Genomic DNA, 114,078 nt, shown 5'->3' on the forward strand with positions numbered 1-114,078 from the left:
TAGCGGCGCGCTCACGTCTGTTTGAGCGTTTTGTTCGATGGCTTGAAGATAGCGAAAATGGCCCCGCGAGCGCAAGCCGGCTTAAGCGATTTTTAACGAATCACGGCGGCGAGAAAGGGGTTGGAATTTTGCCCTGAGGAACATGTGCAAACCTAAACAATTGTGATTCCACAACTTCTGTAGCCGGGTGCGAAGCGTGGTCGCAGGAATCTAATTTTTTAATTGTTTCGGATCGTAAAATTTCGGGGGCGACGAATTTTGCAATTTTCTATATGAGATTTAAGTATTTGAAATTAAACATATTTTTTCTGAGTTTGCGAAATTGGTGACACTTTCCCTCGGTCCTTGACATGTGCGATCGTCGCAGCCCGCGGGCCTAAGGCTTTGCCGCTTAACGCTAAAACCGGTTCTCCACAGACGGGGTGGAGCAGCGCTGCGCGGCCAATAAAAAAAGCCCGGCAGAACCGGGCTTCAAACGCTTTGCCAGCTAATGAAAATTAGCTTGCCATCGCCTTCACACGCGAGGCCAGGCGGGAGATCTTCCGCGATGCCGTGTTCTTGTGCAGGACGCCCTTGGAAGCGGCGCGCATGATCTCCGGCTGAGCTGCCACCAGTGCGTCGGAGGCGGCCTTGGCGTCCCCCGATGCGATGGCTTCTTCTACCTTGCGCATGAAGGTGCGGATGCGCGAGCGACGGGCAGTGTTCACGGCAGTGCGGCGTGCGATCTTGCGCGTCGCCTTCTTGGCCGAGACGGTATTGGCCATGGGTTCCTCTTTCTTGTGCTCAGGTCCCCTCGGCGCTGGCGCCGGTCACGGGGCATGTAAAATCAGAAAGGCGACCGTCTGGTCGCCAAGGTGGGCGGTCTATACGCCCAATCGCCCGCCTCGTCAACGGTTCTTGAAGGTCGGCGAGCGCTTCTCGGCGAAGGCGGCCATGCCCTCCTTCTGGTCTTCGAGCGCGAACATCGAATAGAAGATGCGGCGCTCGAAATGCAGGCCCTCGGCCAGTGAGGTCTCGAAGGCGCGATTGACCGTTTCCTTGGTCATCAGGACCGCAGGCATGGAGAAGCCGGCGATCTTGTCTGCGGCACGCAAGGCTTCCTCCACGACGTCGTGATCAGGCACCACGCGCGCAACAAGGCCGGAGCTTTCCGCTTCCGCGGCGCCCATGTGCCGGCCCGTGAGGCACATCTCCATCGTCTTGGCCTTGCCGATGGCGCGGGCGAGGCGCTGCGTGCCGCCCATGCCGGGCATGACGCCGAGCGTGATCTCCGGTTGCCCGAACTTCGCGTTCTCGCCGGCGATGATGAAGTCGCACATCATCGCCAGTTCGCAGCCACCGCCCAGGGCATAGCCGGAAACGGCGGCCACGATCGGCTTGCGCGTCGCGGCGAAGCGGTCCCAGCCGGCGATGAAGTCCTTCATGTAGACGTCGACATAGTCGTAGGCCTGCATCTCCTTGATGTCGACGCCGGCGGCGAACGCCTTTGCCGATCCGGTGATCACCATCGCGCCGATCTTGGCGTCGCCATCCATCCTGGTGACCGCGTCGAGCAGTTCTTCCAAGAGCTTCGCATTCAATGCGTTGAGCGCATTCGGCCTGTTCAGGGTGATCAGGCCGACCGCGCCGCGCTTCTCGGTCAGGATGGTCTCGTAAGCCATTGTGTCGCTCGCTTCGCCGTCAGTTCGGTGGACGCTATTTCTGGCACGCGGGACAATGGAAAGTCGAGCGTCCGGATTGCACGATGCGACGGATCACGCCGTCGCAGCCGTCGTGGCGGCAGGCCTCGCCCTCGCGGTCGTAGACGGCGAAGGAATGCTGGAAATAGCCCAGCGATCCGTCAGCCTGCACATAGTCCTTCAGCGAGGAACCGCCTGCGGCGATCGCGTCGGCGATGACGTCGCGGATCGCCTCGGCCAGACGTTCGCACCGTTGCGTCGGCGCCCCGTCCTTGCGCACCAGCGTGCCCGCTGCCCGTTTAGGCGACAGGCGCGCGCGCCAGAGCGCCTCGCAGACATAGATGTTGCCGAGGCCGGCAATGTTGCGCTGGTCGAGCAGCGCGGCCTTGAGCGGCGCCTTGCGGCCGGCCAGCATTCTTGCGAGCGCCGCGCCGTCGAGCGCGTTTCCGGTCGGCTCCAGGCCGAGGCCCTTCAGATGCGCGTGCTCGCCCATCTGCGCGCGATCCGTGAGGAACATGAAGCCGAAGCGCCGCGGGTCGTTGTAGATGATCCGGTGCGTGTCGCCGGCGCTGCCGAGGCAATGGAGGACGACGTGATCATGCGCTGCCAGCTTGCCGCGCGCGTGGTGGAAGGCGCCAGGCGTCGCCTCCGCGTCCCCGGCCTCGATGCGAAACGATCCTGACATGCCGAGATGGCAGACCAATACGGTCGCGTCGTCCAGCTCCACGGTCAGATATTTGGCGCGGCGGCCCAGCGCGACAATCTGCCGCCCCTCGAGCGCTGCGCGTAGATTGGCCGGCAAGGGGAAGCGCAGGTCCGGCCGGCGCAGTTCCACGCGTGAAATCCGGGCGCCCTCCATCGTCGGCTGCAGACCGCGCCGAACGGTTTCCACCTCGGGCAGTTCAGGCATCGGCGGAGATCGAGGCCAGGAAAGACGTGCCGTGAAGGCCCGGGCTCAGCCCCAGATGCTCGGCGATCGTCTCGCCCATGTCGGCATAGGTGTCGCGCACGCCGACCGAGCCGGGCTTCAGCCCCGGGCCCGCGCCGAGGATCGGGACGCGCTCGCGGGTGTGGTCCGTGCCGCGCCATGTCGGGTCGCAGCCATGATCGGCCGTGATCATCATCAGGTCGCCCGGCTGCAACTTCGCCATCAGCTCCGGCAGGCGTCGGTCGAACGCCTCCAGCGCCGCGGCATAGCCGGGGACGTTGCGGCGGTGGCCGTAGAGCATGTCGAAGTCGACGAAGTTGGTGAACACCAGGTCGCCGTCGCCGGCTTCGTCCATCGCCTCCAGCGTGGCGTCGGCCAGGGCCATGTTGCCGGTGGCCTTGCGCACCGAGGTCACGCCCTGATGGGCGAAAATGTCGCCGATCTTGCCGACGGCGAGGACCTTTCGGCCAGACTGGGTGAGGCGGTCGAGCAGGGTCGGCTCGGGCGGCAGGACGGAATAGTCGCGCCGGTTGCCGGTGCGCTCGAAATTGTTGCGGTCGGATCCGACGAAGGGGCGCGCGATCACCCGGCCGATATTCAGCGCGTCGAGCTCGCCGCGCACCAGTTCGCACAACTCGTAGAGCCGCTGCAGGCCGAAGGCTTCCTCATGCGCCGCGATCTGGAACACCGAGTCGGCCGAGGTGTAGAAGATCGGCATGCCGGTTTTCACATGCTCCTCGCCGAGTTCAGCGATGATCTCCGTGCCCGAGGCATGCTTGTTGCCGAGCGAGCCGGCGAGCCCGGCCTTGCGGTAGATCGTGTCGAGAAGGTCGGGCGGAAAACAGGGGATTTCGTCCGGGAAATAGCCCCAGTCGAAGCGCACCGGCACGCCGGCGATTTCCCAGTGGCCCGACGGCGTGTCCTTGCCGTTGGAGACTTCGTCGGCCGCGCCCCAGAAGCCGGTCACCCGTTCTGCCTTGCAGGCGTCGGCCAGCGGATGCTGCGAGGCCGCCTCGAGAGCATGGAACAGGCCGAGCGAGGCGAGGTTGGGCAGGTCAAGCGGCCCGGATCGCAGGCCGGCCTCGTCGGCTTCGCCGCGGCTGGCGCGTTCCAGGATATGGCCGACCGTGTTCGAGCCGGCGTCGCCGAAACTCTCGGCATCGGAAGCGCCGCCGATGCCGACCGAGTCGAGAACGAAGAGAAATGCCCGTTTCATGAAGATCATCCGCCAGATTGATTGCTGCGGCGTCTTTGCGTCGCGCCGACCTGTCGATCAAGATGGGATATCGTCATCGCCGACACAAGACGGCGTTGCCGGAGGTCAGCAGTTGGAACAGTCGATCGCAGCGCCCAGGCGCGGGCGCAGGAAGTAGCGTTCGCTCATTTCGATCACGCCGACGCCGTTCTTCTTGGTCCCGACCGTGTCGCCGATCAGCCAGTTGACGATCGGGATGTAATCGAGCTCCGCATCGACGCGAATGAGGAAGGTGTCGTCGATGCGCAAATTCACCGGAACCCAGGTATTGGTGTTCTTGTTCAAGCCGGCGTCGTCGAAACTGCCGTCCTTGAGGCGACGCGCCCAGGCGACCTTGCCACCCTGCGGCCAGGACGATTTGACGTTGATCGCGGTGATCGTGATCGTCGGCTGGTCGGAGGTGTAGGGAAACAGGATCGACTCGCCGATTTCCAGAATGCCGTTCAGGTCGTTCTTCGTGACGGTTGTCTGCTGGGTGACGAGGTCGGCCACGGTCGAGGCGACGCGCGAGACCTTCCTGTTGATCGACACGCCGGCCGAAATCTCGATCGTGCCGAGATACATCACCAGCATGATCGGAACGACCAGCGCGAATTCGATCGCCGCCGCGCCGCGTCGATCTTTGCGCCAGCTTTGAAGAAGCCTCCGGATCCGTGTTGGTGCGTGTCTCATGGTCGGTCCTAGAACGGCTCGTTCTGCCAGGTGATGGTCGCGAACAGCAGCGTCTCGCCGCCGGGCAGGTTCGACATGCTCGACGCCATGATGTCGGTCAGGGCCGGCCATTTGTAGAAGATGCGCAGCGACACGATCGATCCGGCGGCGCCAGGATCGTAGCCGAAGCCGGTGGAGTCGATGTCGCCGTCCTGCTTCTTGGGTATTTCAGTCGGAACGGCGGAAAAGCTCGTATAGGATTGCAGGTCCCAGACCAGCCCGCTGCAGGCGCTTCCCGTCAGGATCGAGATCTCGCCGCAGATCTTCGCGTTGAACTGGGATTTGCTGGTGTTCGACAGCTTGAGCTGTCCGGTGCGCACTTCACGGGCGATCGTGTCTGCAGCATTGGTCAGCAATTGCTGCGCGGTGAAGGAGACGGTCGTCTCGATGATCGCGAAGGACAACAGGGCGAAGGGCAGCACGAGCAGGCTGAACTCGATCGCGGTCGCGCCGCGCCGGTCGCGCCGCAAGGCGCGGATCGGCTTGAGCATGCGCTGCCGGACTGTGTGAACTCCAAACGCCATCGTGACCCCGATTAGATCGATGGTCCGCTTATAGGTTCAAATGATTGAGGATTCCTTGTCGCGCCCGAAGGTACGCCCGGAGTGGCTCGCTTGAGGCTTTGGCGCGATGAACTCCGGTCACTCGATCTTGCGAATGGTGTTCGCGTCGCGCACCGCGCGGATGGATTGCACCTCGGCCTCCGTCAGATAGGCCTTCTCGCAATAGGGTTCGCAGGACAGCGTCTCGATATTGGCCTGGCGATAGATGCGCAGCGCCGTGCCGTTCTCGCGCGAGACCGAGATGCGCTCGTCCAGGATCGGATTGCCGCCGGCGTCGAGGATGACGAGATTGGTCTGGCCGAAACCGCGGCCGGTCAGAATGAGTGTCTGGGCGTCGCGCACGGTAGCGTCGGCGATCTCGGGATTGCCGACGATCACCGTGGCCGCCGCCTGCGACAGCTTCACGATCTTCGCCTGATTGAGCACCACCCGGATGCCGGGCTCGGGAACGGTGTTCATCGCCAGGAAGTTCTCTCCGGCGAATGCGGCCGGTGTCGCGATGAGGGCGCTCGCCATGGTGATGGCGGCCAGTCCGGTTCCAATGCCCTTGATCATGCCTGTACTCCTTGCACACATGGGCTGGCACTATCGGTGTGAATGATGAACGAAGATTTAACCATAACTCCCAGGCTTGCGCGCCATTTGCACGCCTGACGGGAAATCTACCCTTTGTTCACCGTGCGGGGCACTTGGCGCGTTTAAGTATTCGCTAACTTTGTTCCTTAAGCGGGTGGCAACAGCGGCTGTGTAGTTTTGCCGTCAACCGATCGATGCCGCAGAGCATGGACGGGGGGTGCTGTGAAAAAAACGAGTTTAAGGAGCTCTAAGATGTTCGCACGTTTCATGAAAGACGAGTCCGGTGCAACCGCTATCGAATACGGCCTGATCGCTGCCCTGATCGCCGTCGCCATCATCACCGGTGCAACCACGCTCGGTTCCAACCTGAACGCCAAGTTCAACGCCATCGGCACCAAGGTCGGCTCGACCGCCTAATGGCTTCGCCACCGACGGTGGCATGAAAGATCGAAAATGGCCCGTCTCCTTGAGGCGGGCCTTTTTCATTGCAGGCGCGGCCTGCGGAGCGTTCGCCCGATTATGGGAATCTTAAGGGCGCGCCGCCTAGGATCGCGGGCGACAATGAGTGTCCCAAAACTGGGCGTCAGACGAGTTGGAGTGGAACGATGGTTGCTGCCGTCATCATGGTCGTTTTTCCCTTTGCGATGATCTTCGCCGCGCTGTCGGATGTCTTCACCATGACGATCGGCAACCGCATCTCCGCAGTGCTGATCGGCGCTTTTATTCTCGTCTCGCCTTTCATCGGACTGTCCCTGACGGAATTCGGCCTGCACTTCGCGGCGTTCGGCCTGGTGCTCACCGTGACCTTCGGCCTCTTCGCCACCGGCACGATGGGCGGTGGCGACGCCAAGCTGCTCGCCTCGACCAGCCTGTGGATGGGATGGAGCGGCGCCCTTGTCGACTACCTGCTCTACGCGACGATTGCCGGCGGCGTCTTCACCCTGTTCCTGGTGTTCTTCCGCAAGTCCACGCTCGCCGTCTATGCCGGCGAGGTGCCCATCCTGCGCCGCATGATCGACGAGAAGGACATCCCCTACGGCGTGGCCCTGGCCATCGGCGGCCTGCTGGCCTTTCCGGACTCGCCGGCCATGCTGTGGGTCTTCGAACGAATGGCCCAGTGACACTGTCACTCGACAGCCCGGCCTAAACTGATTCAAACTTTGTTAAGCATGGAAATTACGGGGTTATTAACCCTAATTACACCTTTGCTGCGGAAACATGGCGCCATGAAATTCGGATTCCGTCCGGAAAGTGGGTGCCAATATGTCGAAGCGTATCATAATCCTCGCCGTCGCAGTGATTGCTGCCGGAGCGGCTGGATTTCTGGCCATGAACATGGTTGCGCCGCCCTCCGCGCCGCAGGTCGTCGAGACCGCTCCCCAGCTTGAACTCGATGAGGTCCTCGTCGCCAACGAGGATCTGAATATCGGCATGGCGATCGACGGTCAGTTGCGCTGGCAGGATTGGCCGGTCAACGCCCTGTCCCCCGATTACATCACGCGCACCACCCGCCCGGACGCGATCGACGAACTGCGCGGATCCGTCGTGCGGTCGACGATCGCCACCGGCGAGCCGATCCGCCCGATCAAGCTGCTCGGCCCCGACCAGAGCTTCATGTCGTCGATTCTGCCCTCCGGCAAGCGCGCCGTCGCAACCCAGATCGCGGCCGACACCTCCGCCGGCGGCTTCATCCTGCCCGACGACTATGTCGATGTGATCATGACGAGCCGTCCGCCGGAGCGGAACGGCAGCTTCGTCACGGAAACCATTCTTGAGAACATTCGCGTCCTGGCGATCGACCAGACGATCCGCGAGGACGAGGAGGGCCGCCTCGTGCAGGTCGGCCAGACAGCCACGCTGGAACTGACGCCGCGCCAGGCCGAGATCATCACGGTCGCCCAGCAGATGGCCGATCGCCTGACGCTCGCTTTGCGTTCGGTGCGCGACGTCGATCCCGAGCAGGGGTCCAAGGGTGCCGAACACCTTCTGAGCGGCGGCGCCAGCGGCGGAGCCGTGACCGTCATCAAATCCGGAAGGCAGAGCGAGGTCCACACGCGATGAACGCCTTTTTCGACCGCAGGGGCGCAGATTTCAAACGGAGCTTTCCGGCCATGACACCGAAGCGCGTTCTCCACGCCATGATCTCCGCCACCGCGCTGATCGCAGCCTTGTGCGTGGCGCCCGCCGCCGCAACGGCGCAATCGGGCAACATCATCAAAGTCGGGCGCAGCACATCGGGCAGCGAGCGCGTGGCGCTCGGGCTCAACAAGTCGATCGTGCTCGACCTGCCGGTCGACGCCCACGACATCCTCGTCGCCAATCCCGAGGTGGCCGACGCCGTCAGCCGCACGGCGCGGCGCATCTACCTGTTCGGCAAGAAGGTGGGCGAGACCAACATCTTCATCTTCGACAAGGCCGGGCAGCAGGTCGTCAGCCTCGATCTGCGCATCGAGCGCGACGTGTCGGGCCTCGACCGCTACCTTGCCCGCTTCATCCCGGATTCCGACATCAAGTCCGAGATCATCAACGACAACATCGTCCTGACCGGCACGGTGCAGACCCCGCAGGACGCCGCCAAGGCCGGCCAGCTCGCCGAACTCTTCGTCAAGGGCGGCGATGCCACGGGAAACAGCTTCAGCTTCTTCTTCTTCGGACGGGGCAGGAGCCAGATCGTCAACCTGCTCGACATCGTCGGCGGTGACCAGGTCACGCTGAAAGTCACGGTCGCCGAGGTGCAGCGCTCGGTCATGAAGCAGCTCGGCGTCAATCTCGTCGGCTCGCGCACGGGCGACCACGGCATCACCTTCGAGGGCATTTCCGAAGGGGTGGCCGGCGCGCTCGGCAAGCCGCTGACGCAGACCGGCGTGGAACTCGGCGCATCGATCGCCGGCATGCAGCTCGACGCCTATTTCCGCGCGATGGAAGAGGCCGGCGTCATGAAGACGCTCGCCACGCCGACGCTGACGGCCGTGTCTGGCGAGAAGGCCGTGTTCCGGGTCGGCGGCGAATACAACATCATCAACGGCTCGTCGGGCGGCGATGACGGCTCGGGCTCGACCTATGACGTCAAGACGGTCGATTACGGCATCGGGCTGGAGTTCACGCCGGTCGTCCTGGCGCCGGGCCGCATCAGCCTGAAGATCCGCACCGCGGTGTCCGAGCCGACCTTCGAGGGCACGGTGCCGTTGTCGATCGGCGCGTCGAACGGGGCGGCCACGAACGTGCTGTCGATCCGCAAGCGCCTGGCCGACACGACCGTGGAACTGCCTTCGGGCGGCGCCATGATGATCGCGGGCCTCATCCGTGACGACGTGCGCCAGGTGGTCAGCGGTTTCCCCGGCCTGTCCAAGGTCCCGGTTCTGGGAACGTTGTTCCGCAGCCGCGACTACATCCGCAACGAATCCGAACTCGTCATCACCGTGACGCCCTATCTGGTGCGCCCTGTCGCGCCGAACAAGCTGGCCGCGCCGACCGACAATCTGATGCCGCCGAGCGACCGGACGGGCAATCTTCTCGGCCGCGTGAACCGGATCTACGGCACGGTCGAAAAAGACCTTCCCGACGGCCGCTACTACGGCGCAGTCGGATTCATCTACAAGTAGGAGCGGTTGCGATGTACAGGAAAGCCCTAGTCAATTCCGCCGGATTGCTGATCCTGGCGACCGCTGCCGCTGGATGCGGTTCGATCGGGCGCGACCCGATCACGGTCGGCAGCGTGCCGGAGGACTACCGCACGCGCCACCCGATCGTGCTGTCGGAGCAGGAACGCACCCTGGATGTGCCGATAGCGTCGGGTGCGCGTGAACTCAACATCCCGGTCAAGAGCAACATCCGCGCCTTTGCCGCGAACTTCGCGGCGTCGGGAACCGGCACTCTGATCGTCATGCAGCCGGTCGGGTCGGCCAACGAGCAGGCCGTGAAGCGGGTGCAGGGCGACATCCTGCAGGCGCTCGCCGACGGCGGCGCACCGCGCAGCCGGATCGCGGTCCAGCACTATGACGCAAGCGCCCACGGATCGGCCGCCGCCGTACGCCTGTCCTATGCCGGCGTCACGGCATCGACCACGCCCTGCGGCAACTGGCCGGACGATCTCACGGAGACGGTCGAGAACCGCAACTACGCCGATTTCGGCTGCTCCAGCCAGCAGAACCTGGCCGCGATCGTCGCCAATCCGGGCGATCTGCTGGGACCGCGGCAGTCGAGCCCGATCGACGCGACACAGCGTGGCACAGTCATCGAGGATTATCAGAGCGGCACGAACGGAGCCGCCTCCGAAGTCCGGTATTAAGCGGGAAAGACCGGTATGTCTGACGTAGCATACAAGGAAGACCTGATGGAGCGTCCGGCCGCGGCCGGCGACATCGCGGCGCTCAACGAGGTGCGGCCGGTGCCGCGCATTTCCATCCAGGCCTTCTGCGAGACCGAGGGCGTTGCCGCGCCGATCAGCCGCATGGGCGAGGATCGGCGCATGGCCAAGGCCCAGACCCGCGTCTTCATGGGCGGCATTCCTGCGGCCGTGGAGTTCTACCAGACGGCGCCGACGCCGAACCTGATCGTCCTGGAAACGACTTTCGCGCCCGAGGAGCTGTTCCGCAACCTCAACGATCTCGCCGAGGTTTGCGACCCCAACACCAAGGTCGTGATCATCGGCCACCACAACGACGTCACGCTCTACCGCGAACTGATCCGCAACGGGATTTCCGAATACATCGTCGCCCCGGTCACCATTGCCGACCTGATGGGCGTCGTCTCGTCGCTCTTCGTCGATCCGGACGCCGAGCCGCTCGGCCGCTCGATCGCCTTTGTCGGCGCCAAGGGCGGCGTCGGCGCGTCGACCATCGCCCACAATGTCTCGTGGGCCATGTCGAACCTGTTCCAGGCCGAAGTGGTCATCGCCGACATGGACCTGCCCTTCGGTACGGCCAACATCAATTTCGACCAGGATCCGGCGCAGGGTATCGCCGAAGCCGTGTTTTCCTCCGACCGCATCGACGAAGTCTATCTCGACCGGCTGCTCGCCAGCTGCGCCGAGCACCTGTCGCTGCTCGCCGCGCCGTCGATGCTCGACAAGGTCTATGATTTCGATTCCGACGCGTTCAGCCAGCTCGTCGACGTCGCCCAGCGCACCGCGCCCTATGTGGTGCTCGACGTTCCCCACGTCTGGAACGGCTGGACCCGCAAGACGCTGGAACAGGCCGACGAGGTCGTCATCGTCGCCTCGCCGGAACTGGCCAATCTGCGCAACGCCAAGAACATGATCGACACGCTGCGCAAACTGCGCCCCAACGATTTCGCGCCGCGCCTCGTGCTCAACCAGGTCAACATGCCGAAGCGGCCCGAGATCGCGGTCTCCGATTTCGCCGATCCGCTCGATCTCGAACCGGTCGCAGTCATCCCCTTCGATGCACAGCTCTTCGGCACCGCGTCCAACAATGGCCGCATGCTCGCCGAGACGGACGCGGCCAGTCCGATCGTCGCGAGCCTGTCGGACATCGCCCACCTGGTGACGGGACGTGGCGTGGTGAAGGAGAAGCCGAAGGGCGGCCTCAAGGGAATGCTTTCGAGACTGAAGAAGAAGTGACGCTTGCGAGCGGTGTAACGGGACAAGTCGATGTTCGGTAAAAAGGGAACGGATAGCTCTTCGGGTGGTGGATCGCATCCCGCGAAGCACGGCGGTGCGACCCCGCCGGCGACGCCGCCTGCAGCGCCGGCGCCCGCGCCCAGGAGCCCTGACATCAAGCGCGCCGAAGCACGGCCGCCCGCGGCCGCGCCGCGTCCCGCCGCGCCGAAGCCCAAGCCCGAGCCGATGGTCGAACGGGAGCCGGAGAAGCCGCGCGCCCGCATGCAGCGCAACGACGCCTATTACGACACCAAGATGCAGGTGTTCTCGGCGCTGATCGAGACGATCGACCTGTCGCAGCTCGCCAAGCTCGACGCCGACAGCGCGCGCGAGGAAATCCGCGACATCGTCAACGACATCATCGCGATCAAGAACTTCGCCATGTCGATCGCCGAGCAGGAGGAACTGCTCGAGGATATCTGCAACGACGTGCTCGGCTATGGCCCGCTGGAGCCGCTTCTGGCGCGCGACGACATCGCCGACATCATGATCAACGGCGCCGAGAACGCCTATATCGAAGTGGACGGCAAGGTGCGCGAGGCCGACATCCGGTTTCGCGACAACCAGCAGCTTCTCAACATCTGCCAGCGCATCGTCAGCCAAGTCGGCCGGCGCGTCGATGAATCGAGCCCGATCTGCGACGCCCGCCTGCCCGACGGGTCACGTGTCAACGTCATCGCGCCGCCGCTGGCCATCGACGGCACCGCACTCACCATTCGTAAGTTCAAGAAGGACAAGCTGACCCTCGACCAGCTCGTCCAGTTCGGCTCGATCTCCGCCGAGGGTTCGGCGCTCCTGCAGATCATCGGGCGCGTGCGCTGCAATGTCGTGATCTCCGGCGGTACCGGCTCGGGCAAGACGACGCTGCTCAACTGCCTGACGCGCTACATCGATCATGACGAGCGCATCATCACCTGCGAGGACTCCGCCGAACTGCAGCTCCAGCAGCCGCATGTCGTGCGCCTGGAGACGCGCCCGCCCAACCTCGAGGGCGAGGGCGAGATCACCATGCGCGACCTCGTCAAGAACTGCCTGCGCATGCGTCCTGAACGCATCATCGTCGGCGAGGTGCGCGGACCGGAGGTCTTCGACCTTCTGCAGGCCATGAACACCGGTCACGACGGCTCCATGGGCACGATCCACTCCAACAGCCCGCGCGAATGCCTCAGCCGTATCGAATCGATGATCGCCATGGGCGGCTTTTCGCTGCCGCAGAAGACCGTGCGCGAGATCATCGTCGGATCGGTTGACGTCATCATCCAGGCCGCGCGCCTGCGCGACGGCTCGCGCCGCATTACCCATGTCACCGAGGTGATCGGCATGGAAGGCGACGTCATCATCACCCAGGACCTGATGCTCTATGACATCGAGGGTGAGGACGCGAACGGCCGGATCATCGGCCGTCACCGCTCCACCGGCGTCGGTCGCCCCGCCATGTGGGATCGCGCCCGCTACTTCAACGAGGATCAGCGTCTTGCCACAACGCTGGATTCGATGGAGGTCGCCGCACCGTGACCGTTCTCGGCCTGCCGCTCGGCGTCCTCGCCTTCATCGCGCTCGCCGGCCTTGGGGTCGGCGGCGTGCTTTACGCGTTGTTCTTCACGTCGATCGAGAACGAGCAGAAGACGGCCAAGCGGTTGTCCTCGATCAAGTCGCAGTCCACCGACAGCGCCACCCGCCGCGCCGTCCATGACCGCGCCGCCGAAGGCGCCAAACGCAAGAAGCAGATCCAGGATTCGCTCAGCGAGATCGACGAGCGCAACAAGGGCCGCACCAAGGACGCGACGAACCCGTCCCTGAAACGGATGCTGCAGCAGGCGGGCCTGAAGGTCGAATTGCGGACCTTCTACATGTACTCGGTCGTCTGCGGCGTGGTCGTGACGCTCTTCGCGCTGGTGATGGGCGTGTCACCCCTGTTTCTCATCGGCGTGTTCTTCGCTGGGGCGTTCGGCCTGCCGCGCTGGGCGGTGTCGTTCCTGCGCAAGCGCCGCATGAAAGCCTTCCTCGAGGAATTTCCGAATGCGATCGACGTCATCGTGCGCGCCATCAAGTCGGGCCTGCCGCTCAATGACGGCCTTCGCCTGATCGCCTCGGAAGCACGCGAGCCGGTCAAGAGCGAGTTTCGCCACATCGTCGAGGCGCAGCAGTTGGGCCTGTCGACGCCTGACGCCTGCGGCCGGATGTACGCCACCATGCCGCTGCCCGAGGCGAACTTCTTCGCCATCGTCATTCAGATCCAGGCCAAGGCCGGCGGCAACCTCGCCGAGGCGCTCGGCAATCTGTCGCGCGTGCTGCGCGACCGCAAGAAGATGAAGGCGAAGGTCAACGCCATGTCGATGGAAGCCAAGGCGTCGGCTGCGATCATCGCCTCGCTGCCTTTCATCGTCACCTTCCTCGTCTATCTGACGAGCCCTGAATACATCATGCTGCTTTTCACGACCAACACCGGCTACCTCATCCTTGGCGCTTCGGGCGTGTGGATGTCGATCGGCGTGTTCGTGATGCGCCAGATGATCAATTTCGAGGTCTAGGAACGCGATGTCGGAAGAGCTCGTCGATCTGCTCACCTCGTCGCAATTCGTCGTTGCGATCCTCGTTTCGGTGACCGTCTTCGCGACGCTGTTCACGATCCTGACGCCGCTTTTCGGCGGCAACGAGCTGAAGGCGCGGATGAAGTCGGTGGCGACCGAGCGCGAGGAGATCCGTGCTCGGGAGCGCGCTCGGCTGGCTGCCGAGAAGCAGCAGAACCGTGGTTCGTTGCGCATGGAAGCCAAGGAGGGCGGCGTCCGGCGCATCGTCGAGCAGCTCGATCTGAAGACGGCGCTCGCCGACCAGGCGACGATCGACAAGCTGCGCCTCGCCGGTTATCGCGGCCAGCAGCCGCTCAACATCTTTCTGTTTGCGCGCCTCGTCCTGCCGCTGGTCTTCTTCCTCGTGGCGCTCGCCTATGTGTTCCTGCTCGGCGCGCTGAAGGAGCAGCCGACGATGATCCGGCTGGTCACCTGCATCGGCGCGGCCTATCTCGGCTTCTACACGCCCAACATCTACGTCTCCAACAAGGCCAACAAGCGCAAGGCGTCGATCAAGAAGGCCTGGCCGGACGCGCTCGACCTGATGCTGATCTGCGTCGAATCCGGCATGTCGATCGAGGCGGCCTTCCGCAAGGTGTCGGAGGAGATCGGCACCCAGTCCATCGCGCTGGCGGAGGAACTGGTGCTCGTCGGCGCGGAACTGTCGTTCCTGCAGGAACGCCGCATGGCCTATGAGAACCTCGCCAACCGCACCAAGCTGGAAAGCGTGAAATCGGTCGCCCAGGCGCTGGTGCAGGCCGAGCGTTACGGCACTCCCGTCGGCCAGGCGCTGCGCGTGCTCGCTGCCGAAAGCCGCGACCAGCGCATGAACGAGGCCGAGAAGAAGGCCGCCGCCCTGCCGCCGAAACTGACCGTGCCGATGATCCTGTTCTTCCTGCCGGTCCTGTTCGGCGTCATCCTCGGACCCGCCGGCATCCAGGTCGCCCAGCGCGGCGGGATTTTCTAGGGTCCCGCCGCCCTCTGGGTCACGAGGATCATCTTCTTTTCATTGCAAGTTGCCGGGCATGGGAGGAACCCGATCGCGGATCAACGTGTCCTGCGCTTCGGGCGTGACTCATGTCAGCCGCAAGACGTCGTTCCGGTGAATTTCCACCGAAACGCGGCATTGTTCGTACTTGGGGAGCGTGTCGAGACGGCCGAGCCGCGGCGCGTCATTGCGCCTTGGATTTGTCTTCCTGCTTGATCAGGTTCCAGGCGTTCTGCTGGGCCAGCATGCGGCGCAGATAGGCGACATTGGCCTCGGCCTGCTGCGGCGACAATTCACGCCGGGCGATCTGCTCCGCCTCGTCGAAGCGGCCCTGCAGGCCCACCACGAGGGCGAGGTTCTGGCGCACGCGGCTGTCGGCGGCTGGCTGCTGCGAAGCCTGGCGCAGATAGGTCTCGGCCTGCTTCAGATCGCCTTCCAGCAGATAGCTCATGCCGAGATTGGACAGGATCGTCGGTTCGTCCGGACGTAGCTGCAGCGCCTTCTTGTAGAGCTGGCGAGCCTGGTCGGAGCGGTTCGTCTGGTCGTAGATCGCACCTTGGGCGGACAGCAGCCGCCAGTCGGGCTGGGTCGGATCTTCCGCGCGTTGCAGGGCGTCCAGCGCAGCGCTGAACTGTCCGGCGCCGGCGAGCGCCTTGCCGTAGGCGGCAAGCACGTCCCTGTCTTTCGGATTGTCGATGGCCGCCTTGCGCATCACCGCAAGCGCCTGTTCGTTGCGCTCGTTCATCCGCAGCATCGAGGCGAAGGCCATCGCGACGCGCTTGTCCTTCGGGTTCTTCTCGTAAAGCTTCGAATAGGAGGCAAGCGCCCGTTCCAGTTCGACCGCGGTCATCTGCTCGACCGGCTTCTGCGTCTGTGCGCCGATGGAGCCCGTGGTGAGAGAGCGGTCCTTGGCGCAGGAGGAGAGGGCGGTGGCCGCCAGAACGACCGCGACGAAGCGCATCGCGGTGCGGCCGGTGCGGCGCTCGCTCGACAGTCTCGCAGGCTTTCCCGTGGCAATCGGCATGATGGCGCGCTCCGTTGCGGCGATCCGGCGTGGGGGATCCAGCCGCGAAGAATGACGATGGTTCTCTTCTCGCAAGAAATATTCTGTTAACCCTAACGGTTGGTTAATGGGTTCGCCCTATCCGGGAAGAACGGAAACGACATGGACAAGACGATGCTTGAAGACGTAATCGCGCCGGCCGGCCAGCGCCCGGGTGACGCGCGGCCGATCTGGCTGCAACCGGCAGATGGCGACGAGGCAGCCGCGCCCGCCAGCGATGTTGCCGCGCGGTGGATCGCACAGACCGGGTTCAAGGCCAGCGCCGGAGAGGTGCTGCTGGTCCCCGATGCGGCTGGCGGCGTCGTCGGCGCGGTGCTCGGGGTCGGCGATGGCGACGACCCGCTGGTCGCGGGCGCGCTCGGTCGCAAGCTGCCCGCCGGCGACTGGTATTTCGACGCGCCCGGCGATGCGGATCTGCGCCTCATGAGCCTCGGCTTCCTGTTCGGCGCCTATCGGTTCTCCCGTTATCGCAAGGCGCCCGAAGACATGCCGCGCCTCGTGCTCGACGCCTCGCTGGACCGTCACGAGGTCGAGGCGTTGGCGCGCGCGGTCTGGCTGGCCCGCGATCTCGTCAACACGCCGGCCAATGATTGCGGCCCCGAGGCGATCGAGGCTGCGGCGCGCGAGGTCGCCGCCGGCCGCAAGATGACGGTTAAGGTCATCAAGGGCGCGGATCTTCTGGTTCAGAACTTCCCGTTGATCCATGTGGTCGGCCAGGCGTCCGCATCCGCGCCGCGGCTGATCGACATGCGCTGGGGCAAGCGCGGTGCGCCGCGTCTGACGCTGGTCGGCAAGGGCGTCGCCTTCGACACCGGCGGCCTCGACATCAAGCCGCCTTCAGGCATGCGGAACATGAAGAAGGACATGGGCGGTGCGGCGAACGTGCTCGCGCTGGCCGGGCTGATCGTCGACATGAAGCTCAATGTGCGGCTGCGGGTGCTCATTCCGGCCGTGGAAAACGCCATTGCCGGCAACGCGTTCCGGCCGGGCGACATCTATCCGAGCCGCAAGGGCCTGACCGTGGAGATCGGCAACACCGATGCGGAGGGACGCCTGATCCTGGCGGATGCGCTGGCGCTTGCCGACGAGGAGCAGCCTGACCTCCTGATCGACATGGCGACACTGACCGGGGCCGCCCGCGTTGCGCTCGGGCCGGACGTGCCGCCCTTCTATTCGACGGACGAGACCTTCGCCGACGCGCTGGCCTCCGCCTCGCTTCTGGAAAGTGATCCGCTTTGGCGCATGCCGCTCTGGGCGCCCTATGCGCGGGGCCTGTCCTCCCAGGTGGCCGATCTGTGCAACGTCACCACCGACGGCATGGCCGGTTCGGTGACGGCGGCATTGTTTCTGCAGCGTTTTGTCACCGAAGCGAAGAGCTGGGCGCATTTCGACATCTTCGCCTGGAACCCGTCCGCCAAACCGCATTCGCCGGTCGGCGGCGAGGCGCAGGGCATTCGCGCCATGCTGACCGCGCTGAAGCGACGCTACGGCACGGCGCCGTAATCGGAAAGCTTGCGCAATTCCGGGGTTTGCGCATATTGTGCCGGACCCGAAACGAAATGCGCAGGCTTACATGTCCGTTCGTTTGCGTCCAAGCCAGGCGCTGACATTGTGGCATCAGGTGGCGTTGTCGGAGATCCGTGACGACCAGCCGGACCTGACGCTCCGCCAGATGGCGATATTGCTGTCGATCTATCTGGAGCCGCCGCCGCATACGGTGCGCGGACTGGCCGCGAAATTGAATGTGACCAAACCCGTTATCACTCGCGCGCTCGACTCCATGGGGGCGCGCAAACTCGTCACCCGACATCGCGATCCGCGCGACAAACGCAATGTCGTGATTTCACGCACGGTCGAGGGCTCGCTCTATCTGGAACGGTTCGCCGACGTGATCATCGCTCAGGCGCGGGAACTGCCGTTGTGAGCCTTGACCGCCGCCTGAACGCCTTTCGCCCGGACCTCGCCGACGAAGCGCTTCAAGGTCGCGTCGAGGCGGAGCGTTTCGTTGCGGGCAGGCCGGCTGTCGTGACTGCGCCTGTCCTCGATCTCCGTCACGGCCCTGCACCGGATGCCGGCCTCGATACGCAGTTTCTGATGGGTGATCGCGTCCGTGTCTTCGAGACGGCCGAGGGCTGGGCCTGGCTGCAAGGCGAGCGTGACGGCTATGTCGGCTACGCCGCCGAAGCCGCCCTGTCGTTCGACGTGGCCGTCGAGCCCACCCATCTGGTCACCGCGCCGCGCAGTTTCCTTTTCCCGAGGCCCGAACTGAAATCGCCGCCCGTCGCCGCTCTCTCGATGGGATCGCTGGTCACCGTTGGCAGCGTGGAGGAGCACCGCGGCACGCCTTATGCCGTTCTGGGTGACGGCACCGCGTTGGCGGCCGCGCATGTGGCGCCGGTCAGTGCGGCTGACTATGACTTCGTAAGCGTTGCCGAACGCTTCCTCGAAACGCCCTATCTCTGGGGCGGGACCTCGGGCTTCGGCATCGACTGTTCCGGCCTGGTCCAGTTGTCCATCCGCATGACCGGAACGGATGTCCTGCGCGACACCGACATGCAGGAAGCGAGCATCGGAGAAGCTCTGCGGACCGACACCGACTATTCAAGCCTGCAGCGCGGCGATCTCGTGTTCTGGAAAGGCCATGTCGGGATCATGGTCGACAGTGCCCGCCTGCTCCACGCCAACGGCTCGACAATGTCCGTGGCGCTCGAACCGCTTGATCTTGCCATCGCCCGAATCCAGCCGCATTACGGCCTGCCGACCTCGGTCAGGAGGCAATAGGCGGTCACGCACATTCACGTTGCCGTCAGGACCAGGTCTTCGGCCTTTCCGCGCGCCGGTCTCGGTGATAGCCCACGCCGACAATTCGCGGCGGAAGGCACGACCTTGTCAAAGAGCATCACATCCGAAATCGCCTTCGTGCGGCTGACCGGGATCGATCGCGAGGAGATCATCGCGCACATGTCGGATCCGCGCGTCGCCGAACACATGCCGCTTCTGACCGGCGCCTGGGACCGGGCTGCCTGCGACGCCTTCATCGAGGCCAAGGAGGCATGTTGGCGTCGCGACGGCCTCGGCCACTGGGCCATTCTTTGCGACGGTGCCTATGTCGGTTGGGGTGGTTTCCAGAAGGAAGGCGACGAGTGGGATTACGGCCTCGTCCTGAAGCGGGATTGCTTCGGGCTCGGCGGGTTGATCACCCGCAAGGCGATCGCGTTCGCCCGCTCCGACGATCGCATCGCGTCCACGACCTTCCTCCTGCCGCCGTCGCGAAAGAACCTCGGCGCCCTTGAAAGGCTCGGCGCCCGTTTCGTCGGCGAGGTGGAGCATGCGGGCGAGGCGTTCCTCAAGTTCCGGCTCGATCTCGCCTGATCATCCCCGGCGGGACAGGTCAGTAGCCGGCTTCGCGATCGACCAGATTGGTCAGCGGCGCGCCTGCGTCATGCGCGTCCATCTGCGCGATCATCGGCGGTATCAGCGCTGCCGGAACCGAGGTCGCGGCCGCATGCGGGGTGATTGTGACGCCTGGATGCGTCCAGAGCGGGCTGTCGATGGGCAGGGGCTCGGTCTCGAACACGTCGAGCGAGGCCGCTCCCAACCGCCGGTCCTCCAGCGCCGCGAGAATGTCGGCCTCGTTCTGCAACGCGCCACGCCCGGCATTGATCAGGATCGGCGCGCCGAGCGGCCCGCGTTTCTTCATCCGGTCGAACATGGGAGCGGCGAGGATGCCGCGTGTCGCCGGCGTCAGCGGCAGCAGGCAGACGACGATGTCCGACTGGCCGAGAAACCGCGGGAGCCCGTCCTCGCCCGCAAAGGTTTCGACCCCTTGGTCCTGCTTCTGCGTCCGGCTCCAACCGACAACCCGGAAGCCGAGCATCCGCAATTTCGACGCCGCGTCGCGGCCGAGCGTCCCGTAGCCGAGAATGCCGACGGTCACCTCGCGTGCCGATGGCTGCATCAGGTCTTCGTGCCAGATGCGCTGCGCCTGCTGGCGGCGGTAGAGCGGACCCTTGCGGTGATGGTCGAGCACCTGCCAGACGACGAACTCGCTCATCCGCTCCGTCAGGTCGTCGGCGACCACCCGCACGATCGGCACATTGGGCACGTCGCCTTCCGCGAAGATGTGATCGACGCCCGCGCCGATCGAGAACACCGCCTTCAGGTTTGGCAAGCCGTTCAGCACACCGGGCCGCTGCTTCCAGACGACGGCGTAGGTGATCGCCGGATCGCCGGGGCCGGACGGCTCTTCCACGACCGCGCGGTCGGGAGCCATCTTTTCCAGTTCCGAGCGCCAGATTCCGGGATCGAACCCGCTCACCGACAGGAGGATGTTGCCCTTTGACGCCATGTTCCTACTCGCTGACCACGCCGGCCGGCGCCACTTCGATGTCGAAGGCGGCGGCCATCAGGGCCTTGGTGTAGTCGGTTTTCGGCGCGTCGAAAACATCTTCCGACCGGCCGGCCTCGACGACCTTGCCGTTGCGCATCACCATGACCTCATTGGCCAGTGCGCGCACCACCTTCAGGTCGTGGCTGATGAACAGATAGGCCAGATTGTGCCTGCGCTGCAGGTCGCGCAGCAGGTCGACCACCTGCGCCTGCACACTCATGTCGAGCGCCGATGTCGGTTCGTCGAGCATCACGAATCTCGGTTTCAGCACCATGGCGCGGGCGATCGCGACGCGTTGGCGCTGGCCACCGGAGAATTCATGCGGATAGCGAAACCGCGTCGCCGGATCGAGACCGACCTCTTCCAGCGCCGCCACGACGCGGGCGTCGCGTTCGTCGCGCGAAAGGCCTTTCTCGTGGATGGTCAGTCCTTCTCCGACGATCTCGGCGATCGACATGCGCGGGCTGAGGCTGCCGAACGGGTCCTGGAAGACGATCTGGATCTCCTTGCGCAGCGGCCGCATCGCGTTGAACGACAGCGTGTCGATCGCAACGTCGCCGAACTTGATCCGGCCTTCGGACGAGATCATCCGCGTCAGCGCGAGACCGAGCGTCGTCTTGCCCGAACCGGATTCGCCGACGACACCGAGCGTCTGTCCCGCCCGCACTGTGACGTCGATCCCGTCGACGGCCTTCACGTTGTCGACGGTCTTGCGCAGCAGCCCCTTCCTGATCGGAAACCAGACCTTCACTTCATCGCCCTTCAGAACCTCCCTAGCGGTTTCGTCGAGCGGGATGGGCTGGCCCTTGGGTTCGGCGGCGAGCAGGTGCTTGGTGTAGTCGTGCTGCGGATCGGCGAAGATCTTCTCGGTCGGCCCGGCCTCCACGATCTTGCCCTTGGTCATCACGCACACGCGGTCGGCGATGCGTCGAACGATGCCGAGGTCATGCGTGATGAAGAGCATCGACATGCCTTCCTCGCGCTTCAGATCGTCGAGCAACTTCAGGATCTGCGCTTGCACGGTCACGTCGAGCGCCGTTGTCGGCTCGTCGGCGATCAGCAGCTTCGGCCGGTTGGCGAGCGCCATGGCGATCATGACGCGCTGGCGCTGGCCGCCGGACAATTCATGCGGATAGGCTTTCAGCCGCTTCGCCGCATCGCGAATGCCGACCTGTTCGAGAAGGTCGAGCGTGCGTCCGGCAATGTCGGCGTCCGGCGCGCTGTGCAGCCGTAGCGTCTCGCCGATCTGCTTTTCCACCGTATGCAGCGGATTGAGCGAGGTCATCGGCTCCTGGAAGATCATCGAGATCGCGTTGCCGCGCACCTTGCGCAACTCGTCCTCGCGTGCGGACAACAGGTCGCGATCCTGGAAGCGGATCTCGCCCGAGGGATGGCTCGCCGCCGGATATTGCAGGAGCCTGAGGACCGAAAGCGCAGAGACCGATTTGCCGGACCCCGACTCCCCGACGAGCGCGACCGTTTCCCCGTCGCCGATGTCGAAGGAAATCCGATCGACGGCGAGCGTCCGTTCGCCGCCCTGGGTGAAGGCCACGGAGAGGTCGCGAACGCAGAGGAGAGGCGTCCCGGTCATGCGAATGTCTTGCGCGGGTCGAAGGCGTCGCGTGTCGCTTCGCCGATGAAGATGAGGAGCGACAGCATGATCGCGATGGAGAAGAAGCCGGCGAAGCCGAGCCAGGGCGCCTGCAGGTTGGATTTGCCCTGCAGGATCAGTTCACCGAGCGAGGCGGAGCCGGGCGGCAGGCCGAAGCCCAGGAAGTCGAGCGACGTCAGCGTCGTGATGGAACTGTTCAGGATGAAGGGCAGGAAGGTCAGTGTCGCCACCATCGCGTTGGGCAGCAGATGTCGGAACATGATCGTGCGGTTCGGGACGCCGAGTGCCCGGGCCGCGTTCACATATTCGAAATTGCGCGCGCGCAGGAACTCCGCCCGCACGATGCCGACGAAACTCACCCAAGAGAAGAGCAGCATGATGGTGAGCAGCACCCAGAAGCCCGGCGGGAGTATCGCGGCCATGATCAGCAGAATGTAGAGCTGCGGCAGGGAAGACCAGATCTCCACCATCCGCTGGCCGATCAGGTCCGTCCAACCGCCGAAATAGCCCTGCACCGCGCCGAAGGTGACACCGACCACCGCCGAGAGGGCGGTGAGGATCAGGCCGAACAGCACCGAGATGCGGAAACCGTAGATGAGTCGGGCGAGCACGTCGCGCGCCTGGTTGTCGGTTCCAAGCCAGTTGAAATTGCCGAAGGTGCAGTTCGGGTCGTTTGCGCCCTCCGCGTAACGCACGCACAACTCCTCGCGGCTATCGAACAGGAAGGCCGGCTTCGAGGGCGCGGCCGTCGGCACCTCCTTGTTGACCGTGCGATAGGAGAAGCGGATCGGCGGCCAGATCATCCAGCCATGCGCCTTGATCTCGTCCTGGATATAGGGGTCGGTATAGTCGATGCGCGGCAGGGCCAGAGGATCGTCGGGAAACAGGATCTTTTCCGAATAGGTTTTGACGATCGGCGTCAGATACTGACCCTTGTAGGAGATCAGTATCGGCTTGTCGTTGGCGATGACTTCGGCGAACAGCGAGGCCACGAACAGGATGAGGAACATCCACATGGACCAGTAGCCGCGCCGGTTCGCCTTGAAATTCTGCCAGCGCCGCCGGTTGAGCGGCGACAGGAACGGACGCCGGGCGGAGGGGGGCGAAGCGTCCGAACGATGTGTCGACTGTTCCATCGTCACACGTCCCTGCGTTCGAAATCGATGCGCGGATCGATCCATGTGTAGATCAGGTCCGACAGAAGGCTGATCAGGAGCCCCATCAGCGAGAAGATGTAGAGCGTGGCGAAAACCACCGGATAGTCGCGCTCGACCACCGACTTGAAGCCCAGCAGCCCGAGCCCGTCGAGCGAGAAGATCTGCTCGATCAGCAGCGAGCCGGTGAAGAACGCCGAGATGAAGGCGCCCGGAAAGCCGGCGATGATGATCAGCATCGCGTTGCGGAACACGTGCCCGTAGAGCACCTGGCGTTCATTCACGCCCTTCGCCCGCGCGGTCACCACATATTGCTTGCGGATTTCGTCGAGGAAGGAGTTCTTGGTCAGGAGCGTGGAGACGGCGAAAGCTGACAGCACCATGGCGGTCAGCGGCAGTGCGAGGTGCCAGAAATAGTCGATGATTCGCATCGGCCAGGACATGTCCGACCAATTCTCGGATGTCAGGCCGCGCAGCGGAAACCAGTCGAAGAAGGAGCCGCCGGCAAACAGCACCATCAGGAGGACCGCAAAAAGGAAGCCCGGGATCGCATAGGCGACGATGACGATGCCACTTGTCCAGATGTCGAACGGCGTCCCGTCATGCACCGCCTTTCGAATGCCGAGCGGAATCGAGATCCCGTAGGACAACAGCGTGATCCATAGCCCCAGAGAGATCGAGACGGGCATCTTCTCGATGATCAGGTCGATCACGGTGATGTGGCGGAAATAGCTCTCGCCGAAATCGAAGCGCAGATAGTTCCACAGCATCAGGCCGAAGCGTTCGAGCGGCGGCTTGTCGAAGCCGAACTGCTTTTCCAGTTTGGCGATGAATTCCGGATCGAGCCCCTGTGCGCCGCGGTACCTGGAATTGGTGCCGGCACCGCTCTCGATGCTGCTGCCCATGTCGTCGGCATTGCCGAAATCGCTGCCGCCGCCGGAGAACCGGTCGGTCGCGTCCCCGCCCTGGCCGGACAATTGCGCGATCACCTGCTCAACGGGGCCGCCCGGGGCGAACTGGATGACGGCGAACGAAATGGCCATGATCCCGAGGATCGTCGGGATCATCAGGAGCAGTCGCCGCAGAATATAGGCGCCCATCTAGGCGGCCTCCCCGCGGTGTTGATATCTCACGTCAAGCCTTTCCAAGCGCCTCTGCTTTCGCCCGGTCGAACCACCACAGCCGCTCCACCGGCCAGTCGTAGTCGGGCTTTGGCTCCTTGAAGCCGAACTTCTCCCAATAGGCGACACGGTGATTCGCCGATGTCCAATTTGGAATCCAGTCGCGCCTGAGACGCAAGACCCGGTCCAGCACGCGCATGGCGGTTTTATGTTCCTGGCGGGTGGTGGCGGCGCTGATCCGTGCGATGATCGCGTCGACGAGGGGATCGGCGACGCCGGGCAGGTTCGTCGATCCGTCCGTCACGGCCGCCTGCGAGCCAAACACGTCGCGCAGACCGGAGGCCTGTGGGGTCGGGCTCCAAAGGATGCCGGCCATGGTGGCGTCGAAGTCGAAGGTCTTCACGCGCAATTCGTACTGGCTGGAATCCACGAAGCGCATGGTGGCGTCGATGCCGATGCCGTTGAGGGTCTCCACCCAGGGGCCGAAGATCCGTTCGAAGGCCTTGGAGTCGAACAGGAACTCGAGCGCGAGCTGCTCGCCTGCCGCATTGACCATCCGCCCGCTCTTGTCATCGCCACGCCATCCGGCCTCCGCCAGAAGCCTGATCGCGCTGCGACGCCTTTGCGAATCTCGGCCCGAGCCGTTGCTCGGCGTTTCCCGCCAGGCCTCGCCCTCCACGCCTTCCGGCAGGTCGAATTGCGCAGACAGGTGGTCCATCAGCGCCAGTTCGTCCTCGCCCGGCAGGCCGGTCGCTTCGAAAGGCGAACCCGAAAACGTCGAGTGGCTCTTGTCGTAGAGCCCGTGGAACAAGCGTTCATTGGTCCATTCGAAATCGAAACACAGCGCGATCGCGTCACGGACCCGCCGGTCGCGAAACCGTTCGCGCCGCTGGTTCAGCGCCATCGCCTGCATGCGCGGCCGCAACTCGTTGTCGAAGAGCGCCTTGGCGACCTTGCCTTCCGTGATCGCCGGGAAATCATACTGCGTCGCCCAGAACAGCGAGACCGATTCCTCCCGCCAGTCGATCAGCCCTTTTTTGAGGGCCTCGAATGCCGCCTGCCGTTCGGCGAAGAAGTCGATGCGGATCGTCCGGAAATGGTCGAGCCCGCGCGCGGTGGCGAGATCCTTCCCCCAATAGTCGTCGACGCGTTCATATTCGACATAGAGGCCGGGGTCGAACGCGCCGAGCCTGTAGGGGCCCGAACCGAGCGGCGGTTCCATTGTCGTCTCTTCGAAGTCGTGGACCTCGTGCCAGGCCTTGGACAGGACCGGCAACGTCGCGGCCGCCAGGATCGCCTGCGCGGACTGTGTCCCGTCGAAGACCAGCGTCACGGTCAACTCGTCCTCGACGATCGCGTCTGCCAGCACGGTCAGGTTCACCGCGAGCTTGGGATTGCCCTTTTCCTTCAGCGTCAGCATCGAAAAGGCGACGTCGGCGGCGGTTAACGGCGTTCCGTCATGCCAGCGCGCCGTCGGTCGCAGGGCGAAGGTGAAGCGGTTGCGATCCTCCGAGACGACGACGCTCTCGGCGAGATGGCAATAGGCGGCGTCCGGCTCGTCGAGGCCGTCGACCATAAGGCTGTCGAAGCACAGTTCCATGCGCGGTGGCGCGTCGCCTGCGAGCACGAAGCTGTTGAGCGTGTTGAAGGTGTTCGGATTCTGGTTCGATATCCAGGTGGATGGCTGGAACCGGAACGTGCCACCCGCCGGCGCGTCCGGCGAGGCGTAGCCGAAATGCGTGAAACCGCGCGGATATTTCAGGTCGCCGAAGGCCGACAGGCCGTGCAGTGGCTCACCGCTCGGGTTTTCGGCGCGCGCCAGTGCAGGGAAGGCGGCGCTGGCGGTGACACCGCCGGCAAGGGCGAGAAAATGTCGGCGGTCGATCGGCGGGCAACCCGTCAACGGCCATCTCCGTCCGTGGCGACTGCGGCTTCCTTCTCGGGAACGACCCACCAGGAATCGAGATCGACGCCGATATAGCTCGGCTGCGTGTCGGGCATGCCGAACTTGTCCCACCACGCCAGCCAAACCTCGGGCGTGTACCATTGCGGAATGTAGTAGTAATTCCACAGAAGCACGCGATCGAGCGCATGGGTCGTGGCGACGAGTTCCTCGCGGTCGGTGGCGAAAATCACCTTGTCCACCAGCGCGTCGACCACCGGATCCTGTATGCCGGAATAGTTGCGCGAATCGGGCTGGCTGGCCGCCGTCGAACTCCAGAAATCGCGCTGCTCGTTGCCGGGCGAGAGCGATTGCGAAAGCACCACCGTCGTCATGTCGAAATCGAAGTCGCGCAGCCGGTTGATCTCCTGCGCCTGATCGACGATCCGGATCGACGCGTCGATGCCGATCTGGCGCAGGTCCTCGATGAACTGGCCGGCGATGATCTCGTCGGTCGGGCTGGATCCGAGATACTCTATCGTGAACTGCTCGCCGGTCTGCGCGTTGACGAGCTTGCCGTCGCGGCTCTCCCACCCGGCGGAGCTGAACAACTCGAACGCCTTGCGCCGGTTCTCGCGCTGCGCGCCGCGGACGCTGTAGTCGGGCAGGCTGAAGGCTTCGGTGAACAATTCCGGCGGCAGCCGGTCGCGGAATTCCTCCAGCACCTCCAGTTCCCGGCCCTCGGGCACGCCGCTTGAGGCCAGTTCGCCACCGACAAAATAACTGTCCGTTCGCGTGCGGAGGTCGAAGAGGCGGGTTCGGTTGACGGTGGCGAAGTCGAACAAATAGCTCAGCGCCATGCGGACGCGCCGGTCCTTGAACTTGTCGCGGCGCATGTTGAGCGCGAAACCCTGCATGGGTTCGGGCGATTTGGTCGGGAACACCTTCTTGACGACCTTGCCCTCGACGACGGCGGGGAAGGTGTAGCCCTCGGCCCAGTATTGCGAGCGGTATTCCGGCCGGACATCCTCGATCCCGCCCTTCTTGAAGGCTTCCCACGCCGCCGCGCTGTCGCGGAAATAGACGTATTTGCGGATGTCGAAATTCTCCCGGCCTTTCTTGACCGGCAGGTCTTTGCCCCAATAGTCGGGGACCCGCTCCCAGACGATTTCCGAGCCCGGCACGAAGGATTTGATGCGATAAGGGCCCGAGCCGAGCGGCGGTTCCATCATCGGCTGGGTCACGTCACGCGGATTGCCGTCGGCGTCCGTGCCTTCCCACCAGTGCTTCGGCAGAACGGCCAGGTCGCCGAGGATATGCGGCAGCTCCCGGTTGCCGGTCTCGCTGAAGCGGAACTCCACCTCGCGGTCGTTCAGCGCGACCGCCTCGGTCACGTTCTCGTAGTAGCGATTGTAGAGCTGGCTGTTTTCCTTCAGCACGTTGAACGACCATATGACATCGTCGACAGACACCGCCACGCCGTCATGCCACCGCGCCTCCGGATTGAGACGATAGATCGCGGATGAGTAGTCGTCCGGAAACGAGAACGCCTCGGCCAGCAGCGCGTGGCTCGTGGACGGCTCGTCGGTCGCCTGTTCCATCAGCGTGTCGTAGAGCAGCCCGCCGCCGAAGTTCAGGAACCCCGCCGCCGGCGTGCCGCGTGTGATGTAGGGATTGAAGGAATCGAAGCTCCCATTGGCGATCCGGTTGAGCGTGCCGCCCTTAGGCGCGTCCGGGTTCACATAGTCATAGTGTTGGAAATCGTCGCCATACTTGCTGTCGCTCATGAGCGAAGCGGTGGAATGCCACTCTTCGCCCTCGGCGGCCGGCTGCTCCGTCGGCTGTTGTGCCGCGGCCAGCGCGTCGGACAGCTTCCTGTTCTCGGCTTCGAGAGCGTCGGCCTTTTCCGACAGGCCGGCACTGCGCTCCTGTTCGCTCGCCAGCGCCGATTCGGCCTCGTCCAGTTTCGCCGCATCGACAAGGCCGGCCTTGGCCGCATCGGCGGCACGCTCGATCCGGCCGGTCATTCCCGCACCGCCTTCGTAATAGAGGGTGGTAGCGGCCGCGCCGATCACGATCCCGGCGATCGCCACGATTGCCGTCTTGCCGGGTTGCTTGCCGCCGGATGACTCTGGTGCTGACATGAACTGAACCGTCCTCTTCGGCCAAGCGGCCGTCTCGTCGCCTCGTCGCTCCGGCCCCGCAGGGACGGAAATCAGGTTTACCTTAAGGAGTAGGGCGCGACACACCAAGCTTCAATGTCAAATGACGGTGCGGCGCGACGTGAAGCCGGCTCCCCGCTCGATCGCCGGTGTGGGGTGCCACCCGACAAAGAAAAAGCCGGGTCGAGCCCGGCTTTTCCAAGGTGCATGTCCGTGTGTGAAGCAGGTCAGTTGCTGCTTTCGCCCTCGGTGGTCGTGTCCGTCTCGGCTGCAGGTTCTTCCGCTGCCGCCGGCTCTTCCATCGCTGCCGGCTCTTCCATTGCAGCCGGCTCGGCTGCGGGGGCGGCATCTTCCATGGCTGCGGGCTCTGCAGTGGCTTCTTCGGCCGCAGGCGCTTCCTCGCTCGGCAGCGGCGCGGGCTCGGGCGCCATCGTGCGCAGATAGGCGACGAGGTCAGCGCGGTCCTGCGTCTTCGACAGTCCGGCAAAGCCCATCGCCGTTCCCGGGACATAGGACTTCGGCTTGTGCAGGAAGCCGTTCAGATGCTCGTAATCCCACACTGCGCCGTCCGCGGCGAAGTCCAGCATGGCGGAGGAGTACTTGAAGCCCTCATGCGAGGCGATCGGGCGATTGACGAGGCCCCAGAGATTGGGTCCGACCTTGTTGGCGCCGCCTTCTTCCGCCGTGTGGCAGGCCGCGCACTTCTTGAAGACCTTCTCGCCGGAAGCGACGTCCGCGCTGGCCAGAAGCGGGCCGATTGGGTCGATCGAGGGAGCGGCTTCCGTCTCGCCGCCGCCAGCGCTCTCGCCTTCTTCCACGGCGATGGCGAAACCGGCGCGTTCCGGCTCTTCCTCGTGGAAGATCGCTTCACCGAGAATGCCAACCGACATCATGACAAAAACCGTGCCGAGAAAGGCGCCGGCGTACAGGTTCAAATTCGACGAGCTCATCGTGTAACCAAATCCCGAAATCCGTGCATGCGTGCACAGGGCGTCCCCTGCGCCAAGTCGCGCGGAACCTAGGTCTTTTGCCGGACCGATGCAACAGATATAAGGCCGCACGATTTGAGACTTTTTGCCACTTCTCGCCAGCCCCCGGTTTTTGATGCGCCCACTCGTTCTCGTTCCCGCCCGCATGGCTTCCACGCGCCTGCCCGGCAAGCCGCTTGCCGACATTGCCGGCAAGCCGATGATCGTCCATGTGGCCGAACGCGCCCGCGACGCCGATTGCGGCGCCGTCGCCGTGGCGACGGATGACGAGGGCGTGGCCGAAGCGGTCCGTGACGCCGGGTTCCTGGCGGTGATGACGCGTGCGGACCATCCGTCCGGCTCCGACCGCATCTTCGAGGCGCTGGGCGCGCTCGATCCGGAAGGGCGGCACGACGTCGTCGTCAACGTGCAGGGCGACCTGCCGACCATCGCGCCCGCCGACATCCGCGCGGCGCTGTCGCCGCTTGCCGACCCGGCCTGCGACATCGCCACGCTCGGCGTCGAGATCGCCGACGAGGCGGAAAAGACCAATCCCAACGTCGTCAAGATCGTCGGTTCGCCGCACGGCCCCTCGATCCTGCGCGCGCTCTATTTCACCCGCGCGACCGCGCCGTGGGGCGAGGGCCCGCTCTACCACCATGTCGGCCTTTATGCCTGGCGCCGCACGGCCCTGGCCCGCTTCGTCGCCCTGCCGCCTTCGGTGCTGGAGCGTCGCGAGCGGCTGGAACAGCTGCGCGCGCTCGAGGCCGGCATGCAGATCCATGCCGCGATCATTGACTCCGAACCGCTCGGCGTGGATACGCAGCCGGACCTGGAGCGCGCACGCGCGCTGCTGGGCTGAGAAACCACGCGAAAAAGAACCACTGTCATGACGGAACCCTCGAATCTGATCGCCTTCCAAGGCGAACCCGGCGCCAACTCAGACACCGCCTGCCGCAACATGTTTCCGGACATGGAGCCGCTGCCCTGCGCCACCTTCGAGGATGCCTTTATCGCCGTGGAGACCGGGAAGGCGCGGCTCGCCATGATCCCGATCGAGAACACGATCGCCGGCCGCGTCGCCGACATTCATCACCTTCTGCCGGAATCGCGCCTGCACATCGTCGGCGAATATTTCCTGCCGATCCATTTTCAGCTGATGGTGCTGCCGGGTGTCACGATGCAGGACATCAAGTCCGTGCACAGCCACATCCACGCACTCGGTCAGTGCCGCAAGGTGATCCGCAAGCATCACTGGAAGGCAACGGTCGCCGGCGACACGGCGGGTGCGGCCAAGCTCGTCGCCGAGACGGGCGACCGCTCCATGGCGGCGCTCGCGCCGAAGCTGGCCGCCTCGATGTACGGGCTCGACATCATCGCCAGCGACGTCGAGGATCACGAGAACAACGTGACCCGGTTTGTCGTCCTGTCGAAGGACAAGCAGGTTCCCGAGCGCACGTCGCCGGACGAGAGGATGATGACGACTTTCGTCTTCCGAGTGCGCAACATTCCCGCCGCGCTCTACAAGGCGATGGGCGGTTTCGCCACCAATGGCGTCAACATGACCAAGCTGGAGAGCTATCAGATCGGCGGCAAGTTCTTCGCCACCCAGTTTTACGCCGACATCGAAGGCCATCCCGACGATGCCAACGTCCAGCTGGCCTTCGAGGAGATCGGCTTCTTCTCCGAGGATTTCCGCATCCTCGGCGTCTACAAGGCGTCGGAATCCCGGGAGGGGATGTAAGGGGCAGGGCGCTTAGCCCTGCACCACCCTTTGGCGTTGCGCGCCGAGCCCGGTGATGCCGAGTTCCATCACGTCGCCTTCCTTCAGATAGACCGGCTCGGGCTTGATGCCCATGCCGACGCCCGGCGGCGTGCCGGTCGAGATCACGTCGCCCGGATGGAGCGTCATCAGGTTCGAAAGGTGTTCGATGATCGTCGCCACGTCGAAGATCATCGTCGCGCTCGATCCGGTCTGCCGGCGCACGCCGTTGACGTCGAGCCACATGTCCAACGCCTGCGGATCGGGCACGTCGTCGCGGGTCACCAGCCAGGGGCCGATCGGCCCGAACGTGTCGCAGGACTTGCCCTTCGTCCACTGTCCGGTGAGCTTCATCTGGTAATCGCGCTCCGACACGTCGTTGATCACGCAATAGCCGGCCACATGGTCGAGCGCGTTCTCGCGCGTCACATATTTCGCCTTGGTGCCGATGACGACGCCGAGTTCGACTTCCCAGTCGGTGGCCGTCGAACCGCGCGGCAGTTCCACGTCGTCGCTCGGGCCGACGATCGCCGAATTGGCCTTCATGAACAGAATGGGATGTTCGGGGATTGGCAGGTTCGATTCTGCGGCGTGGTCCGAATAGTTGAGCCCGATGCACAGGAACTTGCCGACGCCGCCGACGCAGGGGCCGAGACGTACGCCGGCATCGACGGCCGGCAGTGTCGCGGGATCGATATCGGCGAGGCGGCGCAATCCGTCCGCGCCCAGCGCCGCGCCGGCGATGTCGTCGACATGGCCGGAAAGATCGCGGATGGTGCCGTCGGCATCGAGCATGCCCGGCTTTTCCTGGCCCGCCGGACCGTAACGCAGCAATTTCATGGAGCTCTCCTTCCCCAACAGATCGGCGCGGACCGTAGTCGCATCGGCCGACGATGCCAAGCGAGGCGCTTGTCGCGCCTTGACTTTTCACGGGCTCAGGCCAACCTCGCGGCGACGAGGGGGAATGCTTGATGAATGACACCGCGAAGACCATCGCCTTTTTCGGCGTCGGCATGATGGGTGCGCCGATGATCGCGCGCCTGGCGAAGGCGGGCCACAGCGTGCGCGCCTGGAACCGCAGCGTCGAGAAGGCCAGGGCCGTCGAGGGCCCCAATGTCACGGCCTTCGCCGATGCGCGCGACGCCGCCGAAGGCGCCGAGATCGCGATCTCGATCCTCACGGACGGGTCAGCTGTCCGGTCGCTCGTCGAGGATCACGGGCTGGCCGACGCATTGCCGAAGGGCGCGGTCTTCGTCGATATGAGCTCGACCAGGCCAGAAGAGGCCCGCGCCGTCGCGGACCTGCTCGGCGCGGGCGGCGTTGCCTTTTGCGACGCGCCCGTCTCCGGCGGGCCGCCCGGGGCGGAAGCCGGGACGTTGGCAATCATGGCCGGATGCGATGAGGTGGTCTTCGGGCGCCTCGCGCCGGTGCTCGCGGCGATGGGGCGGCCGCGACGCATTGGCCGCGTCGGCTCCGGACAGTTGGCCAAGCTGGCCAACCAGCTGATCGTCGGGGCGGCCATCGGCGCGGTTGCCGAAGCGATCCTGCTGGTGCGCGAGGGGGGAGGCGACACGAGCGCCTTCCGAGACGCGCTCACCGGCGGCTACGCCGATTCCAAGGTGCTGCAGATGCATGGCGCGCGCATGGCCGCCGGCGATTTCGAACCGCGCGGCCGTGCCTCGTTGCACGCCAAGGACATGCGCAACACCCTTGCTGAGGCGGAGTCGCTCGGCCTCAACCTGCCGATGAGCCGGGAACTGGGCGATCGCTTCGCGCGCCTGTGCGAAGAGCTCGACGGCGCCGATCTCGACCATTGCGCGCTGTTCCTGGAACTGCTCGACCGCAACGGCCGATAGCGCGATCTCGGACAAAAACCCGGCCGGAGCCGGGGGCGCCATGTGCGCCCGCCGGCTCTCGATCCGTCGTCACTGCGCAGCGACGATGATGATCTCGACCGTGTAGTCGGGCGTGGCGAGCTTGGCTTCCCCGCAGGCGCGCGCCGGCGCGTGGCCCGGTGCGACCCAAGCGTCCCACACGGCGTTCATCTCGGCGAAATCGGCCATGTCGGCAAGCCAGATCACAGCCTGGAGGATCTTCGTCTTGTCGCTGCCGGCCTCGGCGAGCAGCGCCTCGGTCTTGCCCAGGATCGAGTTGGTCTGTTCGGTGACGCTGGTGCCCGGCTCGCCGACCTGGCCGGCCAGATAGACGGTGCCGTTGTGAATGACGGCCTGGCTCATGCGGGCGCCGGTGTCGATGCGTTTGATGTCGCTCATGATGTCCTCGTCGGAAACTGGGTGACCCTGCTCAGGCTTGCGAGAAGCCCTGCAGGACATGGGTGAGATTGTCGCCGAGCGCATCGGAGACATAGCCGCCCTCCTGCACGAAAAGCGTCGGCAGGCCAAGACCCGCAATCGCCGCGCCGATGCGCGCGAAACCCGGCGTCGTGACGGCGAGCCCCTTGAACGGGTCGTCGACATGCGCGTCCAGCCCGAGCGCGACGACGATGGCGTCCGCCCCGAACATCGCGATGCGTTCGAAGGCCGTGTCGAGCGTCTTCAGATAGGCCTCATCGCCGGTGCCGCGTTCGAGCGGAAGGTTGAGGTTGGCGCCGAGGCCGTCACCCTCGCCGCGCTCATGCGCGTGGCCCCAGAAGAACGGATAGAAGCGCACGGGATCGGCATGGATCGAGATCGTCAGCACGTCGGACCGCCGATAGAAGATGCCCTGGGTTCCGTTGCCGTGGTGGACGTCGACGTCGAGGATGACCGGGCGCTTTCCCGCCTTCCGCAGCCGTTCGGCGGCAATGCCGGCATTGTTGAAGAAGCAGAATCCGCCGGCCAGGTCGGCATAGGCGTGATGGCCGGGCGGGCGGCTGAGCGCGTAGGCTGCCGGCTCGCCGCCTGCGATGAGGTCCGCCGCGCCGATCGCCGATTGTGCGGACCAGTAGGCCGCCTCGAATGTGTGTTCCATGATCGGGCAGGAGGTGTCCGCCTGATGGTAGCCGGCCTGGCCGATGGCGGATTTCGGATAGGAATCGGTCCGGTTGGCGGGATGGATGTTGGGGATCACCTCCGCGCCGGCGCCCTCGATGCGCGTCCACCGCGTGTAGATGTTCTTCAGGAAGGTGAGGTATTCGGCGGTGTGCAACGCGGCGATGGGTCCCATGCCCGCGTCGGCCGGGATTTCGAAGACGCAACCCGCCGCCTCGGCTGCCGCTTTCAGGATCTCGATGCGTTTCGGTTGCTCGGGATTGGGCAGCACGGTGCCATTGGCCATGAAGTGTTTCGGATCGTGTTTCCACTGGCGTTCGTCGAAGGTCGCTTTCATGGGAATACCGTCATTTGCCTTTCAGATTGGCGAGCCCGTCCGCGTCCAGCGTCAGCGTCGTTTCGCCGGTTGAGGCGGCGAAGCCCAGGCGGTCGTAGAAGCTGCGCGCCCGCTCGTTGTCGTCATAGACGACGAGCTTGAGGAAACGGGCGTTCCAGACGGCGTCGGCGTCATAGGCGACGGCGCGCAGCAGGCGCTGCCCGAGACCCTTGCCGCGCGTCGTTTCCGAGACCCACAGGTCCGAAACATAGACGCCCGCGCCGGCCCGCACGGTGGAAAAGACCGGGGAATAGAGCGCCGCGCCGACGATCTCCTCCCCCGCCTCGGCGAGCAGTGCCCGGAAGGCCGGATTGTCCCCGAACCCGGCCTCCCGCAGCAGCGCGGCCGTCCCGCCGTGATCGTCGCCGATGTCCTTTGAAAGATGCGCGAGCGCCGCGTTCAGCCGCTCCGCGTCGTCGGGACCGGCCCGCCTGATCGTGATCCCCGCCATCTCAGAACGCCGTCCGGTGCGCGCCCTTCAGGCCCAGCATGCCGCGCGCGTCGGCCGGCGTCGCCACCTCGCGGCCGAGTTCCTCGACGATCCGGCGGATCTTCGCCACCTGCTCCGCATTGGATTTCGCCAGCGTGCCACGCGCGATCGTCAGGCTGTCCTCCAGTCCGACGCGCACGTGACCGCCCATCGCGGCGGCCATGGTGGTCAGCGGAATCTGGTGACGCCCGGCGGCCAGCACCGAAAAGGCGTAGTCGGCGCCGAACAGCTTGTCGGCGATCAGCTTCATGTGGCCGAGATTTTCCGGATCCGGGCCGATGCCGCCGAGCACGCCGAAGACGAACTGGATGAAGAAGGGCGGTTTCACCAGGCCGCGATCGGCGAAGTGCCTGAGCATGTAGAGGTGGCTGACGTCGTAGCATTCGAACTCGAACCGCGCGCCGCGATCGACGCCCAGATCCGTGAGAATGCGGGCGATGTCGCGCGGCGTGTTCTTGAAGACCAGGTCGTCGGAGCCTTCGAGGAACGGCTTTTCCCAGTCATGTTTCCAGTCGTCGATCTTCTCGGCCGCCGGATAGAGCGCGAAATTCATCGTGCCCATGTTGAGCGAGCACATCTCCGGTTCGGCCTGTCGCGGTGCCTCCAGCCGCTGGTCGAGCGTCATCGTGGCGCTGCCGCCGGTGGAGATGTTGAGAACGGCGTCGCTCGCCTGCTTGATGCGCGGCAGGAAGCCCATGAAGTGCTCCGGCGAGGAAGACGGCCTGCCGTTCTCGGGATCGCGCGCGTGCAGGTGCAGGATGGAGGCGCCGGCCTGCGCCGCGCCGATCGCCTGTTCGGCGATCTCGTTGGCCGTCACGGGCAGGTAGGGCGACATGGACGGAGTATGGATCGAGCCGGTGATGGCGCAGGTGATGATGATCTTCGACATGGGACCGGTCAGGCGCTCTGGGGAAGCGCGGCCTGCACTTCGCTGGTGAACTCGCGCAGCGAGGCGTCGAGCATGTCGATGATCTCGTCGATTTGGTTCTCGTTCACGATCATTGGCGGGCAGACGAGGATATGGTCGCCGTCGACCCCGCCGCGCGTGCGCCGCGAATAGACGATGAGCCCCTTCTCATAGGCGATGTCGACGAAGCGGGCATGGGCCGACAAGGACGCCGGGAGCGGCGCCATGCTGTGACGGTCGGAGACGAATTCGAAGGCGGTGAGCAGCCCCTTGCCGCGCACGTCGCCGATGATCGGGTAGCGCTGCTTCAGGTCTTCCAGCCGGGCGAGCAGGACGTCGCCCATGGCTGCCGCATTGGCGACCATGCCCTGGCGCTCGATCTCCTCGATCACCGCCAGCCCCGCCGCGCAGGCGAGTGGATTGCCGGCATAGGTGTAGCCGTGCTGGAAGCCGCCGGCGTCGAGCACCGGTTCCACCAAGCGGTCATGCGCCGCCATCGCGCCGAGCGGCACATAGCCGGCGGCAAACCCCTTCGACATGACGACGATGTCGGGCGCAAGATCCCAGTGTTCGCCCGCCAGGAACTTGCCGGTGCGACCGGCCCCGGTCATCACCTCGTCGAGGATCAGCAAGACGCCGTATTCGCGGCAGATCTCCTGCACCCGCTCCATGTAGCCCTTCGGTGGCACGAGCGCGCCGGTCGAGGCGCCGCCCACGGGTTCGACGAAGAAGGCGAGGACAGTGTCCGGGCCTTCCTCGATGATCTTGCGTTCCAGCATGTCGGCGTAGTGCCGCCCGGTCGCCTCGTCATCCGGGTCGAGCCCGTCGAGATAGGCGCGCGGAGCCGGGATCTTCGGCATTGGCCGCATCATCGGCTCGAAGGGTTCGGTCAGCGGATCGTAACCCGTCAGCGCCAGCGCGCCGAGCGTCGAGCCGTGATAGGAGGGATAGCGCGAGATCACCTTCCAGCGCGAACCCTGTCCGACGGCGAGCGCATATTGGCGCGCCAGCTTGATGCCGCTCTCCACCGCCTCCGAACCGCCGGAGACGAAGAAGATCCGGTTGAGCCCGTCCTGCGTCAGGGAGGCGGTCTTGCTGGCCAGCCTTTCGGAGGCCTCCGTCTCGAAATGCAGGCGGTAGCCGAAGGTGGATTTTTCCATCTGCATGCGCATGGCGGCGAGCACATGCTCGTTGGAATGGCCGATATTGCACACCATCGCGCCGGAGGATCCGTCGAGATAGCGCTTGCCGTCGACGTCCCACATGTAGATGCCGCGCGCCTGGTCGAGCACCGGTTTGCGCTTGCGGGTCTGGTAGAAGAGGTGGCTCTTTGGATGGCTTGTCATGGAATTGTCCGGGGCGTCAGGAAGCGGGGAGCGCCGCGCAGTCGCGGGGCCGGAGCCGCAGCGACACCTGCGCGCCCTCGCTGAAGGGGCGTTCGTCGATCATGTTGATGGCCTGAAGCTGCGTGTGGCCGGCTCGCACGAAATAGCGCACGGCCTGCCCCTGGTAGTCGACGGTCTCGACGGTGGCATCGATGGCCAGTTCGCCGTTGACCGGCGTGCCGGACGGTGCGAGCTGCAGTTTCTCGGCGCGGATCACCAGTTTGGCCGGCCCTTCCGACGCGAGGTTCGGCGCCTTGGCCGCCGGCACAGCGACCCGGCCGAACGTGTCGGCGTCGAGCAGCACGGCGTCGCCGTCGCTGCCGACATGGCGCGCCGGCAGGATGTTCGATGCGCCGAGGAAATTGGCGACGAACTCGCTGGCCGGCGTATTGTAGACCTGTTCGGGCGGGCCGACCTGCTCGACCCGGCCGTTCGACATCACCACGATCTGGTCCGACATGGCGAGCGCTTCCGACTGGTCGTGGGTGACGAAGATCGTCGTCACGCCGATCCGTTCCTGGATGCGTTTCAGTTCAACACGCATGTCCTCGCGCAGATTGGCGTCGAGCGCCGATAGCGGTTCGTCGAGCAGCAGCACGTCGGGTTCGATGACGATGGCGCGCGCCAGCGCGATGCGCTGCTGCTGGCCGCCGGAAAGTTGCTTGGGATAGCGGTCGCCGACACCCGGCAGCTGCACGAGGTCGAGCGCCTCCTGCACGCGCTTGCGGGCGTCCTCTTTGGCGACGCCTCGATATTTCAGCCCGAAGGCCACATTCTCGGCGATCGTCTTGTGGGGAAACAGGGCGTAGTTCTGGAAGACGAGGCCGAGATTGCGCTTGTGGATCGGCACGTCGTTGACCTTGCGGCCCTTGATCAGGATTTCGCCCTCGGTCGGGTCGAGCAGGCCGGCGACCATGCGCAGCGTCGTCGTCTTGCCGCAGCCGGACGGACCGAGCAGCGTGACGAAGGCCCCGTCGGGGATGTCCAGCGATGTCTTGTGCACGGCGGTGAAGGCCTCGAAGCGCTTCACGATATCGGTCAGGGTAACGGAACTCACGGCACCGGTCTCCGGGTTGACGGGTTGTGCCCCCGCCGCAAACGAGGCGGCAGGGGCGGGAGGAAGGCTCTCCTAGTAGCCCTTCTGCACGCGGCCGAACATTTTCGACCACTCGGCCTCGTGGCCGTTCCAGTAATCCGGCTGGGCGAAGGTCAGGCCGGACAGCGTGCCGCTCGGATCGAAGGCGGGCAGTGTCGGGATCTTCTCGCCCAGATCGACCTTGGTCGGGTCGAGCGCCGGCGGGTAGTTCTGCCCTTCGGCCACCGCGATGGAGGTCGCCGGCGCCAGCATGAAGTTCAGGAGTTCCTCGCAGGCTTCAAGCGGTGAGCCCTTGATGACGAACAGGCATTCCTGCCAGCCGAAGCCGTTCGGCGGATCCATGTAGCCGATGTCGTGTCCCTGTTCCTGAAGCGCGTAGATGCGGCCGGACCAGCCCTCGGTGACGTAGATTTCCTCTTCCGCCAGGAGGCTCATCAGTTCGGCGCCCGACGTCCAGTATTTCAGCGCCAGGTCGCGATGGGCGCGCACCGCGTCCCACATGGCGTCCACGTCGGTCGCGCCGTTCGGGTCCTGACCGGTCTGCAGCGCGGCGTACCACATGCGCGTGCGCCAGTCGGACCAGCCGCCGATCTTGCCCTTGTAGGCCTCGTCGATGAGGATCTTGGCGCCCTTCTCCTTCATCTCATCGTCGGAGATGTGCTTGCGGTTGTAGGCAAGGCCCGTGGTGCCGTAGTCGTACGGCACGCAGGACAGCTTGCCGTCGGTGATGCCGCGGAAAACGTCGACCAACTTCGGAATCACGTATTCGAGGTTCGGGATGTTGGCCTCGTTGAGCTCCGTGGTCAGGCCGAGGCCGTGGTAGCGGGCATAGTCGAACACGCCGGAGAGGTGGGCGATGTTGTATTCGCCCGGCTGGCTCGCCTTGACGCGGGAAAGGTATTCATCACCGCCGCCGAACGTGCCGTCCACGACCGTGATGCCGGTCTTTTCCGTGTAGGGGTCGAAGGCGTGTTCGCGGAAGGCTTCGGAGACGACGCCGCCCCAGCCGTCGAACCGCACCTGCTTGACGTCCTGCGCATGGGCGAGTTTCGCGAAGGGCGTTGACACGCCGTAGGCCAGACCGGCCATGCCGATCAAACCGAGGAATTTGCGCCGCTCGAGATCGCCATTCATGTAGCGCTCGAGCAGTCTTTCATATCGCTTGGTGTTGTCCATCATGGTCTCCTTCAAGAACCGGTTGGGCGGGAGCGGTTATCCGCCGCTTTTTCGGGCGAGTTGTCGGGCAATCGCGGCTCCCAGAAGCGGCAACCCGACAGTCAGGACGATCATCACCGTGCCGAGCGCGTTGATCTCCGGCGAGATCGAGTTGCGCAGCATGGCGAAGATCTGCGTGGGCACGGTCTCGACGCCGCCGGGCTTCCAGAACAGCGTGCCGGTGATGTCGTCGAAACTGATGGTGAAGGCGAAGAGCCCGCCGGCCAGCACGGCCGGCAGCATCAGGGGCAGCGTGATCTCGAAGAAGGTCTGCACCGGGCTGGCGCCGAGGCTCAGCGCCGCCTCCTCGATGTCGCGGCGGATCGAGACAAGCCGCGCCTGCACCACCAGCACGACGAAGGGCAGCGTGAAGATGACATGGCCGAAGAGCAGCAGCACGAAGCTCTTGTTGATCGACAGAAAGTTGAGGAACAGCAGCAGCGCCACCGCCAGCACCACCTCCGGCACGAGGATCGGCGCGATGAGCAGGGTGGAGATGAGATTGGAGCCCGGCACCCGGTAGCGCACCAGCGCCAGGCTCGCCAGCACGCCCAGCGTCGTCGAGATCGCCGCGGTCAGGAGCCCGAGCACGATCGAGGTGCGGAAGGCGCGCAGGATCGCCTCGTTCTGGGCCAGTTCGACGAACCAGCGCACCGAAAATCCCGTCATCGGAAACGAACCGAACTGGCTGGCGTTGAACGACAGCAACACGACCACCGCGACCGGCAGGAACATGAACAGGTAGACGAGCAGCGTCCACAGACGGATCAGGCCCCAGCCCATCAGCCCAGCCCCTTCATCAATTGCGCCATGCCGAGATAGCGGTTGTAGATGGCGACGAGCGCGCCCAGCACGGCCAGCAGCATCAGCGACAGGGCCGAGCCGAGGGGCCAGTTGAGCTGGGTGATGATCGCCTCGAAGACGAGATTGGCGAACATGGCGTCGGTCGGACCGCCGAGGACGAGCGGCGTGATGTAGGTGCCCGCCCCGAGCACGAAGCACAGAAGGCCGCCCGCTGCGAGGCCCGGCAGCGACAGCGGCAATGTGACTTCCAGAAAGCTCTGCCACCGCGTCGCGCCGAGCGAATGGGCGGCGTCTTCCAGCGTCTCGTCGATGCCGTCCAGGCTGACGAAGACGTTCAGGATCATGAAGGGCAGCAGGAAGTGGACGAGACCGAGAATGACGGTGGTCTCGTTGTAGAGCATCTGGATCGGCTCGTTGATGATGCCGAGCGAGATCAGGATCGAGTTCACGGCGCCGGACACGCCGAGAATGTTGATCCAGCTCATCGTGCGGATGATGTAGCTGATCCAGAAGGGCAGCATCAGCAGGAGCAGCAGGATCGCCTTGTTGCCGCGCGAGCGGGCGATGAAATAGGCGGCCGGATAGCCCATCAGGGCGCATACGATCGTGGTGATCGCGGCGATCTTCAGCGTGTTTAGCAGGATGTCGCGGTAGAAGCCGTCGGTCAGCGCCTCGTTCCAATTGTCGAGGAAGAAGCCCGCCTGGTCGGCGCCGGTCGCGGTGCGCAGCCAGAACGAATAGACGACGATGAACAGGAGCGGCACGAACAGCAGCAGCGTGACGGCTACCAGGGCGGGCGACAGCAATATCCAGGGCTGACGGGCCTCGCGGCGTTCGACCGACATGCCAAAGTCCTTCGCAAGGTGCGGATGGCTTGACATTGGCGGCGGCCCGGGCATTCATCAAATAGATAATCAGAATTATCATTATAGGTCTGAGCTATGGCGGTTGCCGCATTCCCCATCCAGCCCTCCGAACGGCTCGTCCGCGAACTGGACTGGAACCTGCTGCGAACCTTCATCGTGCTGGCGGAATCGCGCTCCGTGACCGAGGCCGCCCAGAAGCTGCGCCTGGCGCAGCCGTCGGTCTCCACGGCATTGAAAAGGCTGGAGGATCGGCTCGGCCGAAAGCTGATCGATCGGTCGCCCGGACGCTATGCGCTGACCCGGGCCGGCGAACTCCTCTATCGCGAGGCCGTCGACATCCAGGGGTCGATCTTTCGCCTGACGACCCTGATGCGCGAGGTGACCGACGAAGTGCAGGGCCACGTCAAGATCGCGGTGGCGAGCCACGTGATCTGCCCGGTCTTCGACGAGGCGCTGGCCGAATTCCACGCCCGGCATCCCAAGGCGACCCTGTCCATCGACGTGGACACCAGCCGCGAGGCGATCGCCGCGGTGAACGCGCGCAGCGCAAGTTTCGCGATCTGCCTCGTCAAGGAACGCAATCCCAAGCTGGAATACCGGCGCCTTTACCGCGAGTTCTTCGGCCTCTTCTGCGGTCCGCCGCATCCGCTGTTCGGGCAGCAGGGACTGACGCGGGCCGATCTTGCCGGCCACGCTTCCGTCAGTTTCGAGACGGACCGGCTGCATGACGTTCTGAAGCCCGTGACGCTGATGCGCGCCGAGGCCGAGCTCGGCGAGCGTGTCGTCGGCACGTCGAGCCATCTGGAGGAAGTCCGGCGCATGATCATCGCCGGCCTCGGCATCGGGCCGCTGCCCGTGCATGTCGCCCAGCGCGACGTCGATGCCGGCCTGCTGTGGCACCTGCCGCCCTACGACAAGATGCCGGAGATCGACGTGCATGTGGTCTGGAACCCGCGCGCCAAACTCAATCGCGCCGAGGAATCGATGCTCGGAGAATTGCTCGGCCGCATCGAGGCGACGCCGATCGAAGCACGGACCTACATCTGAGTTCTGAGGCCTTGTTGGCGCCAATTTCGGCAGCAACGCTCCTGCAAATCCGAACGCGATGCCAGTCTCTCTTTCAGGTCGCAATGCGCGGCATGAACGACGTTACTATTGGCGCTCTGCGATCTGCATTTCTCTCGGCCGCTTCATACTGAAAGTGGCAGCTAACACTCTTTTGGAGTTCTTGCGCCTTGATTCCGCAAGCGCTTTGGAAGAAGCTTTCTCTGCGTGAGGGAGGAGTCCTCGAAAATCCGCGTGTTCATCGAAGGCCGGCAAGCCCGTCCGATGGACCGCCGCGACACGAGAGACGGTCGAGAGGAGCGAGTTCCTGCGGGAAGGGCCGTTGCGCCGATCCATGATCCAAAGGGAGGTAAAGCGAATGCGTATCACCAGCAAACTGACCGGAGCCCTGCTTCTGTCCGCCAGCATGGCGACCATCGCCCAGGCGGACACGATCCGCTTCTGGACGACCGAGGAGCAGCCCGAGCGGCTGGCCGTTCAGGAAGAGATCGTCGCGGCCTTCAAGGAAAAGACCGGTCACGATGTCGATGTCATTCCGGTCACGGAAAGTGACCTCGTGACGCGCGCGACAGCGGCATTCGCCGCGGGCGACCTGCCCGACGTGATCTACCACACGCTTCCCACGGTGCTGCCCTGGGCCGAGGCCGGCATCATCGACGCCGAGACCAATGCCGAGATCATCGAGGAACTGGGCGCCGACACGTTCCAGGCCGGTGCCGTCGCGATGGCCGATTTCGAGGGCCTGACGGCGTCCGTCCCGGTCAATGGCTGGACGCAGATGATCGTCTACCGCAAGGACCTGTTCGACGAGGCCGGGCTGGAAACGCCCGATTCCTACGCCGACATCGAGGCCGCGGTCGCAGCGCTGCACAATCCGCCGGACATGTACGGTTTCGTCGCCGCAACCAAGGTGGACGAGGCCTTCATGAGCCAGGTGCTGGAGCACGTCTTCCTCGCCAACGGCGTCTCGCCCGTCGATTCCGACGGCTTCGCGCCGCTCGACGAGGCGAAGACCACCGAGGTGCTGGATTTCTACAAGACGCTCGCAGAGGCCTCGCCGCCCGGCGACCTGTTCTGGCAGCAGTCGCGCGAACTCTATTTCTCCGGAAATGCCGCGATGATCATCTGGTCGCCCTTCATTCTCGACGAGCTGGCCGGATTGCGCGATTCCGCCCCGCCGACCATCAATGACGACCCGACCTCGACCGAACTGGCGTCTAAGACGGCCGTGGTCACCACCTTCTCCGGCCCGTCCAACCCGGACGGTGCGGCCTGGGCCAGCCTGAACTACATCAGCGTAACGACCGACGCGAACACCGACGTCGCTTCGGAATTCGTGCGTTTCATGATGGACGACGGCTATCTCGACTTCCTCTCCATGGCGCCCGAAGGGCTGTTCCCGGTCCGAACCGGAACGCCGGACGAGCCAAGCAAGTTCACCGATGGCTGGTCGCAGCTCCCGGTCGGCGTCGATCGCAAGGCGCCGCTGGCGGACCTCTATCCGGCCGAAACGGTGGCGAGCATCACGGTCGGCCTGCAGACCGCCGATCGCTGGGGCGTGAAGGAAGGCCAGCTGTCGCTCGCCTCCAAGATGATCAACAGCCAGGCCATCAACCGGGTGGTTCGCCAGTATATCGACGGCGAGATCGACGCATCGACGGCCGTGTCGATGATGAACGAGCAACTCGGCGCTATCTGACGGGCGTGTTCCACCCATCGGCGGGGCGGCAGTGTCTGACCCGCCGATGGGCGACGACCGGGTTGCAGGGCAGACGACATGGCCAACAGTGCTGATTATCCGGCAGGTGCCGGACAGCCCGAGAAGGGGCCGCCGACCACGATCGGCCCTCTGGCCCGGCGCGAGCGCAATCTCGCCTATTCCATGTTGCTGCCGACCTTCGCCATCGTCATGGCGGTCGTTCTGGCGCCGCTGCTCGCCAACTTCTGGATTTCCTTCAAGCCGGTGGGCCTGGGCGATCTGCGTTCTGCCCGGCTGTTCGTCAACGAGCGGCTGCGCGGCGACCTCGTCGCGCCGGGCGATGTCGCGACGATCGAATACCGGCTGCGCAATTCCTCGCAGGACAAGCCGCTCCGAGACGTCAGCTTCGCCGACACGCTGCCGGACGGGCTGAGTGTCGTCGGCGATCTCGACGAGCGCTGCACGCTGACCGGCCGGGACCTGCTTTGCACGTTGGGAGATGTCGAGGCGCGTTTCCGCGACCGGGTGCAGATCGAGGTTTCGGCCGATCAGGCCTTCATCGACAATCCCGTCGAGATCCGCGACAGCGAGGCGGTCTCGCACGCGACCTCGCAGAACGTCCTCACCAGCTTCGAATTCACGCTGGAGAATTTCGACAAGATCTTCTCGGCGAGCGAGTTCTGGCAGGTGCTACGGGTAACCGTCTACTACACGGTCTTCGCGACGCTCGGCGCGATCATTCTCGGCCTGTTCGCGGCCCAGATGCTGAACTCGGCCTTCGCCGGACGCACCGCGTTGCGCGGGTTGTTCCTGTTTCCCTACGTGGCGCCGGTCATCGCGGTAGCCTTCACATGGGTTCTGCTGCTCGACCCGTTCTCCGGCGCGCTGAACGCCATCCTGCGGCAGATCGGCGCCATCGAGCAGCCGGTCAACTTCCTCGGGCAACGCGCGGTGCCGCTCGATTTCTTCGGCCTGACGGTGAATTTCCCCGTGGCGCTATCGACGATCATCGCCATCGAGGCCTGGCGCAGCTTCCCGCTGTCCTTCCTCTTCATCCTGGCGCGCATGCAGTCGATCCCGTCCGACATGTACGAGGCAGCCGAGATGGACGGCGCGTCGCCGCTGCAGCAGTTCTGGTACATCTCGCTGCCGCAGCTCGTCGGCATCCTGGCGATCCTGTTCCTGCTGCGCTTCATCTGGAGCTTCAACAACTTCGACGACATCTTCCTCCTCACCGGCGGCGCCGCCGGAACACGCACCCTGACGGTTAATGTCTATGAGCAGGCCTTCGCCGTTTCCAATCTCGGGGCGGGCGCGGCGGTGGCCGTCGTCGTCTTCACGGTGCTGCTGATATTCTCGCTCGTCATCTTCAAATATTCTCCGCAGGACGAGGGCTGAGCGATGCGGCCTGGCCCCGGTACACTCATCGGACTGATTGTCGGCGCCATCTGGGGCGCGATATGGATGATCGTCGTTTCGGTCGTCTTCATGCTGATCTCCGGCGCGGTCACCGCCCCGCCGATCGGCGCCGCCATGCTGGCGGGCGCGGCATGCGGCGCGCTGATCATGGCCTTCGAGCCGGGGGCGCGCAGCACTGGTGTCACCATCGCCGCCATCGCGGCGGTCTTCATCGTTCTCGGCGTGGCCACCTTCGGCGCCCCGATCGGCCTGCCTCTGTCGGCTGTCCCGCTCGCTCAGACCGTCGCTGTCGCCGCTTTCGTGTTGGCGACCTGGTTCGCCATCGATCGCAGCGTCGGCGACGCGCCGTCGGGCCGGATGACGCGCTATCAGTTCGAGACGGTTGTCATCCGTGTGGCCAAGGGGCTCGGCCTCGTCTTCTTCACGGTCATGGTCGCGCTTCCCTTCTATGTGATGGTCATGACCAGCCTGAAGAACCAGGCCCAGCTTATCGCCAATCCGCTGGATTTCTCGCTCGATCTTGCCCAGGGGCCGGCCGGCTTGTTCCGGTCCTATATCGAGCTGTTCACGCAGTATCACTTCGGCACGTTCCTTTGGAACACGGCCATCGTCTCCATCGCGACAGTGATCATCACGCTGTGCTTCGCCGTGCCGGGCGCCTATGCAGTGGCGCGGCTGCGGTTTCCGGGGCAGGCCTTCCTGTCGCGCTCGATCCTGCTCATCTACATGGTCCCGGGCATCGTGCTGGTGATCCCGCTCTATGCCGTCTTTTCGCAACTCGGCCTGAGGAACTCGCTTGCGGGCCTGCTGATCGTCTATCCGGCCACGACGATTCCCGTCGCGCTCTACATGCTGCAGGGCCATTTCCGCGGCATACCCTCCGAACTGGAGGAGGCTGGCCTGATGGACGGCCTGACGCGCCTCGGCGTGATCGGCAAGATCACAATGCCGCTTTCCCTGCCGGCGCTCGCCTCGGTCGCGCTCTACGTCTTCATGATCGCCTGGAACGAATTCCTGTTCGCCTTCATGTTCCTCGACAACATCGACATGTTCACCCTCTCACGCGGCGTCGTTTCCCTTAATTCGTCTGAAGTGCCGCGCCAGCACCTGATGGCGGGTGCGGTGATCGCGACCGTTCCGGTGCTCGTGCTGTTCCTGTGGTTCGAGCGCTTCCTCGTGTCCGGTCTCACCGCCGGCGGCGTGAAAGGCTAGGCCGTGGCGAGCGAACGGGACAGCCAGGCCGTCGAGATCCTGCGCGGCAATGACCGGGGCGGATACACCGTGCCGACGGCGAGGCTCTATCCGTTCCAGTGGAACTGGGATTCCGCTTTCGCCGCGCTCGGCTTCGCGACCTTCGACCGGGACCGCGCTTGGCGCGAGATCGAGGGGCTGTTCGACGGTCAGTGGGAGGACGGCATGGTCCCCCACATCATCTTCCGGAAGGTCGATCCCGAGTATTTTCCCGGCCCGGGCGTCTGGGGATCGACGACCGAGCCGCCCACCTCCGGCCACTCGCAACCGCCGGTCGTCGCCAGCGTGGCGCGATGGCTGGTCGAAACCGGCGGCAGGGACGACGAGCGCCGGGCGCATGCGATGTTTCCCAAACTTCTCGCCTGGCACCAATGGTGGCATCGCGACCGCGATCCCGACGGAACCGGCCTAGTCGGGATCATCCACCCCTGGGAATCGGGCCGCGACAACTGTCCGGACTGGGACGCCGCGATGCAGCGCATCGCCATTGCCGACGACCTCGGCGCCTATCGCCGCCGTGACACCGATGTCGCCGATGCCGCGACACGGCCGACCAGCGAGACCTATGACCGCTATCTGACCATCGTGAAGTTTGGCCGCGAATGCGAATGGGATCATGAGAGAATTGCCCGCGAGGGGCCCTTCTTCATGGCCGATCCCTGCGTCCAGTTCGTTCTGATGCGCGCCGATCATGACCTGATGGCGCTGGCGGAACGGTTTGGGGACGACCCTGCCAGGCGCCGCATCTCCGACTGGATCACCCTGTCCGACGAGGGCGTTCAGGCTTTGTGGAGCGACGCCGCCGGCGGGTTCGTCGCCCGCGACCTGCGCACGGGCGACCTGTCGCCGGCCATCTCCAACGCTTCCATGCTCGCCTTCTACGCCAATGCCGGCACGCCGGGACAGCGCGACGAGATCGTCCGGCAGGCGCGAGACATCTTCGACAGGTGCCGATACGTGTTCCCGAGTTGGGATCCCCGACACGACGGGTTCGAGCAGCGGCGCTACTGGCGCGGCCCTGTCTGGTCGGTGATGAACTGGATGATCGCCGCAGGTTTCGACGCCCACGGTCATGCCGATCTCGCGAAGCGGGTTCGCCGTGACACGCTCGCGATGGTGCGCCAGTCGGGCTTCTTCGAATATTTCGATCCGCTGACCGGTGAGGGGCTCGGCGGCTCGGACTTCACCTGGACGGCGGCCGTCCATCTGGCGCTGCTCAGCGAATACGCCGGCGACGCGGGCTGAAAGGAAGACACATGGGATCGATCACGCTGCAGAAGGTGGAAAAGTGGTTCGGCCAGCTTCAGGTCATCAAGGGCGTCGATCTGGAGATCCATGACGGCGAGTTCGTCATCTTCGTGGGTCCGTCCGGTTGCGGAAAATCCACGCTCCTGCGGCTGATCTCGGGGCTGGAGGAAGTCTCTCGCGGCGCCATTCTGATCGACGGCCATGACGTGACCGCGGCCGTGCCGTCGGAGCGCAAGCTGTCCATGGTCTTCCAGTCCTACGCCCTCTATCCGCACATGACGGTCGGCGAGAACATGGGCTTCGGCCTGAAGACGGCCGGTCATCCGAAGTCCGAGATCGCGCGCCGCGTGGCGGACGCCGCTCGCATTCTCAAGCTCGAGGACTATCTCGACCGCAAGCCCAAGCAACTGTCCGGCGGCCAGCGCCAGCGCGTCGCCATCGGCCGCGCGATCACGCGCGAGCCATCGGGATTCCTGTTTGACGAACCGCTCTCCAATCTCGATGCCGCGCTGCGCGTCGAGATGCGCTTCGAGATCGCCAAGCTGCATGAAACGCTTGGCACGACGATCATCTATGTGACGCATGACCAGGTCGAGGCGATGACGCTCGCGGACAAGATCGTCGTGCTCAAGGACGGCGATATCATGCAGGTGGGCTCGCCGCGCACTTTGTACGAGAAACCGCAGAACCTCTTCGTCGCCCAGTTCATCGGATCGCCCAAGATGAACATCCTGCCCTGTACGACCGGAGGGGGCGAGTACAGGCTGCCCGGCCATGGCAACGGACCGTTCGACCGGGGCGATGGCAAGGGTGCGGTCAAGCTCGGCATCCGGCCCGAACACATCGATCTGACCGAGCCGGAGGGAGCGGTGTGCAGGGGACGCGTGGAGGTGCTCGAGTATCTCGGCGCCGACACCTATCTCTATCTCGATTGCGGCGAGGTCGGCCAATTGATCGTCCGCACCGACGACGTCCCCGACGACATCAGGGGCAAGACCGTGGGCCTCGCCTTCGAGCCGAAACGTCTGCACTTCTTCGACGCGGCGGATCAGGCGATTTAGCGCCGCGCCTGAAATGAAGCACGCGCTATTGCGCGGTCCAGCCGCCGTCGATCGGGATCGCCGTCGCGGTAAGGTTGTGGGCGATCGGCGAGCAGAGCCACAGCGCCAGCGCGGCGATCTCAGACGGATCGGACATGCGCAAGGACGGCTGCTTCTCCTTCAGAAGATCGGCGATCGCCGTTTCCCGGTCGCAGCCGAGGACCTCTGCGCGCTCGCGCACCTGAGGTGCGATGATGGCAGTGTCCGTCCAGCCGGGGCAGATGCAATTGACCGTCACGCCGCCCTTCGCACGGTCGCCTGCCGCTGCGTATTCCAGACCGGCGACCTGCGACAGGCCGACAAGGCCGTGTTTGGCGGCGACATAGGGCGACTTCTCCTTCGACGCGATGATGCCCTGCACCGACGCGATGTTGATCACCCGCCCATAGCCGCGCTCGGCCATGATCGGTAGCGCAGCCTTCATGGTGTGGAAGGGCGCGGAGAGATTGATCGCGATGGTGGCGTCCCAGACCTCGCGCGGCATCTCCGCCAGCGGCCCGGTCTGCTGGATGCCGGCATTGTTGACGAGGATGTCGGCTCCGCCCCACGCCGCCACGGCGTCCATCATCCGGTCGATCTGGTCGGGTGCGCGAAGATCGCCCTCGAAGAACTCCGCTTCCGGTGCGCCCGACCGCCTGAGCCGTGTGCAGGCCTCGTGGATCTGCGCGTCGCCGGCCAGTCCGTGCACGGCGATACGTGCGCCGGCTCCTGCCAGCGCTTCGGCGATGGCGAGCCCGATGCCCTGCACCGAGCCCGTCACCAGCGCGGTCTTCCCGCTCAGGTCGGTCATGTCTCCTCCTCCTATTCAAGTCTCCTGCGCAACTCGGTCTTCAGCACCTTGCCGTAATTGTTCTTCGGCAATTCGCTGACTTCGACATAGGTTTTCGGCCGCTTGAACCGGGCGATCCGATCGAGGCAATGCGCGTCGAGCGCAGCTTGATCGAGGCGCGCGCCGAAAGCGGGCACGACGAAGGCGACGACATCCTCGCCCCATTCCGCAGACGGCCGGCCGACGACAGAGACCTCGTGGACGCTGGCATGCGTCAGCAGCGCTTCCTCCACTTCGCGCGGATAGATGTTGGTGCCGCCCGAGATGATCACGTCTTTGGACCGGTCCTGGAGCGTCAGGTATCCGTCGGTGTCGAGCGTGCCGACATCACCGGTCATCAGCCAGCCGTCGCGAAGCGCCTTGGCGCTTGCCTCCGGGTTTTCCCAGTAGCCGGGCATCACCGGCAGGCCCTTGACCATGATCTCGCCGATGGCACCCGCGGGCAGGGGGGCGCCGTTCTCGTCGCCGATGCGGATTTCGACCAGCGACTGCGCCCGCCCGACCGAGGCCAGCCTTTCGCGCCAGCGCGGATGCGCACGGTCGGTGATGTCGGCCCGCGACAGGGCCGAGATCGCCATCGGACACTCGCCCTGGCCGTAGATCTGCACGAATTTCGAGCCGAAGATCCCGACCGCTTCCTCGATGTCGGCGCGATACATCGGCCCGCCGCCATAGACGATCGTGCGAATGCCCTCGCCGCCGCGATCTGTCGCCTTGGCCCTGTCGGTCAGGCGGCGCACCATGGTCGGCGCCATGAACATCGAGGTCGGTCCGACGGACTTTGACAGGTCCAGCACCTCGTCCGCATCGAAGCCTTCGGATCGCGGACACAGATGCCGCGCGCCCTGCAGCACATGCACCGGTGCATAGATGCCCGCGCCATGGCTCATCGGCGCGGCATAGAGCGCGGCATCCTCGGCGCTGACGCTGTCGACATCGGACAGATAGGACAGCGAGGTGGCCATCAACATCCCGTGGGTCATGTAGACGCCCTTCGGATGCCCGGTCGTGCCGGAGGTGTAGAACAGCCAGGCGAGATCGCCCGGTTCCTTCGGTTCCGCAGACCGTCCTTCGCCCGTCGTCATCGCGGCGAAACGGTCGGTCGCGACATCGATCAGGGCGGCGTCCGTCGCTTCACGCAGCGCCGGGCCGAGATCGGGCGTCACAAAGGCGAGCTTCGCGCCGGCATTGGCGATGATATAGGCCGCCTCCCGCGCATGCAGCTTGGCGTTGATCGGCGTCGCCGCCGCCCCCGCGATCCAGATGCCGTAGAGCGCGACGAGATAGTCCGGGCAGTTCTTCATGAACAGCGCCACCCGGTCGCCGGACGCCACGCCCTCGCGGCCGAGCGCGGCCGCCAGCGCCGCCGCGCGGGCGTGAAAGGTCGAATAGTCGGCGAAGACGGTCTCGCCGTGCAACAGGGCAGGGCGGTCGCCATTGACGGCGGCCGTCCGCTCGAGCCAGAGCGCCAGGTTCATCAGGTCCTCACCGCTTCCAGGATCGAGCAGTAATTGGCGACGCCCGATCCGCCCATGTTGAAGACGAGGCCCGTCGCGGCGTCCGGCGCCTGCATCTCGCCTGCGTCTCCTGTTAGCTGCCGCGACACCATCACATGCATCGAAACGCCGGTCGCGCCGACCGGGTGCCCCTTGGCCTTCAGCCCGCCAGACAGGTTGATGGGCAGCGCACCGCCCGGATAGACGGTCCCCTCCTTCAGGACGTCGATACCGCGGCCGGGTTCGGTCAGGCCCATCGCCTCGTAGATCAGCAGTTCGGCGATGGTGAAACAGTCATGCACCTCGGCCAGGTCGAGATCGGACAGCCCGACACCGGCCGCCTGCATCGCGCGGCGCATCGCTTCGCGCGGCCCCTCGAAAGCGAGCACGTCGCGCGCCGACATCGGCAGGAAATCGTTGACCTGAACCGCGGCGCGGAGGTTGACGGCGCGGGGCATGGTGGCGGCGATGTCGTCGGCGAACATCACGATCGCGGCGGCGCCGTCGGAGACGAGCGAGCAGTCCGTCTTCTTCAGCGGCGGGGCGATCATCGGGTTGCGATCGCTCTCGGCGGCGCAGAACGCGACGTCGAGCGGTTTGCGCAACTGCGCCAGCGGGTTCCTGGCGCCGTTGGCGTGGTTTTTCGACGCGATCATGGCCAGCGCCTCGGTCGCATCCCCGTAGCGCTCGAAATAGGCCTTGGCGAATTGCGCGAAGACCTGCGGGAAAGAGAGGCCGGCCTCCTCCTTCTGGTAGGAGGCGTGGCCGAGCGCGGTCGCGACATCGGCTGTGGGCAGATGCGTCATCTTCTCAACGCCGATCACCAGCGCGATGCGGGCTTCGCCGGCCAGGATCGCGTTGCGCGCGGCGAACACGGCCGCCGAGCCGGAGGCGCAGGCGTTCTCCAGCCGGGTCGCGGGGCGGAAACGCAGGGCGGGGTCGATCGCGAGCGCCAAGGAGGCCGGAAATCCGTCCGGCACCATGCCGCCGTTGAAGTGGCCGATCCAGATGCCGTCGACGTCACCGGGCGCGACGCCGGCATGGGCCAGCGCCTCGGTGCCCGCCTCGCGGATCAGGTCTTCCAGCGACATGTCGCCGAGCTTTCCGAACGGGGTGTGCCCCCAGCCGACAATGTGCACCATCCGTGCCTCCTCCTCTTGTTGCCGAGAGGGTAAGCCCCGCCCGGCTGCGCGATCAACTCTGTAGAAATACGAACCTCTTGGCCTCGCCCGCGCGGCGGCGCTATTGGAGGACATGACACTCGACGAGATCGCCTTCCGCAACGCGCCGCTCGGCCTCGCGCTCCTGGAAAACCGGGTCGTCCGGCGCTGCAATGCGCGGTTCTGCGAGACCTTCGGCGACAGCGAGGCGGCGTTTCTCCACCGTTCGCTGGACCAGCTCTATCCCTCGCAGGAGGATTTCGAGCGCATCGGCGCGCGCGGGCTGTCGGCGATGCGCCAGACCGGCCGCTATGACGACGAGCGGATCATGCGCCGGCTGACGGGTGAACTCTTCTGGTGCCGCGTGCGCGGCCAGTCGCTGACCCCGGACGACCCGTTCCGACGCGGCGTCTGGTCGTTCTCCGACCTGTCGGAGGCGCGGCCCGTCGTGGCGCTGACGCCGCGCGAGCGCGAGGTCGCCATGCTGACCTGCCAGGGACTGACCTCCAAGGAGATCGGCCTGCAGCTGAACCTGTCCTACCGCACCGTCGAACTCTATCGCGCCCGCCTGCTCGAGAAATTCGGCGCCCGCAACATCGCCGAGCTGGTCGGCAAGTTCTCCGGCATGCCCGTCTGAAACGAAAAGGGCCCGCACATTGGCGGGCCCGTCATCGGATGTAGGGTTCGGCGATCAGATCGCCAGGTAGTCGTGGCGCAGCCGCTCGTTTTCGAGCACCTCCTTGGCCGAGCCGTCATAGACGACCTCGCCGGTGTCGAGGATCACAGCCCGGTCGGCGAGCTTCAGCGCGGCGACGGCGTTCTGTTCCACGATGATGGTGGTGATGCCGGCGCTGCGCACCTCGATCAGCGCCTTCTCGATGTCGTGGCGCACCACCGGCGCGAGCCCCTCATAGGGTTCGTCGAGCAGCAGCAGTTTCAGGTCGCGGGCCAGTGCCCGGGCGATCGCCAGCATCTGCTGTTCGCCGCCCGACATGGTCGTGCCTTCCTGCTTGCGCCGCTCCTTCAGGCGGGGAAACAGCGCGTAGATGCGCTCGTAGTCCCAGCCCAGTTCGCCGGAGATGCAAGCCAGGTCGAGGTTCTCCTCCACCGTCATGCCGGGGATGATGCGGCGATCCTCGGGCACCAGCTGAATGCCGTGCAGCGCCGCCTGGAACGACTGCATCTGGTGGACGGGCTCGCCCTTAAGCCAGATCTCGCCGGTGCGCAGTTCCGGCGAGCCGGCCCGCGCGATGGTGCGCAGCGTCGAGGTCTTGCCGGCGCCGTTGCGGCCGAGCAGGGCGAGGATCTCGCCCTCGTTGATGTCGAACGACACGTTCTGCACGATGTAGCTGTCGCCGTAATAGGCGTTCAGGTCGCGCACCGCGAAATATTGCGACTTCGGATCCGCGGCCTTCGGCCGGATCATGCTCTTGGTTTCCGCGGCCTCCATCATACCTGCTCCTCCCCGAGATAGGCTTCCTTGACCCGCGGGTCGTTCTTGATCTGCTCGGGCGTGCCCTGGGCGATGATCCGCCCGCCTGCCAGGACGCTGATCCGGTCGGCCAGCGAGAACACGACATGCATGTCGTGCTCGATGATCACCTTGGTCATGCCGCCCTCCTTGATCTTCTTGAGAAGATCGATCGTGGCGTTGGTGTCGGCGCGGGCCATGCCTGCGGTCGGTTCGTCGAGCAGCAGCAGCTTCGGATGCTGGATCAGGCACATGGCCAGTTCCAGCCGCCGCTTGTCGCCGCGCGACATGCTGGTGGCGATGTCGTTCAGTTGCGCGTGCAGGCCGACATTGTGGATGATCTCGATCGCCTCTTCGCGGATCTTCTTTTCCGAGGTGAAGGCGGCGAACGGGTTCAGCTTGAAATGGCCGTCACGCTTCGACAGGGCGGGTACCATGACGTTCTCCAAGACCGTGAGGTCGAGAAAGACCTCCGGCGTCTGGAACACGCGGGCGACGCCGAGCTGGTTGATCTCGTGCGGCGCCTTGCCGGTGAGCGTGTCGCCGTCGAAGATGACGGCACCACGATCCGGCTTCAGGCGGCCGACGCAGACATTCAGCAGCGTCGACTTGCCGGCGCCGTTCGGCCCGATGATCGCATGGGTTTCGCCCTTGCGCACGTCGAGGTCGACGTCGGACAGCGCGTGCAGGCCGGCAAAGCTCTTGTGCACGTCGTCGATGTGCAGAACCTTGTCCGGAACGCCGCTCTTGAAGCCGCGCTCGTCCTCGTCCTCGGTGATGGTTTCAGCAGCAGACATGTTCATGTTCCTTACTCCGCTGGCTGGCTGACGGTCTTGGAACCGCTCGCCTTGCTGGAGTTGTCCCGGCCAAACGAAGCCCTGATCCGGCGTGCGCCTTCCATCAGCCCGCCTGGCAGGAAGATCACGATGACCATGAACAGGAAGCCAAGCGTCAGATGCCAGCCTTCGCCGACGAAGAACGAGAACAGTCCGACGAGGAAGTCCTCGACACCGTCCGGCAGGGCCGAAAGGGCGTTGTGCAGAATGCCCTCGTTCCACGACGAGACCTTCTGTTCGGCATATTTGATCAGGCCGGCGCCGAGCACCGGGCCGACAAGCGTGCCGGCGCCGCCGAGAATGGTCATCAGGACCACTTCGCCCGAGGCCGTCCACTGCATGCGTTCGGCGCCCGCGATCGGGTCGGTGATCGCCAGAAGCGAGCCGGCCAGCCCGGCATACATGCCGGAGATCACGAAGGCCGATATCAGATAGGGGCGGGTATGGATGCCGGTGTAGTTGAGCCGGTTCTGGTTTGACTTGATCGCCTTCAGCATCATGCCGAAATTCGACTTGGTGATGCACATGGCGATGAAGAAGCAGATGATCAGCAGTACGGCGCAGAAATAGAATCCCGGATAGCCGCTCATCTTCATGCCGAAGAGATTGGTGATCGGCACGCCGACCTCGGGAATTCCGAACAGCTGGTCGATGACGCGCACGTCGCCGTCGCGCAGCGAGGTTTCCGCCGTCTGGCGGATGGCACGCACCTGCAGGCCGGTCTCGCCATTGGTGATCGGCGTGAGCACCGAATAGGCGAGGTTGTAGCTCATCTGCGCGAACGCCAGCGTCAGGATCGAGAAATAGATGCCCGAGCGGCGCAGCGACACGTATCCGATGAGGAACGCGAACACCGCGGCCATGCCGACCGACAGGATGACGGCCGGGATGACGTTCATGGTCAGGAGCTTGAACGACCACACCGCCACATAGGAACCGACGCCGATGAAGGCGGCGTGGCCGAAGGACAGGTAGCCGGTCAGGCCGAACAGGATGTTGAAGCCGATGGCGAAGATGCCGAAGATGGCGAACTTCTGCAGAAGGTCCGGATAGGCCGCGCCGATCGGCTGGAGCGCCCAGGGGAGCACCAGCACGATTGCGGAAAAGACGATCAGCAGCAGCCAGTCGTTACGGGAGAGCGAGCTGAACATTTTAGTCCTCCATCACGCCTTTGCGGCCCATCAGTCCGCGCGGCAGCGTCAGGAGCACGATCACGGCGACGAGATAGATGATGATCTGGTCGATGCCCGGAAGGATGGATTTCACCTCGTTCATCGATGCGAAGCTCTGCAGGATGCCGAGCATGAAACCGGCCAGGACGGCGCCTGCAAGCGAGCCCATGCCGCCGACGACGACGACGACGAAGGACAGGACGAGGAAGTCCATGCCCATGTGGTAATCCGGCGGCAGGATGGGCGTGTACATCGCCCCGGCGACGCCGGCGACCGCGGCGGCGAGGCCGAAGACGACGGTGAAGCGGCGCTGGATGTTGATGCCCAGGAGGCCGACCGTCTCGCGGTCCTGCATGCCGGCACGCACGACCATGCCGAACGTGGTGAACTGCAGGAAGGCGAAGACGCCGAAGATCACGAGGGCGGAGAACATGAAGTAGACGAGGCGCCACCACGGATAGATGACATTGTCGCCCAGCCCGACCCAGTTGCCGACATTGGCGGCGCCGGCGAACACGTCAGGCGCGGACTGCGGGATCGGGTTGGCGCCGAAATAGTGCCGGACGATCTCCTGCAGGATGATCGCGAGGCCGAAGGTCACGAGGATCTGGTCGGCATGCGGACGCTTGTAGAAATGCTTGATCAGGCCGCGTTCCATCACCACGCCGATGATCCCCATCACGATGATGGCGAGCAGGATGGAGATCGGCACCGACCAGTCGAGCAGGAATTCGCTGACCTGGGGGCCGAACCATTCCTGCAGATAGGGCACCTGTTCCTTCAGCGGATTGCCGAGGAAGTCCTTCTGCGTCTCGCTGACCCGCTCGAAGGAGATGTTGAGAATGCGATGAAGCGTGACAGCGCAGAATGCGCCGAGCATGAAGAGGGCGCCATGCGCGAAGTTGACCACGCCCAGCGTTCCGAAGACCAGCGTCAGGCCGAGCGCGATCAACGCGTATGCGCCGCCCTTGTCCAGTCCGTTCAGAATCTGAAGGAATATTGCGTCCATAACGATATACCGCCGAAACAGTCCGGCGGCTCCTCCCGCGCGGACTTGAAGACTATCCTATTGCGAACCGGCCGCCAATCTGGCGGCCGGTCGCTCGGTGTCGAAGGTGCTTAGGCTGCGCCGTCGTTGTACGGGCCGAGCTCGCCGCCGAGCAGTTCGGCCGGGTACTCGACATTGGCGCGCGGCGTGACTTCCACGACTTCCAGAAGGTCGTACTTGGTGGACGGGTTTTCCTTACCCTTCACGACCAGGACGTCCTTGAAGCACTGGTGGTCGGAACCACGATAGGTCGTCGGACCGTTGCCGAGACCGTCGAAGTCGAAGTCCTCGAGCTGGGCGCCCACGACGCTCGGCTGGAAGGTGCCGGCGCGCTGGCAGGCATCCGCATAGAGGATGGCCTGTGCGTAGCAGGTGTGCGCGGCCTGCGACGGCGGGAAGCCGTACTTTTCGCCGAAGGACTGGACGAATGCCTTGGAGGCGTCGTCCTGCAGCGACCAGTGCCAGTTGGTCGAACCGAAGATCCCCTTCGCGGCGTCGCCGGCACCCTGCACCATCAGGCGCGAGTAGAGCGGAACCACGATGACGAAGTCCTTGCCGTTGACCTGCTTGTCACGCAGGCCGAACTGCACGGCCTGGGTCAGCGAGTTGACCATGTCCTTGCCGTAGTGGTTCAGCACCAGCGTGTCGGCGCCGGAGTTGAGGATCGGCGTGATGTACTGCGAGAAGTCGCCTGCGCCGACCGGCGTGCGGACAGCTGCGACGGTCTCCCAGCCCAGCGGCTCGGTGTATTTCTGGATCGAGCCTTCCTGCGACCAGCCCCAAGTGTAGTCGGCCGTCAGGTGATAGACCTTGCGGTCGGTGCCGTAGTTGTTCTTGAGCACCGGTGCGAGCGCGGCACCCGTCATCTCCGTGTTGAAGAAGTGACGGAAACCGTTGGCGCGCTTGTCCTTGCCGGTCGTGTCGTTGGAGTGGGTCAGGCCGGCCATGAAGATGACGCCGGCTTCCTGGCAAAGGCCCTGGACGGCGATGGCGACGCCCGAGGACGAACCGCCGGTGATGACCACGGCGCCGTCATTCTCGATCATGCGCTTGGCCGACGCGCGAGCCGCGTCAGACTTGGTCTGCGTGTCGCCGGTGACGAATTCCACCTTTTTGCCGTTCACGCCGCCGCCTGCGTCGCGCAGGGCCGCGGAAGAGAACGTGTCCAGCATGCCGCCGCCGCCGGCATTGATGTGCTCGACAGCGAGTTCGTAGGCGCGCAGCTCGTCCGCGCCCTCATCGGCGTAGGCGCCGGTCTGCGGCACGTTGAAGCCGAAGGTGACCGTGCCGCCCGTCGGGGCGTTGCGGTAGTTCTCGCTCTGAGCGAGTGCACCGCGGGTGAAGAAGTACGGCGTTGCCAGCGCCACCGATGCGGCGCCGCCATATTTCAGCACCGAACGGCGGTTGACGATAAGCTTCTTGCTCATAGGGCTCCTCCCAAAAAATGAACTGGTAACCGGACGGCCGCCTCCTTCAGCATTCGACCGGAAGGTGTTTGGTACCGGATTGCCCGGACAGGCCGCAATTATCCATTGTGCGTAAGAGCCCCCTCGAATTAGGCCTTGCACGCCTGTCTTTGCCCAATTTTTCGGCATTGTCGGCCGTGGCGGCAGGGTGATCGTCTTCAACCTGCGCGCGAAAGTTCCGGGCTGTCTCAGTCGCGGAAACTCTCCAGCCGCTCGGAGAAGCCTTCGCGCGGCGTACGGATCTTGGCGCGCTCGGCGGGGTCCGCGTCGCGCATGACGTCGAGGAGATGCTCCTGCCCGGTCGCCTGCAGGTCGGACACCGCCTGGCGCACGTCGGCCATCGCCGCGCGGACCGCATCCTCGTCCAGCGGGTCGGCGCGCATCAGGTCGAACATGCGTTTTCGCGCCGCGTCGATATCGGCGACGTCCGCGCGCACGGTGTCGCGATAGGTGTCGAATTCCGCGCGGATGGCGCGGCGGAGCGCCGGCGGGTAGACGTCGACGGCCTGGCGCACGGCCATCACCGCGCCGGGGTTGCGCCACATCCACATCGCCGTCCCGGTCGACAGGAAGGCCAGGATCGACACCGGCACGAGGATCGCGACCAGGAGCTTGTTCAGTCCGCGCGCTGTCATCAGAAGCCTCCCGCGACGCCCGACGCGACGACTGTCGCGACGGTGTCGAGCAGCGCGGCCGGAACGATCAGCCCGGCGACCGCGGCAGTGACCGCGTAGCCGATCCCCGCCAGTCCGAGAGACCCGGCGAGAACGCCGGCGATCCCGGCCGGCGTGACGTCGAAGATCGCCCTCTCGTCGCCGGTCGCGATCGCGAGGATGCGCGCGGCGAGATCGCCGGCCGGGCCGACAGCGGCGGCAGCCTGCACCGACCGGTCCACATGGCCGATCGCCGCGGCCATGCGCCTCGCCTCGTCATCCGTGGCGACCAGGGCGAGCGCCGCGTCGCGCCGGCCGTGCGGCCAGCGGTCGGGGTCACCTCCATGGGCAAGCAGAAACTGTTCGAATTGATCCCTGTCCATCACTCGGCCCTTTCGCGCCCGGTTGCCTGATCGCGCAGCGTGCGCCTTGCGCGCACCAGTAATTGTTCGACCGCGCCCGTGCTGATCTGCATTGTTTGCGCGATCTCCGGATTGGCAAGCCCCGCCACGACGCTCAAAAGCAGCGCCATGCGTTGCCGGTCGGGCAGCGCCTTGACCGCCGCCGCGGCCAGCGCGAGTTCGCCGCGCCCCGACAGGGTCCGCTCCGGATCGTCGTCATTCGCCATCACTGCTTCCACCTTGTCGAGCCCCACCCAGGACTTCAGCCTTCGCCGCCGCATGTGGTCGATGCAGCGGTTGGCGGTGACGCGGAAAAGCCATGTCGAAAACCTCGCCTCGCCCGCCTCCCATCTGGCGGCATTGCGCCAGACGGCAAGAAACACGTCCTGGGCGATGTCGTCGGCGTCGGCGGCGTTGGCGACATAGCCCTGCGCGACGCGCCGGACGCGGTCGAGATGGCGCGACACGAGCAGGCCGAAGGCCCGCTCGCTGCCGCCGGCCGCGGCGCGAAGAAGCTCGTCATCTGTGTCCTCGCGCGGCACGGCGACTTGATCCCGCTTCCGATCACCCATCGTGTGTGACCGTGTTGTTGTAGACGCCCCCGCCGGGACCGACAATCGCGCCGGTCCCGGACAGGCGCCGGCCCGTGTCAGCGGGCGGCGGCCAGGATTTCGGCGATGCGGTCCAGTTCCGTGCGGTCGATCGAACCGTCGGCGTCGAGGTCGACAAGCGCCAGGCCGGGGCGGGGCGCGGACTGGAACTCGCTCAGCGAGACCGCGCCGTCGCCATTAAGGTCGAACTGGTCGAGGCGTTCCTCTCCCATCATCCGCGCGATCTCGGCGCGGCGCTGGCGCCGCTCGGCCGCCTTGCGGATCTCGGCCTGCGAGATCGCGCCGTCTCCGTCGGTGTCGGCGCGCTCGAAGGCGTGGAGCCGTAGCGTCTCGATCTCCTGCGGGTCGAGGCGGTCGTCGCCGTTCGTGTCGCCGGTCTGGAGAAGGAAGTTGATCAGCAGCCTGGCACGGGGGCCGGCTTCCGCGGCGCTTGCAGGGCTGGCAATAGCGACGCCGACGCACAAGAGGCCGGCCATGGCGGTCAAGGATTTCATGAGGATGCTCCCGTCTTCTGGTCAGTTGGAACAGGCCGGATCATGTCCGACCTGCTCCTGACACGCGGGCGCAGCCGGCCTCCTACGCGGACAATGGAAAAAAGTCCGGTCGGCGGGGGCGGCCTGGGTGAGGCGGGTCGTCTACACGACCACGATCGAAGCGCCGGAGGTGACGCGGCCATAGAGGTCGATCACATCCTGCTGGATGAGGCGCACGCACCCGCTGGAGACGGCCTTTCCGATCGACCAGTATTCCGGCGAACCGTGGATGCGGTAGAGCGTGTCCTCGCCGTTCTGGAAGATGTAGAGCGCGCGGGCGCCGAGCGGATTGGTCGGACCCGGCGGCATGCCGCCATTCGCCGCGCTCCATTGCTCCAGTTCCGGCTGGCGCTGGATCATCTCGTCCGGCGGCGTCCATTTGGGCCATTGCCGCTTGTAGGCGATCTTCGCGCGGCCGGACCATTCGAAACCCGCCCGGCCGAGACCGACGCCATAGCGCATGGCCATGCCGTCTTCCTGAACCAGATGCAGGAAGAAGGTCTTCGTGTTGACGATGACCGTGCCGACGGGTTCGCGGGTCGCGAAACGGACCTGCTGGCGATGGAAGCGCGCCGGCACCTTTGCCGCATCGACGGCGGGTATCGGGAAGCGCTCATTCGGCAGCGCCCGGTAGGCCGTGACCGTGGCCGACGGCGTTGCCGCAACCGGTGGCGCCGCGATCGGGCTGTCGGTTTGGCAGCCGGCAAGAGCCACGCTGGCGATCCCGGCGGCTCCGGTCAGAAAGCGCCGGCGAGACAGGGGAAGGGCGTTCGGCGTGTCGTCCGAAAGCCGGTGAAGGCCGCGCATGTCGCGCGGCGTGATGGTGTTTGTCATGATCTGATGTCCTGATTGCGTTAGCAGGGCCGGCGCGTTCGCGCGGCGTTTCGGCAATCAGGCGATCGGTGGTCTGAAGAGCCGGCCGGTCTCGTGTCCGGACAGGCTCGGCGGGATGGATGCCACGTGCAGCGCGCGCGCCAGGGGCGGAAAGACCAGCACGATGTCGCAGGGGTGCTTCGCTTCGCTGCTGCACGATGAAGACGAGAGGGGCTTCGTGTCGCCGCTGCGGGGCGGCAGGACCTTGCGCCAGCAAAGGCGCTTCGTCGACGGGTTGCCGACTTCCGAACCTGTCCCCGCATTTACTCCGGTCTCGATACCGGCCGACCCCAGCGCCGCAGCGGCACTGGCTTCCGCGAGTTCCAATCCGGTGAGCAGCAAGGATAACAGCAGGACGATCACGACATTGCGCATGAGGCTCATTAAGGCCGCAATGGTGTCGATTTCCATGAACGCCGGATCAAACATCCGTGAAGCGCGTCTTCACGCGGAGGCCCCGCAGGCGTGCGATCGCCGGTTTGTTTGACGGTCGGCAGGAGAGAATTTGCGCCCGCAACACAAGGGGCTTGCAGCGCGGGACCCGCGACCGATTGGCCGCAGGCCGGTTTGGTCAGGGGCGCTTAGCCCGCCGAAGCGACGGCGCGCTTGGCCATGACCTTGACGAGATTGGCGCGGTAGTCCGCCGTGCCGTGCAGGTCCTCCATCATGTCGCCCGCATCGACGGAGAGGCCGTCCAGCGCGCCGGCGGAGAAATCGGAGGACAGCGCCGCTTCGGCGTCGCTCCACCGGTAAACGCCGTCATTGCCTGCACCGGTCACGCCGACGCGCACGCCATTGCCGCCCTTGGCCACGAACACGCCGGCCATGGCGTAGCGCGAGGCGGGGTTAGGAAACTTGGAATAGGCGCAGGCATCCGGCGCGGTGAAGGAGACCGCCGTGACGATCTCGTCCTCGTCCAGGGCCGTCTCGAACATGCCGGTGAAGAAATCGTCCGCGGCGATGTCGCGCTTGGAGGTGTGGATCGTCGCGCCGAGAGCCAGCATGGCGGAGGGGTAGTCGGCCGCCGGATCGTTGTTGGAGATCGAGCCGCCGATCGTGCCCATGTGGCGCACCTGCGGGTCGCCGATGTGGCTGGCGAGCGAGCAGAGGCCCGGGCAGACGGCCTTCAGGTCCGCCGAATTGGCCACGTCGTAATGCGTCGTGCCGGCGCCGATGCGGACATTCGCACCATCGACGGAAATGCCCTTCAGATCGGCGATATGGCGCAGATCGATCAGCGAATCCGGCGCCGCCAGGCGCTGCTTCATGGTCGGGATCAGGGTCTGGCCGCCGGCGACGAATTTGCCGCCGTCGGCTTCGCCCATCAGCTTGACCGCTTCCTCGACGGAACCGGCGCGATGGTAGGTGGTCTCATACATGGTCTAGGTCCTTTCGCTCTCGGGCCGTGTCGCGCCTACGGCGCCGGCCCTTCGCGGGCGCGCAGCGAAGCAGGCTGAGACCGTTCGGCCTCGACCTTCCTCGCCTTGTGCACGCATCCCGCTCATCCTCGGTTCATTTTCTGTCAGGCCCGCATGGCCGCCCACACCTTCTGCGGCGTGGCGGGCATGGTCAGGTTGTTGTTGCCGATCGCGTCGGTGATCGCATTCATCACCGCCGGCGGCGAGCCGATGGCGCCGGCCTCGCCGCAGCCCTTGATCCCCAGCGGGTTCGACGGGCAGGCGGTGACCGTGTGCGACACCTGGTAGGACGGCACGTCGTCGGCGCGCGGCATGGTGTAATCCATGTAGCTCGCCGTCAGAAGCTGGCCGGTCTCGCGATCATAGGCCGTGCCTTCGAGAAGCGCCTGTCCGATGCCCTGGCCGATGCCGCCATGAACCTGCCCCTCGACGATCATCGGGTTGATGATGTTGCCGAAATCGTCCGCCGCGACGAACTGCACGATCTCCGTCTTGCCGGTGTCCGGATCGACCTCGACTTCGCAGACATAGCAGCCGGCCGGGAAGGTGAAGTTGGACGGATCGTAGAACGCGCCCTCCTTCAGGCCGGGCTCCATGCCCGCCGGCAGGTTGTGGGCCGTGTAGGCGTTGAGCGCGACTTCGTGCCAGCCAAGCGCCTTGTCAGTGCCGGCAACCTTCACCTGGCCGTTTTCGATGACGATGTCGGACTCGTCGGCTTCCAGCAGATGTGCGGCGATGGCCTTGGCCTTCACCTCCACCTTGTCGAGGGCCTTGACGATGGCGCTCATACCGACGGCGCCGGAGCGCGAGCCGTAGGTGCCCATGCCCATCTGCACCTTGTCGGTGTCGCCATGCACGACCGAGACCGAATCGATCGGAACGCCGAAGCGGTCCGCGACGAGCTGGGCGAAGGTCGTCTCGTGGCCCTGGCCGTGGCTGTGCGAACCGGTGAGGATCTCCACCGTTCCGACTGCGTTGACGCGCACTTCCGCCGATTCCCACAGGCCGACGCCGGCGCCGAGCGAACCGACGGCCTGGGACGGGGCGATGCCGCAGGCCTCGATATAGCAGCTCATGCCGATGCCGCGTTTCTTGCCCCGGCTCTCGGCTTCCGCCTTGCGGGCCGCAAAACCGGACCAGTCGGCGGCCGCCATCGCGGCGTCGAGCGAAGCCTCGTAGTCGCCGGCGTCGTAATTCATGATCACCGGCGTCTGGTAGGGGAATTCGCGAATGAAGTTCGTCCGCCGCAGTTCCGCCGGCGAGACGCCCAGTTCGCGCGCCGCCGTTTCAACGGTGCGCTCCAGGAGATAGGTCGCCTCCGGACGGCCGGCGCCGCGATAGGCGTCGACCGGTGCGGTGTTGGTGTAGACCGTGCGCACGTTGCAGTGGATCGCCGGGATCGTGTACTGGCCCGACAGCAGCGTGGCATAGAGATAGGTCGGCACCGACGACGAGAAGAGCGACATGTAGGCGCCGAGATTGGCGATCGTGTCGACCTTCAGGCCGGTCATCCGGTTGTTGGCGTCGAACGCCAGTTCCACCGTCGTGACATGGTCGCGGCCATGCGCGTCGGTCAAAAACGACTCGGTGCGGTCGGCGACCCACTTGACCGGAACGCCGCTCTTCTTCGACGCCCACAGGCAGACGATTTCTTCCGGGTAGATGTAGATCTTCGAGCCGAAGCCGCCGCCGACATCGGGGGCGATCACCCGCAGCTTGTTTTCCGGCGCCACCGAATAGAAGGCGCTCATGACGAGACGCGCGACATGCGGGTTCTGCGAGGTCGTCCAGCAGGTGTAGTGGTCCTCGGCCTCGTCATAGACGCCAAGCGTCGCGCGCGGCTCCATGGCGTTGGGCACGAGCCGGTTGTTGACGATCTGCATGCGGGTGACATGGGCTGCCGACGCGATCGCCGCATCCGCCGCGGCGCCGTCGCCGATCTCCCAGTCATAGATCAGGTTGCCGGGCGCGTTGTCGTGGATCAGCGGCGCGCCGTCCTTCAGCGCGTCCACCGCCTCGGTCACGGCGGGCAGTTCCTCGTAGGTGACGTTCACGGCCTCGGCGGCGTCGCGCGCCTGACCTTTCGTGTCGGCCACGACGATCGCCACGGCGTCGCCGACATAGCGCACCTTGGACTGGGCCAGCGGGCGCCAGTCGCCCATGTTCATCGGCGAGCCATCCTTGGAATGGATCATCCAGCCACAGATCAGCGAGCCGATGCCGTCATTGGCGAGTTCGTCGCCGGTCAGGACGGCGATCACGCCCGGCATGCTGGCCGCAGCGGCGGTGTCGATGCCCTTGATGGTCGCATGGGCGTGCGGCGAGCGCACGAATGCGGCATGCTTCATGCCGGGGACGACCATGTCGTCGGTGTAACGGCCCTTGCCGGTGATGAACCGCTTGTCTTCCTTGCGCGCCACCCGGGCGCCGATGCCTTCAATACCCATAAGTCACTCCTCCCTATGGTTGCCAGCGAACGGGCAAATGCGGTCCGCGATCACGGGATGTCCCGCAGCCGCTACCGCCTCCTCCTGCCGTGTTCGCCGCTCATTGTTGCCTTCCCGCCTATTCGGCGGCCACTTTCGCTGCGCCGCTCATCTCCTCCGCGGCGGCGAGGATCGACTTGACGATGTTGTGGTAGCCGGTGCAGCGGCAGATGTTGCCTTCCAGTTCGGCGCGGACGGTCTTCTCGTCCAGCTTGCCGCCGTAACGGTTGATCATGTCGACCGCCGACATGATCATACCCGGCGTGCAGAAGCCGCACTGCAGGCCGTGATGCTCCTTGAAGGCTGCCTGGACAGGGTGCAGCGCGCCGCCGGCCGCAAGCCCCTCGATGGTCGTGACTTCGCTGCCCGAGGCCTGGGCGGCGAGCATGGTGCAGGACTTCACCGCCTTGCCGTCGACATGCACGACGCAGGCGCCGCATTGCGACGTGTCGCAGCCGACATGGGTGCCCGTCATGTTGAGTGTTTCGCGCAGGAACTGCGACAGCAACGTCCGGTCTTCCACCTCCGCGGAGACTGCGCGACCGTTCACCGTCAATTCTACTTTGGACATCTAGATCCTCCCACTGACTTTCGACGAGTGCGCCGCAGGACCGGCACACGATTGCGTCCACCCGGAACTTGGCGGCGAACTCGGGAATTGTCCATATGGCACAAACAATAAACAGGATGTGTGCATGTGCCGCGCATTCCGGTCTTGAATTCCCCGGCCGATGCCGATAAAGCGCCCGTTAGCGTTTTTGACGTATGTTCGACGCTCCTCGCCGCATGAAGTCAGTTGCCAGAACGCATCGTTCGCAAGGCTCGGGCCAAAGCGGTGGGAAGTCCGAGAACACGGGTGATCGACGCCAGTTCGAAGTGACGAAAAACTGATTCAGAATCTTCGAATGCCCCAATAGCTCAGTTGGTAGAGCAACGCATTCGTAATGCGTAGGTCGCTGGTTCGAGTCCGGCTTGGGGCACCACCATTTCCGACACTCCGCCAGTCCCCCTGTGACATAGAGTCCCGGCTCCGTTTACGGAACGCCCGTCTTCGAGCCCGGCGAAATCGCCGCGCGGCCGACAGGTTCATGCGGAGACGCGCGCGACGAGCGGGACGTAGTCCTCCAGATCAGGTGCCGGGAACTTCACCGTCTCGCCGGTTTCCGCCGAGCGGTAGAGGCCGATCAGGATTTCCACCACCGCGAGCCCGTCATGGAAGGTCTCGAGCGGGGTCTCGCCCTTGCGGAAGTGCTCGACCATGTGCCGGTTCTCGTCGGTGTAGCCATAGACGCCGGCTTCGTCTTCAAGGACGGGCATCAGGCCCTGTTCGGCATTCTGCTTCTCGACAAGATCCTCGCCCTCGGAGCCTTTCACGGCGCGCGACATGAAGATCTTCAGACCGGTCGCCAGCGAGTTGAACTCCATCGCGTATTCGGGGCCGAGCAGTTCGAGCTGGATCCTCAGGCCCGCGCCGACATAGGCCCAGGAGGTCGTCGCCTCGATCATCAGTTCGTTGCCGTCCTCGTCCTCCAGCGAGACCGTGGCGCGGGCGAAATCCTCCGACGGCCGGTTGCGGTAATCGACCTCGGCGCCGAAGCGCTCGCGCAGCTCGTCGGCATAGCGCGGCCGGGTCCATTTGAGATTGGCGACCGTGCCGTTGACCGCCTTGACCCTCAGTGAATCACGCGGCGCGCCGGGCGCGGTCAGCAGGTGCCGCGCGACCTCGACGGAATGGCACATCATGTCGTTGAGCACGCCGCCGCCCTGCTTGTCGCCCTGCCAGAACCAAGGCTCGTGCGGCCCCGAATGCTCTTCCGCCGCACGCGCGAGATATGGGCGTCCGGTCGTCGAGGCGGCGCGGCGCCAGACGATCTCCTTGCCGCGAAGCACCGGCGTGGCGAAGACCTGGTTTTCGAGATAGCCGTGATTGAGGCCTGCATCCTCGGCGAGATGCAGCATCTCGCGCGCCTCGGCGATGGTGCGCCCGAGCGGCTTTTCGCAGGCGACGGCGAAGACGCCGCTGCGTCCGCCCTTCACCTCGTCATGGATCGTCCGCATGATTTCCAGGCGCGTATGGTTCGGCGTCAGGATCCAGATCGCGTCGACATCCTCGGCCTGCAGCAGCGATTGCAGCGATTCATGCGGCTTGCATTCGCCGAGCCACAGCGCCGCGACATGGTCGGCGATCCGCTGCCGGTTTTCCGCCTTGCGACTGTAGACGCCCGTCACCTCGACATTGCGCACACCGACCATCGCCTTCAGGTGGAACTCGGCGATGAAACCGGTTCCGACGAAGCCGACGCGCAGGATTTTCTTCGGAAAGGCGGTCATGTCTGCGTGTCTCCTTCAGGTCGTGGTGGGTGGCGCGGTTGTGCCGCGGATTTGCAGGGTGGTGGGCATGATGACCGCGTCCGCGGGAACCGGTCCGCCGGTCATCTTCTGGAGAAGGATCGTCATCGCCTCCCGGCCGATGTCGGCACGCGGCTGGCAGACCGTCGAAAGCGGCGGCTGGAACGCTTCCGACAGGAACAGGTCGTCGAAACCCATGACGGAAACCTTCCCCGGCACGGCCATGCCGAGATCGCTCAGCTTGCCGATCACCCCGAATGCCATGCTGTCGCTGGCCGTGAATATTGCGGTGGGCGGTGAGGCAAGGCTCATCAACCTGGCACACGCGTCCTGGCCGCTTTTGAGGCCGAAGTCGCCGCGGGCTTCGTATTCCTCCGGGACGGCAAGGCCGGCATTTTCCATCGCCTGCCGGTAGCCCTGCAGCCGGCGTTTGCTCATCCCTTCCGGGATCGGCCCGGTCACATGCGCAATCCGTGTGTGGCCGAGCCCGATCAGGTGTTCCACGGCTTCGCGCGCCGCCGCCTCGTTGTCGATCAGAACATGCGGAAAGGACGAGCCCTCGATCATTTCCAGCGCCACGACGACCGGCCGGTCGGGAGCGGCTTCGCGGGTCTCCCGCGTCGGCAGCTTGCCCGTCATCAGGATCATGCCGTCGGCATGCCCGTCGCCGAGCATTTCGAAATACTCCGCCTCGCGGTCCGGATCGTCCTCGGTGTTGCCCATGAGAACGGAGTAGCCGGCCTCCCGGGCCGCGGCCTCGACGCCCTTGAAGATCTCGAGATAAAACGGGTTGCCGACATCGCGCACGACCATGAGCACCGCCATGGACCGCTGCGTTCTCAGGTTGCGGGCGCTGACATTCGGTCGGTAGCCGAGGCTTGCCGCGGCGTCCCGGATACGGGTGAGCGTCGGCTCGGCGACGAGGCCCGTCCCCGTAAGCGCGCGTGACACCGTGGCCGGAGAAACCCCGACGGCCGCGGCGATGTCCTTGATGCGCGGGGTCTTCTCCATGTCAGCCCCGCATGGAGCGGCCGCGCCCGTAAAACAGCATGAGCACCAGGAGCGTCGCGCCGAAGACCATTTGGCGGCCGGAGTCGTCGATGTTGATGGTGGTCAGGATGCTCTGCAGGATCACCAGGAGAACGGCGCCGGCCATCGTGCCGGTATAGCCGCCCTTGCCGCCCGAGAGCGGCGTGCCACCGAAGACGACCGCGATGATCGACGGCAGCATGTATTGTTCGCCGACATTGGCAAAGGACGAGCCCGAATAGCCGAGCAGGCAGATGCCCGCGATCGCGGCGAAGACGCCCGACAGAACGAAGAGCGAGATCCGCATGAGCTTCACCGGCACGCCCGCCATGTAGGCGGCGTGCTCGTTGGAGCCGATGGCGAAGATCCGGTAGCCGAACACGGTGCGCCGCAGCAGGAAGGCCATGAACACGCCGATCGCCGCCCAGAGCCAGATGATCCCCGGCAGGCTGAACAGGAAGGATTGGGTGACGAAATCCGACAGGGCCGGTGCGGCGCGGCCGGACGGAATGCCCTGCCGGATCACCACGAGTAGCCCCTGCAGGACGCCCAGCATGCCGAGCGTCATGACGAGCGGGGGAATGCGCAGGAAGGTGACGCCGAACCCGTTGAAGAAGCCGAACAGGGCGCCCGTCGCGATGCATGCGGCAACCGCCGGCAGGATGCCGCCATTCTCGCCGGCCATGACGTTTCCGGCGACGATCGCGCTCAGCGACACGACCCCGCCGACCGAAAGGTCGATGCCTTCCCGACCGCCGATGATCACCAGGTTCTGTCCCGCCGCGACGATCCCCATCAGGGCGGCGACGATCAACAGGCGCAGGATCTGCTCGCCAGAAGCGAAACCGGGCGACAGCGTCTCGCCGAGGAAGAGCAGCGCCGCGATCAGCGCCAGCGCGACGACGAGCGGCTGCCTGACGAGCGTGGCGAGCCCCGAGGATGCGGGACGCGAAGCCTGGTCGACCGACGTCATGACTTCGCCCTCCGACCGACGAGCACGCCGACCATCAGCGCCAGCAGGATGGCGAGGCCTTGGACCAGGTTCTGCCATTCCGACGGCGTGCCGACGAAAAAGACGAGCGAACTGATCAGGCCGATGATGAGCGCGCCGAAGACGGAGCCCGTCACCGATCCGACGCCGCCGGAGAGCGCGGTGCCGCCCAGCACCACGGCGGCGACGGAATTGAGCGTCATCTCGCCGCCGACAAGCGGGTCGCCGCTTGCGGTGTCGCCGGTGACGCAGAGCGCCGCCAGCGCCGCGAAGACCCCGCACAGCGCATAGCCCTTCAGGCGGATCAGCGTGACCGGCAGCCCGGTCTGGTAAGCCGCCTGCTGGTCGTCGCCGACGGAGAGCAACTGGGTGATCAGGCGCGTGCGGGCGATCAGGAAGAGGACGATCGCGATGGCGACCGCGACGTAGAAGACGAAGGGAAAGCCGAAGAAGGTGCCGCCATAGGTGCGCCAGTAGACGGTCGGCGCCGGCGTTCCGGCGACAGGCAGGACATAGAGCGCGAGACCTGTGAACAGGATGCTGGTGGCGAATGTCGCGACGATCGCCTGCAATCTGAGGACGGCGACGACGATGCCGTTGACGATGCCGCAGGCGAGCCCGATCAGGATGCCGGCGCCGCAGGCGAGCAGGACCCCGCCCGGACTGCCGCCGAGATGCTGCATCAGCATGATGATCCCGACATTGACCAGCGACAGGATCGCCCCGACGGACAGGTCGAGATCGGCCGCGTAGATGACATAGGTCTGCGCCACCGATAACAGGATCAGCGCCAGATAGGTGCTGATCAGCCCCCGTATCGCCCGGTAGGACAGGCTGTTCGGCTCGAACAGCCCGTTCAGTGCCAGGAGGACGACGAGGATGACCAGCGCGGGCAGGAAGGGAAACCGTTCGATGAAGCGGCGGAAGCTTCGCGGAGCAGAACCCGCGATGACGGTCGTGTCGCTCATCAGGCGGCCTCGTATGCGGCATGGTAGAGGTTGTAGCGCGTCCGGTCCGAGCCGGTCAGTTCGCGCGCAATCGCTCCCGAGTTGAAGACGAGTATGCGGTCGGCATTGTTGAGCAGTTCCGCATCCTCCGAGGAGTAGAGAACGATCGCCATGCCTTCCGCGGCGAGTTCGCGGATGAGGGCGAAGAGATCGGTCTTGGTCTGCAGGTCGATGCCCTTGGTCGGGTCGTCGAGGAGAAGCACGGCCGGCCGGTCGATCAGCCAGCGGGCGATGATGACCTTCTGCTGGTTGCCGCCCGAGAGCGAATTGATCGAACTGGCCAGACCCGCATATTTGGTCTTCAGCGCCTCCAGCGCCGGCAGCGCCTTGTTGCGCAGATGCGACGGCCGGGCGAGCGCCAGGCGGTTTTTCAGGAAATGGATGGGCGTGACGTTTTCAAGGATGGGCCGTCCGGCAATCGCCCCGTCACGGCCGCGGTCGCCGGAGATATAGGCGAACCCCTCGCGGATGGCCGCGCGGGGGCGCGCGGCGGACATCGACCGGCCGTCGAGCACGACACTGCCGGAATTGCCGGGCGTCGCCCCGAAGAGGGCCCGCAGAACCGCCGACTGACCCTGTCCGTGCAAACCGCCGAAGCCGACGATCTCGCCCTCGGTGACCTCGAAGCCGATATTGGAGAAGCCGGGTCCCGAGAAGCCTTCGACCTTCAGGATGACTTGGCCGCCGCCCGATGCGGCGTCGTTCGCCGCCTCCGCTGGCGGCGCGAGTTCGCCCTTTTCCCCGACCATCCGCCGGATGATGGCGTCGTGATCGGTGTCGGCGATGCGATCGGTCTCGATGGTCTCGCCGTCGCGCATGACGGTCACGCGGTCGCCGATGGCGAAGATCTCGTCCATGCGGTGCGAGATGAAGATGATGCTGCGGCCTTCTTCCTTCAGGCGGCGCAGGATGCCGAAGAAGCAGTCGACCTGCGCCCGGTCGAGCGCCGAGGTCGGTTCGTCGAAGATCAGGATCGGCGCCTCGGTCGCCAGCGTCTTCATGATCTCGACGAGCTGGCGCTGATCCGCACGCAGCGATTCCACGGTCGCGTCGAGCGAGAAGCCGGTTCCGGCGACCTCGGCGAACAGATCCGCATAGCGGCGCGCCGTCTCGGCCACCTTCGCACGATCGACGAAGACGCCGCCGCTGACCGGCAGGGCGGCGAGGCAGATATTCTCCGCCACCGTCCGGTGCGCCGCGAGGCTCAGTTCCTGGTAGAAGATGCCGATGCCCGCCTTGCGGGCGTCGTTGGGACCGGAGAATTCCACGGAGCGGCCGTCGATAAGCACCTCGCCGCCATCCGGGCGGACGCTGCCGGCGACGATCTTGCAGAGCGTGCTCTTGCCGGAGCCGTTGGAACCGATGAGGACGTGGACCTCGCCGCGGTCCAGTTTCATGTCGCCGCGGCGGAGCGCCACGGTCGCGCCATAGGCCTTGCGGACGCCGCGCAACTGAAGTTTCGACATCGATGTCTCCGGATCAGCGAATGGGCGGGACGCCGGTCATGGACCGGCGCCCCTCTCCGGGAGGATGCTTACTTGAAGAGCGCTTTCGCGTCGTCGATGGAAAGCGCGTCCGTGTAGGAGTAGTAGCCCGGCTTGCCGTCGAGCTCGGTCGCCGCTTCCTTGACGTTGCTGCCGTCGATGAACGGGATCGGCAGATACATCGCGTTGCCGTACTGGCCCGCCGTCGCCGGCTCCTTGAGCTCGTTGCCCTGCAGGAGCAGGACGGCGACGTTGAGTGCGCTCGCCATCACGCCGGGCGGGTTGACCGATGCGCCGGAGGTCAGGTCGTTTTCGACCCAAAGGTCGATGAAGTCCTTTCGGATCTCGCCGGTTGCCGCGATGTCGCCGGTCTTGCCGGCATCCATGATCGACTTCCATGCGCCGGCGGCCATGCCGTCCTGCACCCACACGCCGTCAATGTCCGGATAGGTGGCGAGAAGGTTCTGCATGGCCTGCTGGCCCTGCGCCTGGTCCCAGTTCGCGTTCACCTCGTTGACGACCTCGATGTCCGGATAGCCGTCGAAGACTTCGGTGTAGCCGGCGACGCGCATCTGGTTGGCCGGATGGCCGGCGACGCCGTTGATCGCGACGACCTTGCCCTTGCCCTCAAGCGTTTCGGCCAGCCACTTGGCGCTCTCTTCGGCCCAGCCCTTCTGGTCGATGCCGACATACATGGCATCCGGCGAGGACACTTCGGCATCGGTCGAAATCACCAGAATGCCGGCTTCCTTCGCCTGGGCGAAGACCGGATCGAACGCCGTCGGGCTGTTCGGGTTGATGATGATCGCGTCAACGCCCTGGTTGATGAAGTTGCGCACATGGGCGATCTGGCCCGGCACGTCGACATTGGCGCTCTGGACGACGACCTTGACGTCGACGCCCTGATCCTTCCACGCCGCCGCGGCCTCTTCGGCCTCGTCGATCATCTGGGTGCGCCATTCGGAACCGACCCAGCCGTTCGACAGGCCGATCGTGAAGTCCTCCGCCTGCGCGGCGAAAACGGTCACCGCGAGCGCTGAAACAGTAATAGTCGCAAGTCTGGAAATTCGGGTCATTGTCGTTCCTCCCTTGATGACCTGATGCAAGGGAAACACGGAATGAAATCGATTTCAATCATAATCCGCGAATTGTCGGAACGCAGTCGGAGGCGGGGTCGGGACGTGAGAATGCGGGCCGAAAACGGATCGGGCGGTTGGACTGCGCGGCCATGGCGTCGGGAGACGGACCGCAGACCGTGTGTCGCCAAGTCTGTCTCTTAGACCGGGACCGAGGCGTCAGAGCCCCGGCAGCCAGAGGACGATCGCGGGGAAAGCGAGGAGCAGCGCGACGTGCAGGATGTCGGCGACGACGAACGGCAAGGTTCCCCTGAAGATCTTGTTGAGCGGGATGTCGGGCGCGACGCCTGACAGCACGTAGACATTCATGCCGACGGGCGGGGTGATGAGGGCGATCTCCGTCATGCGCACGACCAGCACGCCGAACAGCACGGCGTCGAAGCCCAGCGACGTGATCAGCGGGAAGAACAGCGGCACCGTCAACGTCATCATCGCCGAGGCATCCAGCACCATTCCGAGCAGGAAATAGACGCCGAGGATCATGAACAGCACGACCGTCGGCGAGAAGCCGGAATCGGACACGAAGCCGACGATGTTGAGCGGAATATTGCTGACGGTGGCAAAGGCGTTGAAAGTCAGGGCGCCGAACAGGATGCCGAAGATCATGCCGGTCGTCTTCAGCGTGCTGTAGGCCGCTTCCTTGGCCGCCTTCCATGTCAGGCGCCGCCGCAGGACGGAGACGATCACCGCGCCGAACGCGCCCACGGCGCCGGCCTCGGTCGGCGTGAACCAGCCGAACATGATGCCGCCCATCACCAGCGCGAAAAGTGCGATCACCTCGCCGGTGCGGCCGAAGCTCTTCAGTTTTTCCACGAAGCTGTATTTCGGCCCCCGCGGCCCGAAGTCGGGATTGAGCCGGCACATGATGGCGATCACGGCCATGTAGAACAGGGCGAGCAGGATGCCGGGAATGATGCCTGCGGCGAACATCTTGCCGATCGAGGTCTCGGTCAGGATGCCGTAGATGATGAACATGCCGCTCGGCGGAATGAGGCTGCCGATCGTGCCGCCGGCGGCGACGGCGCCCGAGGCCAGCGAGACGTCGTATTTCGCCTTGCGCATTTCCGGCAGGGCGACGAGGCCCATCGTGGCGGTGGTGGCGAGCGACGACGCGCTGACGGAGGCGAAGCCCGCCGAGGCGCCGATGGTCGCCATCGCGAGCCCGCCGCGGCGTCGGCCGAGCCAGTGTGCGGCGAAGTCGTAGAGGTCGCGGCCGATGCCGGAGGCAAACAGGATATGCGCCATGAACAGGAAGAGCGGCACCGTTCCGATGGCGTAATTGGTCGTCAGCTCGTAGCCGATGACGCCGATCTTCACCACGGCGGCGTGCAGGCTGATCAACGACGCAAATCCGATGAAGCCGACGAGACCCATCGCAAAGCCGATCGGCATGCCGAAGGTGACGAGGCCGAACAAGGCGGCCAGTCCGACGAGGCCGGTGAGGACGGGGGTCATGCGTCTTCGTCCATCGAAGGAGTGTTCCTGGCGACGGTCGCCTGGATCGCGCGCCCGACCTGGAAGACGAGCACGCAGCACAGAAGCACCAGCGCCGCCGCCATCACCCACCGGAACGGAGCGACCGGAAAATCGAGAAGCGGCGCGCGCTCGTTCTGCGCCTGCCGGATGAGCGCCTCGCGGATCGCCGACCACGAGATGAAGGCCCAGAAGATTGTGCCGAGCGCCAGCATCAATGCTTCCAGCAGGCTCTGGACCCGCTCCGGAAAGCGCGAGATGAGCAGGTCGACGCGGGTATGGCCCTTCTCCCATGCGGCATAGACCAGCGAGAAGCTGATCGCCGGAATAAGCAGCAACTCCGCCAGGACATAGGTGCCGGGAAACGCGATGCCGACCGCGCGGAAGACCACCGTGACGACGGTCAGCAGCATCAGGCTGGCGATCGACGTGATACCGATCAGGGCCCCGATGCGGGTGAGAATGCGCAGAAGGCGTTCAACGGTGTTCATGCGAGGTCCCGAATGGACGCCGGGACGAGCCCGGCGTCGGGATTGGCTTTGATCAGTATGCCGCGCGGATTTCCGCCAGCACGTCCGAACCCGGCAAGCCCTGTTCGTCCAGCTTGGCTGCGACCTCCTTGGCGTTGGAGGCGAAATGCTCGGCATATTCCGCCTTCACCTCGTCGGCGACCGCGTTGAACTGCACGCCCTTCTCCTCGCCATAGGCCTTGCCGACATCCTCGGCCTTCTGCGCCTCTTCGAGCGTCTTGAGGCTGATCCATTCGATATTGTCGTCGAAGACCGCCTTGATGTCGTCGGGCAGGCTGTCCCACTTCGCCTTGTTGATGGCGCGGGACGGATAGGCGCCGCGGCTGTGCGGCAGTTCGGAGTAGTATTTGACCACTTCCGCGAAGCTCAGCGACTTGAGCGCCTCGTAAGGCGCGATGACGCCGTCGACGACGCCTTTCTGCAGCGCCGGATAGGTCTCGGTCATCGGCATGGTCACGCCTTCGGCGCCGAAATCGGCGAGCGGGCCGACATAGTCGAGCGCCGAGCGGATGCGCAGCCCCTTCAGGTCGTCGAGCGTGTTGACCGGCTTCTCGCGCAATTGCAGGTGCATCGGGGTGCCGACATTGAAGCCGAGCACGTGGACGCCTTCCATTTCCTCGGCGAATTGCGGATGCGCGTCCCACAGCTTCATGTAGATGTCGAGGACCTTGCCCGCGTCGGCGAAGCCGTAGAACAGCGCCGGCGTGTTGCGGGTCAGCTCATAGCCGGACCGGGCATAGATCGGCGCGACATAGGCCATGTCGGCGACGCCGGCGGCGAGTTCGTCGACACCTTCGCGGCTGGTGATCAGCGACCGCCCCCAATAGGGCGTGATCTTGACCCGGCCGTCGGTCTGCTCCTCGATCCGGCTGATCCATTCCACGTCGGCGGCGCCGTAGGGATGGGTCGGCGAGTAGGGCGAAGCGTAAGAGAATTCGAACTCGGCCGCCGCTGCCGCGGAGCCGCCGAGCACCGCGCCGGCAAGTGCGGCCGCCGCGGCTGTCATCGTGATGAACGTTCTTCTCGTAGTCATGGTTTTCCTCCCTTTCATGATTACTGGACCGGTGCGAGGCCGGCGGTCGATGCGATCAGCCTCGACACGTCGACACCCGGAAGATCGAGCGCCTCGAGGACCTGTCTCGTGTCGGCTCCGGGCGAATGGGCCGGCGTCCTCGCGGTCCCGGGCGTGGCCGTCAGCTTGACCGGCGTGCCCAACTGCCGAACCGTGCCGTCCTCCGTCGCCAGATCCACGACCATGCCCCTGGCGCGATTGTGCTCGTTGGCAAGCGCTTCGCCGATGTCGAGCACCGGCGCGAACTGGGTTCCGGCGCTTTCGAGAATCTCCAGCCATTCGGCCTGTGTCTTCGCCGCGAAGATCCGCTCGAGTTCGGCGCGGATCATCGGGCGTGCCGACACGTCGTTCTGCAGCGGCACGAATTCAGGCTTGCCGACCGTCTGGCAGAAGATGGCCCAGTAGCGCGGCTCCATGTCGGTCGTGCACACGAACTTGCCGTCGGAAGTGCGCCAAAGGCCCATGTCGGCGCGCCGCGTGCCGCGCGGCGGAATGGCGGCCGGATCGGGGTGGCGCGACAGCACGTTGGCCAAGAGGGTCATCGCGCAATCGGTCATGGCCACATCGACATGTTGCCCCTTGCCGGTCCGATCGCGCGCGGCGAGCGCCGCGAGAACGCCGAAGGCGGCATGCGTTCCGGTGACGATGTCGGCCGCCGGGATGCCCGAAAATGCCGGCTCGTCCGGATTTTCGCCGATGCATGACATCACGCCTGCGATCGACAAGGCGACGGGGTCATGACCCGGCTTGTCGCGATACGGGCCGGTCTGGCCGCAAAGCGTCACGCTGCAATAGACGAGGGCCGGATTGACCTTGGCCAGATCGTCATGGCCGAGACCCAACCCGGCCAGCACGCCCGGACGATAGTCCTCGACGAGGACGTCGCAGCCTTCGGCGAGTTTCCTGAGGGCCTGTTGGGCGTCCGGGTCGCCGATGTCGAGCATGACCGACTGCTTGTTCCGGCCGAGAATGTCCTGCTGGCGGATCCGGCGACGCTCCGGCCCGGACAGCTTTTCCCATCCGAAGACGGCGGCCTGCTTGCGCACCTCGCGCGGATTTTCGATCCGGATGACCTCCGCGCCCATGTCCGCCAGCAGCCAGGTGCAATAGGGTCCGGGCAGGAGCCGCGAGAAATCGAGGACCCGCAAGCCTTCAAGCGCGCCGCTCATGATCCCGACCATCCATCAAACCGCGCGATCGGCACCGGTTGCTTCAACCGGCGCTGGGGAGCCGCGTCGCCCGCCCCGTGCCGAAAGAGAGGCCCGGGCAGCGGCGTCTCCGTTCCCGTCGCCTCGTCGGTGACCGGCACGAACAGGCCGCGTGCGGCGAGGTGTTCGCTCTGGCGGACTTCGTCGAGATCGGCGATCACCGAGAGGCCCCAGCCGTTCTTGAGGGACCATTCGCCGAGTTGAGCCTTGTTGTGGGCGGCATAGAAACGCGCGAAGATGTCCTGCCAGCGCTCGATCGTGTCCTGGTCGGTGTCCGCGACGAGGATGTTGTCCCAGTCGATCTCCGTGAGTTCGCCGGCGACGCCTTCTTCGGCCATGATTCTCACGACCGAGCGCATCATCCCCGGGTTGTCGATCATCGACCATGTCACGTAGCCGTCGGCGCAGCGCCAGACCTGCCGGACGCCCGACTTGCCGCGCACCAACTTGTTGCCGGTCCGGTGGCCGATGCGGCCCGTCCATTCATACATGATCGCTTCGCGGTAATTCGCCAATGTCGCGCTCTGGAAGGCGGAGACGTCGATCCGCTGGCCTTTTCCGGTTGTGCGCCGGGCGCGCAGGCCGAGAAGCGCGGCCGTGGCCACCTGGATGCCGGTCAGCGCATAGGCCTGTTCGCCCGGAAGGCGCAATGGCGGTTTGCCGGGGTCGCCGATCACGGTCATCAGCCCGGACAGGGCCATCAGGGTCAGGTCGGTCGCCGGCCGTCCGGCATAGGGGCCGTCCGCGCTGAAGGGGCGGGCGATGACATGGACAAGCCGTGGATTGGCGGTTGTCGGATCGCCGACATCCGGCCCGGTGCCTTTCCGCCTGCCGTCGAGGAGAATGTCCGCTTCGGCGATCAGGCTGCACAGCCTGTCGTCGTCGATATCGGTAAGTCGTTGCTTCCCGTGCTGCCAGGCCAGCGTCCCGTTGTCCGAGCCGATGCTGACGACCTCGGCGCCGAGTTCCGCCAGCATGCGCCCGCCGAAGTCGACGAGTCGGTCGGTCAGTTCGACGACGCGGATGCCTTCGAGCATTGTCATGCGAGAACTCCCGCTTCGGCCAGTCGGGCGATCTCGGTCTCGTCCATGCCGAGAAGCGCTCCGAAAATCTCGCCATTGTGCTCGCCGAGAAGGGGAGCCGGCCCGACGCGCCACGGCGTGTCGGACAGGTGCATGGGCGGCGCCGGCATCATCGATTCACCCAGAACCGGATGCTGCGTCTTCTGGAAATGACCGCCCGCGTTGAGTTCGGGATCTTCCAGGACTTCCTTGCCGTTGAGGACAGGCGCCGCCGGAACACCTGCCGCGGCCAGCCGCTCGGCCAGATCCGTCTTGTCGCTCTGGCCGGTGAGGGCGCCGATCGTCGCGTCGAGCGTTTCGCGCCGGCCATGGCGATCGGCCGCGGTTACGTAGGCGGGGTCGGCGGCCAGCGCGTCGTCGCCAAGCGTGGAACACAGGGCGCGCCACTGCGCGTCGTCCTCGACGGCGATCGCGATCCAGTTTTCGTCGCCCGAGCAGGGGTAGACGCCATGCGGGGCCATGGCCCGGTCGTCATTGCCCGGTTTTTCGGTCAGATCCGGTTCGGCGTAGAGATCCGCGATGACATGGACCATCGGCTCGATCTGCGAAGCGTCGACATGCTGGCCTTCGCCCGTGCGGTCCCGGTGTTCCAGCGCCGCCAGGGTTGCGACGGTGGCGAACATCGGCGCGACGACGTCGCCATAGGCGAAGGGGGGCATGTGGGGGTCGGAGCCCGGCCAGCCGGTCATCGCCGCATGGCCCGAATGAGCCGCCGCGGAATTGCCGTAGCCCCGGAAGCCCGCCATCGGGCCGGTGCGCCCGGCGACCGACACGCTGACGAGGACGATGTCGGGCTTGATCGCCTTGAGTTCGTCGAAGCCGAGGCCGATCCGTTCCATGTAGCCGGGGCCGAAATTTTCGACCACGACATCCGCCCAGGCCACCAGCTTGCGGGCGACGTCGACGCCGCGCGGATCGCCGAGATTGATCGTCACGCTCTTCTTGGAGGTGTTCGTCTGGGCGAAGAAGGCCGAGCCGTCATGGTCCTTCGGGTCGCCGGCAAAGGGGGGCGAGCGCCGACCGAGGTCGAGACGCTTGCGGGATTCGATCTTGATCACCGTCGCGCCATTGTCGGCGAGGTCCTTGGTCGCGCGGGGGCCTGCCCCCACCCAGCTGAAATCGGCGATCTTCAGACCGTCCAGCGCGCCCATTCTCATCCTCCCGAATGTGCCGGCTGCAGCCGGTCGCGTTAATTCGAATATTGGTTCACAAAGTGAACTATGTCAATCGCGTCTTGCCGGCATCGTGTCGAGCACGTCGGCGATCCTGCGATACATGGCGTCGCGGTCCCACTCGCGCTGATCGACCATGTCCGACCAGACCTCGATCACCCGCACGCCGGCGTCTTCCAGCGCCTTCTTCGCAAAGAGAGACCCATGTCCGGAGAAGCGGTCGTGGCGCGGAATGAGCATCAGCGCGACGTCGATGCGGAACTTGCGCGCCTGTTCGACAAGCCATCGATTGACCCAGGGCGGCTGGTGCAGTTGCTCGTTCATCGAGACGATGCGGGCGGCGAGGGCGCGCAGCGGGTCGCCGTGATCGTAGCGGATGTAGCCGTCGGCGGCGAAGGGCAGATACATCGACCAGGCGAAGACGGCGCCATGGCTTTCCTCGAAGGCCGAATAGAAGCCGGTGTCGAACCAGAGGCCGGCGCCGATCCACATCATCCTGATGCGCTCGTCCTCGCAGACGGCCACGCCGTTGTCGATCCGCTCCGTGACCTCGTCGCGGAAGGCCGCCGCATGGTCGAGCGCCCATTCGGAGCCCCGGTGCCATTGCGGGATCATGACATTGGGGATCTGCTCGGAAATGCGGATCGGGCATTTCGGCGCCGCGGCGATGCGGTTGGCCGCGTCGTCGAAGATCTCTTCCTGCGTGTTGATCGCCTCCGTGTAGCGGGCGAACGCGTCCTCGTCGAAGCGCCGGCCGGTCATGTCTTCCAGTATCCCGATGAGCTCGCGCATCTCGCCGACCATCAGGTCGAGGCGGTCGGTTCCGTAGAGCGTCTCCCAGTCGTTGCGGGCCAAGAGCCACCAGTCGGGCGCGGGGTCCGGCACTGCAGGCGACGAGAAGGTGAACAGCGGCGCGCCGGTCGCCTCGGACCACAGCGAGAAGATCTTCTGGTGGTCGTCGGCGCTCTGGCGGGCGCACAGGATCGCCGGCGTCGGCAGTCCGCCCCAGGGTTGCCGCTCGCGGTCTCCTTCCAGCTCCGCGATCAAGGGAAGGCTGGAATAGCGCGCCAGGCGGCCATGATAGCCGAGCGTTTCCATGTGGTCGAAATAGTGCTCGGACAATTGCTTCGCGGCGATGATGGCCGACCACCACTGGTTGGTGACGATCGGCATGCCCATGAAGTGGAACAGTTCATGCGGCGTGTCCGCATTGACGAACGCGTAATGCGCGCCGGACTTGATCGTCTCGCGCAACCCGCGAACCCAGTCGCGCTGATACATGGTGGCGGCCTTGGCCGACGCGAGCGGGCCGGCGGCGGATGCTGTATCGCTCATGCCAGCGCTCCCGACACGGACCGCATCTTTTTCGAGGCCGACGCGAGCCAGGCGTCGTCCGGCCGGTGATCGCGAAAGCCGAGATTGACGAGCCTGATCCCGCGTTCGCCGAGCGCCCTGTCGAGGCTTGGCAGGTCCCAGCCCACGCTGTCGTCGTTCTGGTCGAGTTGCGCGACGACAAGGTCGCACCGGTCCTCGACGCATCGCGAGACGAGCGCGTCGCGATGAAGAACGGCCGGCTCCGCGCGAGGGCAGAAAGGGTCGGTCGCTTCCGCCCGGAGGATGTCGTCCAGCGTGTCGCCGCCCAACGGACCGGGCCAGACGTCGCCGAGCGGCTGCAGGTCGGTCACCAGGGCGCCGTGGTCCTCGATCATGCGCATCAGGGCGAGACTGTCGGTCGAGGATCCGATCAGGCCGATGCGCTGCCGGGCCGGCGGCGCCGTCCGGCTGGCTGCAGCGGCGCAGGCGCTTTCGAGGAGGTCGGCGTGTTCCGCGGCAGCAAGGGAGCGGCCGGCGTTGCGCCAGGTGAACGCCTCGGTTCCAGTGATCGTCGGTCGGTTGGCCTTGCGCAGGGCCTCCATTGCCGAGAGCGCCGCGCCGCGCCTTCTTTCCTCGGCGACCGCGCCTTTCAGACTGTCGGCGAACGCCTCGGCGCCGACATCCGCACCGAGATCGCCCAGCAGCTTGTCCACCTGCCGCGCGTTGAACGCGGCCGACGGCCCCGAGTCGCGATGGACGAGGTTCCAAAGCACGAGCCTCGGCGCGGGCGACGGGCCGACGGCCTGGCGCACCAGTTCGCGGGCATATTGATAGGCGACGAACGCGGCCGCGTCGTCCCGGCAGAACACGATGGCGTGCAGGTCGTCCAGGCGTCCCGAAAACAGCCGGTGCAGGAAGATCCGCGCATAGTCGTCGACGAAGGGTTCGACATAGGGCTCGATGTCCGGCGCGCGCGCAGAGAGGTCGGCCTCGGGCGCCGTCTTCGCGTCGGCGGGCGCAAAGCCCATCGCCGACAGGAAAGATTCCGGCAGTCCGTTGCCGAACACGCCGACCGTGCGGGCGTTCCGTTGGGGCGGTCTCTTGCCTGAGAATGCGTCGTCGAGGGCCGCGACGGCCTGTTGCGGATTCACGCCAATGTCCTCCCGAGCGTCAATAGTTCATCAAGTGAACTATATGCGCCGCCGCTGTCAAGTGGCTGTTTGACAAGCTTGGCGGTCGCGACTAACCCGGTCGCCGACAACAATTGCGAAAACGCCATGAGTGCCCAGTCAGATAACGACAAGCCGCCTCTGCGCGGTATCGAGCTCGGTTATCTGGGCGAGGACCTGCCCTATCTCACGCGCGTCTTGCGTGCCTGCATCCGGGCGGAGAATGCCGCGTTCTACAAGGATTTCGGCACCGAGCATGGCGACATCGCCATCATCAACCTCATCGGGATCAATCCGGGGATTTCCCAGAACGATCTTGCCGCCGCCGTCGTCCTGAAGAAGTCCGCGGTCACCAAGGTGATCAAGCACCTGGAAGAGCGCGGGCTGGTGGAGCGTCGCAAGGTCAGCACCGACAAGCGGTTCAATTCGCTGACGCTGACGAAGAAGGGCGAGGAAAAGCGCCTGCAGCTGCGCGAGGGGATGAAGGTCCAGAACGACGCGCTGCTCTCCATCTTCACAGACGAGGAGCGGGCCGAGTTCTATGGCCAGCTGCAGCGGCTGTGCGAGCACCTGATGGAACGCACCAACGCGCGCCTGGCGGAGGGCGCGGAGGACGGCGGCGCCGACTGAGCGCCCGGCCCCGTCCACAGGCTTGACAATCTTCCCGAATATAGTTCATCAAGTGAACTAATAATCGGGAGGAAAAGAGTCGTGGCACAACCACTGGCCGGAATCCGTGTCGCTGATTTCAGCCATGTGATCGCAGGGCCGCTTGCGACCCACTTCCTGCGCCTGCTGGGCGCGGAAGTCATCAAGATCGAACCGCCGACCGGCGACGTGCTGCGCAACTACACCCAGCGCGCGGAACTGCGCGGAATGGCCGAGCCGTTCATCAGCGCCAACGCCGGCAAGAAGTCGGTCGTCCTGGACCTGAAGTCCGAGTTCGGGCAGGAGGCGGCCCGCCGGCTGGTTCAGTCGAGCGACGTGCTGGTCGAGAATTTCCGCCCCGGTGTCATCGACCGTCTCGGGCTCGGCCACGACAGTTTCGCCAAGAGCCATCCGTCGCTGATCTTCTGCTCCATCTCCGGTTACGGGCAGGGCGGGCCGATGCGCGACTACCCGGCGATCGACCAGATCATCCAGAGCGTGTCCGGGCTGATGAGCCTGTCGGGCGAAAACGACTCCGGTCCGCTGCGCGTCGGTTTCCCCATCGTCGATACCTACAGCGCGCTCCTAGCCGCGTTTGCCATCCAGTCTGCCCTGATCCAGCGCGAGCGCGATCCGGACCGGGCCGGACAGTTCATCGACATGTCGATGCTGGATGCCTCGCTGGTGATGATGAACTCGGTCGTCTCGCCGCTGGTCATATCGGGCATAAAACCCCGCCGCACCGGCAATCGCGGCTTCTCGCTTTCGCCGACCGCCGACACCTTCGACACCCTGGACGCTCCCATCACCATCGGCGCGGTCCAGCAGGTTCAGTATGAGAGGCTGTGCGCAGCGCTCGACCGGCCCGACCTGATGACCGATGCGCGATTTGCGACGCCGGATCTGCGCATGAAGCACGACCGCGAACTGCAGGGCGAACTGGCGGCGACGTTCCGCACGAGGCCGGCGCTGGAATGGGAGCAGGTTCTGAGCCGGCACGGCGTGCCCGCCGGCGCCGTCCGCTCGGTCGAGGACGTGCTGCAGCTGGAGCAGCTGAAATCGAGAAACCTGAAGCTGGACATCCCGGTCCCGAACGATGCGGTCAGCGAAGCGATGATCCTCAATGCGGGCTTTTCCTTCGCTCACGACGGCCCGGGCCTGTCGGAGCCGCCGCCAACGCTTGGCGAGCACACGGACGAGGTGCTTGCCGCGCTCGGCATGAACGAAGCGTCGGCCGGGTAACCTCGCTGGAACATCGCGCCGGAGCGAGATTGTCGCTTGCCTTCGCCGCGCGTAGAGACAATATTGTCGACAATCTGGAGGAGACGTGGTGATCAAGATTGCCGACAACCGGCCGCAGCCGAAAGACCCGGGCCGATTTTCCAAGGCGCATGAATTCGACGCCGAGACAGAGACCGATTTCGATGACGCTCATCGGTTGTTCGACGATCTGCGGGCGCGCTGCCCGGTCGCGCATTCCAACGATCTCGACGGTTTCTGGCTGCTGACGCGCTACAAGGACATCGCTGACAGCATGTCCGATTTCTCGCTGTTCTCGACGGCGGTGCAGAACGTCGTGCCGCGTGTCGCGACGGCCGGCCGGCGGCCGCCCCTGCATCTCGACCCGCCCGAGCACACGCCGTATCGCCGCGCGATCGCACCGCTCTTTCGGCGCGAACGGATCGACTATTGGCGTCCGATCGTGCGCAAGATGGCCGAAGACCTGTTCGCACCGCTGGTGCCGACAGGCGAGGCCGACATCTGCATCGACTTCTCCTATCACCTTCCGATCCATGTGCTCGCGGAATTCTTCATGATTCCGGCGCAGAAGGCGGCGGAGATCCGGGAGATGGGGCAGGCCTTCAATCATGCCCTGCAGACGAAGGATTTCGAGGGTCTGAAGAAGACGAGCCTGTTCCTGTACGAAATGGCGCAGGAGATCATCGACGATCGCAAGCTCAATCCCCGCGATCCGGGCGAGGATCCGACAAGCGCGCTGTTGGCGGCGCGCAACGAGGGCGAACCGCTGCCCGAAGACATGATCCTGGGCACGATCCGCCAGTTGCTCGTCGTGGGCATCATCGCGCCGACGACGCTGCTCGGTTCGGTGGCCGTGCATTTCTGCCGGCATCCCGACGATTTCACCCTCATCAAGGAGCATCCCGAACGCGTGGCGGATGCGACCGAGGAATTGATGCGGCTCTACACGCCGTATCGCGGTTTTGCGCGGACGCCGACGCGGGACGTCGAGATCGGCGGCCGGCTGATCTGCGAGGACGAGCCCATCGCCTTGTCGTTCGCAGCGGCCAATCGCGACCCGGAAGTCTACAGCGATCCGGCAACGTTCAAGCTCGATCGGGAAGGCGAACCGCCGCATATCGCCTTCGGCCGCGGGGCGCATCAGTGCATTGGAGCGCCGTTGGCGCGGCTCATGCTGACGGCGGCGGTGGCCGTATTCACCGAAAAGGTGAACGGCTTCGAACTGGCGGGGCCGACCCCGATGACGACCTGGCCGGAATACGGACCCTACAGCGTCCCCGTGCGGTTCCTGTAGCGCTCAGAAGGCGTCTTCCGGCAGCGAGCGGATATGCGCGTTGCCGGCGCGTACATGGGCGCGCATCGCGGCTTCGGCCGCGTCGCGATGGCCCATCAGGATCGCTGTCGTGATCACCCGATGGTCGCGGTTCGACTGTTCCAGCGAATCGATCGAGAAACTGATCGGCAGTTGAAGCCTGAACAGCGGAACGCGCAGCCGCCCGAGGAATTCGGTGGCGTGGCGGTTTTCCGCGAAATCGCAGATCATCTGGTGGTATGCGCGATTGAGCCCCGCGAAGGCGTCGGTGTCTCCGTCCGCCTCCGTCTTGTCCATCCTCTCCTGGATCGCGGTCAGGTCCTGCTGCTGATCCTCGGTGAGGGCGCGCTCCGCCGCCAGCCGCGCGACCAGGCCCTCCAGCACCTCGCGAACATTGCCGACCTCGAGCATCTCGCTGCGCGAATAGCGGCGCACGAGAACGCCGCGATTGGCGACGAATTCGAGATAGCCCTCGCCGACAAGCGTCCGGAAAACCTCGCGAACCCTGCCGCGTCCGACGTCGAACTCATCGGCAATGTCCATCTCGACGAGCCTGAGCCCGGGCGCGTAGGTGCCCGATTGCATGCGGCGCCTGAGCTCCGATGCGATCCGATCCGATTGTGTTGGCGTCTCCTCGGTCATCGCCATGGATGTCCGGTCCTCCGGTCTCGCTCGCCCGTAGGTGACGTTTTTCACGGGGCGTTGTCCAACGAATTCTCGGTGGCGGGGGCATTTCACGCAGGGAGTTGCCTGCGTCAAAAAAGTTCATAGAATGAACTAATATCATCATGGATTGTTGACAATCCCGGCGCTCTGCGCAGAATGACCAAAGGCGACGATGCTCGCCATGGGAGGAGCTAATGACTATTTCTTTGACAGGCGGATTCCGTGCGGCGTTGTTCGCGTCGACCATGATCGGGGCGGTGGCGACGTCGTCGCTCGCTTTCGCGGATGGCGACACGCTGACGATCGCGATCCCGACATTCTCGGACCAGACGATGGTTCCCTGGGCCGGGTCCGGCCAGCGCAAGACCTATCTCGATCTCGTCTATGACTATCTCGTCTATCTGGACGCCGACGGGAACACCGAGCCCGGCCTGGCGGAGAGCTGGGAGATGACCAACGAGGGCAAGACCTGGACGTTTCACATCCGCCAGGGCGTGCCCTTCTCCGGCGGGTGGGGTGAAGTCACGGCTGCCGACGTGAAATACTCCATCGAGCGCCTGATCGCCGACGACAGCCGCGCCGGCCCGGCATCCACGATGCGCCGCGTCATCGACACGGTCGAAACGCCGGACGACTACACCGTCGTCGTGAACCTGAAGGCGCCGGACTTCCTGCTTGACAAGGGCTATTTCGGCGAGGCTCAGCAACTCGGCATCGTGTCCAAGGCCTATGTCGAGAAGGTCGGCGAAGTGGCTGCCACCGCGGCCCCCGTCGGAACCGGGCCCTATGTCGTGGAGAAATCCGTCGACGGGTCCGAAATCGACATGGCCCTGCGCGACGACATCGAGCCGGGCTCGCACTGGCGGGTCAATCCGGAATTCGCCAACGTCGTCTTCAGGGCCGTCCCGGAAGAGGCGACGCGCGTAGCCATGCTGAGGGCCGGCGAGGCGGACATCGCACCTGTCGGCTTCGACAGCATTCCCGGGCTGAAGGACGCCGGCATCCGGATCGTGTCGGCCGAAAAGACGTGGTCGCCGGTCATTCGCCTCGGCGGCGTCGTCCAGACTGACGAGAAGCGCTACAATCCCGACGTGCCGTGGTCCGATGTCCGGGTGCGCCAGGCGCTGAACTACGCGATCGACAAGCAGACGATCATCGACGAACTGTTCCAGGGCGAGGGTGTCGTCGCCAATGGCGATACGCCGGTCCAGGCGTGGAACGACGTGCCTCCCTATCCCTACGATCCCGACAAGGCGAAGGAACTTCTGGCGGAAGCCGGCTATCCCGACGGCTTCAACATGACGCTGAAGACCTTCACCACCACCCCGGGCGCCGAATTGCCGCTCATGGCCGAGGCCGCCGCGCTCTATTGGGCCGATGTCGGCATCAAGGCGACGATCGAGCCGGGTGACTGGCCGGCGATCCGTTCGGAATGGACCTCGGGAGAGGCGCTCGATTTCGCCTTCACCCACCGCGGCTTCCCGTTCCCGAACCCGGAGAACGGCGTCGAGGCCGGCTTCTCCAACCGCTCGCTCTTTGCGTCCTTCACATCGGAGGAGCTGGAAGGAATGCTGGCGGCGTTGGCGTCCGAAACGGATCCGAAGGCGCGCACGGAAAAACTGACCGGGATCGGCCAGTATCTGCGCGACCAGGCGGCAGCCGTCTTCATGGTCCTTGCGAACGAGCCCTACGGCGTCGGACCGCATGTCGGCGACTGGGGCATAACCACGTCCTACGTCTACAATTTCGATCAGGTTGGCCGCGCCGACTGATCGAACGAGAATCCTCCCTGGCGGCGAGGCTTCCGGGTCCCGCCGACTCATGTTCGGACGATCCGCACAGATGCCGGCAAAGCTGATCCTCATCCGTCTGGTCGAAGCCTTCTTCGCGCTTCTGCTGATGAGCCTCGTCGTCTTCCTGCTCAGCCGGATAACCGGCGATCCGGTGGCCTTGCTGCTCGGAGACAACGCCACCGAGGCCGACAAGGTCGCCATGATCCGGGAACTGGGGCTCGACCAGTCGCTGGCGGCGCAATACTGGCACTTCCTCGCCAACGCGCTCCAGGGCGATTTCGGCCGGTCGGTCGCGGCGGGGCGCGAGCCGGCCCTCGACCTGGTGCTGTCGCGGCTGCCCGCCTCCCTGTCGCTTGCCGCGGTCGCGCTGGCCTCGACCATGCTTGTCGGCATCGTCCTGGGCGTTCTGGCCGCGGTGACGCACGGCACGGCGGCCGATGTCGGCATCCGGCTCATCGCGCTGATCGGCCAGTCCGTCCCCAGTTTCTGGCTCGGGATCGTGCTGATCTACCTCGTCGCGGTCCAATGGGGGCTTCTGCCGACGTCGGGCTATGGCGGCCCGGCGCACTACGTCCTGCCGGCAGCGACCCTCGGCCTGTTCACGCTGGCCGCCATCACGCGCCTCGTGCGCGCCTCCATGCTGGATGCGCTGGGCTCGGAATATGTGAAGCTCGCCCGCATCAAGGGCATATCGGAAGCGGCGGTCATCTGGCGCCACGCGCTCTCCAACAGCCTCATTCCGGTGGTGACCTTCATGGGCACGTTCTTCGCCACCATGATCACCGGCGCCGTCGTCGTGGAAACGGTGTTCGCCTGGCCGGGGATCGGCCGGCTCGCCTATGAATCCATCCTCTCGCGGGACTTCCCGGTGATCCAGGCCGTCGTTCTGGTGATCACCGCCCTGTTCATCCTCGCCAACCTCCTGGTGGATTTCCTCTATCTCGCGATCGATCCGCGCATGCGGGAGAAGGGCTGATGCGGGATCTGGCGTTTCGTGTGGCCGTCGCGCTTCTCGTCGTCTTCGTCGTTGTCGCGCTGATCGGGCCCTATTTCATGGAGCACGATCCGTTGCGCGGCAGCCTGCGCGCGCGGCTCGATCCGCCGGCCTGGCTGCCGGGCGGCACCTGGGATTATCCGCTGGGAACCGACCGGCTCGGCCGGGACATCCTGTCGAGGATCGTCAGCGGCGCGCGCATATCGCTGGCGGTTTGCGCCCTGGTGATCGCGATCGCGGGGACCGTCGGAACCGTCGTTGGAACCTTCTCGGGCTATATGGGCGGCATGACCGACCGCGTGATCATGCGGGTGGTCGACCTGGCGCTGTCCTTCCCGGTGATCCTGCTGGCGCTGTTGCTCGGCGCGATCTCGGGACCGAGCTTTGCGAACATCGTCATCGTGATTTCGCTGGTGCTCTGGTCGCAATATGCGCGCATGGCACGCGGCGAGACGCTGCGGGTGAAGAACGAGGACTATGTCGATCTGGCGCGCACCAGCGGCCTCGGGCATGCGCGCATCATCTCCCGCCACATCCTGCCCAACATCGCCCCGTCCCTGATCGTCGTCGCCACCCTGCAGGTCGGCGTGGTGATCGTGCTGGAGGCGAGCCTGAGCTTCCTCGGTGTCGGCGTCCCACCTCCCAACCCCTCCTGGGGTTCGATGGTGTCGGAAGGGCGTTCTTACGTGGTCACCGCCTGGTGGGTGGCGATGTTCCCGGGGCTCGCCATCCTCTTCGTCGTCATGGCCGTCAATATCGTCGGCGATCACCTGACGGACCGGCTGAACCCGGCCCTGCGCGGGAGGGGAGGGGCATGAGCGTGCCGCTCTTGAGCATCCGCGACCTGACGGTGCGCGTCGGCCCCTCGCAGAATGCGCCGGTGATCATCGAGGATGTTTCGCTCGACCTGCAGCCGGGCGAGACGCTGGGTCTCGTCGGCGAGAGCGGCTCGGGCAAGTCGACGCTCGGCATGTCGATCCTTCGGCTGGCCGCACCGCCACTCGACAAGGGAACCAGTGGCTCGATCATCTACAAGGGACGCGATGTCCGGAAGCTCTCGAACCGGAACCTGCACACGCTGCGCGGCGGCGAGATCAGCATGATCCTGCAGGATCCGATGGCCTCTTTGAACCCGGTCTTCAGCATCGGGGCGCAGCTCAAGGAGGCGCTGAGGCGTGTGCCGAGCCATCGCGATCTCGACGGCGCGGCCGCAAACGCACTGGCTGAGGTCAAGATCCCGTCGCCCCGATCGCGCCTGAAGAGCTATCCGCACCAGATGTCGGGCGGCATGCGTCAACGCATCGTCAGTGCGATCGCGCTGGCGCAGACGCCGGAATTGCTGATCTGCGACGAGCCAACGACGTCGCTCGACGTGACGATCCAGTACCAGTTCCTCGAACTTCTGGCCGAACTGCAGAAGGCGCATCACATGGCCATGCTGTTCATCACCCATGATTTCGGCGTCGTGGCCAAGACCTGCGACCGCGTCGCCATCATGTATGCGGGCCAGATCGTCGAGACGGGGCCTGTTCGCGAGATATTTCACAATCCGCGCCACTGGTACACGCGCGCCCTCCTCGCCAGCGTGCCGCGAACCGACGAGAAGCCCGCGCGCCTGCCGCAGATCACGGGCGCGCCGCCTTCCGTGACCAGGCGGCCCTCCGGCTGCCGCTTCCATCCGCGATGCGAGGCCGCGTCGGCCCTGTGCTCCACGGAGCCGAAATTCGAGATCGTCGCCGAAGGTCACGCGCTGCGATGCTTTCATCCCGCCGGAGGCGGGGCATGAGCGAGCCGGTGCTTTCCACGCGCGGCCTCGGCCGGGTCTTTCGCGTCCGCGGGCATGACGGTCCGGCGGAATTGCACGCGCTCAGCGAGATCGAGATCACCTGCCATCCGGGACGGTCCCTGGGCGTGCTCGGCGAAAGCGGATGCGGAAAGACGACGCTGAACCGGATCCTGCTTGCCCTCGACAAGCCGACCACGGGCGAGGTCGCGTTCCGCGGCAAGGCGCTCGGCAGCCTGAGCCGTCGCGAGATGCGCGACTATCGCCGCTCGGTCCAGCCGGTGTTTCAAAATCCGTTCTCGTCGCTCAACCCGCGCATGCGGGTGAAGCATATTGTCGCCGAACCGCTGGTCGCCGCGACGGGGATGAGCCGTGCGGACATACGCGCCCGCGTCGCCGAAGTGCTGTCCGCCGTCGGATTGCCGCCGGAGGATGGCGAGCGCTTTCCCAACCAGTTCTCCGGCGGCCAGCGTCAGCGCATCGCGATCGCCCGCGCCATCTCGTCGTCGCCGCAACTGTTGCTGCTCGACGAACCGGTGTCTTCGCAGGACATCTCGATCCGCGCGCAGATCCTGAACCTCCTGAAGGAACTGCAGGAGGATTTCGGCATCGGCAGCGTCTTCGTCAGCCACGATCTCGCCACCGTGCGCTTCATGTGCGACGAGGTGATCGTGATCTATCTCGGCCGGATCGTCGAGCACGGGCCTGTCGGCAAGATCTGCGAAACGCCGGACCATCCTTACACGCGCGCGCTGCTGGCCGCGGCCCTGCCGGCCGATCCCGACCGTCAGGAAGCGGGCATCAAGCCGATCGGGGAAATTCCGAGCCCGCTCGATCCGCCGGCCGGCTGTGCCTATCACCCGCGCTGCCCCTTCGCCCGCGACATCTGCAAGGCGGAGCGGCCGAGACTGACGGACCCGGGCGACGGCAGCCAGGTCGCGTGCCACATGACCCATGCAAAGGATTGGTGAATGAGCCTCAGATTTGTCGCCGTCGGCGACGTCGCGCCCGATCGCGAGGATCCCGCAACCATCTTCGACCATGTTCGCGACAGGCTGACCGCCGCCGACCTGGGCTATTGCCAGCTGGAAGTGAACCTCACTGACCGCGGCGAGCGCCTGCCGCAGGCGCGCCACACCATGCGTGGTAAGCCGGAGATCGCCGACGCGCTGGTCGGCGCGGGACTGGAGATCGTCTCCTTTGCCGGCAACCACACGATGGACTGGGGTGTCACCGGCATGGTCGACACGCTGGCCCATCTCGACCGTGCAGGGGCGCTCCAGGTCGGGGCGGGCATGGACATCGAGGCGGCGCGCAGCCCGGTCGTGGTGGAGCGCAACGGCGTGCGGGTCGGGTTCCTGTCGGTCAACTCGATCCTGCCGCAGAACTACTGGGCCGACGAAGACAAGCCCGGCTGCGCACCCATGCGCGGACACACGGTCTATGAGCAGATCGAGCACGACCAGCCGGGCACGCCCGCGCGGATCCACACCTTTCCGCACAAGGAGGACATCGCCGCTCTGATCGCGTCGATCCGCGCCGTGAGAGACCGTGTCGATTTCCTCGTCCTGGGTCATCACGCAGGGATACACTTCGTGCCGGCCGTTGTGCCCGATTACCAGCGAGACGTCGCACATGCCGCGATCGACGCAGGCGTCGACATGGTGCTCGGCTGCCACGCGCACATTCTGAAGGGCGTCGAATTCTATCGCGGCAAGCCGATCATCCACTCGCTGGCCAATTTCGCGCTCGACCTGAAAATGACGGAGGCGCATGCGAAGTCAAAGGGGTTCCGGGAAATCCAGAAGCTCAATCCGGACTGGATCCCCGACCTGACGTCCAGCTACAATTTTCCGCCGGACAGCGCGATGAGTTTCGCCGTGGAGGCCGAGATCGACGGCGACAGGCTGGTCGATCTCGCGCTCGTTCCCGTCTTCATCGAGCGCGACGCCAACCCGCGCTTCGTCGCGCCCGACGATCCCAGATTCGATCGCATCCTGTCCTATCTGCGCACGATCACGGCCCAAGCCGGCTTCAGTACGGACTACCAGGCCGACGGCGATGTCATCAGGCCTGGCCCGCGCGCATGACGCTGGCCCTCGGACTGGCCGAACGCCTGCAGGGCGTCTCGTTTTCCGACCTGCCGGGCGAGGCCGTGCATGCGGCGCAACTGTCCCTTGCCGATGCGCTTTGCGTCATGCTGGCCGCGACCCGGCTGGAGCCCGTCGTCTTGCCGTTCCACACGCACGCACTGGCCGGCGGATCCGGTCATGCCACGCTCCTCGGCGGCGGAAAGGCGACCGCGTCTCTGGCGGCACTGGCCAATGGCGCGCTGTCGCATGCGCTGGATTTCGAGGATACCTATGACGCGGCGGGCCTCCATCCGAATGCGGTAATCATCCCGGCCGCGCTCGCTCTGGCCGAGGCGGAGGCATTGTCGGGCCCGGATCTGCTGCTCGCCATCGCGACGGGCTGCGACATTGCCTGCCGGATCGGGGACGGCCTGGCAAGCGATCCGGCCGTGCGCGGCTGGTATCATCCCCCGATCATCGCGGCGGCCGGCGCGGCGTTCGGCGTCTCGCGCATGCTCCGGCTGACACCGGAGCAGACCGTCAGCGCTGTCTCGCTTGCCCTCTGTCAGTTTTCCCTGACCGACGAACTCAAGCGCAGCCCTCGCTCCGACCTCAGGGCGGTCCGGGACGCGTTTGCAGCCCGGGCGGTCGTGGAAGCCTGCTGTCTCGCCCGCTCCGGCGTGCGCGGCGTCGATGCGCCGCTCGACGGGCCGAGCGGGCTCTTCGCGATGCTCACCGGAGACCGGGCGTCGGGCGACCTGTTGGCCGGTTTCGGCAGGGTCTTTCGCGGGGCGGATGTGACCTTCAAGCATTGGCCGTGCTGCCGGGGAACGCACCCCTCCATCGCCCTGGCTTTGGAGTTGCGCGAGCGCGGCATTGCGGCGGACGACATCGAGGCGGTGTCTCTGAGCGTGTCTCCTCCCGACGACATGCTGATGCTGCCCGAAGCCGACAGGAAGCGGCCGGCGAGCATGGTCGCGGCCAAGTTCTCGATTCCCTTCTGCTTCGCGCTGGCGATGAGACGGTCCGAGGTAACGCTCGAGGGCTTCATGCCCGAAGCCCGATCGGACCCGGCTGTCCTCAACGTCGCGGCGAAGGTCTCGCTGGACCGGGTGATCCCGCGTGGCGCGTCGGAACGGCCGGCCGCGCGGGTGCTTCTCGTGAACGGCGCGAGCTACGAGGTCATCGTCCCCGAAGCGCCCGGCATTCGGGCTTCGGAAACCACCTTCGATCAGATGGCCCCGAAATTCGCCGATTGCCTGCGCCATGCGGGACGCGAACGTATCCAACAGCCGCTCATCGAGCAGATTGCCGCTCTCGGTCACGCTCCCGACCTGGCCGGCCTGACCGCTGTTCTGACGAGCGATCCAGTATCCGCGCCGATGCGACACGGTCTTACCGGCATCGACTGACCCCTTGCGCGATGCCCGCTTGCCGGCCGGCGTCAGCGGAAGATGTAGATCGGGCTCGTCCAGGCGCGGGTCCCGTCTTCCAGGGTCACGCGCACATAGATCGGATTGTCCTTGCCCGCATCGATCGAGACACGCCGGCGGACGCTCATCGACAAGTGCGGATTGTCGTCGGGGAGCCGGAACAGCTTGAAGAAGCGTGGCAGTTCGCCGGAGGCGTCATGGACGACGTCTTCATAGCCGATCTCCGCGATCGGCATGTCGAAGCTGACGAGTGGCGTGCTGACGGAGATCGACCCGGCCTGCGGGTCGGACAGCCGCAGATCCGCGCCACCGAAGTTGCCGGTGGTCAGCGCCTTCCAGGCAACCCTGTCGTCGCCGACCTGATCGAGCGTCTTGTCGCGGTTGAAGAAATTGATCGGGGTCGCATGCGCGATCGTGTTTCCGGTCAGTTCGGCGCCGCCGTCCCAGATCACCTCCCGGAAACGACCGCGATATTCGGCACCTTCCCAGTGCAGCCTGATCCGGGCGCCGAGATCGTCCTCGCCAAAGGGGCGGATGGTCTCGACGAGCGCGAGCCCGTTGAAGACGTCGATGCGCTCGATGGGGGAGGCGGCGTCGACGGTGACCGCCAGTTCGGCGTCGCCTTGAGGCAGTTTCACGATATCGCCCATCATGGCCGATGTGCCGGAAAGGGCCTGCGAAGGACCGAGCGCGGGATCGTCGTGGTAGATTTCGGCCTGGCTTTCGAAATGCGCGGATAGGTCGATCGCGATGCGCCCGTTCGGGCCACCCGTCGTGCCGTAGTGGTGGCGCTTGCGCATGCAATCGAGCAGGGCCGGACGCGACAGTTCGGACGCGTTGAAACAGGTCAATCCGCCGATCGCGCCGAACTTTCCGGCGCCCGGATAGCTGGCGCCCGGACGTCCCTTGTGCCCGTCGGAATTGCAGACCACGCCGACCCGGTAACCGAGCTTGAAGGCATCGTGCAGCAGCCATTCGAAGCTGCCCCAGGAAGAATGCACCTCGACCGATTTCTCGAACCGGCCGTCATGGGCGAAGCCGATATCGGCGTAGCGTCCGCCGCAATGGGCGTAGCAGACGACGTCGCTCTCGCCCTCGTCCGAGAAGGCGGCGAACAGATCCTTGGCCGTGAAGCAATCCGTGTCGGCTGTCGTCTTGTCCTCGATCAGCGCGTGGGATGATCGCCGGATGGTCCGCCCCTCTGTGGGAAAGTACACGTTGCGGTCGCCGCCGAGCGACGTGTTGCCCGACCATTCATAGCCGGGCATCGCGACGAAGCGCCCGTCGGCGTCGAATTCGGCGGTGATGCGGTTCAATTCCGCCCAGAACTCGTCGGAGATCTGGAAGTCGTTGCCCTGGTGGCCGCAGGCGTCGACCCACGCCCGATCCCTGGCGAAGGCGAAATATTCCGTCGCGCTGCCCGTGCCGATCGTCTCCTCCGACTGGCCGTGCATGTCGGCCCAGAAATGGACGAGTTCGCGGTCCTCGACGATCAGCGGGTTTGTCCGGGCGACAAGCGCGCCTTCTTCGCTTCTGACCGCGACAGAGACCTTGCCCGGCGCACTTACCGTCAGGCCCGGAACGGTCAGGGAGAATGCGCCCGGCTTCATCTCGACACTGTCCGGCAGTCCGTCGATCGCGCCGTCGGCCTCCAGCAGGAAGCGTCCGGAACATGTGTCGGAAGGATTGCCCCATCCGTCTTCGCCCTTGAGCTTCAGGTCGAACGGCTCGCCCGGCCGCTTCAGCGTCGGCAGCGCCGCCACGAAGCGCTCGGGCTTGCCCGGCACGATGGCGATCGCCGGCTGCACCGGCAGCGGCTGGAAGTTGAAGGTCGCGATCGGATCGACCAGCACACGGAACTCGAACGTCTCCTCGCAGAAGGTCTGGAGCCGCATGCCCGGCCCGCCATGGTCGGTGACGCCGAAGCGGATGGTGATCGTGTCGCCTTCCTGCAGGAAGCCTTTCACCACCTTGATCCACAGCGTGCGGTCCCACGGACGCACATTGCCTTTCGGGTCCCAGCGCAACTGCAGGACGGCGCCGTTCGACGCTTCGACGGTGCAGTAGTTGGCGCCGGATGGATCGTCGAATTGCGGATTGCCCTGGTCGGAGGCGAAGCGGAAGACGATGCGCAGGCTGCCCGAATCGTCGACGCCGAACTTGCCCGCGGTATAGACCAGCGTGAAGGATGCGTAGGACCCCGCCTCGAATTCGCCCTTCGGGGAGATCTCCGCATGGCCGAGCAGCGACGGGTCGATGGCATGCCGTATCACGCCGCTGTCCACTGCGTTCCAGGGTCTGGCGCCTGCCGCATCCGAAAAATGTTCTGTCATTGCAAACCTTCTTGAAGTCATGGGGTGGGCGCGGGCGCGCCCGAAGTGAAACGCGTTATTGGAAGAGGTGAACGAGCGTCATCGAGATCGGCGGGACGTATGTGATCAGCAGAAGGTCGAGGATCAGGACCAGGATATAGGGCCAGATCGCAGCGACGATCCGCTCGATGGAGACCTTCGTGATCGCCGAGGCGATGAAGAGGTCCACGCCCAGCGGCGGCGTCACGGTGCCGATGGACAGGTTGACCGACACGATGATGCCGAACAGCACCGGGTCGATGCCGAAGCTCATCGCGGCGGGATAGAGGATGGAGGTGAAGATCACGATCGCCGCAGCGGCGTTCATCATGCATCCGACCGCCAGCAGGAACACGTTGACCAGCAGGAGATAGACGATCGGCCCGCCGGATATTCCGGCGAGATGCGCCGAGATGCTCTGCGGGATCTGGTTGATGGTGATCAGCCAGGCGAAGACGCCGGCCGCGTTCATGATGAACATCACCACCGCGGACGAAAGCACGGCCTTGTAGAAGGCCCGCCAGAGCGCGGGCAGGGTCAGTTCGCGGTACAGCGCGCCGACGACGATGCCGTAGAGCACCGCGACGATCGCCGCCTCGGTCGGCGTGAAGACACCGCCATAGATGCCCGACAGGATGATGACCGGCATCAAAAGGGGCCAGAAGGCCTCGCGGAAGCTCTGCCAGATCGCCGCGCGCCCCTGGAACGGCGTGGTTTCGACATCGAGCTTCGCCGCCATGAAGCGGTTCAGGATCAGCATCGAGATGCAGATCAGGATGCCAGGCGCCATGCCGGCGAGGAACAGGTCGGTGATCGAGACGCCCGTCACCACACCGTAAAGGATGAGCAGGATGGACGGCGGAATGATCATCCCGGTCACGCCGGCCGCCGCGATCGTCGCCGCCGTATATTGCGGACGGTAGCCCTTTTCCTCCATCGGCTGGTTCATGACGCCGCCGATCGCCGCCACAGTCGCTGCGTTGGATCCGGACAGCGCGGCGAAGAAGGAGGACGACAGGATCGCGACCGCGGCGAGGCCGCCGGTCATGTGGCTGACCAGCGAGGACGCGAAGCCGACGAGACGGCGCGACATGCCGCCGGTCGACATGATCTCCCCGGCCAGGATGAAGAAGGGGATCGCGAGCAGCGGGAATGAATTGTTGGTCGCCAGCATGCGCTGGGCCACGATCTCCATGCTGATGTCGCTCAGCCAGAGCCCGAGCATGCTCGACAGTCCGAGCGCAAGCGCGATCGGCACGCGCAGCAGCATCAGGAGGACAAGGGAACCGAAAATGGCAGCGGAAATCATGTCGGATGGTCCTGGCGAAAACGGTTCGCGGAGAGATCAGTGGTCGTCGGCAAGCAATTCGCCGGCGGGCGCGCGCAGTTGCTTTGCGAGAAGCTCGGCGGCGTAGACGAACAGGAACACCATGCCGACGGGAACCGCGCCGTAGACCCACGCCATGGAAATCTCCAATGCGGGCGAGATCTGCGTCTGGACCCGCATCGTCGTCATAAGGCCGCTCCAGAACAACACCGCGAAGAACAGCCCGCAGGCCAGCGTGGCGAGGATCAGCGCCGCCCGCTTCATCGACGCGGGCAGGTTGTTGACGAAAACGCCGATGGCGGCGTGCATGTTGCGCCGAAACGCGATCCCCGACCCGAGGAAGATCATCCAGATGAAGAGGTATCGGATCATCTCGTCCGGGAAGGCCAGCGAGCTTTCCACCACGTAGCGGAAGAACACAGTCGCGATGCCGAGGACGAACATCACGATGAAGGCGATCACGCAGGCAACCGCCAGGGCACGTTCGGAAAGGTCGAGAAGTCTCTTTGTCGTTTCCATGTCGTTTCCCCTGGCGGCGGCTCTTCTGGCCTATTTCGTGTCGACGGCGGCCTGGATCAGATCGGCGCCGATCTTCTCGCGGTACTCGTCCCAGACGGGCTCCATCGCCGCCTGGAATGCCGCTGCCTGTTCGGGCGACAGCCGCGTCACGGTCATGCCGCCGGCTTCCATCTCGGTGAGATACTGGCCCTCGACGGCGTTCATCTCGGCGCGCTCCCAGTCCTGCGTCTCGATCGCGGCTTCCTTGAACAGGGCCTTCACGTCGTCCGGAACGCTGGTCATGATCTTGTCGCTGGCGAGGAACATGATGCCGGCCCACTGGTGGTGCGACAGGGTGATGAAGTCCTGCACCTTGTCGAAGCCGAAGGCCTTGACGTTGCCGACCGGGTTGTCCTGCCCGTCGACGGTTCCCTGTTGCAGGCCGGTGAAGACCTCCGACAGGGCCATCGGCGTCGGATTGGCGCCGAGCGCCTTGAAGGTGGCGACGTTGAGCGGATTGTTCACGACCCGGAACTTGATGCCCTTCATGTCGTCCGGCATCTCGACCTTGGTCTTGGCCGTCGTGATCGTGCGGAAGCCGCTTTCATACATGGCGATCGTGTGGATGCCCGTTGCCGACTGGAGGCCGTCATAGAGATCCTGGCCGACCGGACCGTCCGACACCGCATAGGCATGCTCGCTGTCGCGGAACAGGAACGGCAGGTAGAAGATGTCGAGCGGCGGATAGAAGCTCGCCACGTTCGTCGTCGGCACCAGGGCGAAATCGATCACGCCGATCTGGATGCTTTCCACCAGTTCGCGCGACGAGCCGATGGTCGAGTTCGGGAAGACCTCGACGGTGATCTTGCCGCCGCTCTTCTCCTTGACCATGTCCGCGAACTTCTGCGCGCCCTGCGCCAGCGGGTGGGTCTCGTTGTAGGGGTGCCCGAATTTCAGCGTCATTTCCGGCATGTCCTGGGCGCCGGCGGCGGCCAGGGCCAGTCCGTTGACGGCGACCGCGGCGACGATCGTCCGCGCATGGGCGAGGGCCTTGCGGGCAAGGCTGCCCGGTGTTGGCATGGTCAGTTGCATGGTTTGCTCTCCTGTCTCACGTGTGGTTGTCGCTTCCCCAAGGCGGTGTCATGCCGATGGGCTTTGGCGCCCATTCTCTTTCTTTGGTCGTTCCGGTCGGCTCTCGGTCACCCCGCCTCGCTGAAGTCGGGATGCCCGTTCGACGACACCGGCACGATCTCGATCACCCGGTCGCTCGGCGGCACGAAAATGCGCTGCCAGGTGATCGGCGCGTCGCGGTAGCTGAGGCCGCAGATGGTCCAGACCATGCCGTACTGGCCCGGAGGCACGTCCAGCTGGCGCGCGACGCGCGGCGGCAGCGGTTGGCAGGCCATGGTCTGGCGCGTGTTCAGCGTCGGTGCGTTAAAGCGCTCGGCCAGCATGTCGCGGAAAGACACGCCGTTGAGCGTCGTCTCGCTCATCTGGGCGAGATCGGAGAACCGGTCGGCCGGCAGGTAGATCTCGCTGAAGACCTCGAACTCGTCATTCACCGAGACGAGGCGGTGGATATGGATGAATTCGCCGTCGGGCGTGCCGAAGAACTGGCTCCAAGGGCCGCTCTCGCTCGTCGTCTCGACGTCGATGATCTTGAAGAAGACGGGCAGCAGCCGGGTGCCGCCCTCCGCCATGAAGCGGAAATGCCGGAGCTGGGTTTCCTGGGCCCGTGCGCCCGAAACGAACGTGCCGCGGCCATGGTGCCGCTCCACCACGCCCATCTGCACCAGGCTGCGCAAGGCGCGTTGCATGGTGCCGAGGCTGGCGCCCATCTCCGCAGCAAGCTGGTCTTCCGCCGGAAGCTGGTCGCCGGGCAGCCAGCGGCCTTCCTCGATCGCGGTCAGGATCTCTTCCGAAATCCTCTGGTGTTTCGCCTTGGTCGGAACGCTGTCGTTCGACACCGGGCGCAGAATGGCTTTCTTCATCGCATCCATGTCCTATGTAGGACTTCTGGGTTGATGCTATTTCTCTCACGGAAATTGTGTCAAGTCCTATATAGGATTTTCGCATCGCTGCCTTGAAAACGAGCGGCATGCCGAAAAAACCGGCTGGATTCGCGCGGCTGTGACGCCTCGGTGGGCAGCTGGCATGCTTGTGGCGACGCCGGGTGTCCGCGAAGCCTCAACCCGGCCTGGTCTTCTCGATCAGCAGGGCGGCTTCGCGCGGCGGCGATGGCGGGTTTCCGGTCCGCCGGGACTGTGCAGGACTGTCCGCTGCGGGCTCCCGGAAAATTCGATCTTGGCCGTCCTTTTTTGGGCTTGACTGAATCGGTGAGTCGCAATTATGGTTTTTGGAAACGTTTCCAAAATGATTGGAAACGATTACAATGAACTCGTTCTGGGAGGGGCGACGTGCGGGAGGGAGTTCTCCAGACAAGCGCCTTGTCGAAGCGCTACGGCGCCACCGTCGCCTTGAGCGACGTGTCGCTGACGATCGCGCAGGGCGAGGTCCACGCGATCCTCGGTGAGAACGGTGCCGGAAAATCCACCCTGGTGAAGATCTTGTCGGGCGTCGTGCGCTCGAATTCCGGCGGCATGACGCTGGCTGGCGAAGCCTATGACCCGCATTCGATTTCCCGGGCGCGCGAACGCGGCGTGGCGACGGCCTTCCAGGAACTGAGCCTGATCCCGAACATGACGGTCGGCGAGAACCTGTTGCTCCCCCGGGCGTCGCGGCGGTCCTTCTGGCCGGACTCCAGATCGAGCATTCTGCACAGATCGGCCGACGTGCTGCGCGAATGGCAGGTCGCCGACATCGCGCCCGATGCGATCGTCGAGGATTTGTCGCTCGCCGAACGCCAGCGGGTCGAAATCACGCGGGCCCTGTCGCATGCCTCGCGGCTCCTCATTCTCGACGAACCGACCGCGGCTCTCCCCGATCCCGAATGGCTTTTCGAGCAGATCCGCCGGCTCACCGCCCGCGGCGTCGCCGTGATGTACATCTCGCACCGGCTCGGAGAGGTCCGCGAGATCTGCGAGCGGGCGACGGTCCTGCGCAACGGCCAGACGATCGACACCGTCGACCTGTCGGGCGTCGATGACGACGGCATCTTCGCGATGATGGTCGGGCGGAGCCCGGATAGCGCCTTCTCAGAACCGGTCGCCGCAAGGCCGGACGCCGAGGTCATCGTCGATGTCCGGGGCCTGAGCGTCGGCAAGGTGCGTTCGCTCGACCTGAGTTTGAAGGCCGGGGAGATCGTCGGTCTGGCCGCCCTGGAAGGGCAGGGCCAGCAGGACCTGTTCAGGGCGCTCGGCGGCGCCGCCAGGCCGGGTGACGGCAAGATCACGGTTGGCGGCCAGGCTGCGACCCTCGGCTCGCCGCGGCGGGCGCTTCGTGCCGGCGCGGGCATCGCCTTCGTCCCCGAAGAGCGCAAGACGGAGGGGATCTTCGCCAATCTCACGGCTGCGTCGAACATCGCCTTGCCGGAGATCTCGCGGGCCAGCCATGCCGGCATCGTCTATGCGGGGCTGGAAAAGAACGTTTCCAGGGAGGTCGCCTCGAAGGTCGCGCTTTCTCCGCGCTATCTGGGGTTCAATGTCGGCAGCCTGTCCGGCGGAAACCAGCAGAAGGTCCTTCTGGCGCGCGCTCTGATCACCGGGGCGAAATGCCTCGTTCTCTTCGATCCCGCGCGCGGCGTCGATGTCGGAACCAAGCAGTCGATCTACGCCATGATGCGCGACTTCGTCGCCGGCGGCGGGACGATCCTTTTCTATTCCTCCGAACTGTCCGAACTGGTTCACCTGAGTTCGCGGTGCCTCGTCATGTATGGCGGCCGGCTCGTCGCCGACGTTGCGCGCGAGGAATTGACCGAGGAGCGCCTTCTGGCCGCCGCGCACGGTCACAGTCATGAAATGAAGGTTGCGGTCTGAAGAATGGCGAGCACGCAGATCAACAGCGGCGCGCAGTCGCGCGCCCTTCCGACGATGAGACAGGTCGTCGAGAGCGCGTTTCCGATCATCGTCATCTATCTCGTGATGGCGACGATCTACAGCGTCGTGCAGCCCTCGGCGCTGTCGCTCTATTCCATCGAATCGCTGTTCAACAATTCGCTGCCGCTCATGCTGGCGGCGGCCGGAGCGACCTTCGTCATCCTGCAGGGCGGCTTCGACCTTTCCGTTGCCGGCGTCATCTCGCTCGCCAATGTCGTTGTCGCGGTGGCGCCCATCGAGGGGCCGCTCGGGGCGCTGGCCAATTTCGCGATGGTTGTCGCGATCGGATTGGTGGTCGGCGCCGTCAATGGCTACGTGGTCGCCTATCTGCGCATTCAGGCGATCGCCGCCACCCTTGCGACGATGATCATCTGCAAGGGCGTCGCACTGCTCGTTCTGGGCGCTCCGGGCGGATACGTGTCCGACTTCATGGCCTATGAATTGACCGCGTCGATCTTCGGCGCCGTTCCGATCGCCGTCGTGATCGCGGTCGCGGTGATGATGTTCTGGTCGGTCTTCCGGACCACGAATTCCGGTCGCTCCCTCTTGTCCGTCGGCCAGGACGAGCACGCGGCGGCCCTGTCGGGCATCGATGTCGCCAAGGCCCGCTTCATGTCCTTCCTGTGGGCGGGTGCGTTCTATGGCGCCGCCGGCTACATGCTGGCCGCCCAGACCGCCACGGGCAATCCCAACGGCGGCGATCCCTTCCTGCTTCTGTGCTTCGCGGCGGTCGCTCTCGGCGGAACCGCCTTCGGAGGGGGCAGGGGCGGCGTCACCGCTTCGCTCTTCGGGGCGGCGACCCTGATGCTCATGCAAAAGGTGCTCTTCGCCGTCGGCGTGTCGTCCTTCTACACGGGCGTCATCCAGGGCGCGATCATGATCCTCGCGGTGCTCTTCTCCGCATTCGTCCAGGCCGCAACAAGCCGCAGGAACACGCCGTGATGCAGAACGACAACGCCATGACGAATGCCGGCGCGGAACAGGAAGACAAGCGGACGACTGCCAAGGTCAGCGGCGAGTTCGTGACGATCGTCGCCATCTTTGGGCTGACGATCGCGATGATCCTGGCCTCCCGCGCGATCAGCCCGTCCTTCGGAAGCTGGTCGCAGGTCGAGACGATCCTCTATCTGAGTTCTTTCCTCGTGTTCTGCGCCTTCGGGCAGGGCCTCGTCATCCTCGTTCGCGGGCTCGATCTGTCGATCGCCTCGGTGATCACGCTCGGCGGTGTGCTGACGGCCTCGCTGATGAACGGCTCCAACGAGGGGCTGATCTATCTCGTCCCCATGATCCTGGGCGCCTGCGTCATCGTCGGCGTCGTCAGCGGCATCGGCGTCGCCTATCTGCGGGTTCCGCCCTTCATCATGACGATGGCGGTCGGATTGATCGTCTACAGCCTGTGCCTCGGCTTCACCCGCGGCACGCCGCGAGGCTATCCCGCGCCGCTGTTGAGCGATTTCATGCAGGGCAAGTTCCTGGGCGTGCCCGCCCCCGTCTATCTGCTGCTCGTCTTCGTGGTGTTCGGAACGGTGCTTCAGTCCTATTCGGCCTTCGGCCGCAAGCTGAACGCGGTCGGCAACAATCCGCTCGCCGCCTATATCGCGGGCCTGCCCAGCGGCCTGCTGATCGTCAGCGCCTATGCGGTGTCGGCCCTGTGCGCCGGTTTCACCGGGATGATGCTGGCCGGTTATGCCAGCGGCGCGACCCTGCGGATGGGCGATTCCTACCTGCTGCCCTCGATCGCGGCGGTCGTCGTGGGCGGATCCTCCATCCTGGGCGGACAGGGCAACTTCGTCGGCACGGTCGGCGGCGCGCTGCTGCTCACGACGCTGGCGACCATCCTGACCGCGCTCGGGATCGAGCAGGGCTGGAAGACCATCATGGAAGGCGGGGTCATCCTGCTGGCGCTGATCGCCTTGCGCGAGCAATCCTTCGCGTTTCTTCGCGACGTTTTCGGAAAGCGAGGCTGAGATGCAGGCGAAATCCTCTTTCTCGCCCCGAATTGTAAACGTTTCCAATTCACCGATTCCCGCATCGTCGCGGGAGGAGCGGAGGGTGCACGCGACGCTGTGCCTTCCAGGCGGCAGCGCGATGCGCCGCGTATCAACCGGAATGCCGGTCCAAAAAAAGGAGGAAGTCACATGAAACTCACTAAGATAGCCAAGGCGCTGGCGCTGACGGCCCTCATCGGAGCAGGAACGCAGGTCGTCTCGACGGAGGAGGCATCGGCCAAGACCAAGGACGGCAAGTGGCTGATCTATCTGTCGCTGAGCTACTCGGGCAATTCCTGGCAGAGCGAGGCGGCCAACATCGTCAAGGCGCTCGCCGCGACCCCGCCGTTCAACGAGACCGTCGAACTGGTCGAAGTCATCTCGGGCACCGATCCGCAGGCGCAGATTTCCGACTACGAGAGCATGATCGCCAACGGCGCGGACGGCATCGTCAGCTTCCCGATCTCGTCCACGGCCCTGAACCGCGTCGTGAAGCGTGGCTGCCAGGAAGGCGTCCTGTTCTTCATGTACGATGCGACGGTCACCGAGCAGTGCGCCTACAACATCAGCTACATCACGTCGGGCTTCGGCGAGAACTCGGCGCAGGCGCTGGTCAACGCGCTCGACGGCAAGGGCAAGATCTTCCTCTCGCGCGGCGTGCCGGGCAACTCCGTCGACGACCGCCACACCAATGGCGCGATGCATATCTTCAACCAGTATCCGGACATCGAGGTCGTGGCCGAATATTACAGCTACTGGGACGATCGCACCACGCAGCAGGAAACCGCAAAGGCCCTTGCCGCGCATCCGGATGTTGACGGGATCTGGGCCCAGGCCGGCGAGTTCGGCGCGATCCAGGCGCTTCTGCAGGCCAACCCGGACCGCCTCGTACCGATGACCGGCGAGAACTCCAACGGCTTCCGCCTGGCGCTCGCCAACCCGGACTATCAGGCCAAGGGCATCGACGGCGTGTCGGCCGGCTCCCCGCCCGCCCAGTCCGGCTTCGCCTTCAAGATCATGATGGAGATCCTGAACGGCACGCGTGACGCGCTGCCGGAAGACCAGCGCAACATCGAGTATCCGCTTCCGTGGGTTCCGGGCGACGCCGTCGTGCTGTGCGAAGGCGACAAGTTCGAGGACGGCTGCAACGCGTTCCCGGACGGCAAGGTACCGAGCTCCTTCGTGACCGAGGTGTTCAACCCCGAGCTGCTTCCCGAACTCTCGCTGACGTCGGCGCTGGAAGGCCAGCCGACGCCGGGCGCCGAGATCCAGCCGCTGCCGGCGGACGCCGTGAAGGCGGCGCCGAACGAGCCGGGCATCAATTGCCGTCAGTGCGAGGCCCCCGCGGACCTCTACCACCTGACCAAGATCGAGCCGACGGTTCAGCCCTGATCGAAAATCGTCTGCCGCCGGTTCATGATCCGGCGGCAGGCTCCGCGCCGGGCAGGAATGAACGACAAGACGCGCGAAGCATCGAAACGCCCGCTTCGTCGCGTGCCGCGTTCAGTCTCGTAGCGACAACGAGGAAAGAAAGATGACCATACAGTATCTGAAACGGGGAAAGCCCGATGCGGAACGAAGTGAAGACGACGCCAAGGTCCGCGCCGTGGTCGAGAGCACGCTCAAGCAGATCGAGGAACGCGGCGACGCCGCGGTTCGCGACCTCAGCGAGAAGTTCGACAAATACGCCCCGGCCTCGTTCCGGCTGACCGCCTCGGAAATCGAAGCCGCCCTCCAGAGGGTGTCGACCCGCGACATGGAGGACATCAGGTTCGCCCAGGACCAGATCCGCCGGTTCGCCGAGGCCCAGCGCGCGTCGATGACCGACATCGAGGTCGAGACGCTGCCGGGCGTGATCCTCGGGCATCGCAACATCCCGGTTCAGTCGGTCGGCTGCTACGTGCCGGGCGGCAAGTTCCCCATGGTCGCCTCCGCCCACATGTCGGTGCTGACCGCGTCGGTTGCCGGCGTCAAGCGCATCGTCGCCTCCGCGCCGCCGGTCAATGGCGAGCCGCACCCCGCCATCGTAGCCGCCATGCATATGGGCGGCGCGCACGAGATCTACGTCCTCGGCGGAATCCAGGCGGTCGGCGCGATGGCGCTCGGCACCGAGACCATCGATCCGGTCCATATGCTCGTCGGCCCCGGCAACGCCTTCGTCGCGGAAGCGAAGCGGCAATTGTTCGGCCGCGTCGGGATCGACCTTTTCGCCGGGCCCACCGAGACGATGGTCATCGCCGACGACACGGTCGACGCCGAACTGTGCGCGACCGACCTCCTCGGCCAGGCCGAGCACGGCTACAACTCGCCGGCGGTGCTGGTGACCAATTCGCGCAAGCTCGCCGAGGGGACGATGTCGGAGATCGACCGGCTGCTCGAGATCCTGCCGACGGCCGAGACGGCCTCTGTCTCCTGGCGTGACTATGGCGAAGTGATCCTGTGCGACACCTATGACGAGATGCTCGCCGTCGCCGACGATATCGCCTCCGAACACGTCCAGGTGATGACCGACCGCGACGACTGGTTCCTGGAGAACATGACCTGCTACGGCGCCCTGTTCCTCGGCCCGCGCACCAATGTGGCCAATGGCGACAAGGTGATCGGCACCAACCACACGCTGCCGACCAAGAAGGCCGGCCGATACACGGGCGGATTGTGGGTCGGAAAGTTCCTCAAGACCCATTCCTACCAGAAGGTGCTGACCGACGAGGCGGCGACGCTGGTCGGCGAATATGGGTCGCGTCTTTGCATGCTGGAGGGATTTGTCGGTCACGCCGAGCAGTGCAATATCCGCGTGCGTCGCTATGGCGGGCGCAATGTCGGATACGGACAGGCCGCAGAACCGGCCGCGAAGGCGAAATAGGCTGCGCGGCGGGCTCGGGAGGCCCAGCACGAGCGAGATCGAGATGCACAAGAAGACGGCAGATCCCCTTCGGAAAAGCGGGCCGGCGAAAAGCCGGGTCACGGTGAAGGATATTGCGCAAACGCTTGGCGTCTCGATCGCGACGGTGTCGCGCGCCCTGAGCAACGACCCGACCATCGCGTCCAAGACGCGCGACCGCGTCCTGGAGAAGGCGGCCGAGATGGGATACGCGCCCAATCTCTTCGCGCGCAGCCTCATCACGCAACGAAGCCGCATCGCCGCGCTCTTCGTCAGCAACATCACCAACCCCTTCTATCCGGAGGTGGTGGTCAAGCTGACGCGGCGCCTCCAGGGGCTGGGCCTTCACACCATGCTGTTCACCTCCGACGGGACGCAGGGCGTGGACGAGGCCTTGCCGCTCCTGCAGCAATACAATCCGGACGTCGCGATCGTGCTGGCCGCGACGATGTCCTCCGAAACCGTGCGCAAATGCGTCGAGGGCCGCACGCCGGTCATCCTGTTCAACCGTTACGTCTCCGGCGCCAATGCCAGCGCGGTCTGCTGCGACAACTATTCCGGCGGATCGCTGGTGGCGACGAAGCTGGCGGAGGCGGGCCACAAGCGGCCGGCCTACATTTCCGGTCTGGACGACGCCAGCACCAACGTGGACCGCCTGCGCGGCTTCCGCGACGGCTGCAAGGCGGCGGGCCTTCCCGAACCCGCGGTGATCTCCGGGCGGGATTTCACCTATGAAGCCGGCTACGAGGGCATGAAGGAACTCTTCGCCGAAGACGAGAAACCGGACGCGGTGTTCTGCGCCAACGACATCGTCGCGATCGGCGCCATGGACGCGGCCAGGCGGGAATTGGGCTATTCGATCCCCGAGGACGTTTCGATCATCGGCTTCGACGACATCGCCATGGCCAGCTGGCCCTCGCACGAACTGACGACCGTCCGTCAGCCGATGAACGCGATGATCGATCAGGTGATCCTGGAGATCGAGCGGCTCCTGTCGAAGGAAGACATCCAGGCGAAGGAGCACTTCCTTCCGGGCCGGCTGATGATCCGCAAATCGGCAAGACTGAAGGAGAGTGCGGCATGACGAGCGCGCCCGCACCCGGCAATGGCGGGATCCACGACGCACAATGCGGCATTTGGGACATTCCCGATGCGTCGCAGGTCGACGTGATCCTCGACGGAGGCTACCGCGACGAGGCCGTCGCCAGCTATCTCGCCCATGCGAGCCCGCTCTACAACGTCCTGTCGCGCGTCCTCGCGCAGCTCAGCGGCGTCCTGCTCCTGGCGATGACGCGCGGCCATCGCGACCTGTCGCTGGATCATGCGATCTACACGACGGCCGTCGAACAATTGGCGGAGGCAAGGGACCGCCTCCGTGCCCTGAAGTCGCCGCCCGCGGCTGTCCGGCACCACGCCGCGCTGCAGGAGCTTGCCGCCTGCCTGGCAGATGCCGCGAAGACGATGGATTCGCTTTCAGCGCTGGTCGGCCAGCACGCGCGTGACGACGCGAGGCACGACATCATCCGCAAGCTTCACGTCGCGCAGAGGCTTCTGATCGCGACGGCGGAGCCGGACGCCAACATCACGCCCGTGGACTTCAGCCATGCGTGTTGCACCTGCGGTGCATCGCACGCCGGCGGGGCCGCGAAAAACACCTGAAACCGAGCCGGGGGAGGACCAAATGGCCGACTATTCGATCCATGTTCTGGAATACAGTTTTGTTCCGAATTACCACAAGAGCGGCGTGCTTTACGGCGCCCACAACCAGGGCTACGTGAAGCTGCCCTATTGCTATGTCCTCATCCGCAGCGAGGACCATGTCGCGCTTGTCGATGTCGGGTACAACGACAAGGATTACGGCAAGCATCTCGGCGACAAGTTCGGCGTGGAAAACTGGCGCTCTCCCAAGGTGGTCCTCGCCGAATTCGGCCTTACGCCGGAAGACGTCGACACGGTCTTCATCACCCATGCGCATTTCGACCACTTCGGCAATGTCGAGGATTTCCCGAACGCCACCTTCTACATCCAGCGCGACGAGATCGAGAAGTGGGTCTGGGCGATGTCGCTGCCGGACCGGCTGCGCTGGATGATGATCGCGGTCGATCCGGGCGACATTCTGCGCGGAGTGAACCTTGCGGCGGAGGGCCGGCTGCGCGTGGTCGAGGGATCGCAGGAGAACGTCCTGCCGGGCATCGACCTGCATCTGGCGCGCGACAGCCACACCTTCGGCTCCATGTGGGTGACCGTGCGCAACGACGGCAAGAGCGACAGCGAGGACACCTGGGTTCTGGCGGGCGACCTCGTCTACCAGTTCGCCAATCTGAAGAATGACGGTTCGGTCGTCGGCGTGGACACCATGTACACGCCCGTGGGTCTTGCCGTCGGAAGCCAGATGAACCTGCTGCTCGCCACCGAGGAAATGATGAAGCAGGTGGGCTATGACGACACGAGGGTGATCCCGATCCACGAAGAGGGGCTGGCTGACACCTTCCCGTGCCGCATCACCGGGGAAAACCTCCGCATCAGCGAGATCTGCCTCGCCGACGGCGCGAAGTCCGCGGTCTCATGAGCACCACGGACCACGCAGCCTCCTCCGGCGTCGCGATCGTCGGCGCCGGGCTCGTCGGTCTCGGCTGGGCGATCGTCTTCGCCCGGGCGGGCATCGAGGTGCGGGTGTTCGACCGCAGCAAGGACCTCGTGGCGTCATTGCCTGCGAAACTCGAACAGTCCCTGTCCGATCTGGAGAGCTTCGGGCTGATCGAGCGGCCGCAGGAGATCGCCGCGCGCGTCTCCTGTTGCGAGACGCTGGCCGAGGCCGTGCGCGGGATCGGGTACGTCCAGGAATCGGTTCTGGAGCGGGTCGACGTGAAACGCGCCCTTTACGAGGAACTGGACGGCCTGCTCGACGAAAACACGATCGTCGGTTCGTCCTCGTCCGGCATCCCCTCGTCGGACTTCACCGAGGGACTGTCCATCGCGCCGCGCTGCCTTGTCGCGCATCCGGTCAATCCGCCCTATCTCGTGCCGGTCGTCGAACTGGTTCCCGCGAGCTGGACGCTGCCGGAGGCCGTCGACCAGGTACATGACCTCATGCACGCCGTCGGCCAGCACCCCGTCCGCGTCGCCCGCGAATTGCGGGGCTTCGTCCTCAACCGCCTGCAGGGCGTGCTGCTGCGCGAGGCCTGGGCGCTGTTCGAGGAGGGTTACTGCTCGGCGGCCGACATCGACGCGACGATCTCCAAGGGGCTCGGCCTGCGCTGGGCCTTCATGGGGCCCTTCGAGACGATCGACCTGAACGCTCCCGGCGGCGTGCGCGATTACGCCAACCGGTTGGGCGGCCTCTATCTCGACATCGCCAGTGAACGCGGCGAGCCGCAGCCCTGGAGCGACGAGCTGATCGGACGCGTCGAGGCCGAACGGCGCGACGCGCTGCCGCTGGACGGCCTTCAGGACCGCACCGAATGGCGGGACCGGCGTCTGATGGCGCTGGCCGCGCATATGCGCAGCATGGAGGCAGCAGAGTGAGAATGCTCTGTCGGCAGCCGCGCCGCATCCGCCGCGGGGCAATTTCCTTCGGCGCGGCGACATGACGGTCGCCGCAGTCCCGAATTTCCGTCTCGACGGACGCCGGGCGCTCGTCACGGGTGCCGGGCGGGGCATCGGCAGGGCCATCGCCGAGACCTATGCCGCCGCCGGCGCCGCGGTGACGCTTTGCGCCAGAACCGGAGAGGAGATTTCCGCCGTCGCGGATGGCCTGCGGTCGCAAGGCCTGCAGGCGGACGTGCTTGTCGCCGATGTCACCGACATCGAGGCGTTCGGCAGGGAGGTCGCGCAAAGGCCGGCCTTCGACATTTTGGTCAACAATGCCGGCACGAACCGCCCCAAGCCGCAATTGGAGGTGACAGCCGAGGACTACGACGCGGTCATGAACGTGAACATGCGGGCGGCCTATTTCGTCACGCAGGCGGTCACCCGCCGCATGATCGAGGAGGAACGCGCCGGCTCGGTCATCAACATGTCCTCCCAGATGGGCCATGTCGGGGCCGCGAACCGGACGCTCTACTGTGCGTCGAAATGGGCGCTGGAAGGCTTCACCAAGGCCCTGGCCGTCGAATTGGGACCGCATGGCATCCGGGTCAACACGATCTGCCCGACCTTCATCGAAACGCCGATGACCCAACCCTTCTTCGAAGACGAGACGTTTCGGACATCGGTCCTGTCGAAGATCAAGCTCGGACGGCTGGGGCAGGTGGACGACGTCGCCGGTGCGGCGCTCTTTCTGGCCTCCGACGCCGCCTCCCTGATGACCGGCAGCGCGATGATGCTGGACGGCGGCTGGACGGCGGACTGAGGGAATTGACGTTCGCCGCCGGCCGGGACTTGCGGATCCGGCCCGTCGGCGAGACCATTTCCGACAACTGACACACTGTCGGCCGCGATCGGTTCGGCCGGCCAACGACACAGGGGAAACGCGCCCATGCTCCAGAACAGTATTCGTCTTCACCCCGACGACAATGTCGAGATCGCCCTGCGCGACCTTGCTGCCGGCGATCTGCTGGCCGATAGCGGCGTTCCGCTTGCCGGGCCGGTCGCGCGCGGGCACAAGATCGCCGCCATCCCGATCGGCCGTGGCGAAAGCGTGCGCCGCTACGGGCAGATCATCGGCGGCGCGACCGGCGACATCGCCGCGGGCGAGCACGTCCATGTCCACAATCTCGGCATGGCCGACCTGTCGCCCGACCATGCCTTCTGCAGCGAGGCCAAACCGCTTCCCCCGCTCGCCGAACACCACGAATTCCAGGGCTTTCACCGCGCCAACGGCCGGGTCGGCACGCGCAACTATCTCGGCGTGCTGACCTCAGTGAACTGCTCGGGCAGCGTCGCCCGCTTCATCGCCGAAGCCGCCGAGAAGACCGACTGGTTTGCCGGGTTCGACAACATCGACGGCATTGTACCCATAGTGCACGGCACCGGCTGCGGCATGTCGGCGAATAACGAAGGCTACGCAGCGCTGTTTCGCACATTGGGAGGATATGCGCGCAATCCGAACTTCGGAGGAATCCTGCTTGTCGGCCTGGGGTGCGAGGTGATGCAGGTGCCGGAGATGGTCGGCCGCGAACAACTGCGGCCGGATGGAAATTTCCGTTACATGACGATCCAGCAAACCGGTGGCACTCGGCGGACGGTCGAGACCGGCGTGGCCATGCTGCGTGAAATGGCGGCGCAGGCGAATGCGGTCCGGCGCCAGCCCGCGCCGGCGTCTGAACTCGTGATTGCCCTGCAATGCGGTGGCTCGGACGGCTATTCCGGGATCACTGCCAATCCGGCGCTCGGCTACGCCTCCGATCTGCTGGTGCGCTGCGGCGGCACGACAATCCTGTCGGAAACGCCAGAAATCTACGGCGCCGAACACCTGTTGACCCGACGCGCGATGACGCCGGAAACCGGCCGCAAGCTGGTCGAGCGCATCGAATGGTGGAAGGACTACACCGCCCGCAACAAGGGCGAGATGAACAACAATCCCACGCCGGGCAACAAGAAGGGCGGCCTGACGACGATCCTCGAGAAGTCGCTCGGCGCTGTCGCCAAGGGCGGCACCGCGCCCTTGGCGGGCGTCTATGAATTCGCCGAGCCGCTGACGACTCGCGGTTTCGTCTTCATGGACAGTCCCGGCTACGACCCGTGTTCGGTCACGGGCCAGATCGCTTCGGGCGCGAACCTCGTCGCCTTCACCACAGGGCGCGGGTCCGTCTCCGGCTACAAGCCGACGCCCTGCGTCAAGCTGGCGACCAATTCCGACATGTACGGGCGGATGTCGGAGGACATGGACATCAATTGCGGAGACGTCCTCGATGAAGGCGTCTCCATCAAGGACAAGGGGCGCGAGATCTTCGACATGTTCCTGCGCGTGGCGTCCGGCGAGAAGACCAAAAGCGAGGCGCTGGGATTCGGCGGCGCGGAATTCGTGCCCTGGCAAATCGGCGCCGTGATGTAGCCGACGAGGCGGGCGGGCCGGGTGGCGGGCATCCTCCGGCGCGAACGACACGGCATTTCGACAGGGGACGACTTGATGCTGCTGGGCATAATCGGCGACGATTTCACCGGATCGAGCGACATAGCCAACATGCTGGCGAAGGGCGGAATGCGGACCGTCCAATATGTCGGCATTCCCGACGGCCCGGCGGGAGACGACGTCGAGGCCGGTGTTGTGGCGCTGAAATCGCGTTCGATCCCGGCGGACGAGGCGGTCGCCCAGTCGCTCGCCGCGCTTGAATGGCTGCGGGGGCAGGGATGCCGCCAGTTCGTCTTCAAATATTGCTCGACCTTCGATTCCACGCCGGAGGGCAATATCGGGCCGGTCGCCGCGGCGCTGGCCGAAGCCCTTGGGGCGGAGGGCGTGTTGTCCTGTCCGGCCTTTCCGGCCACGGGCCGTTCTGTCTATCAGGGACATCTCTTCGTCGGCGACAGGCTCCTGAGCGAAAGCGGCATGGAGCAGCATCCGCTCACCCCGATGACCGATCCGGACCTGCGCCGATGGCTCGCTCTTCAGACACGCGGTCCGGTCGGCCATGTTCCGGCGCAGACCGTGTGGGCGGGAACCGAAGCGATCCGGCAGCGTGCGTCGTCAGAGGCGGCGCGAGGGTGCCGGCTCGTCATCGCAGACGCCGTTCGCGACGAGGATCTCGTCGCCCT

The 114,078-nt window shown here is 65.2% G+C and carries 107 protein-coding genes and 1 tRNA gene (1 of these 108 running past the window's edge); 46 read left to right on the forward strand and 62 right to left on the reverse strand.

Features of this window, described 5'->3' with window-relative positions; translation table 11 throughout:
* Positions 1-497 precede the first annotated feature (497 nt).
* From rpsT to MRY80_RS23625, 7 genes are all read right to left on the reverse strand, one after another.
* Positions 498-764: a 30S ribosomal protein S20 gene (gene rpsT / locus MRY80_RS23595; protein WP_293293742.1), complete on the reverse strand. Its 267-nt coding sequence runs from the start codon at positions 762-764 to the stop codon at positions 498-500.
* 123 nt (positions 765-887) lie between these two features.
* Complete coding sequence (locus MRY80_RS23600) at positions 888-1,661, reverse strand: enoyl-CoA hydratase (RefSeq protein ID WP_293293744.1); 774 nt, start codon at positions 1,659-1,661, stop codon at positions 888-890.
* Positions 1,662-1,695: 34 nt separating this feature from the next.
* Complete coding sequence (mutM, locus tag MRY80_RS23605; protein WP_293293746.1) at positions 1,696-2,589, reverse strand: bifunctional DNA-formamidopyrimidine glycosylase/DNA-(apurinic or apyrimidinic site) lyase; 894 nt, start codon at positions 2,587-2,589, stop codon at positions 1,696-1,698.
* A complete protein-coding gene (locus MRY80_RS23610) occupies positions 2,582-3,823 on the reverse strand; it encodes a phosphopentomutase (RefSeq protein WP_293293748.1) in 1,242 nt (413 codons plus the stop codon). Before MRY80_RS23610 ends, mutM begins: the two co-directional genes overlap by 8 nt.
* Positions 3,824-3,928: 105 nt before the next feature.
* Positions 3,929-4,534, reverse strand: coding sequence for a TadE/TadG family type IV pilus assembly protein (locus MRY80_RS23615; protein ID WP_293293750.1), 606 nt, complete (start codon positions 4,532-4,534; stop codon positions 3,929-3,931).
* Positions 4,535-4,542: 8 nt separating this feature from the next.
* The gene (locus tag MRY80_RS23620; RefSeq protein ID WP_293293752.1) at positions 4,543-5,097 is read right to left on the reverse strand and encodes a TadE/TadG family type IV pilus assembly protein; all 555 of its coding nucleotides are present in this window, start codon (positions 5,095-5,097) and stop codon (positions 4,543-4,545) included.
* A gap of 117 nt (positions 5,098-5,214) precedes the next feature.
* On the reverse strand, positions 5,215-5,691 hold the full coding sequence (locus tag MRY80_RS23625) for a pilus assembly protein N-terminal domain-containing protein (protein ID WP_293293754.1): 477 nt from the start codon (positions 5,689-5,691) through the stop codon (positions 5,215-5,217).
* A 273-nt stretch (positions 5,692-5,964) separates the two neighbouring features.
* On the opposite strand from MRY80_RS23625, the gene MRY80_RS23630 reads away from it, so the two are divergent.
* From MRY80_RS23630 to MRY80_RS23670, 9 genes are all read left to right on the forward strand, one after another.
* On the forward strand, positions 5,965-6,129 hold the full coding sequence (locus MRY80_RS23630; protein WP_223476710.1) for a Flp family type IVb pilin: 165 nt from the start codon (positions 5,965-5,967) through the stop codon (positions 6,127-6,129).
* A 188-nt stretch (positions 6,130-6,317) separates the two neighbouring features.
* Positions 6,318-6,833, forward strand: coding sequence for a prepilin peptidase (locus MRY80_RS23635; RefSeq protein ID WP_293293756.1), 516 nt, complete (start codon positions 6,318-6,320; stop codon positions 6,831-6,833).
* A 142-nt stretch (positions 6,834-6,975) separates the two neighbouring features.
* On the forward strand, positions 6,976-7,773 hold the full coding sequence (gene cpaB, locus MRY80_RS23640) for a Flp pilus assembly protein CpaB (protein ID WP_293293758.1): 798 nt from the start codon (positions 6,976-6,978) through the stop codon (positions 7,771-7,773).
* A 77-nt stretch (positions 7,774-7,850) separates the two neighbouring features.
* Complete coding sequence (locus MRY80_RS23645; protein WP_293294219.1) at positions 7,851-9,314, forward strand: type II and III secretion system protein family protein; 1,464 nt, start codon at positions 7,851-7,853, stop codon at positions 9,312-9,314.
* A gap of 11 nt (positions 9,315-9,325) precedes the next feature.
* Complete coding sequence (locus tag MRY80_RS23650; protein ID WP_293293760.1) at positions 9,326-10,000, forward strand: CpaD family pilus assembly lipoprotein; 675 nt, start codon at positions 9,326-9,328, stop codon at positions 9,998-10,000.
* 15 nt (positions 10,001-10,015) lie between these two features.
* Positions 10,016-11,293, forward strand: coding sequence for a CpaE family protein (locus MRY80_RS23655; protein ID WP_293293761.1), 1,278 nt, complete (start codon positions 10,016-10,018; stop codon positions 11,291-11,293).
* A gap of 30 nt (positions 11,294-11,323) precedes the next feature.
* Complete coding sequence (locus MRY80_RS23660; RefSeq protein ID WP_293293763.1) at positions 11,324-12,847, forward strand: CpaF family protein; 1,524 nt, start codon at positions 11,324-11,326, stop codon at positions 12,845-12,847.
* A complete protein-coding gene (locus tag MRY80_RS23665; protein ID WP_293293765.1) occupies positions 12,844-13,863 on the forward strand; it encodes a type II secretion system F family protein in 1,020 nt (339 codons plus the stop codon). Before MRY80_RS23660 ends, MRY80_RS23665 begins: the two co-directional genes overlap by 4 nt.
* 7 nt (positions 13,864-13,870) lie before the next feature.
* Positions 13,871-14,869, forward strand: a complete 999-nt coding sequence (locus MRY80_RS23670; protein WP_293293767.1) for a type II secretion system F family protein — start codon at positions 13,871-13,873, stop codon at positions 14,867-14,869.
* A gap of 205 nt (positions 14,870-15,074) precedes the next feature.
* Here the strand turns inward: MRY80_RS23670 and MRY80_RS23675 are convergent, their stop codons facing one another.
* Positions 15,075-15,851, reverse strand: coding sequence for a tetratricopeptide repeat protein (locus MRY80_RS23675; protein ID WP_293294221.1), 777 nt, complete (start codon positions 15,849-15,851; stop codon positions 15,075-15,077).
* A 204-nt stretch (positions 15,852-16,055) separates the two neighbouring features.
* On the opposite strand from MRY80_RS23675, the gene MRY80_RS23680 reads away from it, so the two are divergent.
* The 4 genes from MRY80_RS23680 to MRY80_RS23695 all read left to right on the forward strand — a co-directional run bounded on the left by MRY80_RS23680 (position 16,056) and on the right by MRY80_RS23695 (position 19,325).
* A complete protein-coding gene (locus tag MRY80_RS23680) occupies positions 16,056-17,456 on the forward strand; it encodes a leucyl aminopeptidase family protein (RefSeq protein ID WP_293293769.1) in 1,401 nt (466 codons plus the stop codon).
* 70 nt (positions 17,457-17,526) lie between these two features.
* On the forward strand, positions 17,527-17,877 hold the full coding sequence (locus MRY80_RS23685; protein WP_293293771.1) for a MarR family winged helix-turn-helix transcriptional regulator: 351 nt from the start codon (positions 17,527-17,529) through the stop codon (positions 17,875-17,877).
* Positions 17,874-18,734, forward strand: a complete 861-nt coding sequence (locus MRY80_RS23690; protein ID WP_293293773.1) for an NlpC/P60 family protein — start codon at positions 17,874-17,876, stop codon at positions 18,732-18,734. Before MRY80_RS23685 ends, MRY80_RS23690 begins: the two co-directional genes overlap by 4 nt.
* A gap of 105 nt (positions 18,735-18,839) precedes the next feature.
* On the forward strand, positions 18,840-19,325 hold the full coding sequence (locus MRY80_RS23695) for a GNAT family N-acetyltransferase (RefSeq protein ID WP_293293775.1): 486 nt from the start codon (positions 18,840-18,842) through the stop codon (positions 19,323-19,325).
* Between the two features lie 19 nt (positions 19,326-19,344).
* Here the strand turns inward: MRY80_RS23695 and MRY80_RS23700 are convergent, their stop codons facing one another.
* From MRY80_RS23700 to MRY80_RS23730, 7 genes are all read right to left on the reverse strand, one after another.
* A complete protein-coding gene (locus tag MRY80_RS23700; protein ID WP_293293777.1) occupies positions 19,345-20,301 on the reverse strand; it encodes a glyoxylate/hydroxypyruvate reductase A in 957 nt (318 codons plus the stop codon).
* Positions 20,302-20,305: 4 nt separating this feature from the next.
* Positions 20,306-21,934 carry an ABC transporter ATP-binding protein gene (locus tag MRY80_RS23705; RefSeq protein ID WP_293293779.1) on the reverse strand — a complete coding sequence of 543 codons (1,629 nt, stop codon included), beginning with the start codon at positions 21,932-21,934 and terminating at the stop codon, positions 20,306-20,308.
* Positions 21,931-23,091: an ABC transporter permease gene (locus MRY80_RS23710; protein ID WP_293293781.1), complete on the reverse strand. Its 1,161-nt coding sequence runs from the start codon at positions 23,089-23,091 to the stop codon at positions 21,931-21,933. Before MRY80_RS23710 ends, MRY80_RS23705 begins: the two co-directional genes overlap by 4 nt.
* A 2-nt stretch (positions 23,092-23,093) precedes the next feature.
* Positions 23,094-24,209: a microcin C ABC transporter permease YejB gene (locus tag MRY80_RS23715; protein WP_293293783.1), complete on the reverse strand. Its 1,116-nt coding sequence runs from the start codon at positions 24,207-24,209 to the stop codon at positions 23,094-23,096.
* Positions 24,210-24,243: 34 nt separating this feature from the next.
* Positions 24,244-26,133: an extracellular solute-binding protein gene (locus MRY80_RS23720; RefSeq protein WP_293293785.1), complete on the reverse strand. Its 1,890-nt coding sequence runs from the start codon at positions 26,131-26,133 to the stop codon at positions 24,244-24,246.
* A complete protein-coding gene (locus tag MRY80_RS23725; RefSeq protein WP_293293787.1) occupies positions 26,130-28,256 on the reverse strand; it encodes an extracellular solute-binding protein in 2,127 nt (708 codons plus the stop codon). The genes MRY80_RS23720 and MRY80_RS23725 overlap by 4 nt, the downstream gene beginning before the upstream one ends.
* A 245-nt stretch (positions 28,257-28,501) precedes the next feature.
* Positions 28,502-29,224 carry a cytochrome c family protein gene (locus MRY80_RS23730; protein ID WP_293293788.1) on the reverse strand — a complete coding sequence of 241 codons (723 nt, stop codon included), beginning with the start codon at positions 29,222-29,224 and terminating at the stop codon, positions 28,502-28,504.
* Between the two features lie 154 nt (positions 29,225-29,378).
* Here MRY80_RS23730 and MRY80_RS23735 point away from each other — a divergent pair, with 154 nt between their 5' ends.
* Positions 29,379-30,104 carry a 3-deoxy-manno-octulosonate cytidylyltransferase gene (locus MRY80_RS23735; RefSeq protein ID WP_293293789.1) on the forward strand — a complete coding sequence of 242 codons (726 nt, stop codon included), beginning with the start codon at positions 29,379-29,381 and terminating at the stop codon, positions 30,102-30,104.
* 27 nt (positions 30,105-30,131) lie between these two features.
* Positions 30,132-30,986 carry a prephenate dehydratase gene (locus MRY80_RS23740; RefSeq protein ID WP_293293790.1) on the forward strand — a complete coding sequence of 285 codons (855 nt, stop codon included), beginning with the start codon at positions 30,132-30,134 and terminating at the stop codon, positions 30,984-30,986.
* Between the two features lie 12 nt (positions 30,987-30,998).
* On the opposite strand, the gene MRY80_RS23745 is transcribed toward MRY80_RS23740, so the two are convergent.
* Positions 30,999-31,844 carry a fumarylacetoacetate hydrolase family protein gene (locus MRY80_RS23745; RefSeq protein ID WP_293293791.1) on the reverse strand — a complete coding sequence of 282 codons (846 nt, stop codon included), beginning with the start codon at positions 31,842-31,844 and terminating at the stop codon, positions 30,999-31,001.
* Positions 31,845-31,975: 131 nt separating this feature from the next.
* Here MRY80_RS23745 and MRY80_RS23750 point away from each other — a divergent pair, with 131 nt between their 5' ends.
* Positions 31,976-32,860 (forward strand): NAD(P)-dependent oxidoreductase, encoded by an 885-nt coding sequence (locus MRY80_RS23750; protein WP_293293793.1) that lies wholly within the window; start codon positions 31,976-31,978, stop codon positions 32,858-32,860.
* Positions 32,861-32,929: 69 nt separating this feature from the next.
* On the opposite strand, the gene MRY80_RS23755 is transcribed toward MRY80_RS23750, so the two are convergent.
* From MRY80_RS23755 to MRY80_RS23795, 9 genes are all read right to left on the reverse strand, one after another.
* Positions 32,930-33,277 (reverse strand): RidA family protein, encoded by a 348-nt coding sequence (locus MRY80_RS23755; protein ID WP_293293794.1) that lies wholly within the window; start codon positions 33,275-33,277, stop codon positions 32,930-32,932.
* Positions 33,278-33,308: 31 nt separating this feature from the next.
* Complete coding sequence (locus MRY80_RS23760) at positions 33,309-34,331, reverse strand: histone deacetylase family protein (RefSeq protein ID WP_293293795.1); 1,023 nt, start codon at positions 34,329-34,331, stop codon at positions 33,309-33,311.
* A gap of 10 nt (positions 34,332-34,341) precedes the next feature.
* On the reverse strand, positions 34,342-34,821 hold the full coding sequence (locus MRY80_RS23765) for a GNAT family N-acetyltransferase (protein ID WP_293293797.1): 480 nt from the start codon (positions 34,819-34,821) through the stop codon (positions 34,342-34,344).
* A 1-nt stretch (position 34,822) separates the two neighbouring features.
* Complete coding sequence (locus MRY80_RS23770; RefSeq protein WP_293293799.1) at positions 34,823-35,749, reverse strand: 3-keto-5-aminohexanoate cleavage protein; 927 nt, start codon at positions 35,747-35,749, stop codon at positions 34,823-34,825.
* An 8-nt stretch (positions 35,750-35,757) separates the two neighbouring features.
* A complete protein-coding gene (locus tag MRY80_RS23775; RefSeq protein WP_293293801.1) occupies positions 35,758-37,113 on the reverse strand; it encodes an aspartate aminotransferase family protein in 1,356 nt (451 codons plus the stop codon).
* A gap of 16 nt (positions 37,114-37,129) precedes the next feature.
* Positions 37,130-38,209, reverse strand: coding sequence for an ABC transporter ATP-binding protein (locus MRY80_RS23780; protein ID WP_293293803.1), 1,080 nt, complete (start codon positions 38,207-38,209; stop codon positions 37,130-37,132).
* Positions 38,210-38,281: 72 nt separating this feature from the next.
* On the reverse strand, positions 38,282-39,424 hold the full coding sequence (locus tag MRY80_RS23785) for an extracellular solute-binding protein (RefSeq protein ID WP_293293805.1): 1,143 nt from the start codon (positions 39,422-39,424) through the stop codon (positions 38,282-38,284).
* 36 nt (positions 39,425-39,460) lie between these two features.
* Positions 39,461-40,246: an ABC transporter permease gene (locus MRY80_RS23790; RefSeq protein WP_293293806.1), complete on the reverse strand. Its 786-nt coding sequence runs from the start codon at positions 40,244-40,246 to the stop codon at positions 39,461-39,463.
* Positions 40,246-41,112, reverse strand: coding sequence for an ABC transporter permease (locus MRY80_RS23795; protein WP_293293808.1), 867 nt, complete (start codon positions 41,110-41,112; stop codon positions 40,246-40,248). Before MRY80_RS23795 ends, MRY80_RS23790 begins: the two co-directional genes overlap by 1 nt.
* A 96-nt stretch (positions 41,113-41,208) precedes the next feature.
* On the opposite strand from MRY80_RS23795, the gene MRY80_RS23800 reads away from it, so the two are divergent.
* From MRY80_RS23800 to MRY80_RS23825, 6 genes are all read left to right on the forward strand, one after another.
* Entirely contained in the window at positions 41,209-42,180 is a 972-nt protein-coding gene (locus MRY80_RS23800) for a LysR family transcriptional regulator (RefSeq protein WP_293293809.1), read from the forward strand.
* A gap of 376 nt (positions 42,181-42,556) precedes the next feature.
* Positions 42,557-43,897: an extracellular solute-binding protein gene (locus MRY80_RS23805; RefSeq protein WP_293293811.1), complete on the forward strand. Its 1,341-nt coding sequence runs from the start codon at positions 42,557-42,559 to the stop codon at positions 43,895-43,897.
* 78 nt (positions 43,898-43,975) lie between these two features.
* The gene (locus MRY80_RS23810) at positions 43,976-45,295 is read left to right on the forward strand and encodes a sugar ABC transporter permease (protein ID WP_293293812.1); all 1,320 of its coding nucleotides are present in this window, start codon (positions 43,976-43,978) and stop codon (positions 45,293-45,295) included.
* Positions 45,296-45,298: 3 nt separating this feature from the next.
* The gene (locus tag MRY80_RS23815; RefSeq protein WP_293293813.1) at positions 45,299-46,528 is read left to right on the forward strand and encodes a carbohydrate ABC transporter permease; all 1,230 of its coding nucleotides are present in this window, start codon (positions 45,299-45,301) and stop codon (positions 46,526-46,528) included.
* Between the two features lie 3 nt (positions 46,529-46,531).
* A complete protein-coding gene (locus tag MRY80_RS23820; protein WP_293293815.1) occupies positions 46,532-47,812 on the forward strand; it encodes a trehalase family glycosidase in 1,281 nt (426 codons plus the stop codon).
* Positions 47,813-47,823: 11 nt separating this feature from the next.
* Positions 47,824-48,876: an ABC transporter ATP-binding protein gene (locus MRY80_RS23825; protein ID WP_293293817.1), complete on the forward strand. Its 1,053-nt coding sequence runs from the start codon at positions 47,824-47,826 to the stop codon at positions 48,874-48,876.
* A gap of 25 nt (positions 48,877-48,901) precedes the next feature.
* Here the strand turns inward: MRY80_RS23825 and MRY80_RS23830 are convergent, their stop codons facing one another.
* From MRY80_RS23830 to MRY80_RS23840, 3 genes are read right to left on the reverse strand one after another with little or no spacing between them, the layout of a single operon-like run.
* A complete protein-coding gene (locus MRY80_RS23830) occupies positions 48,902-49,705 on the reverse strand; it encodes a 3-hydroxybutyrate dehydrogenase (protein WP_293293819.1) in 804 nt (267 codons plus the stop codon).
* Positions 49,706-49,716: 11 nt separating this feature from the next.
* Positions 49,717-51,222 carry an AMP-binding protein gene (locus MRY80_RS23835; RefSeq protein WP_293293821.1) on the reverse strand — a complete coding sequence of 502 codons (1,506 nt, stop codon included), beginning with the start codon at positions 51,220-51,222 and terminating at the stop codon, positions 49,717-49,719.
* Complete coding sequence (locus MRY80_RS23840; protein WP_293293823.1) at positions 51,222-52,382, reverse strand: acetyl-CoA acetyltransferase; 1,161 nt, start codon at positions 52,380-52,382, stop codon at positions 51,222-51,224. Before MRY80_RS23840 ends, MRY80_RS23835 begins: the two co-directional genes overlap by 1 nt.
* A 112-nt stretch (positions 52,383-52,494) precedes the next feature.
* Here MRY80_RS23840 and MRY80_RS23845 point away from each other — a divergent pair, with 112 nt between their 5' ends.
* Positions 52,495-53,037, forward strand: a complete 543-nt coding sequence (locus tag MRY80_RS23845; RefSeq protein WP_293293824.1) for a PAS and helix-turn-helix domain-containing protein — start codon at positions 52,495-52,497, stop codon at positions 53,035-53,037.
* A 54-nt stretch (positions 53,038-53,091) separates the two neighbouring features.
* Here MRY80_RS23845 and MRY80_RS23850 read toward each other — a convergent pair whose 3' ends face one another.
* From MRY80_RS23850 to MRY80_RS23915, 14 genes are all read right to left on the reverse strand, one after another.
* On the reverse strand, positions 53,092-53,826 hold the full coding sequence (locus MRY80_RS23850) for an ABC transporter ATP-binding protein (protein WP_293294222.1): 735 nt from the start codon (positions 53,824-53,826) through the stop codon (positions 53,092-53,094).
* A 23-nt stretch (positions 53,827-53,849) separates the two neighbouring features.
* The gene (locus tag MRY80_RS23855) at positions 53,850-54,668 is read right to left on the reverse strand and encodes an ABC transporter ATP-binding protein (protein ID WP_293293825.1); all 819 of its coding nucleotides are present in this window, start codon (positions 54,666-54,668) and stop codon (positions 53,850-53,852) included.
* An 11-nt stretch (positions 54,669-54,679) separates the two neighbouring features.
* Positions 54,680-55,858, reverse strand: coding sequence for a branched-chain amino acid ABC transporter permease (locus tag MRY80_RS23860; protein ID WP_293293826.1), 1,179 nt, complete (start codon positions 55,856-55,858; stop codon positions 54,680-54,682).
* Between the two features lies 1 nt (position 55,859).
* Positions 55,860-56,888 (reverse strand): branched-chain amino acid ABC transporter permease, encoded by a 1,029-nt coding sequence (locus MRY80_RS23865; RefSeq protein WP_293293827.1) that lies wholly within the window; start codon positions 56,886-56,888, stop codon positions 55,860-55,862.
* A gap of 110 nt (positions 56,889-56,998) precedes the next feature.
* A complete protein-coding gene (locus MRY80_RS23870; protein ID WP_293293829.1) occupies positions 56,999-58,354 on the reverse strand; it encodes a substrate-binding protein in 1,356 nt (451 codons plus the stop codon).
* A 227-nt stretch (positions 58,355-58,581) separates the two neighbouring features.
* Positions 58,582-59,028, reverse strand: a complete 447-nt coding sequence (locus MRY80_RS23875) for a periplasmic heavy metal sensor (RefSeq protein WP_293293831.1) — start codon at positions 59,026-59,028, stop codon at positions 58,582-58,584.
* Complete coding sequence (locus MRY80_RS23880) at positions 59,028-59,429, reverse strand: hypothetical protein (RefSeq protein WP_293293833.1); 402 nt, start codon at positions 59,427-59,429, stop codon at positions 59,028-59,030. The genes MRY80_RS23875 and MRY80_RS23880 overlap by 1 nt, the downstream gene beginning before the upstream one ends.
* Complete coding sequence (locus tag MRY80_RS23885; protein ID WP_293293835.1) at positions 59,429-60,019, reverse strand: sigma-70 family RNA polymerase sigma factor; 591 nt, start codon at positions 60,017-60,019, stop codon at positions 59,429-59,431. The genes MRY80_RS23880 and MRY80_RS23885 overlap by 1 nt, the downstream gene beginning before the upstream one ends.
* Positions 60,020-60,096: 77 nt before the next feature.
* Positions 60,097-60,552, reverse strand: a complete 456-nt coding sequence (locus tag MRY80_RS23890; RefSeq protein WP_293293837.1) for an EF-hand domain-containing protein — start codon at positions 60,550-60,552, stop codon at positions 60,097-60,099.
* Positions 60,553-60,693: 141 nt separating this feature from the next.
* Positions 60,694-61,398, reverse strand: coding sequence for a L,D-transpeptidase (locus tag MRY80_RS23895; RefSeq protein ID WP_293294223.1), 705 nt, complete (start codon positions 61,396-61,398; stop codon positions 60,694-60,696).
* An 84-nt stretch (positions 61,399-61,482) separates the two neighbouring features.
* Positions 61,483-61,875, reverse strand: a complete 393-nt coding sequence (locus MRY80_RS23900; RefSeq protein ID WP_293293839.1) for a hypothetical protein — start codon at positions 61,873-61,875, stop codon at positions 61,483-61,485.
* Positions 61,876-62,045: 170 nt separating this feature from the next.
* On the reverse strand, positions 62,046-62,843 hold the full coding sequence (locus MRY80_RS23905) for a xanthine dehydrogenase family protein subunit M (RefSeq protein WP_293293840.1): 798 nt from the start codon (positions 62,841-62,843) through the stop codon (positions 62,046-62,048).
* A gap of 143 nt (positions 62,844-62,986) precedes the next feature.
* Entirely contained in the window at positions 62,987-65,329 is a 2,343-nt protein-coding gene (locus MRY80_RS23910) for a xanthine dehydrogenase family protein molybdopterin-binding subunit (protein ID WP_293293842.1), read from the reverse strand.
* Between the two features lie 118 nt (positions 65,330-65,447).
* Positions 65,448-65,939 (reverse strand): (2Fe-2S)-binding protein, encoded by a 492-nt coding sequence (locus MRY80_RS23915; RefSeq protein WP_293293844.1) that lies wholly within the window; start codon positions 65,937-65,939, stop codon positions 65,448-65,450.
* A gap of 336 nt (positions 65,940-66,275) precedes the next feature.
* Here MRY80_RS23915 and MRY80_RS23920 point away from each other — a divergent pair.
* Positions 66,276-66,351: transfer RNA gene (locus MRY80_RS23920), tRNA-Thr, on the forward strand.
* A 103-nt stretch (positions 66,352-66,454) separates the two neighbouring features.
* On the opposite strand, the gene MRY80_RS23925 is transcribed toward MRY80_RS23920, so the two are convergent.
* From MRY80_RS23925 to MRY80_RS23990, 14 genes are all read right to left on the reverse strand, one after another.
* Entirely contained in the window at positions 66,455-67,699 is a 1,245-nt protein-coding gene (locus MRY80_RS23925) for a Gfo/Idh/MocA family oxidoreductase (protein WP_293293846.1), read from the reverse strand.
* Between the two features lie 15 nt (positions 67,700-67,714).
* The gene (locus MRY80_RS23930; protein WP_293293848.1) at positions 67,715-68,728 is read right to left on the reverse strand and encodes a LacI family DNA-binding transcriptional regulator; all 1,014 of its coding nucleotides are present in this window, start codon (positions 68,726-68,728) and stop codon (positions 67,715-67,717) included.
* A 1-nt stretch (position 68,729) separates the two neighbouring features.
* Positions 68,730-69,719, reverse strand: coding sequence for an ABC transporter permease (locus tag MRY80_RS23935; RefSeq protein WP_293293850.1), 990 nt, complete (start codon positions 69,717-69,719; stop codon positions 68,730-68,732).
* Complete coding sequence (locus tag MRY80_RS23940) at positions 69,716-70,705, reverse strand: ABC transporter permease (RefSeq protein ID WP_293293852.1); 990 nt, start codon at positions 70,703-70,705, stop codon at positions 69,716-69,718. The genes MRY80_RS23935 and MRY80_RS23940 overlap by 4 nt, the downstream gene beginning before the upstream one ends.
* On the reverse strand, positions 70,705-72,210 hold the full coding sequence (locus MRY80_RS23945; protein ID WP_293293854.1) for a sugar ABC transporter ATP-binding protein: 1,506 nt from the start codon (positions 72,208-72,210) through the stop codon (positions 70,705-70,707). The genes MRY80_RS23940 and MRY80_RS23945 overlap by 1 nt, the downstream gene beginning before the upstream one ends.
* A 68-nt stretch (positions 72,211-72,278) precedes the next feature.
* Positions 72,279-73,304 carry an ABC transporter substrate-binding protein gene (locus MRY80_RS23950; protein ID WP_293293856.1) on the reverse strand — a complete coding sequence of 342 codons (1,026 nt, stop codon included), beginning with the start codon at positions 73,302-73,304 and terminating at the stop codon, positions 72,279-72,281.
* A 219-nt stretch (positions 73,305-73,523) separates the two neighbouring features.
* Entirely contained in the window at positions 73,524-74,819 is a 1,296-nt protein-coding gene (locus MRY80_RS23955) for a TRAP transporter large permease (RefSeq protein ID WP_293293858.1), read from the reverse strand.
* The gene (locus tag MRY80_RS23960) at positions 74,816-75,328 is read right to left on the reverse strand and encodes a TRAP transporter small permease (protein WP_293293860.1); all 513 of its coding nucleotides are present in this window, start codon (positions 75,326-75,328) and stop codon (positions 74,816-74,818) included. Before MRY80_RS23960 ends, MRY80_RS23955 begins: the two co-directional genes overlap by 4 nt.
* Before the next feature lie 52 nt (positions 75,329-75,380).
* A complete protein-coding gene (gene dctP, locus MRY80_RS23965) occupies positions 75,381-76,400 on the reverse strand; it encodes a TRAP transporter substrate-binding protein DctP (RefSeq protein ID WP_293293862.1) in 1,020 nt (339 codons plus the stop codon).
* Positions 76,401-76,420: 20 nt separating this feature from the next.
* Positions 76,421-77,608: a CaiB/BaiF CoA-transferase family protein gene (locus tag MRY80_RS23970; protein WP_293293864.1), complete on the reverse strand. Its 1,188-nt coding sequence runs from the start codon at positions 77,606-77,608 to the stop codon at positions 76,421-76,423.
* Positions 77,605-78,690 carry a CoA transferase gene (locus MRY80_RS23975; protein WP_293293866.1) on the reverse strand — a complete coding sequence of 362 codons (1,086 nt, stop codon included), beginning with the start codon at positions 78,688-78,690 and terminating at the stop codon, positions 77,605-77,607. Before MRY80_RS23975 ends, MRY80_RS23970 begins: the two co-directional genes overlap by 4 nt.
* Positions 78,687-79,880 carry a CoA transferase gene (locus tag MRY80_RS23980; protein WP_293293868.1) on the reverse strand — a complete coding sequence of 398 codons (1,194 nt, stop codon included), beginning with the start codon at positions 79,878-79,880 and terminating at the stop codon, positions 78,687-78,689. The genes MRY80_RS23975 and MRY80_RS23980 overlap by 4 nt, the downstream gene beginning before the upstream one ends.
* A gap of 72 nt (positions 79,881-79,952) precedes the next feature.
* Positions 79,953-81,236, reverse strand: coding sequence for a 2-hydroxyacyl-CoA dehydratase family protein (locus tag MRY80_RS23985; RefSeq protein WP_293293870.1), 1,284 nt, complete (start codon positions 81,234-81,236; stop codon positions 79,953-79,955).
* Complete coding sequence (locus tag MRY80_RS23990; protein WP_293293872.1) at positions 81,233-82,366, reverse strand: 2-hydroxyacyl-CoA dehydratase family protein; 1,134 nt, start codon at positions 82,364-82,366, stop codon at positions 81,233-81,235. Before MRY80_RS23990 ends, MRY80_RS23985 begins: the two co-directional genes overlap by 4 nt.
* 126 nt (positions 82,367-82,492) lie before the next feature.
* On the opposite strand from MRY80_RS23990, the gene MRY80_RS23995 reads away from it, so the two are divergent.
* From MRY80_RS23995 to MRY80_RS24005, 3 genes are all read left to right on the forward strand, one after another.
* Complete coding sequence (locus tag MRY80_RS23995; RefSeq protein WP_293293874.1) at positions 82,493-83,014, forward strand: MarR family transcriptional regulator; 522 nt, start codon at positions 82,493-82,495, stop codon at positions 83,012-83,014.
* A gap of 81 nt (positions 83,015-83,095) precedes the next feature.
* Complete coding sequence (locus tag MRY80_RS24000; RefSeq protein WP_293293875.1) at positions 83,096-84,274, forward strand: CoA transferase; 1,179 nt, start codon at positions 83,096-83,098, stop codon at positions 84,272-84,274.
* Positions 84,275-84,362: 88 nt separating this feature from the next.
* On the forward strand, positions 84,363-85,586 hold the full coding sequence (locus MRY80_RS24005; RefSeq protein ID WP_293293877.1) for a cytochrome P450: 1,224 nt from the start codon (positions 84,363-84,365) through the stop codon (positions 85,584-85,586).
* A 3-nt stretch (positions 85,587-85,589) separates the two neighbouring features.
* On the opposite strand, the gene MRY80_RS24010 is transcribed toward MRY80_RS24005, so the two are convergent.
* Entirely contained in the window at positions 85,590-86,300 is a 711-nt protein-coding gene (locus tag MRY80_RS24010; protein ID WP_293293879.1) for a GntR family transcriptional regulator, read from the reverse strand.
* 164 nt (positions 86,301-86,464) lie between these two features.
* Between MRY80_RS24010 and MRY80_RS24015 the strand changes: the two genes are divergently transcribed.
* From MRY80_RS24015 to MRY80_RS24045, 7 genes are all read left to right on the forward strand, one after another.
* Positions 86,465-88,042, forward strand: a complete 1,578-nt coding sequence (locus tag MRY80_RS24015) for an ABC transporter substrate-binding protein (protein ID WP_293293881.1) — start codon at positions 86,465-86,467, stop codon at positions 88,040-88,042.
* Between the two features lie 70 nt (positions 88,043-88,112).
* Positions 88,113-89,039 (forward strand): ABC transporter permease, encoded by a 927-nt coding sequence (locus tag MRY80_RS24020; RefSeq protein WP_293293882.1) that lies wholly within the window; start codon positions 88,113-88,115, stop codon positions 89,037-89,039.
* On the forward strand, positions 89,039-89,875 hold the full coding sequence (locus MRY80_RS24025; protein ID WP_293293884.1) for an ABC transporter permease: 837 nt from the start codon (positions 89,039-89,041) through the stop codon (positions 89,873-89,875). Before MRY80_RS24020 ends, MRY80_RS24025 begins: the two co-directional genes overlap by 1 nt.
* The gene (locus tag MRY80_RS24030) at positions 89,872-90,843 is read left to right on the forward strand and encodes an ABC transporter ATP-binding protein (RefSeq protein WP_293293886.1); all 972 of its coding nucleotides are present in this window, start codon (positions 89,872-89,874) and stop codon (positions 90,841-90,843) included. Before MRY80_RS24025 ends, MRY80_RS24030 begins: the two co-directional genes overlap by 4 nt.
* Positions 90,840-91,811: an oligopeptide/dipeptide ABC transporter ATP-binding protein gene (locus MRY80_RS24035; RefSeq protein ID WP_293293888.1), complete on the forward strand. Its 972-nt coding sequence runs from the start codon at positions 90,840-90,842 to the stop codon at positions 91,809-91,811. The genes MRY80_RS24030 and MRY80_RS24035 overlap by 4 nt, the downstream gene beginning before the upstream one ends.
* Positions 91,812-92,930, forward strand: coding sequence for a CapA family protein (locus MRY80_RS24040; protein ID WP_293293890.1), 1,119 nt, complete (start codon positions 91,812-91,814; stop codon positions 92,928-92,930).
* Positions 92,927-94,324, forward strand: a complete 1,398-nt coding sequence (locus tag MRY80_RS24045; protein WP_293293892.1) for an MmgE/PrpD family protein — start codon at positions 92,927-92,929, stop codon at positions 94,322-94,324. Before MRY80_RS24040 ends, MRY80_RS24045 begins: the two co-directional genes overlap by 4 nt.
* A gap of 32 nt (positions 94,325-94,356) precedes the next feature.
* Here MRY80_RS24045 and MRY80_RS24050 read toward each other — a convergent pair whose 3' ends face one another.
* The 5 genes from MRY80_RS24050 to MRY80_RS24070 form a co-directional block, all read right to left on the reverse strand.
* Entirely contained in the window at positions 94,357-96,678 is a 2,322-nt protein-coding gene (locus MRY80_RS24050) for a DUF3604 domain-containing protein (protein WP_293293894.1), read from the reverse strand.
* A 55-nt stretch (positions 96,679-96,733) separates the two neighbouring features.
* On the reverse strand, positions 96,734-98,005 hold the full coding sequence (locus MRY80_RS24055; RefSeq protein WP_293293896.1) for a TRAP transporter large permease: 1,272 nt from the start codon (positions 98,003-98,005) through the stop codon (positions 96,734-96,736).
* A 36-nt stretch (positions 98,006-98,041) separates the two neighbouring features.
* Positions 98,042-98,542: a TRAP transporter small permease gene (locus MRY80_RS24060; RefSeq protein WP_293293897.1), complete on the reverse strand. Its 501-nt coding sequence runs from the start codon at positions 98,540-98,542 to the stop codon at positions 98,042-98,044.
* Between the two features lie 30 nt (positions 98,543-98,572).
* Positions 98,573-99,613: a TRAP transporter substrate-binding protein gene (locus MRY80_RS24065; protein ID WP_293293898.1), complete on the reverse strand. Its 1,041-nt coding sequence runs from the start codon at positions 99,611-99,613 to the stop codon at positions 98,573-98,575.
* Between the two features lie 107 nt (positions 99,614-99,720).
* Positions 99,721-100,512: a GntR family transcriptional regulator gene (locus MRY80_RS24070; RefSeq protein ID WP_293293899.1), complete on the reverse strand. Its 792-nt coding sequence runs from the start codon at positions 100,510-100,512 to the stop codon at positions 99,721-99,723.
* Positions 100,513-100,938: 426 nt separating this feature from the next.
* Here MRY80_RS24070 and MRY80_RS24075 point away from each other — a divergent pair, with 426 nt between their 5' ends.
* From MRY80_RS24075 to otnK, 12 genes are all read left to right on the forward strand, one after another.
* Positions 100,939-102,456 carry a sugar ABC transporter ATP-binding protein gene (locus tag MRY80_RS24075; RefSeq protein WP_293293900.1) on the forward strand — a complete coding sequence of 506 codons (1,518 nt, stop codon included), beginning with the start codon at positions 100,939-100,941 and terminating at the stop codon, positions 102,454-102,456.
* 3 nt (positions 102,457-102,459) lie between these two features.
* Positions 102,460-103,458 (forward strand): ABC transporter permease, encoded by a 999-nt coding sequence (locus MRY80_RS24080; RefSeq protein ID WP_293293902.1) that lies wholly within the window; start codon positions 102,460-102,462, stop codon positions 103,456-103,458.
* Positions 103,458-104,483 carry an ABC transporter permease gene (locus tag MRY80_RS24085; protein ID WP_293293903.1) on the forward strand — a complete coding sequence of 342 codons (1,026 nt, stop codon included), beginning with the start codon at positions 103,458-103,460 and terminating at the stop codon, positions 104,481-104,483. Before MRY80_RS24080 ends, MRY80_RS24085 begins: the two co-directional genes overlap by 1 nt.
* 171 nt (positions 104,484-104,654) lie before the next feature.
* Positions 104,655-105,896 (forward strand): sugar ABC transporter substrate-binding protein, encoded by a 1,242-nt coding sequence (locus MRY80_RS24090; RefSeq protein ID WP_293293904.1) that lies wholly within the window; start codon positions 104,655-104,657, stop codon positions 105,894-105,896.
* 142 nt (positions 105,897-106,038) lie between these two features.
* Positions 106,039-107,367: a histidinol dehydrogenase gene (hisD, locus tag MRY80_RS24095; protein WP_293293905.1), complete on the forward strand. Its 1,329-nt coding sequence runs from the start codon at positions 106,039-106,041 to the stop codon at positions 107,365-107,367.
* Between the two features lie 43 nt (positions 107,368-107,410).
* Positions 107,411-108,469: a LacI family DNA-binding transcriptional regulator gene (locus tag MRY80_RS24100; RefSeq protein ID WP_293293906.1), complete on the forward strand. Its 1,059-nt coding sequence runs from the start codon at positions 107,411-107,413 to the stop codon at positions 108,467-108,469.
* Complete coding sequence (locus tag MRY80_RS24105; RefSeq protein WP_293293907.1) at positions 108,466-109,044, forward strand: hypothetical protein; 579 nt, start codon at positions 108,466-108,468, stop codon at positions 109,042-109,044. The genes MRY80_RS24100 and MRY80_RS24105 overlap by 4 nt, the downstream gene beginning before the upstream one ends.
* A gap of 22 nt (positions 109,045-109,066) precedes the next feature.
* Complete coding sequence (locus MRY80_RS24110) at positions 109,067-109,954, forward strand: N-acyl homoserine lactonase family protein (protein ID WP_293293908.1); 888 nt, start codon at positions 109,067-109,069, stop codon at positions 109,952-109,954.
* On the forward strand, positions 109,951-110,910 hold the full coding sequence (locus tag MRY80_RS24115; RefSeq protein WP_293293909.1) for a 3-hydroxyacyl-CoA dehydrogenase: 960 nt from the start codon (positions 109,951-109,953) through the stop codon (positions 110,908-110,910). The genes MRY80_RS24110 and MRY80_RS24115 overlap by 4 nt, the downstream gene beginning before the upstream one ends.
* Positions 110,911-110,971: 61 nt before the next feature.
* Positions 110,972-111,736, forward strand: a complete 765-nt coding sequence (locus MRY80_RS24120) for an SDR family NAD(P)-dependent oxidoreductase (protein WP_293293911.1) — start codon at positions 110,972-110,974, stop codon at positions 111,734-111,736.
* A 126-nt stretch (positions 111,737-111,862) separates the two neighbouring features.
* Positions 111,863-113,380, forward strand: coding sequence for an altronate dehydratase family protein (locus MRY80_RS24125; RefSeq protein ID WP_293293912.1), 1,518 nt, complete (start codon positions 111,863-111,865; stop codon positions 113,378-113,380).
* A 75-nt stretch (positions 113,381-113,455) separates the two neighbouring features.
* Positions 113,456-114,078 carry the start of a 3-oxo-tetronate kinase gene (otnK, locus tag MRY80_RS24130; RefSeq protein WP_293293914.1) on the forward strand. It continues 634 nt past the right edge of the window, so the window shows 623 of its 1,257 coding nt (coding positions 1-623); its start codon is at positions 113,456-113,458; its stop codon lies off the right edge, out of view.

It is taken from the genome of Oricola sp. (genome assembly GCF_022763245.1).
Lineage (GTDB): Bacteria > Pseudomonadota > Alphaproteobacteria > Rhizobiales > Rhizobiaceae > Oricola.

Coding starts and splice junctions, on each gene's coding strand:
- rpsT (WP_293293742.1), bottom strand. CDS start 764: ATGGCCAATACCGTCTCGGCCAAGAAGGCGACGCGCAAGATCGCACGC.
- MRY80_RS23600 (WP_293293744.1), bottom strand. CDS start 1,661: ATGGCTTACGAGACCATCCTGACCGAGAAGCGCGGCGCGGTCGGCCTG.
- mutM (WP_293293746.1), bottom strand. CDS start 2,589: ATGCCTGAACTGCCCGAGGTGGAAACCGTTCGGCGCGGTCTGCAGCCG.
- MRY80_RS23610 (WP_293293748.1), bottom strand. CDS start 3,823: ATGAAACGGGCATTTCTCTTCGTTCTCGACTCGGTCGGCATCGGCGGC.
- MRY80_RS23615 (WP_293293750.1), bottom strand. CDS start 4,534: ATGAGACACGCACCAACACGGATCCGGAGGCTTCTTCAAAGCTGGCGC.
- MRY80_RS23620 (WP_293293752.1), bottom strand. CDS start 5,097: ATGGCGTTTGGAGTTCACACAGTCCGGCAGCGCATGCTCAAGCCGATC.
- MRY80_RS23625 (WP_293293754.1), bottom strand. CDS start 5,691: ATGATCAAGGGCATTGGAACCGGACTGGCCGCCATCACCATGGCGAGC.
- MRY80_RS23630 (WP_223476710.1), top strand. CDS start 5,965: ATGTTCGCACGTTTCATGAAAGACGAGTCCGGTGCAACCGCTATCGAA.
- MRY80_RS23635 (WP_293293756.1), top strand. CDS start 6,318: ATGGTTGCTGCCGTCATCATGGTCGTTTTTCCCTTTGCGATGATCTTC.
- cpaB (WP_293293758.1), top strand. CDS start 6,976: ATGTCGAAGCGTATCATAATCCTCGCCGTCGCAGTGATTGCTGCCGGA.
- MRY80_RS23645 (WP_293294219.1), top strand. CDS start 7,851: ATGATCTCCGCCACCGCGCTGATCGCAGCCTTGTGCGTGGCGCCCGCC.
- MRY80_RS23650 (WP_293293760.1), top strand. CDS start 9,326: ATGTACAGGAAAGCCCTAGTCAATTCCGCCGGATTGCTGATCCTGGCG.
- MRY80_RS23655 (WP_293293761.1), top strand. CDS start 10,016: ATGTCTGACGTAGCATACAAGGAAGACCTGATGGAGCGTCCGGCCGCG.
- MRY80_RS23660 (WP_293293763.1), top strand. CDS start 11,324: ATGTTCGGTAAAAAGGGAACGGATAGCTCTTCGGGTGGTGGATCGCAT.
- MRY80_RS23670 (WP_293293767.1), top strand. CDS start 13,871: ATGTCGGAAGAGCTCGTCGATCTGCTCACCTCGTCGCAATTCGTCGTT.
- MRY80_RS23675 (WP_293294221.1), bottom strand. CDS start 15,851: ATGCGCTTCGTCGCGGTCGTTCTGGCGGCCACCGCCCTCTCCTCCTGC.
- MRY80_RS23680 (WP_293293769.1), top strand. CDS start 16,056: ATGGACAAGACGATGCTTGAAGACGTAATCGCGCCGGCCGGCCAGCGC.
- MRY80_RS23685 (WP_293293771.1), top strand. CDS start 17,527: ATGTCCGTTCGTTTGCGTCCAAGCCAGGCGCTGACATTGTGGCATCAG.
- MRY80_RS23700 (WP_293293777.1), bottom strand. CDS start 20,301: ATGGCGTCAAAGGGCAACATCCTCCTGTCGGTGAGCGGGTTCGATCCC.
- MRY80_RS23705 (WP_293293779.1), bottom strand. CDS start 21,934: ATGACCGGGACGCCTCTCCTCTGCGTTCGCGACCTCTCCGTGGCCTTC.
- MRY80_RS23710 (WP_293293781.1), bottom strand. CDS start 23,091: ATGGAACAGTCGACACATCGTTCGGACGCTTCGCCCCCCTCCGCCCGG.
- MRY80_RS23715 (WP_293293783.1), bottom strand. CDS start 24,209: ATGGGCGCCTATATTCTGCGGCGACTGCTCCTGATGATCCCGACGATC.
- MRY80_RS23725 (WP_293293787.1), bottom strand. CDS start 28,256: ATGTCAGCACCAGAGTCATCCGGCGGCAAGCAACCCGGCAAGACGGCA.
- MRY80_RS23730 (WP_293293788.1), bottom strand. CDS start 29,224: ATGAGCTCGTCGAATTTGAACCTGTACGCCGGCGCCTTTCTCGGCACG.
- MRY80_RS23735 (WP_293293789.1), top strand. CDS start 29,379: ATGCGCCCACTCGTTCTCGTTCCCGCCCGCATGGCTTCCACGCGCCTG.
- MRY80_RS23740 (WP_293293790.1), top strand. CDS start 30,132: ATGACGGAACCCTCGAATCTGATCGCCTTCCAAGGCGAACCCGGCGCC.
- MRY80_RS23745 (WP_293293791.1), bottom strand. CDS start 31,844: ATGAAATTGCTGCGTTACGGTCCGGCGGGCCAGGAAAAGCCGGGCATG.
- MRY80_RS23750 (WP_293293793.1), top strand. CDS start 31,976: ATGAATGACACCGCGAAGACCATCGCCTTTTTCGGCGTCGGCATGATG.
- MRY80_RS23755 (WP_293293794.1), bottom strand. CDS start 33,277: ATGAGCGACATCAAACGCATCGACACCGGCGCCCGCATGAGCCAGGCC.
- MRY80_RS23760 (WP_293293795.1), bottom strand. CDS start 34,331: ATGAAAGCGACCTTCGACGAACGCCAGTGGAAACACGATCCGAAACAC.
- MRY80_RS23765 (WP_293293797.1), bottom strand. CDS start 34,821: ATGGCGGGGATCACGATCAGGCGGGCCGGTCCCGACGACGCGGAGCGG.
- MRY80_RS23770 (WP_293293799.1), bottom strand. CDS start 35,749: ATGTCGAAGATCATCATCACCTGCGCCATCACCGGCTCGATCCATACT.
- MRY80_RS23775 (WP_293293801.1), bottom strand. CDS start 37,113: ATGACAAGCCATCCAAAGAGCCACCTCTTCTACCAGACCCGCAAGCGC.
- MRY80_RS23785 (WP_293293805.1), bottom strand. CDS start 39,424: ATGGACAACACCAAGCGATATGAAAGACTGCTCGAGCGCTACATGAAT.
- MRY80_RS23790 (WP_293293806.1), bottom strand. CDS start 40,246: ATGGGCTGGGGCCTGATCCGTCTGTGGACGCTGCTCGTCTACCTGTTC.
- MRY80_RS23795 (WP_293293808.1), bottom strand. CDS start 41,112: ATGTCGGTCGAACGCCGCGAGGCCCGTCAGCCCTGGATATTGCTGTCG.
- MRY80_RS23800 (WP_293293809.1), top strand. CDS start 41,209: ATGGCGGTTGCCGCATTCCCCATCCAGCCCTCCGAACGGCTCGTCCGC.
- MRY80_RS23805 (WP_293293811.1), top strand. CDS start 42,557: ATGCGTATCACCAGCAAACTGACCGGAGCCCTGCTTCTGTCCGCCAGC.
- MRY80_RS23810 (WP_293293812.1), top strand. CDS start 43,976: ATGGCCAACAGTGCTGATTATCCGGCAGGTGCCGGACAGCCCGAGAAG.
- MRY80_RS23815 (WP_293293813.1), top strand. CDS start 45,299: ATGCGGCCTGGCCCCGGTACACTCATCGGACTGATTGTCGGCGCCATC.
- MRY80_RS23825 (WP_293293817.1), top strand. CDS start 47,824: ATGGGATCGATCACGCTGCAGAAGGTGGAAAAGTGGTTCGGCCAGCTT.
- MRY80_RS23830 (WP_293293819.1), bottom strand. CDS start 49,705: ATGACCGACCTGAGCGGGAAGACCGCGCTGGTGACGGGCTCGGTGCAG.
- MRY80_RS23835 (WP_293293821.1), bottom strand. CDS start 51,222: ATGAACCTGGCGCTCTGGCTCGAGCGGACGGCCGCCGTCAATGGCGAC.
- MRY80_RS23840 (WP_293293823.1), bottom strand. CDS start 52,382: ATGGTGCACATTGTCGGCTGGGGGCACACCCCGTTCGGAAAGCTCGGC.
- MRY80_RS23845 (WP_293293824.1), top strand. CDS start 52,495: ATGACACTCGACGAGATCGCCTTCCGCAACGCGCCGCTCGGCCTCGCG.
- MRY80_RS23850 (WP_293294222.1), bottom strand. CDS start 53,826: ATGATCCGGCCGAAGGCCGCGGATCCGAAGTCGCAATATTTCGCGGTG.
- MRY80_RS23855 (WP_293293825.1), bottom strand. CDS start 54,668: ATGTCTGCTGCTGAAACCATCACCGAGGACGAGGACGAGCGCGGCTTC.
- MRY80_RS23860 (WP_293293826.1), bottom strand. CDS start 55,858: ATGTTCAGCTCGCTCTCCCGTAACGACTGGCTGCTGCTGATCGTCTTT.
- MRY80_RS23865 (WP_293293827.1), bottom strand. CDS start 56,888: ATGGACGCAATATTCCTTCAGATTCTGAACGGACTGGACAAGGGCGGC.
- MRY80_RS23870 (WP_293293829.1), bottom strand. CDS start 58,354: ATGAGCAAGAAGCTTATCGTCAACCGCCGTTCGGTGCTGAAATATGGC.
- MRY80_RS23875 (WP_293293831.1), bottom strand. CDS start 59,028: ATGACAGCGCGCGGACTGAACAAGCTCCTGGTCGCGATCCTCGTGCCG.
- MRY80_RS23880 (WP_293293833.1), bottom strand. CDS start 59,429: ATGGACAGGGATCAATTCGAACAGTTTCTGCTTGCCCATGGAGGTGAC.
- MRY80_RS23885 (WP_293293835.1), bottom strand. CDS start 60,019: ATGGGTGATCGGAAGCGGGATCAAGTCGCCGTGCCGCGCGAGGACACA.
- MRY80_RS23890 (WP_293293837.1), bottom strand. CDS start 60,552: ATGAAATCCTTGACCGCCATGGCCGGCCTCTTGTGCGTCGGCGTCGCT.
- MRY80_RS23895 (WP_293294223.1), bottom strand. CDS start 61,398: ATGCGCGGCCTTCACCGGCTTTCGGACGACACGCCGAACGCCCTTCCC.
- MRY80_RS23900 (WP_293293839.1), bottom strand. CDS start 61,875: ATGGAAATCGACACCATTGCGGCCTTAATGAGCCTCATGCGCAATGTC.
- MRY80_RS23905 (WP_293293840.1), bottom strand. CDS start 62,843: ATGTATGAGACCACCTACCATCGCGCCGGTTCCGTCGAGGAAGCGGTC.
- MRY80_RS23910 (WP_293293842.1), bottom strand. CDS start 65,329: ATGGGTATTGAAGGCATCGGCGCCCGGGTGGCGCGCAAGGAAGACAAG.
- MRY80_RS23915 (WP_293293844.1), bottom strand. CDS start 65,939: ATGTCCAAAGTAGAATTGACGGTGAACGGTCGCGCAGTCTCCGCGGAG.
- MRY80_RS23925 (WP_293293846.1), bottom strand. CDS start 67,699: ATGACCGCCTTTCCGAAGAAAATCCTGCGCGTCGGCTTCGTCGGAACC.
- MRY80_RS23930 (WP_293293848.1), bottom strand. CDS start 68,728: ATGGAGAAGACCCCGCGCATCAAGGACATCGCCGCGGCCGTCGGGGTT.
- MRY80_RS23935 (WP_293293850.1), bottom strand. CDS start 69,719: ATGACGTCGGTCGACCAGGCTTCGCGTCCCGCATCCTCGGGGCTCGCC.
- MRY80_RS23940 (WP_293293852.1), bottom strand. CDS start 70,705: ATGAGCGACACGACCGTCATCGCGGGTTCTGCTCCGCGAAGCTTCCGC.
- MRY80_RS23945 (WP_293293854.1), bottom strand. CDS start 72,210: ATGTCGAAACTTCAGTTGCGCGGCGTCCGCAAGGCCTATGGCGCGACC.
- MRY80_RS23950 (WP_293293856.1), bottom strand. CDS start 73,304: ATGACCCGAATTTCCAGACTTGCGACTATTACTGTTTCAGCGCTCGCG.
- MRY80_RS23955 (WP_293293858.1), bottom strand. CDS start 74,819: ATGACCCCCGTCCTCACCGGCCTCGTCGGACTGGCCGCCTTGTTCGGC.
- MRY80_RS23960 (WP_293293860.1), bottom strand. CDS start 75,328: ATGAACACCGTTGAACGCCTTCTGCGCATTCTCACCCGCATCGGGGCC.
- dctP (WP_293293862.1), bottom strand. CDS start 76,400: ATGACTACGAGAAGAACGTTCATCACGATGACAGCCGCGGCGGCCGCA.
- MRY80_RS23970 (WP_293293864.1), bottom strand. CDS start 77,608: ATGAGCGGCGCGCTTGAAGGCTTGCGGGTCCTCGATTTCTCGCGGCTC.
- MRY80_RS23975 (WP_293293866.1), bottom strand. CDS start 78,690: ATGACAATGCTCGAAGGCATCCGCGTCGTCGAACTGACCGACCGACTC.
- MRY80_RS23980 (WP_293293868.1), bottom strand. CDS start 79,880: ATGGGCGCGCTGGACGGTCTGAAGATCGCCGATTTCAGCTGGGTGGGG.
- MRY80_RS23985 (WP_293293870.1), bottom strand. CDS start 81,236: ATGAGCGATACAGCATCCGCCGCCGGCCCGCTCGCGTCGGCCAAGGCC.
- MRY80_RS23995 (WP_293293874.1), top strand. CDS start 82,493: ATGAGTGCCCAGTCAGATAACGACAAGCCGCCTCTGCGCGGTATCGAG.
- MRY80_RS24015 (WP_293293881.1), top strand. CDS start 86,465: ATGACTATTTCTTTGACAGGCGGATTCCGTGCGGCGTTGTTCGCGTCG.
- MRY80_RS24020 (WP_293293882.1), top strand. CDS start 88,113: ATGCCGGCAAAGCTGATCCTCATCCGTCTGGTCGAAGCCTTCTTCGCG.
- MRY80_RS24025 (WP_293293884.1), top strand. CDS start 89,039: ATGCGGGATCTGGCGTTTCGTGTGGCCGTCGCGCTTCTCGTCGTCTTC.
- MRY80_RS24030 (WP_293293886.1), top strand. CDS start 89,872: ATGAGCGTGCCGCTCTTGAGCATCCGCGACCTGACGGTGCGCGTCGGC.
- MRY80_RS24035 (WP_293293888.1), top strand. CDS start 90,840: ATGAGCGAGCCGGTGCTTTCCACGCGCGGCCTCGGCCGGGTCTTTCGC.
- MRY80_RS24040 (WP_293293890.1), top strand. CDS start 91,812: ATGAGCCTCAGATTTGTCGCCGTCGGCGACGTCGCGCCCGATCGCGAG.
- MRY80_RS24045 (WP_293293892.1), top strand. CDS start 92,927: ATGACGCTGGCCCTCGGACTGGCCGAACGCCTGCAGGGCGTCTCGTTT.
- MRY80_RS24050 (WP_293293894.1), bottom strand. CDS start 96,678: ATGACAGAACATTTTTCGGATGCGGCAGGCGCCAGACCCTGGAACGCA.
- MRY80_RS24055 (WP_293293896.1), bottom strand. CDS start 98,005: ATGATTTCCGCTGCCATTTTCGGTTCCCTTGTCCTCCTGATGCTGCTG.
- MRY80_RS24060 (WP_293293897.1), bottom strand. CDS start 98,542: ATGGAAACGACAAAGAGACTTCTCGACCTTTCCGAACGTGCCCTGGCG.
- MRY80_RS24065 (WP_293293898.1), bottom strand. CDS start 99,613: ATGCAACTGACCATGCCAACACCGGGCAGCCTTGCCCGCAAGGCCCTC.
- MRY80_RS24070 (WP_293293899.1), bottom strand. CDS start 100,512: ATGAAGAAAGCCATTCTGCGCCCGGTGTCGAACGACAGCGTTCCGACC.
- MRY80_RS24080 (WP_293293902.1), top strand. CDS start 102,460: ATGGCGAGCACGCAGATCAACAGCGGCGCGCAGTCGCGCGCCCTTCCG.
- MRY80_RS24085 (WP_293293903.1), top strand. CDS start 103,458: ATGCAGAACGACAACGCCATGACGAATGCCGGCGCGGAACAGGAAGAC.
- MRY80_RS24090 (WP_293293904.1), top strand. CDS start 104,655: ATGAAACTCACTAAGATAGCCAAGGCGCTGGCGCTGACGGCCCTCATC.
- hisD (WP_293293905.1), top strand. CDS start 106,039: ATGACCATACAGTATCTGAAACGGGGAAAGCCCGATGCGGAACGAAGT.
- MRY80_RS24100 (WP_293293906.1), top strand. CDS start 107,411: ATGCACAAGAAGACGGCAGATCCCCTTCGGAAAAGCGGGCCGGCGAAA.
- MRY80_RS24105 (WP_293293907.1), top strand. CDS start 108,466: ATGACGAGCGCGCCCGCACCCGGCAATGGCGGGATCCACGACGCACAA.
- MRY80_RS24110 (WP_293293908.1), top strand. CDS start 109,067: ATGGCCGACTATTCGATCCATGTTCTGGAATACAGTTTTGTTCCGAAT.
- MRY80_RS24115 (WP_293293909.1), top strand. CDS start 109,951: ATGAGCACCACGGACCACGCAGCCTCCTCCGGCGTCGCGATCGTCGGC.
- MRY80_RS24120 (WP_293293911.1), top strand. CDS start 110,972: ATGACGGTCGCCGCAGTCCCGAATTTCCGTCTCGACGGACGCCGGGCG.
- MRY80_RS24125 (WP_293293912.1), top strand. CDS start 111,863: ATGCTCCAGAACAGTATTCGTCTTCACCCCGACGACAATGTCGAGATC.